Annotated in this window: 77 protein-coding genes and 1 pseudogene; 42 read left to right on the top strand and 36 right to left on the bottom strand. The window is 72.2% G+C overall.

From position 1 onward, the window contains the following. The 5 genes from ACWEBX_RS07205 to ACWEBX_RS07185 all read right to left on the bottom strand — a co-directional run. Positions 1 to 347: XdhC family protein (locus ACWEBX_RS07205; RefSeq protein WP_451883903.1), on the bottom strand; the 347-nt coding region annotated here is incomplete at its 3' end. A gap of 43 nt (positions 348 to 390) precedes the next feature. Then, on the bottom strand, positions 391 to 1,854 hold the full coding sequence (locus tag ACWEBX_RS07200; RefSeq protein ID WP_451883902.1) for an NCS2 family permease: 1,464 nt from the start codon (positions 1,852 to 1,854) through the stop codon (positions 391 to 393). Positions 1,855 to 2,088: 234 nt separating this feature from the next. Continuing rightward, positions 2,089 to 4,476 carry a xanthine dehydrogenase family protein molybdopterin-binding subunit gene (locus tag ACWEBX_RS07195; RefSeq protein WP_451883901.1) on the bottom strand — a complete coding sequence of 796 codons (2,388 nt, stop codon included), beginning with the start codon at positions 4,474 to 4,476 and terminating at the stop codon, positions 2,089 to 2,091. A 2-nt stretch (positions 4,477 to 4,478) separates the two neighbouring features. Beyond that, positions 4,479 to 5,081, bottom strand: a complete 603-nt coding sequence (locus ACWEBX_RS07190) for a (2Fe-2S)-binding protein (protein WP_451883900.1) — start codon at positions 5,079 to 5,081, stop codon at positions 4,479 to 4,481. Continuing rightward, positions 5,081 to 5,971, bottom strand: a complete 891-nt coding sequence (locus tag ACWEBX_RS07185; protein WP_451883899.1) for an FAD binding domain-containing protein — start codon at positions 5,969 to 5,971, stop codon at positions 5,081 to 5,083. Before ACWEBX_RS07185 ends, ACWEBX_RS07190 begins: the two co-directional genes overlap by 1 nt. Positions 5,972 to 6,414: 443 nt before the next feature. Between ACWEBX_RS07185 and ACWEBX_RS07180 the strand changes: the two genes are divergently transcribed. Continuing rightward, positions 6,415 to 8,088 (top strand): PucR family transcriptional regulator, encoded by a 1,674-nt coding sequence (locus ACWEBX_RS07180; protein ID WP_451883898.1) that lies wholly within the window; start codon positions 6,415 to 6,417, stop codon positions 8,086 to 8,088. A gap of 136 nt (positions 8,089 to 8,224) precedes the next feature. Beyond that, entirely contained in the window at positions 8,225 to 9,004 is a 780-nt protein-coding gene (locus ACWEBX_RS07175; protein WP_451883897.1) for a hypothetical protein, read from the top strand. A gap of 165 nt (positions 9,005 to 9,169) precedes the next feature. On the opposite strand, the gene ACWEBX_RS07170 is transcribed toward ACWEBX_RS07175, so the two are convergent. After that, positions 9,170 to 10,066, bottom strand: coding sequence for a GntR family transcriptional regulator (locus ACWEBX_RS07170; RefSeq protein ID WP_451883908.1), 897 nt, complete (start codon positions 10,064 to 10,066; stop codon positions 9,170 to 9,172). Positions 10,067 to 10,458: 392 nt separating this feature from the next. Between ACWEBX_RS07170 and ACWEBX_RS07165 the strand changes: the two genes are divergently transcribed. Together ACWEBX_RS07165 and ACWEBX_RS07160 are read left to right on the top strand one after the other, a co-directional pair. Then, positions 10,459 to 11,370, top strand: coding sequence for a (2Fe-2S)-binding protein (locus ACWEBX_RS07165; protein ID WP_451883896.1), 912 nt, complete (start codon positions 10,459 to 10,461; stop codon positions 11,368 to 11,370). Between the two features lie 335 nt (positions 11,371 to 11,705). After that, on the top strand, positions 11,706 to 12,743 hold the full coding sequence (locus tag ACWEBX_RS07160) for a DUF2637 domain-containing protein (protein ID WP_451883895.1): 1,038 nt from the start codon (positions 11,706 to 11,708) through the stop codon (positions 12,741 to 12,743). A 72-nt stretch (positions 12,744 to 12,815) separates the two neighbouring features. On the opposite strand, the gene ACWEBX_RS07155 is transcribed toward ACWEBX_RS07160, so the two are convergent. After that, positions 12,816 to 13,214 carry an ATP-binding protein gene (locus tag ACWEBX_RS07155; RefSeq protein ID WP_451883907.1) on the bottom strand — a complete coding sequence of 133 codons (399 nt, stop codon included), beginning with the start codon at positions 13,212 to 13,214 and terminating at the stop codon, positions 12,816 to 12,818. Between the two features lie 269 nt (positions 13,215 to 13,483). On the opposite strand from ACWEBX_RS07155, the gene ACWEBX_RS07150 reads away from it, so the two are divergent. Together ACWEBX_RS07150 and ACWEBX_RS07145 are read left to right on the top strand one after the other, a co-directional pair. Beyond that, on the top strand, positions 13,484 to 16,528 hold the full coding sequence (locus ACWEBX_RS07150; protein WP_451883894.1) for an alpha-mannosidase: 3,045 nt from the start codon (positions 13,484 to 13,486) through the stop codon (positions 16,526 to 16,528). Positions 16,529 to 16,627: 99 nt separating this feature from the next. Further along, positions 16,628 to 18,079, top strand: coding sequence for a helix-turn-helix domain-containing protein (locus ACWEBX_RS07145; protein WP_451883893.1), 1,452 nt, complete (start codon positions 16,628 to 16,630; stop codon positions 18,077 to 18,079). Between the two features lie 29 nt (positions 18,080 to 18,108). Here the strand turns inward: ACWEBX_RS07145 and ACWEBX_RS07140 are convergent, their stop codons facing one another. Both ACWEBX_RS07140 and ACWEBX_RS07135 read right to left on the bottom strand, forming a co-directional pair. Then, a complete protein-coding gene (locus ACWEBX_RS07140; RefSeq protein ID WP_451883892.1) occupies positions 18,109 to 19,851 on the bottom strand; it encodes a pyruvate dehydrogenase in 1,743 nt (580 codons plus the stop codon). 98 nt (positions 19,852 to 19,949) lie between these two features. Next, positions 19,950 to 22,058 carry a protein phosphatase 2C domain-containing protein gene (locus ACWEBX_RS07135; protein ID WP_451883891.1) on the bottom strand — a complete coding sequence of 703 codons (2,109 nt, stop codon included), beginning with the start codon at positions 22,056 to 22,058 and terminating at the stop codon, positions 19,950 to 19,952. 383 nt (positions 22,059 to 22,441) lie between these two features. Between ACWEBX_RS07135 and ACWEBX_RS07130 the strand changes: the two genes are divergently transcribed. Both ACWEBX_RS07130 and ACWEBX_RS07125 read left to right on the top strand, forming a co-directional pair. Then, positions 22,442 to 23,422 carry a helix-turn-helix domain-containing protein gene (locus tag ACWEBX_RS07130; RefSeq protein ID WP_451883890.1) on the top strand — a complete coding sequence of 327 codons (981 nt, stop codon included), beginning with the start codon at positions 22,442 to 22,444 and terminating at the stop codon, positions 23,420 to 23,422. A 36-nt stretch (positions 23,423 to 23,458) separates the two neighbouring features. Next, entirely contained in the window at positions 23,459 to 23,941 is a 483-nt protein-coding gene (locus ACWEBX_RS07125; protein WP_451883889.1) for a DUF456 domain-containing protein, read from the top strand. Here the strand turns inward: ACWEBX_RS07125 and ACWEBX_RS07120 are convergent. Continuing rightward, positions 23,928 to 25,187 (bottom strand): SGNH/GDSL hydrolase family protein, encoded by a 1,260-nt coding sequence (locus ACWEBX_RS07120; RefSeq protein WP_451883888.1) that lies wholly within the window; start codon positions 25,185 to 25,187, stop codon positions 23,928 to 23,930. The genes ACWEBX_RS07125 and ACWEBX_RS07120 overlap by 14 nt on opposite strands. A 246-nt stretch (positions 25,188 to 25,433) precedes the next feature. Here ACWEBX_RS07120 and ACWEBX_RS07115 point away from each other — a divergent pair, with 246 nt between their 5' ends. Next, complete coding sequence (locus ACWEBX_RS07115; RefSeq protein WP_451883887.1) at positions 25,434 to 25,802, top strand: PPOX class F420-dependent oxidoreductase; 369 nt, start codon at positions 25,434 to 25,436, stop codon at positions 25,800 to 25,802. Here ACWEBX_RS07115 and ACWEBX_RS07110 read toward each other — a convergent pair. The 4 genes from ACWEBX_RS07110 to ACWEBX_RS07095 all read right to left on the bottom strand — a co-directional run bounded on the left by ACWEBX_RS07110 (position 25,741) and on the right by ACWEBX_RS07095 (position 32,040). After that, positions 25,741 to 27,264 carry an AlkA N-terminal domain-containing protein gene (locus tag ACWEBX_RS07110; protein ID WP_451883886.1) on the bottom strand — a complete coding sequence of 508 codons (1,524 nt, stop codon included), beginning with the start codon at positions 27,262 to 27,264 and terminating at the stop codon, positions 25,741 to 25,743. The two genes, ACWEBX_RS07115 and ACWEBX_RS07110, sit on opposite strands and share 62 nt — an antisense overlap. A 134-nt stretch (positions 27,265 to 27,398) precedes the next feature. Continuing rightward, entirely contained in the window at positions 27,399 to 28,514 is a 1,116-nt protein-coding gene (rsgA, locus tag ACWEBX_RS07105; protein ID WP_451883885.1) for a ribosome small subunit-dependent GTPase A, read from the bottom strand. A gap of 254 nt (positions 28,515 to 28,768) precedes the next feature. Further along, positions 28,769 to 30,280, bottom strand: coding sequence for a cellulose binding domain-containing protein (locus ACWEBX_RS07100; protein ID WP_451883884.1), 1,512 nt, complete (start codon positions 30,278 to 30,280; stop codon positions 28,769 to 28,771). Between the two features lie 437 nt (positions 30,281 to 30,717). Beyond that, complete coding sequence (locus ACWEBX_RS07095; RefSeq protein WP_451883883.1) at positions 30,718 to 32,040, bottom strand: radical SAM protein; 1,323 nt, start codon at positions 32,038 to 32,040, stop codon at positions 30,718 to 30,720. 163 nt (positions 32,041 to 32,203) lie between these two features. On the opposite strand from ACWEBX_RS07095, the gene ACWEBX_RS07090 reads away from it, so the two are divergent. Then, positions 32,204 to 33,052: an alpha/beta fold hydrolase gene (locus ACWEBX_RS07090; RefSeq protein ID WP_451883882.1), complete on the top strand. Its 849-nt coding sequence runs from the start codon at positions 32,204 to 32,206 to the stop codon at positions 33,050 to 33,052. A 124-nt stretch (positions 33,053 to 33,176) separates the two neighbouring features. Here ACWEBX_RS07090 and ACWEBX_RS07085 read toward each other — a convergent pair whose 3' ends face one another. Further along, entirely contained in the window at positions 33,177 to 34,154 is a 978-nt protein-coding gene (locus ACWEBX_RS07085) for a hydroxyacid dehydrogenase (protein WP_451883906.1), read from the bottom strand. 229 nt (positions 34,155 to 34,383) lie between these two features. On the opposite strand from ACWEBX_RS07085, the gene ACWEBX_RS07080 reads away from it, so the two are divergent. The 6 genes from ACWEBX_RS07080 (at position 34,384) to ACWEBX_RS07055 (ending at position 43,375) form a co-directional block, all read left to right on the top strand. After that, a complete protein-coding gene (locus tag ACWEBX_RS07080) occupies positions 34,384 to 35,634 on the top strand; it encodes an FAD-binding protein (protein WP_451883881.1) in 1,251 nt (416 codons plus the stop codon). A 139-nt stretch (positions 35,635 to 35,773) separates the two neighbouring features. Continuing rightward, positions 35,774 to 37,021 (top strand): ROK family transcriptional regulator, encoded by a 1,248-nt coding sequence (locus tag ACWEBX_RS07075; RefSeq protein ID WP_451883880.1) that lies wholly within the window; start codon positions 35,774 to 35,776, stop codon positions 37,019 to 37,021. Positions 37,022 to 37,290: 269 nt separating this feature from the next. Next, positions 37,291 to 38,553, top strand: a complete 1,263-nt coding sequence (locus tag ACWEBX_RS07070; protein WP_451883879.1) for an ABC transporter substrate-binding protein — start codon at positions 37,291 to 37,293, stop codon at positions 38,551 to 38,553. Between the two features lie 20 nt (positions 38,554 to 38,573). Then, on the top strand, positions 38,574 to 39,539 hold the full coding sequence (locus tag ACWEBX_RS07065; protein ID WP_451883878.1) for a carbohydrate ABC transporter permease: 966 nt from the start codon (positions 38,574 to 38,576) through the stop codon (positions 39,537 to 39,539). Further along, positions 39,536 to 40,429 carry a carbohydrate ABC transporter permease gene (locus tag ACWEBX_RS07060; protein ID WP_451883877.1) on the top strand — a complete coding sequence of 298 codons (894 nt, stop codon included), beginning with the start codon at positions 39,536 to 39,538 and terminating at the stop codon, positions 40,427 to 40,429. Before ACWEBX_RS07065 ends, ACWEBX_RS07060 begins: the two co-directional genes overlap by 4 nt. A gap of 12 nt (positions 40,430 to 40,441) precedes the next feature. Next, positions 40,442 to 43,375 (top strand): glycoside hydrolase family 2 TIM barrel-domain containing protein, encoded by a 2,934-nt coding sequence (locus tag ACWEBX_RS07055; protein ID WP_451883876.1) that lies wholly within the window; start codon positions 40,442 to 40,444, stop codon positions 43,373 to 43,375. A gap of 55 nt (positions 43,376 to 43,430) precedes the next feature. Here ACWEBX_RS07055 and ACWEBX_RS07050 read toward each other — a convergent pair whose 3' ends face one another. Both ACWEBX_RS07050 and ACWEBX_RS07045 read right to left on the bottom strand, forming a co-directional pair. After that, complete coding sequence (locus ACWEBX_RS07050) at positions 43,431 to 44,111, bottom strand: hypothetical protein (RefSeq protein ID WP_451883875.1); 681 nt, start codon at positions 44,109 to 44,111, stop codon at positions 43,431 to 43,433. Beyond that, positions 44,108 to 45,817 carry a PHP domain-containing protein gene (locus ACWEBX_RS07045; protein ID WP_451883874.1) on the bottom strand — a complete coding sequence of 570 codons (1,710 nt, stop codon included), beginning with the start codon at positions 45,815 to 45,817 and terminating at the stop codon, positions 44,108 to 44,110. The genes ACWEBX_RS07050 and ACWEBX_RS07045 overlap by 4 nt, the downstream gene beginning before the upstream one ends. 247 nt (positions 45,818 to 46,064) lie before the next feature. Between ACWEBX_RS07045 and ACWEBX_RS07040 the strand changes: the two genes are divergently transcribed. Beyond that, positions 46,065 to 46,664, top strand: coding sequence for a TetR/AcrR family transcriptional regulator (locus tag ACWEBX_RS07040; RefSeq protein WP_451883873.1), 600 nt, complete (start codon positions 46,065 to 46,067; stop codon positions 46,662 to 46,664). 8 nt (positions 46,665 to 46,672) lie between these two features. On the opposite strand, the gene ACWEBX_RS07035 is transcribed toward ACWEBX_RS07040, so the two are convergent. After that, positions 46,673 to 47,407, bottom strand: a complete 735-nt coding sequence (locus ACWEBX_RS07035; protein WP_451883872.1) for a rhomboid family intramembrane serine protease — start codon at positions 47,405 to 47,407, stop codon at positions 46,673 to 46,675. A 48-nt stretch (positions 47,408 to 47,455) separates the two neighbouring features. Further along, positions 47,456 to 49,192, bottom strand: a complete 1,737-nt coding sequence (locus tag ACWEBX_RS07030) for a DUF2264 domain-containing protein (protein WP_451883871.1) — start codon at positions 49,190 to 49,192, stop codon at positions 47,456 to 47,458. Between the two features lie 378 nt (positions 49,193 to 49,570). On the opposite strand from ACWEBX_RS07030, the gene ACWEBX_RS07025 reads away from it, so the two are divergent. Together ACWEBX_RS07025 and ACWEBX_RS07020 are read left to right on the top strand one after the other, a co-directional pair. Then, complete coding sequence (locus tag ACWEBX_RS07025; RefSeq protein WP_451883870.1) at positions 49,571 to 49,969, top strand: hypothetical protein; 399 nt, start codon at positions 49,571 to 49,573, stop codon at positions 49,967 to 49,969. Further along, a complete protein-coding gene (locus tag ACWEBX_RS07020) occupies positions 49,962 to 52,508 on the top strand; it encodes a caspase, EACC1-associated type (protein ID WP_451883869.1) in 2,547 nt (848 codons plus the stop codon). Before ACWEBX_RS07025 ends, ACWEBX_RS07020 begins: the two co-directional genes overlap by 8 nt. 19 nt (positions 52,509 to 52,527) lie before the next feature. Here ACWEBX_RS07020 and ACWEBX_RS07015 read toward each other — a convergent pair whose 3' ends face one another. Both ACWEBX_RS07015 and ACWEBX_RS07010 read right to left on the bottom strand, forming a co-directional pair. Further along, the gene (locus ACWEBX_RS07015) at positions 52,528 to 53,988 is read right to left on the bottom strand and encodes an RICIN domain-containing protein (RefSeq protein WP_451883905.1); all 1,461 of its coding nucleotides are present in this window, start codon (positions 53,986 to 53,988) and stop codon (positions 52,528 to 52,530) included. 222 nt (positions 53,989 to 54,210) lie between these two features. Next, positions 54,211 to 54,813: a nitroreductase family protein gene (locus ACWEBX_RS07010; protein ID WP_451883868.1), complete on the bottom strand. Its 603-nt coding sequence runs from the start codon at positions 54,811 to 54,813 to the stop codon at positions 54,211 to 54,213. 165 nt (positions 54,814 to 54,978) lie between these two features. Here ACWEBX_RS07010 and mmuM point away from each other — a divergent pair, with 165 nt between their 5' ends. Continuing rightward, positions 54,979 to 55,905, top strand: coding sequence for a homocysteine S-methyltransferase (gene mmuM, locus ACWEBX_RS07005; RefSeq protein WP_451883867.1), 927 nt, complete (start codon positions 54,979 to 54,981; stop codon positions 55,903 to 55,905). A 551-nt stretch (positions 55,906 to 56,456) separates the two neighbouring features. On the opposite strand, the pseudogene ACWEBX_RS07000 reads toward mmuM, so the two are convergent. After that, positions 56,457 to 58,028 (bottom strand): annotated as a pseudogene (locus ACWEBX_RS07000) (carboxylesterase/lipase family protein); the annotation flags it as partial. A gap of 189 nt (positions 58,029 to 58,217) precedes the next feature. Beyond that, positions 58,218 to 58,907, bottom strand: coding sequence for a ThuA domain-containing protein (locus ACWEBX_RS06995; protein WP_451883866.1), 690 nt, complete (start codon positions 58,905 to 58,907; stop codon positions 58,218 to 58,220). A gap of 82 nt (positions 58,908 to 58,989) precedes the next feature. Here ACWEBX_RS06995 and ACWEBX_RS06990 point away from each other — a divergent pair, with 82 nt between their 5' ends. Continuing rightward, the gene (locus ACWEBX_RS06990) at positions 58,990 to 59,409 is read left to right on the top strand and encodes a VOC family protein (protein WP_451883865.1); all 420 of its coding nucleotides are present in this window, start codon (positions 58,990 to 58,992) and stop codon (positions 59,407 to 59,409) included. A gap of 9 nt (positions 59,410 to 59,418) precedes the next feature. On the opposite strand, the gene ACWEBX_RS06985 is transcribed toward ACWEBX_RS06990, so the two are convergent. After that, a complete protein-coding gene (locus ACWEBX_RS06985; protein ID WP_451883864.1) occupies positions 59,419 to 60,207 on the bottom strand; it encodes a helix-turn-helix domain-containing protein in 789 nt (262 codons plus the stop codon). Positions 60,208 to 60,217: 10 nt separating this feature from the next. Then, a complete protein-coding gene (locus ACWEBX_RS06980; RefSeq protein WP_451883904.1) occupies positions 60,218 to 61,159 on the bottom strand; it encodes a cupin domain-containing protein in 942 nt (313 codons plus the stop codon). 143 nt (positions 61,160 to 61,302) lie between these two features. On the opposite strand from ACWEBX_RS06980, the gene ACWEBX_RS06975 reads away from it, so the two are divergent. Next, positions 61,303 to 62,139: an NmrA family transcriptional regulator gene (locus tag ACWEBX_RS06975; protein WP_451883863.1), complete on the top strand. Its 837-nt coding sequence runs from the start codon at positions 61,303 to 61,305 to the stop codon at positions 62,137 to 62,139. A gap of 19 nt (positions 62,140 to 62,158) precedes the next feature. Here the strand turns inward: ACWEBX_RS06975 and ACWEBX_RS06970 are convergent, their stop codons facing one another. Next, complete coding sequence (locus tag ACWEBX_RS06970) at positions 62,159 to 63,337, bottom strand: YihY/virulence factor BrkB family protein (RefSeq protein WP_451883862.1); 1,179 nt, start codon at positions 63,335 to 63,337, stop codon at positions 62,159 to 62,161. A 17-nt stretch (positions 63,338 to 63,354) separates the two neighbouring features. Between ACWEBX_RS06970 and ACWEBX_RS06965 the strand changes: the two genes are divergently transcribed. The 15 genes from ACWEBX_RS06965 to ACWEBX_RS06895 all read left to right on the top strand — a co-directional run bounded on the left by ACWEBX_RS06965 (position 63,355) and on the right by ACWEBX_RS06895 (position 78,465). Next, positions 63,355 to 64,989: an acyl-CoA dehydrogenase family protein gene (locus ACWEBX_RS06965; protein WP_451883861.1), complete on the top strand. Its 1,635-nt coding sequence runs from the start codon at positions 63,355 to 63,357 to the stop codon at positions 64,987 to 64,989. Between the two features lie 267 nt (positions 64,990 to 65,256). Continuing rightward, the gene (locus ACWEBX_RS06960; RefSeq protein WP_451883860.1) at positions 65,257 to 66,552 is read left to right on the top strand and encodes a GAF domain-containing protein; all 1,296 of its coding nucleotides are present in this window, start codon (positions 65,257 to 65,259) and stop codon (positions 66,550 to 66,552) included. A 160-nt stretch (positions 66,553 to 66,712) separates the two neighbouring features. After that, on the top strand, positions 66,713 to 68,059 hold the full coding sequence (locus ACWEBX_RS06955; RefSeq protein WP_451883859.1) for a hypothetical protein: 1,347 nt from the start codon (positions 66,713 to 66,715) through the stop codon (positions 68,057 to 68,059). 126 nt (positions 68,060 to 68,185) lie between these two features. Continuing rightward, positions 68,186 to 68,758, top strand: coding sequence for a GNAT family N-acetyltransferase (locus tag ACWEBX_RS06950; protein ID WP_451883858.1), 573 nt, complete (start codon positions 68,186 to 68,188; stop codon positions 68,756 to 68,758). A 163-nt stretch (positions 68,759 to 68,921) separates the two neighbouring features. Then, on the top strand, positions 68,922 to 69,005 hold the full coding sequence (locus tag ACWEBX_RS06945) for a putative leader peptide (RefSeq protein ID WP_309486338.1): 84 nt from the start codon (positions 68,922 to 68,924) through the stop codon (positions 69,003 to 69,005). 135 nt (positions 69,006 to 69,140) lie between these two features. Further along, a complete protein-coding gene (locus tag ACWEBX_RS06940) occupies positions 69,141 to 70,835 on the top strand; it encodes a nitrite/sulfite reductase (protein WP_451883857.1) in 1,695 nt (564 codons plus the stop codon). After that, a complete protein-coding gene (locus ACWEBX_RS06935) occupies positions 70,832 to 71,011 on the top strand; it encodes a hypothetical protein (RefSeq protein ID WP_451883856.1) in 180 nt (59 codons plus the stop codon). The genes ACWEBX_RS06940 and ACWEBX_RS06935 overlap by 4 nt, the downstream gene beginning before the upstream one ends. Further along, positions 71,008 to 71,718 carry a phosphoadenylyl-sulfate reductase gene (locus ACWEBX_RS06930; RefSeq protein WP_451883855.1) on the top strand — a complete coding sequence of 237 codons (711 nt, stop codon included), beginning with the start codon at positions 71,008 to 71,010 and terminating at the stop codon, positions 71,716 to 71,718. The genes ACWEBX_RS06935 and ACWEBX_RS06930 overlap by 4 nt, the downstream gene beginning before the upstream one ends. Further along, the gene (gene cysC, locus ACWEBX_RS06925; RefSeq protein WP_451883854.1) at positions 71,715 to 72,311 is read left to right on the top strand and encodes an adenylyl-sulfate kinase; all 597 of its coding nucleotides are present in this window, start codon (positions 71,715 to 71,717) and stop codon (positions 72,309 to 72,311) included. The genes ACWEBX_RS06930 and cysC overlap by 4 nt, the downstream gene beginning before the upstream one ends. Further along, positions 72,308 to 73,246, top strand: coding sequence for a sulfate adenylyltransferase subunit CysD (gene cysD, locus ACWEBX_RS06920; RefSeq protein ID WP_451883853.1), 939 nt, complete (start codon positions 72,308 to 72,310; stop codon positions 73,244 to 73,246). Before cysC ends, cysD begins: the two co-directional genes overlap by 4 nt. A gap of 2 nt (positions 73,247 to 73,248) precedes the next feature. Further along, positions 73,249 to 74,604: a sulfate adenylyltransferase subunit 1 gene (locus tag ACWEBX_RS06915; protein ID WP_451883852.1), complete on the top strand. Its 1,356-nt coding sequence runs from the start codon at positions 73,249 to 73,251 to the stop codon at positions 74,602 to 74,604. Positions 74,605 to 74,875: 271 nt separating this feature from the next. Then, complete coding sequence (locus ACWEBX_RS06910; RefSeq protein ID WP_451883851.1) at positions 74,876 to 75,997, top strand: aliphatic sulfonate ABC transporter substrate-binding protein; 1,122 nt, start codon at positions 74,876 to 74,878, stop codon at positions 75,995 to 75,997. 36 nt (positions 75,998 to 76,033) lie between these two features. Then, on the top strand, positions 76,034 to 76,822 hold the full coding sequence (locus ACWEBX_RS06905; protein WP_451883850.1) for an ABC transporter ATP-binding protein: 789 nt from the start codon (positions 76,034 to 76,036) through the stop codon (positions 76,820 to 76,822). Beyond that, positions 76,809 to 77,711, top strand: a complete 903-nt coding sequence (locus ACWEBX_RS06900) for an ABC transporter permease (protein ID WP_451883849.1) — start codon at positions 76,809 to 76,811, stop codon at positions 77,709 to 77,711. The genes ACWEBX_RS06905 and ACWEBX_RS06900 overlap by 14 nt, the downstream gene beginning before the upstream one ends. Before the next feature lie 7 nt (positions 77,712 to 77,718). Next, positions 77,719 to 78,465, top strand: coding sequence for a sirohydrochlorin chelatase (locus ACWEBX_RS06895; protein ID WP_451883848.1), 747 nt, complete (start codon positions 77,719 to 77,721; stop codon positions 78,463 to 78,465). A 52-nt stretch (positions 78,466 to 78,517) separates the two neighbouring features. Here the strand turns inward: ACWEBX_RS06895 and ACWEBX_RS06890 are convergent, their stop codons facing one another. From ACWEBX_RS06890 to ACWEBX_RS06880, 3 genes are all read right to left on the bottom strand, one after another. Further along, complete coding sequence (locus ACWEBX_RS06890; RefSeq protein WP_451883847.1) at positions 78,518 to 79,135, bottom strand: mycothiol-dependent nitroreductase Rv2466c family protein; 618 nt, start codon at positions 79,133 to 79,135, stop codon at positions 78,518 to 78,520. A 76-nt stretch (positions 79,136 to 79,211) separates the two neighbouring features. Next, positions 79,212 to 79,607: a nuclear transport factor 2 family protein gene (locus ACWEBX_RS06885; protein WP_451883846.1), complete on the bottom strand. Its 396-nt coding sequence runs from the start codon at positions 79,605 to 79,607 to the stop codon at positions 79,212 to 79,214. Further along, a complete protein-coding gene (locus tag ACWEBX_RS06880) occupies positions 79,600 to 80,148 on the bottom strand; it encodes a DUF1697 domain-containing protein (protein ID WP_451883845.1) in 549 nt (182 codons plus the stop codon). Before ACWEBX_RS06880 ends, ACWEBX_RS06885 begins: the two co-directional genes overlap by 8 nt. Positions 80,149 to 80,447: 299 nt before the next feature. Here ACWEBX_RS06880 and ACWEBX_RS06875 point away from each other — a divergent pair, with 299 nt between their 5' ends. Both ACWEBX_RS06875 and ACWEBX_RS06870 read left to right on the top strand, forming a co-directional pair. Further along, positions 80,448 to 82,718 carry an MMPL family transporter gene (locus ACWEBX_RS06875; RefSeq protein ID WP_451883844.1) on the top strand — a complete coding sequence of 757 codons (2,271 nt, stop codon included), beginning with the start codon at positions 80,448 to 80,450 and terminating at the stop codon, positions 82,716 to 82,718. 189 nt (positions 82,719 to 82,907) lie between these two features. Beyond that, complete coding sequence (locus tag ACWEBX_RS06870; RefSeq protein WP_451883843.1) at positions 82,908 to 83,771, top strand: phosphotransferase enzyme family protein; 864 nt, start codon at positions 82,908 to 82,910, stop codon at positions 83,769 to 83,771. A gap of 64 nt (positions 83,772 to 83,835) precedes the next feature. On the opposite strand, the gene ACWEBX_RS06865 is transcribed toward ACWEBX_RS06870, so the two are convergent. The 4 genes from ACWEBX_RS06865 to ACWEBX_RS06850 all read right to left on the bottom strand — a co-directional run bounded on the left by ACWEBX_RS06865 (position 83,836) and on the right by ACWEBX_RS06850 (position 88,207). Next, on the bottom strand, positions 83,836 to 84,558 hold the full coding sequence (locus ACWEBX_RS06865) for an exonuclease domain-containing protein (protein ID WP_451883842.1): 723 nt from the start codon (positions 84,556 to 84,558) through the stop codon (positions 83,836 to 83,838). A 106-nt stretch (positions 84,559 to 84,664) separates the two neighbouring features. Beyond that, a complete protein-coding gene (locus ACWEBX_RS06860; RefSeq protein WP_451883841.1) occupies positions 84,665 to 85,903 on the bottom strand; it encodes an SAV2148 family HEPN domain-containing protein in 1,239 nt (412 codons plus the stop codon). 118 nt (positions 85,904 to 86,021) lie between these two features. Further along, entirely contained in the window at positions 86,022 to 87,338 is a 1,317-nt protein-coding gene (locus ACWEBX_RS06855) for a copper amine oxidase (protein ID WP_451883840.1), read from the bottom strand. Between the two features lie 56 nt (positions 87,339 to 87,394). Continuing rightward, entirely contained in the window at positions 87,395 to 88,207 is an 813-nt protein-coding gene (locus ACWEBX_RS06850) for a Tat pathway signal sequence domain protein (RefSeq protein ID WP_451883839.1), read from the bottom strand. 178 nt (positions 88,208 to 88,385) lie between these two features. Here ACWEBX_RS06850 and glgX point away from each other — a divergent pair, with 178 nt between their 5' ends. Together glgX and treY are read left to right on the top strand one after the other, a co-directional pair. Next, positions 88,386 to 90,494: a glycogen debranching protein GlgX gene (gene glgX / locus ACWEBX_RS06845; RefSeq protein WP_451883838.1), complete on the top strand. Its 2,109-nt coding sequence runs from the start codon at positions 88,386 to 88,388 to the stop codon at positions 90,492 to 90,494. A 199-nt stretch (positions 90,495 to 90,693) separates the two neighbouring features. Beyond that, positions 90,694 to 93,141 (top strand): malto-oligosyltrehalose synthase, encoded by a 2,448-nt coding sequence (gene treY / locus ACWEBX_RS06840; RefSeq protein ID WP_451883837.1) that lies wholly within the window; start codon positions 90,694 to 90,696, stop codon positions 93,139 to 93,141. Here treY and ACWEBX_RS06835 read toward each other — a convergent pair. After that, the gene (locus tag ACWEBX_RS06835; RefSeq protein WP_451883836.1) at positions 93,101 to 94,387 is read right to left on the bottom strand and encodes a cytochrome P450; all 1,287 of its coding nucleotides are present in this window, start codon (positions 94,385 to 94,387) and stop codon (positions 93,101 to 93,103) included. The two genes, treY and ACWEBX_RS06835, sit on opposite strands and share 41 nt — an antisense overlap. A 374-nt stretch (positions 94,388 to 94,761) precedes the next feature. On the opposite strand from ACWEBX_RS06835, the gene ACWEBX_RS06830 reads away from it, so the two are divergent. Continuing rightward, the gene (locus ACWEBX_RS06830; RefSeq protein ID WP_451883835.1) at positions 94,762 to 96,012 is read left to right on the top strand and encodes a M14 family zinc carboxypeptidase; all 1,251 of its coding nucleotides are present in this window, start codon (positions 94,762 to 94,764) and stop codon (positions 96,010 to 96,012) included. A gap of 1 nt (position 96,013) precedes the next feature. On the opposite strand, the gene ACWEBX_RS06825 is transcribed toward ACWEBX_RS06830, so the two are convergent. Together ACWEBX_RS06825 and ACWEBX_RS06820 are read right to left on the bottom strand one after the other, a co-directional pair. Then, positions 96,014 to 96,433, bottom strand: a complete 420-nt coding sequence (locus tag ACWEBX_RS06825; RefSeq protein ID WP_451883834.1) for an SSI family serine proteinase inhibitor — start codon at positions 96,431 to 96,433, stop codon at positions 96,014 to 96,016. Continuing rightward, the gene (locus ACWEBX_RS06820) at positions 96,430 to 97,755 is read right to left on the bottom strand and encodes a M14 family zinc carboxypeptidase (protein ID WP_451883833.1); all 1,326 of its coding nucleotides are present in this window, start codon (positions 97,753 to 97,755) and stop codon (positions 96,430 to 96,432) included. The genes ACWEBX_RS06825 and ACWEBX_RS06820 overlap by 4 nt, the downstream gene beginning before the upstream one ends. Between the last annotated feature and the right edge of the window lie 248 nt (positions 97,756 to 98,003).

The following is a 98,003-nucleotide window of genomic DNA, read 5'->3' as shown; positions in this document are numbered from 1 at the left end:
GCCGTCGCGAGCACCGCCCGTCGGGCGGTGTCCCGCGAGCGGACCGGGGTGACCAGGATGTCGATGACGCCACCGCAGGTCAGACCGACCGCGAAGGCGTCGTCGTCGCTGTAGCCGAAGCGTTCGAGGACGGTCTCGCCGTCCTCCAGCGCCTGCGCGCACAGGTCGTAGACCGCCCCTTCCACACAGCCGCCCGAGACCGAGCCGATCGCCGTGCCGTCGGCGTCGACGGCGAGCGCGGCGCCGGGCCGGCGGGGCGCGCTGCCGCCGACCGCCACCACGGTGGCGACGGCGAAGTCGCGGCCCTGCTCGACCCACCGGTGCAGTTCTTCGGCGATGTCCAGCATGTCTCGGTCTCCTTGGCAGCGGTTGCGTGGAAGGGGGCGGCGGTCAGTGGACGCCCAGCCAGCCCTCGATCGGGTGGAGCGCGAAGTAGACGAAGAAGACCGCCGTCAGACCCCACATGAAGGTCCCGATCTCCCTGGCCCTGCCCTGGGCGGTCTTGATGGCGACGTAACTGATCACACCGGCCGCCACGCCCGCGGTGATCGAATAGGTGAACGGCATGATCACGACCGTCAGGAAGACCGGGACGGCGGTGGCACGGTCGGCCCAGTCGACGTGGCGCGCGTTCGTCATCATCATGGCGCCGATGACCACCAGGGCCGCCGCCGCGATCTCGCCCGGGACGATCGCCGTGAGCGGGGTGAAGAACAGGCAGGCCGCGAAGAGGAGGCCGGTGACGACGGAGGAGAGGCCGGTACGGGCGCCCTCGCCGACGCCGGTCGCGGACTCGACGAAGACCGTCTGGCCGGAGGCTCCGGTCACTCCGCCGACCGCTCCGCCGGCGCCGTCGATGAACAGCGCCTTCGACAGGCCGGGCATCCGGCCCCGGTCGTCGGCCAGTCCGGCCTCGGTGCCGACCCCGATGATCGTGGCCATCGCGTCGAAGAAGCCGGCCAGCACCAGAGTGAAGACGATCATGCCGACCGTCATGGCGCCGACCTGGCCCCAGCCGCCGAACTCGACCTTGCCGAAGAGCGAGAAGTCCGGCATCGAGACGGCGCTGCCGTGCAGTTCGGGGGCGCCGCCGGCCCACTGTCCGGGGGCGATGACGCCGGTCACGTCGAGGACGACGGACAGGGCCGTGCCGGAGACGATGCCGATGAGGATCGCGCCGGGGACCCCCCGCGCCTGGAGCGCGAAGATCAGCAGCAGGGTCGCGGCGAAGAGCAGCACCGGCCAGCCGGCGAGTTCGCCGGTGGGGCCGAGGGTGAGGGTGAGGGGGGTGGCCTTGCCCTGGTGCACGAAGCCGGCCTTGACCAGGCCGATCAGCGCGATGAACAGGCCGATGCCCATGGTGATGGCGTGCTTGAGCGCCAGCGGGATCGCGTTCATGATCATCTCGCGTAGCCCGGTGACGACCAGGAGCATGATGACCACGCCGTACATCACGCACATGCCCATGGCCTGCGGCCAGGTCATCTGCGGGACGACCTGCGAGGAGAGCACTCCGGACACCGAGAGCCCGGCGGCGAGGGCGAGCGGCACCTTGCCGACGAAGCCCATGAGAAGGGTGGTGAAGGCCGCCGCGAACGCGGTCGCGGTGATCAGGGCCTTCTGCCCGAGCACGTCCCCCGCCACGTCCTTGCCGGACAGGATGAGGGGGTTGAGCAGCAGGATGTACGCCATCGCCATGAAGGTGGTGACGCCGCCGCGCACCTCACGCGCGATCGAGCTCTCCCGCCGGGAGATGTGGAAGTACCGGTCGAGCCAAGACCGTCCGGCCGGGACGCGGCTGCCCGCGCCCGCGTCCTGCGCGGTGGTCTTCGGCTCCAGTGACTGCTGGGTCATGTGGGCCTGCTCCCAAGGTTCAAAGGGACACCCGGACAGCCGTCCTGACGGCTGGTCAACCGCTGGTGCGGTTGCGGGATTTGGGAAGGTGCTTGGGCCGCACGACCCGGGGGACGGCCCGAGACGAACGTGGGAATCGATGGGAACGAGAGGAACTCCGTTGCCGTGCTTGCCTCCGGGCGGCGCGGCGGCCTGTGACGTTCCCGGTGCCGCCCGGAGAGGACTGCCCGGCGCCTACGCGGTCCCCGTGAGGTGTTCGGGGCGTACCGGCGTCCGGTCGAGCTCCAGACCCGTCGCGTTCCGGATCGCCGCGAGGACGGCCGGAGTGGACGACAGGGTCGGGGCCTCGCCGACGCCACGGAGCCCGTACGGGGCGTGGTCGTCGGCGAGTTCGAGCACGTCGACGGGGATGGTCGGCGTGTCGAGGATGGTGGGGATCAGGTAGTCCGTGAAGGAGGGGTTGCGCACCTTCGCGGTCTTCGGGTCGACGATGATCTCCTCCATGACCGCGATGCCCAGGCCCTGGGTGGTGCCACCCTGGATCTGGCCGATGACGGACAGCGGGTTGAGTGCCTTGCCGACGTCCTGGGCGCAGGCCAGTTCGATGACCTTGACCAGTCCGAGTTCGGTGTCCACCTCGACGACGGCGCGGTGCGCGGCGAAGGAGTACTGGACATGGCCGTTGCCCTGCCCGGTGCGCAGGTCGAAGGGTTCGGTGGGACGGTGGCGCCACTCGGCCTCGATCTCGACGGCCTCTCCTTCGAGCACGTCGGCGAGATCGGCGAGCACCTCGCCGCCGTCGGTGACGACCTTGCCGCCCTCCAGGAGGAGTTCGGCGGTGGCCCACGCGGGGTGGTACGTACCGAACTTGCGGCGGCCGATCTCCAGGACCTTCTCGCGGACCAGCTCGCAGGAGTTCTTGACGGCGCCGCCGGTGACGTACGTCTGACGGGAGGCGGACGTCGAACCGGCGCTGCCCACACGGGTGTCGGCCGGCTGGATGGTCACCTGGGCGACACCCAGTTCGGTGCGGGCGATCTGCGCGTGGACGGTGACGCCGCCCTGACCGACCTCCGCCATCGCGGTGTGCACGGTGGCGACCGGCACACCGCCGACGACCTCCATGCGGACCCGCGCCGTCGAGTAGTCGTCGAAGCCCTCGGAGAAGCCGACGTTCTTGATGCCGACGGCGTACCCGATCCCGCGGACGACGCTCTCGCCGTGCGTGGTGTTGGACAGACCGCCGGGCAACTGCCGTACGTCCGCGGCCTCGCCCGCGGACAGCCACTGCCGCTCGGGCGGAAGGGGCATCGCCTTGACGCGGCGCAGGAGTTCGGCGACCGGGGCCGGTGAGTCGACGCGCTGTCCGGTCGGCAGGAGCGAGCCCTGTTCCATCGCGTTGAGCTGACGGAACGCGACCCGGTCCATGCCCACCCGGTCGGCGAGCTTGTCCATCTGCGCCTCGTACGCGAAGCACGCCTGGACCGCGCCGAAGCCGCGCATGGCCCCGCAGGGCGGGTTGTTGGTGTAGAGCGCGATCGCCTCGATGTCGACGTCGTCGACCACGTACGGGCCGACGCCGAGCGAGGAGGCGTTGCCGACGACCGCCGGGGAGGCCGACGCGTAGGCGCCGCCGTCGAGCACGATCCGCGCCTTGACGTGGGTCAGTTTGCCGTCCTTGGTCGCCCCGTGTTCGTAGTACAGCTTCGCGGGGTGGCGGTGGACGTGCCCGAAGAAGGACTCGAAGCGGTTGTAGACGATCTTGACGGGCTTGCCGGTGCGCAGGGCCAGCAGACAGGCGTGGATCTGCATCGACAGGTCCTCGCGGCCGCCGAACGCGCCGCCGACCCCGGAGAGGGTCATCCGGACCTTGTCCTCGGGCAGGCCGAGGACCGGGGCGATCTGGCGCAGGTCGGAGTGCAGCCACTGGGTGGCGATGTAGAGCTCGACGCCGCCGTCCTCGCAGGGCACGGCGAGGCCGGACTCCGGTCCGAGGAAGGCCTGGTCCTGCATGCCGAAGGTGTACTCGCCCCGGACGACGAAGTCGGCCCTCCTCGCGGCCTGTTCGGCGTCGCCGCGCACGATCGGCTGACGGTGCACGATGTTCGGGTGCGGGACATGGCCGATGTGGTGGTCGTCGCGGCCCTCGTGGACGAGAACCGCGTCGGGCGCGGTCGCGGACGCCTCGTCGGTGATGACCGGCAGCTCGCGGTACTCCACCCTGATCTTGGCGGCGGCGCGGCGCGCGGTCTCCGGGTGGTCGGCGGCGACGATGGCGACGGGCTCGCCGTGGTGACGTACCTTGCCGTGCGCGAGGACCGGGGTGTCCTGGATCTCCAGGCCGTAGTTGCGCACCTCGGTGGGCAGGTCGTCGTACGTCATGACGGCGTACACACCGGGCTGCGCGAGGGCCTCGGAGGTGTCGATGGACACGATCTCGGCGTGCGCGACCGTGGAGCGCAGGATCTGCCCCCACAGCATGTCCTCGTGCCACATGTCGGAGGAGTACGCGAACTCGCCGGTGACCTTGAGGGTGCCGTCGGGGCGGAGGGTGGACTCGCCGACGCCTCCCTTGGTGCGGGAGCCCTGGGTGATGTTCGTGGGTGTGCCGGTGGTTCCCATGGTCAGACCGCCTCGGACTGCCGGGCGGCCGCGAGGCGGACCGCGTCCATGATCTTCTCGTAGCCGGTGCAGCGGCACAGGTTGCCCGAGAGCGCCTCGCGGATGTCCGCGTCGCTCGGGTTCGGGGTGCGTTCCAGCATCTCGTCCGCCGCGATCAGCAGACCCGGGGTGCAGAAGCCGCACTGGACGGCTCCGGCGTCGATGAACGCCTGCTGCACGGGCGAGAGTTCGGCGCCCTCGCCGGTCTGCGAGTCCTGCCCCTTGGCCGCCCATTGCTGGGCCTCGTCGAGTGAAACACCCGCGACCTCCCGTGTGTTGCAGGTCCCGGTCGCACAACCGGCGTGCTCGGCACGCTGCTTGGCGAAGTCGGCCAGCCCCTCGACGGTGACGACCTCGCGGCCCTCGGCCTGGCCGGCGGCGACCAGACAGGAACACACGGGCACACCGTCCAGACGGACGGTGCAGGAGCCGCACTCGCCCTGCTCACAGGCGTTCTTGGAGCCGGGCAGGCCGAGCCGCTCGCGCAGCACGTACAGGAGGCTCTCGCCCTCCCAGACGTCGTCGGCCTCCTGCCTGCGGCCGTTGACCGTGAAGTTGACACGCATTACGCGACTCCCTCCGTACGGGCGGCGGTGCCGCGGTAGGACTCCCAGGTCCACATCAGCGTGCGCCGGGCCATGACACCGACCGCGTGGCGGCGGTAGCTCGCCGTGCCGCGGACGTCGTCGATCGGGTTGCAGGCGGCGGAGCACAGCACGGCGAACTGCTTCGCCACCGAGGGGGTGATGATCTTTCCGTTGTCCCAGAAGCCGCCCTCGTCGAGCGCCGCGTTCAGGAACTCCTCGGCGGTCTTCGCGCGGACCGGGGTGGGCGCGGCCGAGCCGATGCCGGTGCGGACCGTACGGGTCTCGGGGTGCAGGGCCAGGCCGAAGGCGCACACCGCGATCACCATGGCGTTGCGCGTGCCGACCTTGGAGTACTGCTGCGGTCCGTCCGCCTTCTTGATGTGGACGGCGCGGATGAGCTCGTCGGGCGCGAGCGCGTTGCGCTTCACGCCGGTGTAGAAGTCGTCGATCGGGATCAGCCGCGAACCGCGCACCGACTCGGCCTCGACCTCGGCACCCGCCGCGAGGAGGGCGGGGTGGGCGTCGCCGGCCGGGGAGGCGGTGCCGAGGTTGCCGCCGACACCGCCGCGGTTGCGGATCTGCGGGGAGGCCACCGTGTGGGAGGCGAGCGCCAGCCCGGGAAGCTCACGGCGCAGGTGCTCCATGATCCCGGTGTACGGGACGGAGGCACCCAGGCGCACGCTCTTCCCGCCGGCCTCCCAGTCGCTCAGCTCCCCGATGCGGTTCAGGTCGAGCAGGTACTCGGGCCTGCGGTGATCGAAGTTGATCTCGACCATCACGTCGGTGCCACCCGCAATCGGCACAGCGGTGGGGTGCTCGGCCTTCGCGGCGAGCGCCTCCTCCCAACTGGCGGGGCGAAGGAAGTCCATGAGTGGCTCTCTTCATTCGTGTCGTGGGCGTTCTGATCAAGCCAGATCGGGTGCGGCGTCCTCGGCTCGTTCAAGAGGTCTCAACAGCGGAGTGAGGTCAGTACACAGCGGGCTCCGGCGCCGGGGTCAGTCACCGAAACCATGAAGGAGTTCGCTGGCCAGCGCGCGCATCTTGTAGATTCGTATGAACCGAGGCCATCGGCAACCTCTTCGTTTTCCTCTGGAAACAATCAGCACAGTCCTCCGGAAACAGACGGCCGGTCCTCTGGAAGCAGGGACACGGCCCCGGTGGAAACGGGGACGCGGCCCGATGGAACCCGAGGCCCCGGGACCGGTACCGCCGGTGACCGGAACCCACGGACCGCTCCGCGGAGCCCGGGACGCCGAAGGGCCTCACCACCGATCCATCGTAGATTTCGAGACAAAGAACGGCGGCGACGAGAATGCGGCTGCGCGCACTGCTGGACACGGACGCGCTGGGCCTGCGGCTGCTCGGCGGCGAGGACGAGCTCGACCGCACCGTGCGCGGCGTGATGACCACCGACCTCAAGGACCCGAGCCGCTACCTCTCGGGCGGCGAGCTGGTCCTCACCGGCCTCGCCTGGCGGCACGACGCGGAGGACTCCGAACCGTTCGTCCGCATCCTCGTGGGCACCGGGGTGGCGGCCCTGGCCGCGGGCGAGGCGGAGCTCGGCGACATCCCCGACGACCTGATCGTGGCCTGCGCCCGGCACCGGCTGCCGCTGTTCGCCGTGAACGAGTCGGTCGCCTTCGCCACGATCACCGAGCACGTCGTGCGCCAGGTCTCCGGCGAGCGCGCCGGGGATCTCGCCGCCGTGGTCGAGCGGCACCGGCGGATGATGACCTCGGGCCCCGCGGGCGGCGGCCCCGACGTCGTCCTCGATCTCCTCGGCACCGACCTCGACCTGCGCGCCTGGGTCCTCTCCCCCGCCGGACGGCCCATCGCGGGCTCGAAGCTCGCGGGCGGCGCGCTGCCCGCGGGCACCCGCGCCGAGCTGGCCGCGGCGCATCTGGCGGCGGTCCGCAGCGGGCGCCGGGGGCCGCACCGGGTGACCGTGGGCCCGGCGATGTACTCGCTCTTCCCGGTCCGCTCCTCCGGCCGGGCCACGGGCGCCTTCCGGGACGTCCGCGAGACGGTCCTCTCCGACTGGCTGCTCGCCGTCGAGGCGGACGCCGGGGACTGGCCCGACGAGCGGCTCGACCTGCTCCAGGGCGTCACCCAGCTCATCGCGGTGGAGCGGGACCGGCGGGACGCGGCGCGCACGGTGCGCCGACGGCTCGCGCAGGAGGTCCTGGAGCTGGTCCAGACGGGGGCCGCGCCCGCCGAGATCGCGGCCCGGCTGCGGGTCGCGGCGCCGGTACTGCTGCCGGGCCTCGGCGCGGCCCCGCACTGGCAGGTCGTGGTGGCGCGCGTCGAGTGGGACGGCGGCGAGATCGCGGGCGGCCCGGTCGCCCAGGCGCTGCTGGAGGAGATCCTCGTCGACCCGCTGTCGCCGGGCCCCGAACTCTCCGACCGGATCGCCGTCGCCCACACGGGGGACGAGGCGGTCGCGCTCGTCCCCCTTCCGGCGGTCGCCTCCGACGAGGACGGCTCCGAGCCCGGTCTGCACGCCGACACCCTGCTGACGGCCGTACGGGAACCGCTCTCGGCCGGTCTGAACGACGACGGGCGACTCACCATCGGCGTCAGCGCGGCCGTCCACTCCGCCGAGGGGCTGCGCGGCGCCCTGGAGGAGGCGCGGCACGCCCGCCGGGTCGCCGCGGCCCGCCCCGGACGGGTCTGCGCCGCCGGACACCAGGAGCTGGCCTCGCACGTCCTGCTGCTGCCGTTCGTCCCGGACGACGTGCGCCGCGCCTTCACCGCCCGTCTGCTGGACCCGCTGCGCGAGTACGACAGCCGGCACCGCGCGGAGCTGATCCCGACCCTGGAGGCGTTCCTGGACTGCGACGGGTCCTGGACGCGCTGTGCGGCCCGTCTGCACCTCCACGTCAACACGCTGCGCTACCGCGTCGGACGTATCGAGCAGTTGACGAGTCGTGATCTGTCGAGGCTGGAAGACAAGTTGGACTTCTTCCTGGCACTGCGGATGAGCTGACTCCGGGAGCCCTCCGCGGCGCGTTACGGGACCGACGACTTTGTGAAATCCTTCACCCACCCCCTTGGCCGGGCCCGGTGATCCGTGCTGAGATGCCACCACTCAACAGCTCAATGGCGTGCTCGGGGAGGGCAACGTGGCGCATACCGCCATGTCTGGTACCGGAACGACTGCAGGGGACGATCCACTCCAGACCGCGGTATGGCGGCTGCGCTCGCGCGCCTGCTGGGCCGACGCGGCCGCGCTGATCCAGCCGCACGCGGCGGGGCCGGCGCTGCAGAGAGCGTCGCTCCTGGTCGAGCGCTGTCTCTACACCGAGCAGGGCTGGGCCGACGCGGAGGATGCGCTGCGCACCGCCGAGGCGCTGGCGCAGAGCGACGACGAGCGCGGTGCCGCCGCCTGCGAGCGGGGCCAACTCGCCTACGCGGCGACCCTGCTGGGCGTGCGCGACCGGGCCGACGAGGCCCGCGCGGCGCTGGGCCGGGCCGCGGCACTGCTCGCGCCGGGCGCGCCGGGCAGGGCGCTGCTGGACTTCCGGCGCGGGCTGCTCGCCGAGAACCTCGCGCACGCGCCGCAGGCGGCCCGCGCCGCGTACCGGCGGGCGCACGCGGGCGCGACCGCCCAGAACGACGCGCTGCTGCTGTCCTTCACCTGGCGGCATCTCGCCGGAATCGCCTTGCACGAAGGGGAGTTGGCGGAGGCCCGGCACGGGTTCGCCGAATCCCTGCGGATCCGCGAGGAACTCGGGTACCTGGTCGGTACGGCACCGGCGCTGGCGTCCCTCGCCGACGCCGAGACCGAGCCGGAGGCGTCGCGGCTACGGGCGGAGGCGGGCCGTCTGTTCCGCCTGCTCGGGGGCGTTCCCCTGTGGCTGGCGGACCAGTTGACCCCGGTACCCCCGGCTGCCACGGCCTGATCGGGTACGGGGCGCACGTCCGCGGCCGGACCAGGCCCGGGGCCGGACGGCTGCCGTCGGCAGGAGCCCCCGCACCCGTGCGGGGGCCGGCGCCCGTACAGGAGCGATGGCCGTACGGGACCGGCGCTCCTGGTGGAGCCCCGCGTTCCTCCTGGAACGGCTCCGTCAGGGCGCGCCGGTGAAGTGTTCGCGCACCAGCGCCTGGACGACCGTCAGGTCCTCGGCGATCAACGCGTCCAGCAGCGCGGTGTGTTCGGCCGCGTCGGCCACCAGGTCGGCGCGGCCCCGGGAGACGGGACCGCCGACGAGCGGCCACTGGGCACGGCGGTGCAGATCGTCGGCGATGCGCACCAACTGCGCGTTGCCCGCGAGGGCGAGGACCGCGCGATGGAAGGAACGGTCGGACTCCGCGTAGGTCGCACGGCAGCCCGAGGTGGCGGCCCGCACGGTGGCCTCGGCGAGCGGGCGCAGCTCGGCCCAGCGGGCGGCGGACACGGTGCGCGCGAGCCGGAGCATCACCGGGACCTCGATCAGGCCCCGGATCTCGGCGAGTTCGGCCAGTTCCCGGGTGCCGCGCTCGATGACGCGGAAGCCCCGGTTGGGGACGACCTCGACGGCGCCTTCGAGGGCGAGTTGCTGCATCGCCTCCCGGACGGGCGTCGCCGACACCCCGAACCGCTCGCCGAGCGCGGGCGCCGAGTACACCGCACCGGGGGCGAGTTCACCCGATACGAGCGCGGTACGCAGGGCGTCGAGGATCTGCCCCCGCACGGAGGCGCGCTGAACGACGGGACGGGCGGTCTCGGCGCGGACGGCCGGGCGGGCCTCCTCCCGGTGCGCCGGGCGGGCGTTCGGCTCGCGTGCCCCCGGGCGGGCCTCCTCGGTGCGCGCGACGCGGGCGCCCTGGGTGTCCGCTCCCGGCCGGGCCTCGTCCGTCCGGGTGGGGCCGGTGTTCTCCGGGCGGCCGGCGGGCGCGGGCCCGGCGGCCCCGGGGTTCGGCGCGGGGTGGGCGTCGTCCGCGCGTACGGCGGGACGGGTGCCCTCGGTGCGCGGGCGCGGGATCGGCGCCTCGCTGTGCGTGTGCTCACCACGGGCCGAGGCCAGGACGACGGGAAGACCGCCACCCGGTCCGGCGCCGGGTCCGTCGCCCACGACTCCCGCGGGCAGCGCCCCGACCCGCCCCGCGTCCACGGGCCCCGGCTGCCGCGGAACCCGGAGGGCGCCCGCCTGGATGTCCGGGGCCCACGGCCCGGTGGAGCCGTGCGCGCTGCGCGGACCGGCCTGTTCCACGGTTCCTCCTCCGGGTCGGTGGTACGTCGGTGGTACTGGGGGTCATGGTGTCGGTTGTTACCAGTCCGTCAAGCACGATAGGCGCACACGGGCCCGGTTCAAACACCCGCGCGACAGGGTAAGGTAAGGCTTACCTGCTAACGATCGTGAAGCGATGGTTCCGCATGTCCACTCCCACGCTGTTGGCCGAAGCCGCCACGACCGTCCCGGCGGCCACGCCCGCCCCGGCCGGTCCGGGCGCGCTCGCCGCCGGCGTGTCGCCCGTCGCCGAGGCCTACGCGCGGCTGACCGAGGTCTTCCCCGACCTGAGCGTCACGGAGCTGGGAGCGGGCGAAACGGCCCCGCGGGGCGCGGGTTGGGCCGCCGCCGCCCGGCTCGCCGAGGGCGGCCCCGACCTCGACGCGTTCCTCGCCTGGGACGAGGCCCAGGTGCTCCGGGACTACGGCACCCGGGCACGGCCGGACGTCGTGGCCGGCTTCGGACTGCACCGCTACGCCTGGCCGGCCTGCCTGCTGATCACCGTGCCGTGGTTCCTTCGGCGCCGGGTGCCCCGCCTGCCTGTGGAGGACGTCACATTCCAGCGTGAGCTCGGCCGGATGGCCGTCCGGATCACCACGTTCGCCTGCCTGCCGGACGACCCGGCCGCCACCCTGCCGGGCGCCCGCGTCGTACCGGACGAGGAGGCGCTGCGCGCGGAGGTGCGGTCCGCGGTGGCCGAGCACCTGGAGCCGATCCTCGGCGGTTTCGGGCCGCGCATGCGGCGGCGCGGCCGGGCACTGTGGGGCATGGCCACGGACGAGATAGTCGAAGGCCTCTGGTACGTCGCCGATCTGCTCGGCGAGGAACGGCGCGCGATGCGCGAGCTCGAACTGCTGCTCCCGGACTCGACCCGGCCGTACGTCGGTTCGCCGTCCTTCCGCGAACTGACCGGTCCCGAAGGGCAGTCCCTGCCGACCCGCGACCGGGTGAGCTGCTGCCTCTTCTACACCGTGCACCCCGACGACACCTGCGCCACCTGCCCGCGCACCTGCGACGCGGACCGGATCACCAAGTCAGCCACCGCCCAGTCGAGTTGACACGACCGGGGCGAGCGCGCGACCGTACGCACCCCCGGGACCGGATCCGGTCGCGGCACTCTCGGGGAACCCGCGCGGCGCCCCAGGAGCATCCACGGATCACAGGTACTTCACACATTCCTCACTTGTCCCAGGAACTTTCCGCGGAACCACCCGTATGGGTAGTCTTATTCGTACTCAACTCCCGTCTCTCGCGCGGCAGTTCGAGCAGAGAGTCGCCCTGCGCACCTTCCTGCACTTCCTTGGCGGCCTCTTGCCCCGAATACCCCTGAGGGCCGATGTGATTGGGCCACTATGGCGGGCGTTACGCCCTCTCCCCATGCAAGGGACCCCCGATGAGACTGACCGACATATCGCTGAACTGGCTGCTTCCAGGCGCCGTTCTGCTCCTGGGCCTGCTGGCGGCGGTGGCGGTGCTGGCACGCGGCAAGCGGTCCGGGGACAGCACGAGCAGCGACGACTCGTGGGAGCGCACCGAGGAGCGCCGCAGGCGTAAGGAAGCCGTCTACGGCACGGCCTCCTATGTCCTGCTGTTCTGCTGTGCCGCCGTCGCGGCGGCACTCTCCTTCCACGGCCTGGTCGGCTTCGGCCAGCAGAACCTCGGCCTCTCCGACGGCTGGGAGTACCTCGTCCCGTTCGGCCTGGACGGGGCGGCGATGTTCTGTTCCGTCCTCGCGGTGCGCGAGGCCAGCCACGGCGACGCGGCGCTCGGCTCCCGCATACTCGTGTGGACCTTCGCCGGTGCCGCGGCCTGGTTCAACTGGGTGCACGCGCCCAGGGGCATCGACCACGCGGGCGCTCCGCAGTTCTTCGCGGGCATGTCCCTGTCGGCCGCCGTCCTGTTCGACCGGGCCCTGAAGCAGACCCGCCGGGCCGCCCTGCGCGAGCAGGGCCTGGTGCCGCGTCCGCTGCCGCAGATCCGTATCGTCCGCTGGCTGCGCGCACCCCGTGAGACGTACAGCGCGTGGTCGCTGATGCTCCTGGAGAACGTCCGGTCCCTGGACGAGGCCGTGGACGAGGTGCGCGAGGACCGGCGCCAGAAGGAGCAGAACCGGCTGCGCCGCCGCAACGAGGAGCGGGTGGAGCGGGCGCACCTCAAGGCGCTCAGCCGCGGCTTCCCCGGACGCGGCGCCGCACGGGAACTGGAGACCACGACCGTGGAGCGGGCGCCCGCCGGAGCCTCCACGGAGCCTGCGATATCCACATCCGCCGCGGAGCAGCTTCCCGTCCGGTCGCGGCCCTCCCTCACTCCCGTCCGCAAGAGCACCGAGCCGATCACCGTCGACCTCACCACGGAGGACGACACGATGGCCCTGCCCCGGCTCGACTCCCTGGAGCGCAAACTCAAGGATCTCGAACGGCAGTTCGGCTGATCCGTAGGCGGCCCGGACAGCCCGTCCGGAGTTCCGGACGGGCCCGGACACGACAGCGGCGGCGCGGTGTTCCTACACCGCGTCGCCGTTCAGTTCGAACCACACCGCCTTGCCCACCCCGTGCGACCGGACGCCCCACGCGTCGGCCAGGGACTGGACGAGGACGAGACCTCTGCCGTGCGTACCGTCGTCGGCGTTCGGTGCGCACAGTCTGGGCCTGCGTCCCACGAAGTCCCGGACCTCCACGCGCAGTGCGCGCGGTCCGATCGTCGCGGTCAGGACGGCGTCGTCATCCGTATGGATCAACGCGTTGGTGACGAGCTCGCTGGTCAGGAGCTCCGCCGTCTCGGCCCTGCCCGGTTTCCCCCACTGCCGTAAGTGTTCCCTCAGCGCCCTGCGTGCTTCGGGCACCGCCCGCAGATCCGCCTTGCCCAGCCGGCGCCTGAGCTGCGCGCCGTCCGGTCCGTCCATCGCCCCCTCGGACGCTTCCTCCACTGTTTCGGTGGAGAAGGCCCCTCTGGTCATGGGACCACCTCCTGGTGCCTGCCGCTTCATGACCCCCGCCTGCGTGCCGATGTCGGGTCCCCTCTGCTCGAACACGTTCACGGGATCCATGCCCTCTTCGGGAACGTGACAGTCATGTCGAATCATCAACCAGCCCTCGTACGGCCACGGGTGCGCGACGCCCGCACGGGGAAGTGAAGCCTTCGACAGAGCCGTCCGAGCGCCGAGGAGCCGCCGTGCACGACGACCGTTCGCAGGTGGAGGCCCGTCTGGAGCGCGCGCTGCGGCAGTTCCTGCGCCCCGCCCAGTACGGGGAGCGGGTCCCGCTCACGCTCTCCGCATGGCATGTGCCGGGCGAGCCGGTGCCCGTCGGGCAGGCGCTCCAAGCCTCCTACGAGCCCTTCACGGCCGGCACGGTCTGGGGAAAGCCCTGGTCGACGACCTGGTTCCGCATCGAGGGCCGGGTGCCCGGGGAATGGTCGGGGCGTCGCGTGGAGGTGGTGATCGACCCCGGGTTCACCGGGGACGGGCCCGGCTTCCAGGCGGAGGGACTGCTGTACGACCCCTCGGGCGTCCCCCTCAAGGGCATCCACCCGCGCAACCGCCACCTGACGGTCGGGGCGCCGGCGAGGGGAGGCGAGGCGGTGCGCCTGCTGTTGGAGGCGGCCGCGAACCCCGCCGTCCTGCACGGCTTCGAGCCCACACGTCTGGGAGACGTGCTGACCGCCGGGGATGGGCCGATCTACCGATTCGCGGCTGCCGATCTCGCCGTACTGGACGAAGACGTGTGGCATCTGGTCCTCGACACCGAGGTCCTGTCGGAACTGATGTACGAGCTGGATCCGCAGCGGCCGCGACGCCACGAGATCCTGCGCGCCCTGGAGAACATGCTCGACGCCCTCGATCTGCACGACGTGTCCGGCACGGCCGCGGCAGCTCGGGCCGAGCTGACGGAGGTGCTGGCGCGGCCCGCGTCGGCCAGCGCGCACCGCGTCTCGGCGACCGGACACGCGCACATCGACTCAGCGTGGCTGTGGCCGCTGCGCGAGACGGTCCGCAAGGCCTCCCGGACCTTCGCCAACGTCACCGCGCTCGCCCTCGACTACCCGGAACTGGTCTTCGCCTGCTCCCAGGCCCAGCAGTACGCCTGGGTCAAGGAGCACCAGCCGCACCTCTGGGAACGCATCAAGAAGACGGTGGAGCAGGGCAATTGGGCTCCGGTGGGTTCCATGTGGGTGGAGTCCGACGCCAACATGCCCGGCGGTGAGGCGCTGGCCCGGCAGATCGTGCACGGCAAGCGGTTCTTCCGGGAGGAGCTGGGCGTCGAGACCGAGGAGATCTGGCTGCCGGACTCCTTCGGCTACACGGCCGCCTTCCCGCAACTGGCCAAGCTCGCCGGCGTCCGCTGGTTCCTCACCCAGAAGCTGAGCTGGAACCAGACCAACAAGATGCCCCACCACACCTTCTGGTGGGAGGGCATCGACGGCACCCGGGTCTTCACCCACTTCCCGCCCGTCGACACCTACAACTCACAGTTCCACGGCAGTGAACTGGCCCACGCGGAACGCAACTTCGCCGAGAAGGGCCTGGCCACCCGCTCGCTGGCCCCGTTCGGCTGGGGCGACGGCGGGGGCGGCCCGACCCGCGAGATGCTGGAGAAGGCCCGCCGTCTGCGGTCCCTGGAGGGCTCGCCCACGGTCCGGATCGAGAAACCCGAGGCGTTCTTCGCCGCCGCCGAGGAGGAGTACGGGGCACACGCGCCGGTGTGGTCGGGCGAGCTGTATCTGGAGCTGCACCGGGCCACCTACACCACGCAGGCCAAGACCAAGCAGGGCAACCGCCGCTCCGAACACGCGCTGCGCGAGGCCGAGTTGTGGTGTGCGACGGCCGCCGTGCGCGATCCGTCGTACAGCTACCCGTACGACGCGCTGGACCGGCTCTGGAAGACCGTGCTGCTCCATCAGTTCCACGACATCCTGCCAGGCTCCTCCATCGCCTGGGTGCACCGGGAGGCACGCGAGACGTACGCGCGGGTGCTCGCGGAGCTCGAGGAGATCACCGCGGAGGCGGTACGGGCCCTGGGGTCCGGCTCGCCCGCGGTGCTGAACGCCTCGCCGTACGAGCGGACCGAGGTGGCCGGGGACTGGGTGGTGACCGTTCCGGGGCTGGGAACGGCCGTCGTACCGGCCGGCCCCGACCCCGGCCCCGGCCCCACCGTGCGGGCCGGGCAGGCCGACGGTGCCATCGTGCTGGAGAACGACCGGCTGCGGGTGCGGATCGACGCCGACGGGCTGCTGACCTCGGTACGGGATCTCGCGCACGACCGGGAGGTCCTGTGCGCCCCCGGCAATCTGCTCCAGCTCCACCCCGACCACCCCAACGCCTGGGACGCCTGGGACATCGACCGGCACTACCGGCGCACCCGCACGGACCTGACGGCCGCCGAGTCGGTGGAGCTGGTGGAGAGCGGGCCGCTGCGGGCCACCGTGCGCGTCACCCGGGCCTTCGGCTCCTCCCGGATCGTCCAGGAGATCCGGCTGACCGCCGCGAGCCGCCGGGTGGACATCGTGACCGACGTCGACTGGCAGGAGTCGGAGAAGGTCCTCAAGGCCGCGTTCCCGCTCGACGTCCAGGCCGAACGGTCCGCCGCCGAGATCCAGTTCGGTCACGTCCACCGGCCCACCCACGCCAACACCGGCTGGGACGCGGCCCGTTTCGAGATCTGCGCCCACCGCTGGCTGCGGGTCGCCGAGGAGTCGTACGGCGTCGCCGTGCTCAACGACTCGACGTACGGCCACGACGTGACCCGCACACCGCATGCCGACGGCCTCGGCACCACCGTACGGCTGACCTTGCTGCGCGCCCCGCACAGCCCGGACCCCGAGACCGATCTCGGCACGCACCGGTTCACGTACGCGCTGCTGCCGGGGGCCGGTGTCGGGGACGCCGTGGCGGAGGGACTCGCGCTCAATCTGCCGCTGCGCCGGGCCTCGGTGCCGGAATGCGGACCGCTGGTGAGCGTCGGCGACCCCGCCGTCACCGTCGAGTCGGTCAAGCTCGCGGAGGACCGCAGCGGCGATGTCGTGGTGCGGCTGTACGAGTCACGGGGCGGGCGGGCCCGCGCGCGGGTGACCGCCGGTTTCCCGGTGGCCCGGGCCGAGGTGACCGACCTGCTGGAACGGCCGCTGCGGGAGGCCCCGTCGGAGATCGAGCTGCGGCCGTTCCAGATCCTCACCCTGCGCCTGCGGCCCGCCCGGCGGGACCACGGCACAGGAGTGTGAAAGGCGGGGCCCGCGAAGGTGGAACCATCCCAGGCCTGCCGACCTCTCCTTCTGGGGAGTGCCTGGGATGCCGTCCTGGGACGAGAAGCGGGGGAATCGATGTCATCCCGGGACGATGCCGAGGAATTCGCGGCGATGCTGCGGCGCCTGAAGGCGGGCTCCGACCGCAGCTACGCCGCGCTCGCCCGTCGCCTGAACATGAACGCCTCGACGCTGCACCGGTATTGCGCGGGGGAGGCTGTGCCGCTCGGGTTCGCGCCCGTCGAGCGGTTCGCCGCGCTGTGCGGAGCGGATCCGGCCGAACGGGTCGAACTCCACCGCCTGTGGATCCTGGCGGTGGCGGCCCGCCAACGCTCCCGGACGACGGGGGCCGAGTCCGCACGGGACACGGGCGATGCCCGTGCGCCGGAGACCGGACCGGACGCGACGGAAGCCCCGGGGTCCGGGACCGGGCCGGACGCCGCCGAAGCTCTCCTGCCGGCCGGCGGGCCCGACGCCGATGAAACACCGCCGGCGGCGGAAGGGCGGCACACCGCCGACGTCCCGCCGCCGGACACGGACCTCGGGCTCGCTCCTTCGGACCGCCGCACGGAAGGCTCCCCCGGCGCGTCCCCCGTACCGGCCGGAGCACCGCGGACACGCCGGTTCAGGCGTCGTGTCGCGGTCACCGCAGCCGTGGTGACCGCGCTCATCGCCACCCTGGGCAGCCTGTCCGCCCTGCCCTCGGGGCACTCCGGGAAGGACGCCGCCGACCGCGTGGCCGGCGCGCCCACCGCGAAGGCGACGGGCGAACGGCGCGGCTCCGCGACACCGTCCGCGTCCCCCTCGGCCACGCACGGCCGGCCGTCCGGCTCTCCGGCCCCGAGCGCGTCCGGCAGCCGCGCCACCTCACCGAGCCCGTCCACGAGCCCCTCCCCCACCGGCGTCTCCGCCGGGCCCCCGCTCACCTGGACCGTGAACTCCCACCGCTGGGCGGTCGGTTGCGGTCACACCTACGTCATCGACAAGTCGCCCGACCAGGTGCCGCCGCCCCCGGCCCCGCAGGACGCCTCCCCGTGGGCGCGGACGCAGAACGCGGTGCACGGCGAAGAGACGATCGTGGACCTCACCGTGCAGGGGCGGTCCGACGCGGCCGTGGTCCTGGAGGCACTGCGGGTGCGCGTCGTCGGACGCTCGGCCCCGCTGAAGGGCACGGCCTACGCCACGGGCGGGGGTTGCGGCGGCAGTATGGGCGTCGGCTCGTTCGCCGTCGATCTGGACATGGACCGGCCCATCGCCCGCCCGGTCCCGAGCGATGACGACGGGACGGGCTCCCGGACGCTGAGCATGCCCTTCCGGGTGTCCGTGAAGGAGCCCCAGGTGCTGATGGTCGACGCCCTGACCGAGTCCTGCGACTGCCGCTGGTATCTGGAACTCGACTGGTCCTCGCGGGGTCGCACCGGTACGGTCCGGATCGACGACCAAGGTGTTCCGTTCCGCACCAGCGGCATCAAGGGCCTGCCGCACTACTGGTACCGGGCGAACGGCTGGACCCGGATCACCGCCGGCTGAACGAGGCCCGCGGCTCACCCGACGAGGCGCTACGGTCGGGGCACGTTGCGCAGGTTGGAGCGGGCCATCTGCACCATCCGGCCGACCCCGCCGTCCAGCACCATCTTCGACGCCGAGAGCGCGAAGCCCGTCACCATGTCCGCGCTGATCTTCGGCGGGATGGAGAGCGCGTTCGGGTCGGTGACGACGTCGACCAGGGCCGGGCCCTTGTGGCGGAAGGCGTCCTTGAGGGCGCCGGCGAGGTGCTTGGGCTTCTCGACCCTGATGCCGAACGCCCCGCAGGCGCGGGCCACCGCCGCGAAGTCGGGGTTCTTGTTGGTGGTGCCGTAGGAGGGCAGTCCGGCGACCAGCATCTCCAACTCGACCATGCTGAGGGCGGAGTTGTTGAAGAGAACCACCTTCACCGGAAGGTCGTACTGCACGAGGGTGAGGAAGTCGCCCATCAGCATGGAGAATCCGCCGTCGCCGGACATCGACACGACCTGACGCCGCGGATCGGTGAACTGGGCGCCGATCGCCATCGGCAGCGCGTTCGCCATCGACCCGTGCGAGAACGAACCGATCACCCGGCGGCTGCCGTTGGGTGAGATGTAGCGGGCCGCCCAGACGTTGCACATTCCGGTGTCGACCGTGAACACCGCGTCCTCGTCGGCGAGTTCGTCGAGCACCGAGGCGACGTACTCGGGGTGGATCGGGACGTGCCGGTCGACCTTGCGGGTGTACGCCTTGACGACCCCTTCGAGGGCGTCCGAATGTTTCTTCAGCATTTTGTCGAGAAAGCGCCTGTTCCCCTTGGGCCGCACCCGTGGGACCAGACAGCGCAGTGTCTCCCGCACGTCACCCCACACCGCCAGATCCAGCTTCGACCGGCGCCCCAGGTTCTCCGGCCGCACGTCGACCTGGACGATCTTGACGTCGTCGGGCAGGAAGGCGTTGTACGGGAAGTCGGTGCCCAGCAGGATCAGGAGGTCGCACTCGTGGGTCGCCTCGTAGGCCGCCCCGTAGCCGAGGAGTCCGCTCATCCCGACGTCGAAGGGATTGTCGTACTGGATCCATTCCTTGCCGCGCAGCGCGTGTCCGACCGGCGATTTGATCTTCTCGGCGAACTCCATGACCTCGGCGTGCGCGCCCGCCGTGCCGCTGCCGCAGAACAGGGTGACCTTCTCCGCCTCGTCGATCATCGCGACGAGTTCCTCGATCTCGGCGTCGCCCGGCCGGACGGTGGGCCGCGACGTCACCAGGGCGGTCTCGACCGGCTTGTCCGGGGCAGGCTCGGAGGCGATGTCACCCGGCAGCGACACCACGCTGACACCGGAACGGCCCACCGCGTGCTGGATGGCGGTCTGCAGGAGCCGCGGCATCTGCTTCGGGCTGGAGATGAGTTCGCTGTAGTGACTGCACTCGCGGAAGAGCTGGTCGGGGTGGGTCTCCTGGAAGTAGCCGAGGCCGATCTCGCTGGAGGGGATCTGCGAGGCGAGGGCCAGCACGGGGGCCATGGAGCGGTGCGCGTCGTACAGGCCGTTGATGAGGTGGAGGTTGCCGGGACCGCAGGAGCCGGCGCAGGCCGCGAGCCTGCCCGTGATCTGGGCCTCGGCGCCCGCGGCGAAGGCGGCGGTCTCCTCGTGGCGGACCTGGATCCAGTCGATGGCCGCGTTGCGCCGGATCGCGTCCACGACCGGGTTGAGGCTGTCGCCCACGACTCCGTACAGCCGCTCGACCCCCGCGCGGACGAGGATGTCGACGAACTGCTCGGCGACGTTCTGCTTGGCCATGCCGCACACCTCTTCGTGATCCTCGAACCCTCGGGTGTCCCGGGTCCCCCTCGTTCCCCGGCTCATCCCTCGGATCCATGAATTCACACGCGGCGCGGTTACGCCTCCCACACGGCGGCGGCCGTCCGGTCGTCGGCGTACCCCTTGACCCGCGCCGACGCGTCCGCGAGGAACGCGGCGAGACCGGGCGGATCACCCGCCGACCACCGTGTCGTCAGGTACTCGGCCAGCTCGGGCTCGCCGCGCAGCGGCTCCGCGAGGCCGCCCGTGCACAGCAGGAGCGTGTCACCCGGGCGGGCTACGGAGGCTCGGAACCGGAACGGGGCGTGCGGGGGCCTGGGGGCTGGTTCGTACGGGCTCGGAGGCGTCGTGATGCCCAGGTCCATCGTGAGCCGGTCGCCCTCGGGAGTCTCGTGGGGCGGTGACCCGAAGCCGACGACGGCCTCCCCGGTCGTGTCGGCGACCCGCGGTTCGATGTCCTGCCACGCGCCGTCCCGCAGCCGGAACAGACCGCCCGCTCCGACGCCGAAGAAGACCCGGGTACGGCACTCGGGATCGGCCGGCAGCAGCAGACAGCGCAGGCCCGCCGTGTACTCCTCCGGTTCGACGCCCTGCTCCGCCGCGCTCGCCCGCAGTTTGCCGAGGCTGCGGTCGGTGAGCCGGTGCAGTCCCGACTTCAGCTCGCCGCGCCGGGCGGCCCTGATGTCGGCGGCCAGCCGTTCGTGGCTGCGCCCGACGGCCTGCCCGATCCACCGGCACGCCTCCGCGGCCGCCCGGTGCGCGCCCGAGGTGGCGCGCGCGCCCGTCGCCATCGCGACCAGGACGAGCGCCTGCTCACCCGTCCCGAACCGGGCGGTGAGCAACGCGTCGCGGCGCGGCTCACCCCGGTAGCGCGCGGAATCGCCGCGCACGGACACGGCCCGCAGGGTGCTCGTCCCGTACCGTGCGCCGTCCAGCACGGTGTCGGCGACCAGGTCACCGAGTTCGTCGGGCTCGACGGCGGGCAGCGCGGTCGGTTCGGGGTCGTAGGTGGGCGGGCCGGAGCCGACGTGTCCGGCGGGCGGCGGCGGCTCGACGACGGACAGGACCGTCGGCCGGGGCTCGTCCGCCGGCAGGTCCTCGGGGGCCGGCTCGGACGGCGGTGTCCGGAAGCCCCCGGTGGTGCTGGGCAGCGCGTCCGCCGCCGGTGCGGGGGCCGTCGCGTCCGGGCGTACGGAGGGAGCCGACCCGGGTTTCGGCGGCACGTCCGACGGTGTCCTCGACGGAGGCACCGGGGCGGCGGGAGGCGCCGAGGGCGGGTCGCTCCGGGTGTCCCGGGAGGCGTGCGGGGCGGCGTCCTGAGGGGTGAAGCCCGGCGGTTTCGGACCGGACGGCAGGGCCGAGGGGGCGGCGGGTGCCGGACCGGCGGGCGGGAGCTCCCAGGACGGGGGTTCCCAGGGGGTCGGCTCCCACGGGGTCGGCTCCCAGGAAGCGGGCTCCGAGGGGGGCGTCTCGCGGCCGGGCGGGCCGCTGTCCGCGTCGGGCCCCCGCACCGGGCCCCGCTCCCAGCGGCCCGGCCGGGACACGGGCCCGTCGGAGGGCGTCTCCTCGGGCGGGTCGCCGCCGGGCGGGGCGGAGGCCGAGGTGCCGGGTCCCGGGCTCGGCGGCGGGGGCGAGGTCGGCCCGGCCGTGCCCTGGAGTCGCGCCGATCCGGCGGGAGGCTGTTTCGGCAGCGGGGGCGGCCGCTTCCCGGCCTCGGGCGACGAGGGCTCCGCAACGGTGGGAGGCCGCTCGGGGCGTGGCGGACCGTCGAGCCCGCGTGAGCCGGGCCGCGGGACGGACCCGCGCCCCGGGAAGGACCCCGCGTCCGCGGCGGACCTCGGATCGGAGGCGGACCGCGCGTCCGGCGATGTCGGCGTCCGTGGCGGCGTGGGCGGCACGTCCGGCGTGGGCGTTCGTCCCGACCCGGACGGCGGCCGCGATGCCGGTGTACGCCCCGGCGCGGACCGAGCGTCGGACAGCAGCTCTCGCCGGGGCCCGGGACCGGCGTCCGGCCCTGCTTCCGGGCCCGTGCCGAGTCCGTCCCCGAGCGTCCCGGACGCCGACGCGAACCGGTCGTCGAGGGAATCGGGCACGGCCGCGGGCCCCGTGTCCTCGGTGGAGTCGTCGTACAACTGCCGCCACCAGTCGTCCTCGTGACCGGTGGGCTTCTCCCCCTGCTGGCTCATGCTCCCGATTGTCCACCGAGACAGCCGGTTGAAAACGGGGCATCCGGAAAAACCGGCCAAGACGCGGACCGCCGAACGACGAGCCCAGCGAACTGTCGAACGGATGAACGGGCGAACGGGGATCCGTACCGGCGGGTGCGAACGCCTGACCGCCGGGCGGCCCCACCCCCCACGGGAGAACCGCCCGGCGGCGCCTGGGTGACCGGGGCCGCAGCGCACGCCGTGGACCGGCCGACCACGCCGGTCGGCACCTCGGTGACGTGAGCTTGTCAGAGGGGCGGGGGGTACGGCGATGATGTGCCGAGGCGGGTTTGCGCCGTGGCCGATTTCCGCCACGACGCTGCCGGCCGGCCGGAACGCAACCACGGGAAGGGCATCGCCGCATGCTGGGAGCGATAGGTCTGGACGAGACCCACGAAACGGCGTACCGCGCGCTGGTGTCCGTGGGCGCCGCCGAGGTGCCCGATCTCGCGCGCCGGCTCACGCTCGGCGAGCACGAGACGGAGCGCGCGCTGCGCCGGCTGGAGCTGCGCGGCCTGGCCGCCCAGTCCTCGGCGCGGCCCGGACGCTGGGTCGCCGCGCCGCCGGGAGTCGCCCTCGGCGCGCTGCTCACCCAGCAGCGCCACGAACTGGAGAAGGCGGAGCTGGCGGCCGCGCTGCTGGCCGAGGAGTACCGGGGCACGGCGGGCGAACCGGCCGTGCACGACCTGGTCGAGGTGGTGATCGGCGCCGCGGCGGTCTCCCAGCGCTTCCTCCAGCTCCAGCTCGGCGCCGTCGAGGAGGTGTGCGCGCTGGTCACCGGCACCCCGATGGTGGTCTCCGGCACGGACAACGACGCCGAGGAGCAGGCAGCGGGCCGCGGTGTCCGCTACCGCGTGGTCGTCGAGCGGGCCGTTCTCGACCAGCCCGGCGGGATCACCGAGCTGTCGGCCGCGCTCGGCCGCGACGAGCAGGTCCGGGTCGTGGACCGGGTGCCGACCAAGCTGGTGATCGCCGACCGGGCGCTCGCCATGGTGCCGCTCACCTCGCACACCGCGGAGCCGGCCGCGCTGGTCGTGCACGCGAGCGGACTCCTGGAGCTGCTGGCGGGGCTGTTCCACTCCGTGTGGCGGGACGCGCTGCCGCTGCGGCTGGGCAGCCGGGGCGTGCTGGAGCAGGAACCGGACGGCCCCGACACCACCGACCTGGAGATCCTGTCGCTGCTCCTCGCGGGGCTGACCGACGCGAGCGTCGCCAAACAGCTCGACCTGGGCCTCAGGACCGTGCAGCGCCGGGTCAAACGCCTGATGGAGCTGACCGGCGTGACGACCCGGCTCCAGCTCGGCTGGCACGCGTACGAACGCGACTGGGTCGCCCGGGGCTGACCTGCGCCCTGCCGTCCGCTCGGGCAGTCTGGGCAGATGGGAGTGTGGGAACTCCTGCTGGTCGGCGTGGTCATCCTGCTCGGCCTGGTCGGAGTACTGGTGCCCGGTCTGCCGGGGTCGTGGCTCGTCTGGGCCGCCGTGCTGTGGTGGGCGCTGAGCTACCCGCAGACCCTGTCCTGGGCCGTCCTGGTCGCCTCGACGGCCGTCCTGCTGCTCTCCCAGGCCATCCGCTGGATGCTGCCGCCACGGCGGCTGCGCGAGAGCGGCGCCACCACCCGAATGGCGGTGTACGCGGGTGGCGGGTCCTTCCTCGGCTTCTTCCTGGTCCCGGTGGTCGGCGCCGTGGCCGGGTTCATCGGCGGGATCTATCTCAGCGAGCGGCTGCGCCTGGGCGGGCACGGCCCGGCGAAGGCCTCGGTGCGGACCGCGATGCGTGCGGGCGGCTGGAGCGTGCTGACGGAACTCCTCGCCTGCCTGCTGATCCTCGGGGCGTGGCTGGGAGCGGTCATCTGGGGCTGAGGCGCTTCGCCGTCAGGGTCCGCAGGTCGATCGTGTCGGCCAGGGCGCGCATGCCGGCGTCGTTGAGGTGCAGGTGGTCCCCGGGGTCGTAGGCCGGGAGGATCCGGCTCGGGCGGGCAGGGTCGCGGACGGCGGCGTCGAGGTCCGCGACCGCGTCGAAGATCCGATGGGTCCGGATGGCGGTGTTGACGGCCTGCCGCACGGCTTCCCGGGCGGGGGTGTACGCGCCGTGACCGCCGTACGGGGTGATCGTGCCGCCGATGACCCCGATGCCGCGGGCGTGGGCGCGGCGCACGACGAGCCGGTAGGCGTCCTCCAGGGCGCGCGGGTCCGTCTGCTCCGGGGTTCCCTTGATGTCGTTGATGCCCTCCAGCACGATCATCGTGCGGACACCCGCGCGGGAGAAGACGTCGGTGTCCAGGCGGGTCAGGGCGCTCGGGCCCCGGCCGTCGAGCAGGAGGCGGTTCCCGGAGATCCCCGCGTTGAGGACACCGGGCCTGCGGTGCGCGGGGAGCCCGCGCAGCCGGGCGGCGAGCCGGTCGGGCCAGCGGTGGTTGGCGTCGAACGAGGAGCCGGTGCCGTCGGTGATCGAGTCGCCGAGCGCGACGACACTGCCCGCGGCCGAAGCGCCGAGCACGTCGACACCGGTCACGTAGTACCAACTGCTGACCCTGGCGGTGTAGGCCGCGCCGCTCTCCTGGGCGGTTCGATCGACCCCGGGCGCGACGAAGCTGGCCTGGAGCGCGGAGCGATGGTAGGTCGCCGGGCCGGAATCGTCCGGAGTGTGCACCGAGACGAGCAGGTTGGCGTCGGCGGGGACGCGCAGCGCGACGGGGTCGCCGACCAGGTCCCGGCCGGCCGGGACGGTGACCGATCGGGCTCCGGAGAAGGTGACCTCGCGCACGGAGCCCGCGACGGCCCGGGGGCTCCCCGGCTCGCCGGGAAGCTGCAACGCCAGGGTCACGGAACCGAGCCGGAGCGGCCGTGTGCCGAGCCGGTTGGACAGCCGGACACGCGCGGCCCCGCCGCCGACGCTGGTGTGGACGACATTGCGGATCGAGGCGCCGGGCAGCGCGGGCGCGGTACCGGAGGGCGCGGCCTCCCAGGTCCCCGTCCAGGTCCGGGCCGGATTCGGGGCGCTCCGGCCGGGCGTGGACCGCGCTTCGGCGATCACACCGGTGGAGGCGAGGACCAGGACGGTCGCCAGAGGAACGAGGAGACGCCGGAACATGATCGCGCGGGACATGCGGCGATCGATTCCCCACCCGCGCGCCCCCGCATCACATCATCACACCGTCGGACGCGCCCGAACGGGACCGACCGGGGCCGCAGGCACCCGAACCGCACCGCCAGGGCCGCAGGCGCCCGAACCGGACCGGCCGGGACCGGACGCACCCGAACCGGACGGGACCGGATGCGGCCGCTTCTCCTCCTCCGGTCCTAGGACCGCAACCCGATGCGCCGGGGGGCGGTGGCGTGTTTGGCTGCTGTCATGACCGAATTCAGTGAGGCCGAGCGCGCGTATCTGAGGTCGCAGCGACTGGGGCGGCTGGCCACCGTCGACCCACTCGGGCAGCCCCAGGCGAACCCCGTCGGCTTCTTCCCCCAGGAGGACGGGACCATCCTGATCGGCGGCTACTCGATGGGCGCCACGAAGAAGTGGCGCAACCTACGGAAGAACCCGAAGGTCGCGCTCGTCGTCGACGACATCGTCAGCGTCCAGCCGTGGAAGGTCCGGGGGGTCGACATCCGCGGAGAGGCGGAACTCCTCACCGGCGCCCACGACTTGGGCCCGCACTTCAGCGAGGAACTGATCCGGATCCATCCCCGGCGGATCCACAGTTGGGGTCTGGAGGACTGAACTCCCCCGCCGCCGCCCTCAGATGGAGGACGGCGTACGAGCGCCAGGGCCGCCAGGTGTCCGGGGCGTCCGTCCCGGGCGGTGCCACGTCCGGGTCGCCGAGGGCCCGGGTGCGGATGACGGCGGCGGTGCCCTCGTCCATGCCGGGCAGCGCGAGCAGCGCCGCCCGCGCCTCTTCGCGGTCCGCGCCCGGGTCGAGCCGCAGGGTGCCGTCGGCGAGCGCCGCGGTCAGCGCGCCGAGCGGTCCACCGGGCTCCGCCTCCGCGAGGACGGCGGCCTCGGGGAAGACATGGGTGAGCGTCTCGCACTCGGCGTCCAGCGTCCTGCCGTACCGCAGCACCAGCCGCTCGGCCTCCGCCGCCCCGACCAGCGCCCGTACCGCCAGTTCGTCCGGATCGGCGGTGCCCGGCGAGCGCAGGCCCGGCCGCGCCGCGACCAGCGGACCCAGCCGCGCGTCCGCTCCCAGCCTCTCGTCGACGGCGTACGGATCGGCGTCGAGGTCGAGGAGCCGGCGCAGTCGCTGCACGGCGGTCGTGAGGTCCCGGAGATCGGTGAGGTGCAGCCGGGCGTCGAGCCAGCCTCCGGGGTGGGCGGCGTCGGCGGGGCCCGGTGCTCCGTCGGTCCGGCCCGTCGCGCCGGACCGGGGGCGGCGGCCCGCCGGGGTGCCCGGCCGTTCCTCGACGGCCACGATTCCCGTGCCGTACGGCAGCCGCAGCGTCCGGCGGTACGTGCGGCGGCCGCGGCTTCCGCCGACGGCCTCGACACCCGGGACGGCCTCGGCGGCCAGCAGGTCGAAGACGGGGGTGGACTGGTAGGGGCCCCGGTGGGCGAGCCGGAGCGGGACTCCCGCGGCGGGGGTGGCCGCGCTGCGGGCGGCGGAGGCGCCGCGCGGCGCCGCGGCCCGCAACTGGCTCGGCGTGGACGCGTAGACCGTGCGGACCGTGTCGTTGAACTGGCGCACGCTGGCGAACCCCGCCGCGAACGCGATCTGGGTGACGGGGAGTTCGGTGGTCTGGAGGAGGATCCGCGCGGTGTGCGCCCGCTGGGCCCTGGCCAGCGCGACCGGACCCGCGCCGACCTCCGCCGTGAGCTGCCGCTGGACCTGGCGGGTGCTGTACCCGAGCCGCGCGGCGAGGCCGCCGACGCCCTCGCGGTCCACCACTCCGTCGCCGATCAGGCGCATGGCGCGGCCGACGACATCGGCCCGTACGTTCCAGGCCGCGGAGCCCGGCACCGCGTCCGGGCGGCATCGGCGGCAGGCCCGGAAACCCGAGCCCTGCGCGGCGGCGGCCGTCGCGTAGAACCGCACGTTGCGCCGCTTCGGCGTCACGGCGGGGCAGCTCGGCCGGCAGTAGATCCCGGTGGTCCGCACGGCGAAGAAGAACTCCCCGTCGAACCGGGCGTCCCGGCTCCGCACGGCCTCGTACCTGGTGTCCTCGTACCTGGTGTCCTCGGCGTTCACCGTTCCAGTGTGACCCCGCCCGAACGACAGGGCTGGCGGAAATCGGACACGGCACCCGGGCCCGGTGGACCGGGGTGGAGGACCGTGGACCGGGCTGGAGGGCCGGGAGCTCCCGGCCCTCCACCCGTGCCCGGCTACCGGCGGCCCCGCTTGGCCTCCATGGCGGCGCGGCCCTCCGCTCCCTTGCGCTTCCAGTCGCGGCGGATCTCGGCGCGCACCCGGGCGTCCGTCTTGGCGACGATCCGCTGGTTCTCGCGGAGCAGCTTGCGGTAGCTCTCCAGCCGCCGCTCCGGCAGGTCGCCGGAGTCGACGGCCGCGAGCACCGCGCACCCGGGCTCGGCGACATGGGCGCAGTCCTGGAAGCGGCAGTCGGCGGCGAACTCCTCGATCTCGGAGAACACCTGCCCGACCCCGCTCCCGGCGTCCCACAGCCCCACTCCGCGCAGCCCCGGAGTGTCGATGAGGACACCGCCACCGGGCAGCACGAGCAGGTTGCGGGTCGTCGTGGTGTGCCGTCCCTTGCCGTCCATGTCGCGGGTCGCCTGTACGTCCATGACGTCCACGCCGACCAGCGCGTTGGCCAGGGTGGACTTGCCCGCGCCCGACTGGCCGAGCAGGACGGCCGTACCGCCCGCGAGCACGGCTTCCAGGACGTCGAGACCGGCTCCCGTCGAGGAGCTGACGGCGAGGACGGTGACCCCGGGCGCGGAGGTCTCCACGTCCTGGACGAGATGCGCGAGGGTCGCCGCCTCCGGAACCAGGTCGGCCTTGGTGAGGACGACCACGGGCTGCGCGCCGGACTCCCAGGCCAGCGCGAGGAAGCGCTCGACGCGGCCCAGGTCGAGCTCGACGGCGAGGGAGACGGCCACGACGGCGTGGTCGACGTTGGCCGCGAGGATCTGCCCCTCGGACCGCTTGGAGGAGGTGGAGCGCACGAAGGCCGTACGGCGGGGCAGATACGCCCGTACGTAGCGCGGGTTGCCGGCCGGTTCGACGGCGACCCAGTCACCGGTGCACACGACGCGCAGCGGATCGTGCGGTGTCACGAAGGCGGTGTCGGCGCGGATGACGCCGTTCGCGGTGGCGACGTCACACTGGCCGCGGTCGACGCGGATCACCCGTCCGGCGACGAGCCCTTCGGAGTCGTAGGGAGCGAACTCGTCCGCCCAGGCGTCGTCCCAGCCGTACGGGACGAGCGGGGAGAGCTCCAGAGAGGCGGACGGAGTCGGGAAGGCGGAGCTGGAAGTCAAGGGAGACCCTTCACAAGGGCGGCCCCGGCGACGCGCACTGCGGCGCGAAGGAAGGAGGAAGGTCAGCCGGCGGCCACGGAGGTGGACTTGATGCACTTCTGAATGCGGGCAGCGCCCATCGCAACGACAGCCATCGGTCACACCTCCTGGTACTCGCTCGAGACCCACGCCTCGATGCCGACACGTGAACTGTATCGGGGGCCCCCGCGGACCCGTCAATCGATTTAAATGCCCCGATCAGATGTCCCGCCGGGTCACCGTGCCGTCGTACAGCGCCCGCCATTGAGCGTGAAGGCGTCCGGAGCGGAGTTCCCGCCGCTCCAGCTTCCGTTGAAGCCGACCGTGAAGGACCCGCCCGCGGCCACGGACTTGTTGTAGTCCTTGGCGGAAGCGGTCACCCGGGAGCCGGTCTGGGCGACGGTGCCGTCCCACATCTGCGTGACCCGCTGGCCGTCGTCGAAGGTCCAGCCGATCTGCCAGGTGTCGAGGGCCTCTTCGGACGTGACGGTGACGGTGGCCTGGAAGCCGTCCGTCCACTGGTCGACGAGGGCGTACGTCGCCTCGCAGGTCGCGGGGCTCCTCGTGGCGGGCGCGGGCTGTGTGGAGTCCTTGGATCCCGGGGCCTTGGCGGTGGCGTGCGCGGGGGACGACGAGGACGTGCCCTGGGGCTCGGGGCCGGACTTCGAGCCCGCGTCGGTAGTGGCGTCCACGGGCTCGGGCGAGACGAGCGAACCCTCGGCACGGGTGGTCGCCGCCGGGGAGGACCCGCCCGGGTCGGCCACCGGACGGCGGTCGGCCGCGTCACCGCGCGCGGAGGCGGCGCCACTGCCGCCGGTGCCGAAGGGCATCAGGGAGACGGTGAGGGCGAGGCCCGAGACGATGACGGCGGCGACCAGCAGTCCGGTGCGGCCGATCCGGGGCGCGGCCTCCTTCACCTCGGCCAAACCGGTGTCCGCGGCCGCGTCCGTACGACCGCCGGCCAGCCCGGCCTCGGCGGCGCGGCGCCTGCGTTCCAGATAGGCGAGGCCGCCCCAGCCGATCACTCCTCCCGCGAGCGCGGCGGGGAGTCCGCCGCCGTGCAGCCGCAGACAGGCCGCGGCCTCCGCGCACTCCACGCACCGGGCGAGGTGCTGCGAGAGGTCCTCGGGCGTCTCGGCGCCCGGCGAGCGGGTGACCGCGTCGAGAAGCCGGGCGTAGCTGCGGCAGTCGGCGTCCATCGGGGTGTCGAGGTGGTTGCGGTGACAGCGGTCCCTGAACAGCGCCCGGACCTGGCCGAGTTCCTCGGCGGCCGCCACCGGGTCGAGAGCGAGCCGCCGGGCCACCGCGGGCAGCGGGAGGGCCTCCACCTCGACCAGCCACAGCAGGGCGGCGTCGGGTTCCTGAAGGTCCCTCAGACCTCGCAGGGCGACCGGGCGGTGCAGCGGCGGCCCCGTGTAGCGGGCGGCCTTCTCGGAGTTGAGCCAGAGCCTGAGGTCCGGGTCCAGCCGGTGTCCCTGGCCGTGCGCCTCCCAAGCGGCGGCAGTGGTCCGAACCGAGTTCAGGAGCAGGGGAATCCGGGGCAGCCCGGGGTTTCTGCGGCCCGTGGTCTTCGTACGGGCCGCGGCCGAGCGCGCCTCGTGGATACCGTGGGTGAACGCCTCGGTGGCGAGCTGGGTGGCCGCGGCGGAGCCGGACGTGCACAGATCGGCGTACGACAGGACGGCGTCCCAGCACTCCGAGAACAGCGCGGCCTCGGCGGCGTCCTGGGGGGTCGGCAGGTCTGGCATGGGGGACTCCTGCATCCACGGCTTCCGCGTGCAACGTCACACAAACGCCCAACTCACCTTTTTTCAGCGGGAGTTGAGGGCGTCTCGACAACGGGCCAGAGCCTTTCACGGTTCCGACACAACTGACAAGCGACGCCGTCACATCATGCGGTCGCGCGATCACAGGACGGCCGGCCGAACGCCGGCGACCTCGGTCCGGTCTCCGGCTGCCCGAGCCGGGACTCGGGTGGCCCGAGTGTCGTACGGAACGCCTGCCCGGCGGGACCGAACGCTTCAACTTTCACAGAACGCCCACTGACCCCCGCTCCCCCACCCGACACCCCACTCCCGACGTGCGACACCCCACTCCCGACGCGCGACGCACACCGCTCGACGCACGACGACCCGGACGTCGGGACGACGTCCGGGTCGTGCGGGGCGCCCCGAGGGCACGGGTCTCACACCTGGGAGACCGGCTCCTGCGCGGGGAGGCTGTCCATGAAGGAGCTGACGGAGAAGACCGCGCGGCCCGGGCCGGGCTCTCCGTAGCCGGGCGGCGACTTGAGCCCGAAGTCGTCCATAGTGGCGCGGTACGCCTCCAGCAGACGGATGTGGTACTCCAGCGGCGCGCCGTGCGGGTTGGCCTTGCCCAGCGGGGTGGTCGGCTCGGGGCACCAGGTGGTGAAGCGGGGCGTGATGCCGTGCGACATGAAGAAGCGCAGCCCCTCGGTCGTCGAGGCGATGGCCTCGTCGACGCTGGTGAAGCCGAAGGGCTCGGCCATCTCCACGCCCGCGACGAAGTTCGGGATCACATTGCGGGCGCCGAAGATCTCGGCGGAGTCCAGGATGCGCTTGTGCCACTCGTCCCGGCCGACGTAACGCTCCTTGCCGGGGCAGTACAGCTCGAACAGCCGGCGGTCCCACACCTCGTAGTTCGGGTGATAGATCTGCACGCCGTAGTCCTTGAACCGCTGCACGTCGTCGCGCGGCAGCGCCTGGGCCACCACCTTGCCGATCCAGCGCCCGGGGAACCTCTCCTCGATGGCCTTGGCGTAGTGGCCGTAGAAGTCGGCCTCGTCGCGTCCGGCCACCGTCTTGGTGATCGCGCCGCCGGTGAGCGTGTACGCCGTCGACGCCTTCGCGGTGTCGTACCGGTCGATGATCTCCAGGGCCTCCAGGACCTCCTCGACGTCCTTCACCCCGGTGTAGGGGCGGCCCGCCGCCTTGTGCTGGCGCCAGTTGTGGTTGATGTCGCAGTACTGGCACTCCTCCTTGGCGCCGAAGTACTGGCAGACCCGGAAGACGGTGAGGTAGATCAGGTAGCCCCACTGGATCGTGGGGGCCACCTCCATCACGGACTTTCCGTTGGAGAGGGTGTGCCGGTAGTACTCGGGCATCGGCGGCACGCCGACGTCGGAGATCCGCTTCCCGTCGAGGTACAGGCCGAGGACGCCCTCGTCGTCGGCGGCGACACGGTAGGGCGAGGCGGGATTGACCCGCACGGACACGACGGTGCGCCGCAGGTCGTACGGGCCTCCGGTGAGGATGATCTCCTCGGGCGGGCGCCGGAGCGCGGCCTCGCCCAGCTCGGGGAGGGTGCCGTGGTCGAAGGAGAAGATGAAGTACGACTTCGGCTTGACCTCGCCGCCCTCGTTGTCGCTGAGGGCGGACGCGTCGAAGGCCACGCCCCCGCGGAGCAGGTCCTCCTTGATGACGGCTTCCCGTGGCACGTGCGGGAACCGCTCCATCAGATCCTCGACCAGCGCGGTGCGGCTGCCCATCCCGTTCTCCTCGCTCCCGACCTGCTTCGTCCGACGTGTTCGACTCCTCACGGTATGCCCCCGCCCGGACATCGGCCGTGCCGGGTCCCCCCGCGCCGCGGGAGGCCACCGCCGCGCCGGATCTCGTTTGCTCCGTCCGGGCGCCGCTGCGAGAGTCGTCGCCATGCCTGCCTTCACCTCGTACGACGGGACCGAGCTGACCTTCGACGCCTACGGGGACGGGCCGCCGGTGGTGTGTCTGCCCGGCGGGCCGATGCAGGACTGCGCGTACCTCGGTGACCTGGGCGGACTGTCCGCGCACCGGCGGCTGATCATGGCGGACCCGCGCGGCACGGGCGGGTCCGCGATCCCGGCCGACCCCGCCTCGTACCGCTGCGACCGGCTCGTCGACGACGTCGAGGCCCTGCGCGAGCACCTCGGTCTCGGCCGGATGGACCTGCTCGCGCACTCCGCCGGGACGAATCTGGCCGTCCTGTACGCGCAGCGGTATCCGGAGCGTGTCGGGCGGCTCGCGCTGATCACCCCGAGCGTCTTCGCCCTGGGGATCGAGATCACTCCGGAGGTCAGACGGGCGACGGCACTGCTCCGCGAGGACGAGCCGTGGTTCCCGGAGGCGTTCGCGGCCCTTGAGTCGATCGTCGCCGGGAAGGGCGACGCCGCCGCGTTCCGAGCGATCGCCCCCTTCTGGTACGGCCGTTGGGACGAGAGCGCGCGAGCGCACCGGGACGCGGAGGACGCGCACAAGAACCACGAGGCCGCGGCCCGCTTCTCCGACGGCGCGTTCGCGCCGGACGCCACCCGGGCGGCCCTCGCCCGCCTGGCCTCCCCGGTGCTCGTGGTCGCCGGAGAGGCCGACCTGAACTCCCCGGCGCCCGCGATGGCCGAGGTCGCCGCCCTGTTCCCGCGCGCCGAGCTCGTCGTACAGGCCGGGGCCGGACACTTCCCGTGGCTCGACGATCCGGAGCGGTTCACGGCGACGGCGGAGGCGTTCCTGGCCCGGCCCGCCCGCTGACGGTCCGGCCCGCCCGCTGACGGCCTGGTCCGACGGCGTACACCCCGCCGGGTGAGGGGGCAGGTCGCTCCGGCGAGGGTGCCGAGCCGTTCGGCGACGCCGGTGGCGGCGTGCGACGCCGCCGTCAGGCGCTCCGGTCCAGCTCCGCCACGTCGATCCTGAACTCCGGCGTCCGCCCGGACAGCAGGCGTTCGGCCTCCGCCAGCACGGTCAGGCCGAGGCGGGCGACCTCGTTGCCCTGCGAGCCGGCCAGGTGAGGGGTGACGAAGGCGTTCGGAAGGTCGTACAGCGGGGAGTCGGCGGGCAGCGGCTCGGGGTCCGTGACGTCGAGGATCGCGCCGACACGTCCGGCGCGCAGCGCCTCGATCAGGGCGTCGTGGTCGACCAGGGAGCCGCGCGCGGTGTTGACGAGCACCGATCCGGCGGGCATCAGGGCGAGTTCGCGGCGGCCGATCAGATGCCGGGTCTCCGGGGTCTGCGGGGCGTGGACGGTGACGATGTCGCTGCCGGCGAGCAGTTCGTCGAGCGGCAGCAGGGGGACACCGAGGGCGGCCGCCCCGGCCTCGTCGACGTAGGGGTCGGCGAGGTTCACCGACAGGTCGAAGGGGCGGAGCAGTTCGATGAGGCGTCTGCCGATGCGGGAGGCGCCCACGATGCCGACGCGGCGGCCGAAGTTGCCGATGCCGGGGAGGATCTCGCCGTAGGGGAAGGCCCGTTCGGCACGCAGGCGTTCCCGGTGGGCGAAGACGTCCTTGCCCGCGAGCAGGATCATGGCGAGCGTGTACTCGGCGACGGGCAGCGCGTTCGCGGCGGCGGCCGAGGAGACGACGATGCCGCGCTCCCACACCTCGGGGGTCGCGAAGCCCTTCACGGAGCCGGCGGCGTGGAGCACGGCCCGAAGCTTCGGAGCGGCGTCGAGCGCGGCCGCGTCGAGGCGGGGGCACCCCCAGCCGGTGATCAGGATCTCGGTGTCCGCGAGCCGGGCCCGTACGCGCGGATCGGCGAAGTCGCCCGCCACGAGCGAGGGATCGACGTCCACCCGCTCGCGCAGCCGGGCGAGGGTGTCCGGAGGGAAGATCAGCGGCACGTTCTCGGGGGTCATGGCGAACATCGCCACGGGACGCCCGAAGGGCGGCTCCACTGGACGTTCAGGCAAGGAGGTGGCCTTCCCATTCGGCGGCTCCGAGGACAGCAAGCGCTCTCTACCGTAGGTCGCGCCACGCGGGCGGGTCAACGGACCGGTCTGCCACCGCGACGGACCGACGGGATAGGTTCCCCCCGGTGGTCATTGCATGGGCCACGCACAGCCACTCGCGGGAGGGACGACAGGGATGACTCGGACCCTGACCAACTGGGCCGGCAACATCACGTACGCGGCCAAGGAGCTGCACCGGCCCTCCTCGCTCGACGCGCTGCGCGCGCTGGTCGCGGACAGCTCCCGTGTCCGGGTGCTGGGCAGCGGGCACTCGTTCAACGAGATCGCCGAGCCGGGCGCCGACGGCGTCCTGCTGTCGCTGGCCGGGCTGGAGCCCGCGGTGGACGTCGACACGACGGCCCGCACGGTACGGGTCTCGGGCGGGGTCCGGTACGCCGAACTCGCCCGCCGGGTGCACGAGCACGGACTCGCGCTGCACAACATGGCCTCCCTTCCGCACATCTCGGTGGCGGGTTCGGTCGCCACCGGCACCCACGGGTCCGGGGTCACGAACGGGTCGCTCGCCGCCGCCGTGCGCGAGGTGGAGCTGATCACAGCGGACGGCTCCTCCCTGGTGATCGGCCGGGGCGAGGAGCGGTTCGGCGGCACCGTGACCTCGCTGGGCGCGCTCGGTGTGGTCACCGCGCTCACCCTCGACCTGGAACCGGACTTCGAGGTGAGCCAGCACGTGTTCACCGAACTCCCGCTGGAGGGGCTGGACTTCGAGACGGTCGCGGCATCCGCCTACAGCGTGAGCCTGTTCACCGACTGGGGGCGCCCCGGCTTCCGGCAGGTCTGGCTCAAACGGAGTACGGACCGGCCGTCGCCGGACTTCCCGTGGGCGGCGCCCGCGACCGAGGCCCTGCACCCGGTGCCGGGCATGCCCGCCCGCAACTGCACCGAACAGCTCGGGGTACCGGGCCCCTGGCACGAGCGACTGCCGCATTTCCGGGCCGAGTTCACGCCGAGCAGCGGGGCCGAGCTGCAGTCGGAGTATCTGCTGGCGCGATCGGACGCCCTGGCGGCGCTGCACGCGCTGGACGCGATCCGCGGGACGATCGCCCCGGTGCTGCAGATCTGCGAGGTGCGGACCGTGGCCGCCGACGAGCAGTGGCTGAGTCCCGCGTACGGCCGGGACTCCGTGGCCCTGCACTTCACCTGGGTCGAGGACACCGAGGCCGTACTGCCGGTGGTCCGGCTGGTCGAGCGGGCGCTGGAGCGGTTCGGGCCGCGGCCGCACTGGGGAAAGGTGTTCACCGTGCCGTCGGCGGTGCTGCGCGAACGGTCCCCGCGACTGGACGGGTTCAGGGCGCTGGCCGGCGAGCTCGACCCGGCGGGGACCTTCACCAACGCCTTCGTGCGGGACTTTCTCGGCCCCCGCCCCTGACCTCCTCCACCCCGGCCGCCGCCCTTCCTCCACCCCATTTCCTAACCCCTTGTCGAATGTCCCCGGCGGGCCATAGCCTGGCGCGGCGCGCAGGGGCCGACGCGCCCGGCAACCGGTGCGCGGGAGCGAGGGGAGCCCCATGAAGCGCGGTACATCACGTGACATCCGCACCGCGAACCGGTACGAGGTGCTGCGCCAGATCATCGCCGAATCCCCCACCTCACGGCAGGAGCTGGCGGCGGCGACCGGGCTCAGCCTGGCCACGGTCGCGACGCTCGTCGGTGAACTGCTCGACCTCAGGATGCTGACCGAGGTCGGCTTCGAGGACTCCGCGGGCGGCCGTCCGCGCGGGCTGGTGGCGGTGAACGCGGCCGGGGGCGCCCTCATCGGCGTCGACATCGCGGAGACCTACGTCCGTGTCGAGCTGTTCGACCTGGCCCTGAACGTGCTCGCCCGCGCCGACGAGGACATGCGCCCCGGGGAGAGCCGGCCGGAGCAGGTGGTCGGCCATGTCGCGGCCGCCGTCGGCTCGGTGGTCGCGCAGGCCGGGGTGGAGGGCGCGCGGGTCCTGGGCGTGGGGGTCAGCGTCCCCGGACAGGTCGACCGCGACACCGGGATCGCGGAGTACGCGCCCAACTGGGACTGGCACGACGTGCCGTTGCTCGATCTGCTCGCGGAGCACATCGCCTACCCCCTGTATCTCGACAACCCGCTGCGCGCCTGCGCGGTCGCCGAGCTGTGGTTCGGCGCGGCCCGCGGACGCGGTGACGCCGTCGTGGTCAATCTGGGGACGGGCGTGGGTGCCGGTCTCGCGCTCGGCGGCGGACTGCACCGCGGTGTCAGCAACAGCGCCGGCGAGTGGGGCCACACCACGCTGGTACTGGACGGCCGGCTGTGCCACTGCGGCAACCACGGCTGCGTGGAGACGTATGTCGGGGCGCCCGGGATCATGCTGAACCTGCGGGAACTGAGCCCCGGGAGCCCACTGTTGCATCCGGAGGACCAGACCGCCACCATCGACGCCCTCGCGGCGGGTGTCGCGGCGCAGGACCCGGTGGCCCTCAAAGTCGTGCGCGACACCGCCCGTTATCTCGGCGCCGGGATCTCCGACCTGGTCAACCTGCTCAACCCCGAAGTGGTCGTGCTGAGCAGTTGGGTCGCGGCCACGCTCGGGGAACCGCTGCTGCGGGAGGTGCGCGAGGCCGTCGCCCGGCACGCGCTGCGACGTCCGCTCGCGGTCACGGAGATCGTCCTGTCGCCCATTCCGACGGACCCGGTCTGTCTGGGCGCCGCCACGTTCGCCCTCGAAGGGGCACTCCAGTCGGTCGGCCAGCGGCAGGCCAGGCGGACCGCCCCCGCCCGGAGTCGTACGACGCCTCCGGCCTGACCGCCGGAAACGGTCCCAACGGCGCGACACACGCCAAGTGCCGCTATATGTATGTGAGTTGACTGGCCGTCGGCCGCCATCACGATGGAACGGGAGCCCCGGCGTCCGGTATCCCGAACCCTCGGCAACGCTTCGCGCCGACTTCGTCCAACCCCTTGCCGAAGCCTTAGCGGAAGGTTAACGTCCCGCACCGCACGCCGCATTCGAGCCAACGGCCGCACCTGACCGGCACAGCGCACTCAAACCGCCTACAAGACAAGGACGTCACCATGTCGGCATTGAGCAGCAACTGGGACCGTCGATCCGTACTGCGGGCCGCCGCCGGCCTCGCCGCCCTGGGGCCGCTGGCCGCCTGCGGCAGCAACAACGGGCGTTCCGGGGGCGGGAGTTCGGGAAAGGAGCTGGTCCAGTACTTCCACGCCTACGGAGAGGCGGGCACCGAGCAGGCCGTCAAACGGTACGCGAAGGCCTACGACACGGCACAGGTGACCACGCAGTGGATCACCGGCAGCGACTTCGAGAGCAAGCTGTTCGCGTCACTGCTCACCAAGAACGCGCCGGACGTCTTCGAGTTCCACCCGCAGATCCAGCTCGTCAAGAGCGGCCAGGTGGCGGACCTGAGCGACATCGTCGATCCGGTCAAGGACGACTTCAACCCGGCCGACATCGCCTCGCACACCGTCGACGGGAAGATCTACGGCGTCCGCATGATCGACGACCCGCAGTTCTTCTTCTACCGGCCCTCCCTGCTGGAGAAGGCCGGCGTCAAGGTGCCGACCACGCTCGACGAACTCGTCGAGGCCGCCGCGAAGTTGACGACCGGCAAGGTCAAGGGCCTGTTCATCGGCAACGACCTGCACGCCGTCATCAACCCGATGATCTGGTCCGCGGGTGCCGACACCCTCGACGACAGGAACCAGATCGCCTACCACACCGAGGGGGTCAAGGAGGGGCTGAAGAAGATGCGGGGCCTGTTCACCAGCGGCCATCTGCTCCTCGACGCCCCGGCCGACTACTGGGACCCGTCGGCGATCAACCAGGGCCTGTGCGCGATCCAGTTCTGCGGGATGTGGGCCATGCCGCAGATGCAGAAGGTGCTGGGCGACGACATCGGGGTCTTCCCCTTCCCGAAGGTCACCGACGCGGGCAAGCCGTCCGTCTACAACGGCGGATGGTCGATGTTCGTCAACGCCAAGGGGAGGAACGTCGACCTGGCCAAGGAGTACGTGAAGTGGCTCTGGATCGACCAGAAGAAGTACCAGGAGGACTGGTCGCTGTCGTACGGCTTCCACATCCCGCCGCGTTCCTCGCTGGCCGCGTCCGCCGCCAAGCTGAAGTCGGGTCTGCCGGCGGAGGGTGTCGAACTCTTCGGCCAGTACGGGCACTTCGACAACATCGGCTGGACCCAGTCCATGATCACCGCGCTTGAGGACGTCTTCGCCAACTGCGTCCGCAAGAACGGCGACCCGGAGGCCGCGCTCGACAAGGCGGACGTGACCGTGAACCGCGAGCTCAAGAAGCTCTTCGGATAGACCGGCGGACGGACCCCGACATGTCGACCACCACGTCGCACGGTGTCTCGCGTTCCGCCCCGGCCAGGGCCACGGCGGCCCGGCCGCGGCGGTTCCGGCGAGGCGGAAGCACCCTCGCCTTCTGGCTCTTCACCGGCCCCTTCCTCATCGGCCTGACCGTCTTCGTGTACGTGCCGATCGGCTGGAGCCTGTGGCTGAGCTTCTTCGAGGCACGCTTCACCGTCACCCCCGACACGTTCGTCGGCCTCGACAACTACCGGCAGATGCTGGAGAACGGCAACTTCACCGGCTCGCTGGTGACGTTCACCGTCTTCGCCGCCTTCATCGTGCCGCTGACCTGGGCACTCTCCCTCGGCCTCGCGCTGCTGGTGAACCGGCTGCGGTTCATGCGGGCGTTCTTCCGGTCGGTGTTCTTCCTGCCGACCGCGTGCAGCTACGTCGCCGCCTCGCTGATCTGGAAGATGTCCATCTTCAGCGGGGTCCGCTTCGGTCTGATGAACACCGTCCTCGGCTGGTTCGGGATCGAGAACACCGCCTGGCTGGCCAACCCCGATCCGCCCTGGTACTGGCTGGTCATCGTGACCGCGCGGCTCTGGCTCCAGGCGGGCTTCTACATGATCCTCTTCCTGGCCGCCCTGCAGAACATCCCTCCGGAGCTCTACGAGGCCGCCGCGATCGACGGCGCCGGTCCCGGCTGGCAGTCCTTCCGCCACATCACCCTGCCGCAACTGCGGGCCACCTCGACGGCTGTGATCCTGCTGCTCCTCGTGGCCGCCTACCAGGCCTTCGACGAGTTCTTCAACCTGCTCTCGAAGACCACCTGGGGCCGCCCGCCGCTCGTCGAGCTGTACTACACGGCGCTGGGCCAGGCCCAGGACTACGGCGCGGGCAGCGCGGGCGCGGTCATCCTCACGCTGCTCATCTGCATGGTGACCCTGCTCCAGGGCAGGTTCATGGGATTCGGACGCGGGGAGGACGCCGGATGACCGCCGTCACGCGGGCTCGCAAGGCCCACGCCGCCGTACCGGGGAGGCGCCGGCGAAGCGGCCGGAGCGCTGTCCTCGGCAGCACCGGGCTGTACATCGCCACCGGGGTCGCCGGTCTGCTGTTCCTCGTCCCGTTCTATCTGCTCGTGCGCAACGCCCTGTCGACCGACGCCGCCATCACCGGCGAGAACTGGCAGTTCTTCCCCACGGACCTGAAGTGGGGCAACATCCGTGAGCTGTTCGACGACCCCACCGTCCCCTTCGCCCGCTCCCTGTGGAACTCCGCCGTCGTCGGGGTGCTGCACACCCTCGGCACCCTGCTGGTGTGCTCGCTCGCCGGCTACGGTCTCGCGCGCATCCCGTACCGCCACGCCGACAAGGTCTTCTACGCGGTGCTGGTCACCCTGATGGTGCCCTCCGCCGTGACCTTCGTGCCGAGCTTCGTGCTGGTGTCGTCGCTCGGCTGGGTGGACAGTCTTCGCGGCCTCATCATTCCGGGGCTTTTCAGCGGTTTCACGTGCTTCCTCTTCCGGCAGTACTTCTTGGGGTTCCCGAAGGAGCTGGAGGAGGCGGCGCGCATGGACGGGCTCGGCCACTGGGGCGCGTACTGGCGCATCGTGGTGCCCAACTCCCTCAACTTCTTCGCCGCGATCGCGACCATCACGTTCATCAGCGGCTGGAACGCCTTCCTGTGGCCTCTGGTCATCGGCCAGAACCCCGACGCCTGGACCGTCCAGGTCGCGCTGTCCTCGTACATGACGAACCAGACCGTCAACTTCCATCTGATCTTCATGGCCACGGCCATTTCCATCCTGCCCCTGGTGTTCGTGTTCCTCTTCCTCCAGCGCTGGCTGGTCCAGGGAATCGCGCAGACCGGCATCAAGGGCTGAACGAGGAGACGCATGTCTTTCCGCACCTCTCCCGGACCACCGGCCTCTCCCCCGTCCACCACCGACTACGTCGAGGACGTCTCCCCCGGCAGCGGCGCTCTCCCGCCCCGCGCCTGGTACGCCTCCTCGGACGCCCGGTCCCTGTCCCTGAACGGCCGCTGGGACTTCCGGCTCTCGCCCACCGCCGACGCCGAGGACGACTCCTTCGCGGCCGAGGGGTACGAGCCCGACGGCTGGACCGGGGTGGAGGTCCCCGGTCACTGGGTGCTGCAGGGTCATGGATCGCCCATCTACACCAACCACCTCTACCCGTTCCCCGTCGACCCGCCGCGCGTGCCGACCGAGAACCCGACCGGCGACCATCTGCGCCGCTTCGACCTGCCGCCGGACTGGCCCGCGGACGGCGGTACGGTCCTGCGCTTCGACGGGGTCGAGTCCTGTGCCCGGGTCTGGCTGAACGGCACGGACCTCGGCACGTTCCAGGGCTCGCGGCTGCCGCACGAGTTCGCCGTCGGCCATCTGCTCGAGCCCGGCGGCAACGTGCTCGCGGTCCGGGTCCACCAGTGGTCGGCGGGCTCCTATCTGGAGGACCAGGACCAGTGGTGGCTGCCGGGCATCTTCCGCGACGTCACCCTGCTGCACCGGCCGCCGGGCAGCGCGCTCGACTTCTTCGTGCACGCCTCCTACGACCACCACGAGGGCCTGGGGACCCTGCGCGTCGACTCCGACGTCGACGGCCGGGTCCTCGTCCCCGGCCTGGACATCGATGTCGGGGCCGGGACCCCGGCCACCGTCCCGGTGCTGCCCTGGACCGCCGAGACACCCCGGCTCTACGACGGCGAACTGGTCACCGAGGGCGAGCGCGTCCCCCTGCGCATCGGCTTCCGCACGGTCGAACTCGCGGACGGGCAGATCAAGGTGAACGGCACGGCCGTCCTCTTCAAGGGCGTCAACCGGCACGAATGGCATCCGGAGCACGGCCGCGCGCTCGATCCCGAGACCATGCTCGCGGACGTGCTGCTGATGAAGCGGCACAACATCAACGCCGTCCGCACCTCGCACTACCCGCCGCACCCCGCCTTCCTCGACCTGTGCGACACCTACGGCCTGTGGGTCGTCGACGAGTGCGACCTGGAGACCCACGGTTTCACCGAACAGGGCTGGCGCGACAACCCCGTCGACGACCCGCGCTGGACACCCGCCCTGCTCGACCGCGTGGCCCGCATGGTCGAACGCGACAAGAACCATCCGTCGGTCGTCCTGTGGTCCCTCGGCAACGAGGCCGGCACCGGGCGCGGTCTCACCGCGATGGCCGAGTGGATCCGCGGCCGCGACGGCTCCCGGCTCCTCCACTACGAGGGCGACCACGGCTGCCGTGACACGGACGTCTATTCACGCATGTATGCCGACCACACCGAGGTCGAACGGATCGGCCGGCACCAGGACGACGGCGGGCTGAAGCGGCGTCACCTTCCCTTCATCCTGTGCGAGTACGGGCACGCGATGGGCAACGGACCCGGCGGCATCGCCGACTACCAGCGCCTGTTCACCACGTACGACCGTCTCCAGGGCGGCTTCATCTGGGAGTGGATCGACCACGGCGTCCAGGACGAGCGCCACGGGTTCGCGTACGGAGGGGACTTCGGCGAGGAACTGCACGACGGGAACTTCGTGTGCGACGGGCTGCTCTTCCCGGACCGGACACCGTCCCCCGGGCTCGCCGAGTTCAAGAAGGTCATCGAGCCCGTCCGCATCGACGGCGGGGGCTCCTTCCCGCCTTCCGCCGAGGGCCCGGCGGCCGACGCGGGCCGGGACGGCACCGTACGCGTCACCAACGGGTACGACTTCGCGGACCTTTCCCGGCTGGCCTTCGCGTGGTCGTACCAAGTGGACGGCGAGACCGTCGGCTCGGGCCCGCTCGTGGTGCCCGCGCTGGCGCCGGGAGAGTCGGCCGACGTCGCACTGCCGGCACCGCCCGTGGACCCGCGGGGCGTCGCGGCACAGTGGACGGTCCGGGCGGTGCTGGCCGAGGAGACGGCCTGGGGACCGCGCGGCCATGTCGTCGCCTGGGCACAACTTCCCTTGACGGAACGCACGTTGCCCGCCTTCGCGCCTTCCGCGGTTCCGGTCCGCGGCGACGGGGTGATCACCCTCGGGCCGGGCACGTTCGACCCCCGCACCGGGGCACTGCTGGCCCTCGGCGGGGTCGAGGTCACCGGCCCCCGCATCGACGTGTGGCGCGCCCCGACCGACAACGACAACGGGGCGCACTGGCAGCCGGACGCCCGTCACGGCCCGCTCTGGCGCGCCCTGGGCCTGCACCGGATGCGGCACCGCCTGGACGCGGTGGAGGCGGGCGACGACTCGCTGACCGTACGCACCCGGGTCGCGCCCGCGGCCCGTGACGTGGGCCTGCGCACGGTGTACCGCTGGACATCCGACGGCACCCGGCTGCGGCTGACCGTGTCCGTGGCACCCGAGGGCCGGTGGGGACCGCCCCTGCCGCGCCTCGGTGTCCGGCTCGGGCTTCCGGGCTCCGCGGACCGGGTGACCTGGTTCGGGGGCGGTCCCGGAGAGGGCTACCCGGACACCAAGGCCGCCTGTATGAACGGACGTTGGGAGTCGACGGTCGACGCGATGCAGACACCGTACGTGCGCCCGCAGGAGAACGGCGCGCGGCCCGGCGTCCACTGGGCCGAGATCGGCGGAGTACGCGTCGAGGGCGACCCGGCGTTCTGGTTGACCGCGCGCCGCTGGACGACCGAGCAGCTCGACGCGGCGGACCATCTGACGGATCTCGCCCCCGGCGGCACGGTCTGGGTCAACCTCGATCACGGTCAGCAGGGCATCGGTTCGCAGTCGTGCGGTCCCGGCGCCCTTCCGCGGTACCAACTGCGGGCCACTCCGGCGGAGTTCTCGTTCGTGTTCTCCGAGATCCGGGACTGAGCCCCACGTCCCGAGCGCGGCCGGACGGCTCTCCCCAGCCGTCCGGCCGCGCCTGTCAGTGGTCGGCGCAGCAGGGGGTCGGGTCCGGCACCTCGAAGGGCACCAGGGTGCCACCGGCGGCCGGCATCGTCGCGAGGACGAGCCGGCCGTCACGCCACTCCGGGCGCACGTGGTCGCGGGTGACCAGCTCCGCCTCCGGGGCGGCCCCCTCGGGGGAACCGAGCACGGTGACCCGGTCCACCGCGGAGACCTCCAGCAGCCGTGCGACGGTCAGCACTCCGCTGACGGCGCCGGCCCCCGGGTACAGGACGGCACGGCCGCCCGTGCGCGCCCCGTGTTCGGCGGCCGCGTGGGCGGCCCCGGCCGCGAGCTCGTCGGGCCCGTGCCGCTCCTCGCCGAAAGCGACACCCGGTCGAGTGCCGCGCCCGGCGTCGGGACCGGCACCCGCCCCGCCGCCCTCACCGGCCCCGGCACCGGCACCCGGGACGGTGTCGGTGCCGGACCGGTCGGCGGGGTCCTGCGTGAGCCGCTGCCAGACTGCACGGGCCGCCCGCTCCGACGGCACGGCGAAGGACAGCGCCGTGTGCGGCCGCCGCCCGTCCCGTACGTGGTGCGTGCAGCCCAGCACGTCCGCGGGGAGGCCGAGTTCCGCGGCGAGCGAGCGCAGCAGATGGTCGGCCTCCCGCAGGGCGCCCGTATGACCGGTGTCGACTCCGACGACGTACGGCCCGCTCACGACGGGAGGACCCACACCGGGTTGGAGTAGAACCACAGGTCCTTCCACGGGTCGGCGTCGCCGAGGACGTCCACGGCCGGACCCGCCGGGTCGACCGAGGCGCCCCGCAGGCCGACGGCGGAGCGGTTGCCGTCGGTGCCGCGCAGCCGGACGTACACCGGGCGGTCGACGGTGCCGAGGTCGTAGGTGAGGCGGACCGTGCCGGACGACTTGTTCACCTCGTAGGACTTGGCGACCCGTGCGGTGGGGGCGGCGAGCGTGTCCCGGTCGGAGGCCGCGCCTGTCACATCGCCCTGGATGACGTCGACGCGCGCCAGCTTCGGCACGAAGCCGGCCCAGTTGGGGCCGCCGGCCAGTCCGAGGTCCACGGTCAGGGTGACCCGGGTGCCCTTGCGTACGTGCAGCGCTCCGCCGAGGGTGGCCCAGCGGCCGCCGCCGGAGACCCGCGCGTCGAGACCGCTGACGAGCTGCCCGTGGTCGACCCAGACCCGGCCGGCGCGGATGCCGTCCATCACGGCCGCGTAGGAGAATCCGTCGGAGCCGACGTGCGTACGGCTGTACTGGCCGGGCCAGTAGTCGCCCTGGGTGGTGTCGATCCTGCCGCCGTAGACCGGGTCGGTGTGCCGGCCGTTGAGGGTGAAGTCGCTGTCCGGTCCGCCGCGTACGGCGGTGTCCGTGTAGACCTGGTGGGAGTCGGAGTTGGCGGTGATCCACCAGGGCTTGCCCTCGGCGAGGAGGCTGTCCCACAGGCCTCCGACGGTGGCGGTCATCCAGTCGAAGCCGCCCCAGGTGCGGTAGCTCTCCAGCGGGTAGCCGGCGAAGGAGTTGGCGCTCGGGCTGTTGTCGTACAGACCGCGTGCGACGCCCATGCCGTACGTCTTCTCGATGCCGCCGGCCTGGTGGCCGGGGGCGCCCTCGAAACCGACGGCGATCTGGTGGGACGCCGGGGTCGCGTCGCGCCAGGCGCGGATCTCGTGCGGGGAGTCGAGGCCCTTGCGGGCGGGGTGGTTGGCCAGCATCAGGATGTCCTTGACGCGGCGGCGCTGGACCTGTTCGGCGAGGAAGTTGAGGCCCGCGATGGCGAGCGCCTCGTTGGCGGGCGTCGAGTCGGTGGCACCCCTGAGGCTGCCGTCGTAGTCCGTCTCGAACTGCTTGAGGACCGCGACCTCGTTGCGGCCGGGGTGGACGAAGACGGTGCCGTGCTCGGCGGCCGGGATGTTCCATTCGAGGCCCTGGAAGACGAGGGTGTCCTCGTGGATCTCCCGGGCCTCGCGGATGTCCGGGTTGACCTTGTCCACACCGATCTTGGCGTGGGTCTCGCTGCCGTGGTCGGTGATGACCATCCAGTCCAGGCCGTGCGCGGCGCCCTGGCGGACCTGGTCGCGGACGCGGTACTTGCCGTCGCTGCTGTACTGGGTGTGGATGTGGTGGTCTCCGGCGAGCCACAGGAAGCCGTTCTTTCCGCGGCCGCCCGTCGAGGCGTACGCGGGGGCGGCGGCCCCCTCCGCGAGGACACCGCCGGCGGCGAGGCCGGCGCCCAGCAGTCCCGCGCGGCGCAGGAGTGAGCGTCGCGACTGCTGCTCGGGGCTGAGGGCCTCGTCGGGAACGGCGGTGTCGAAGGCGGCGGGCAGCGTGGCACCCGTGCCCTCGTGATCGTGCGGGTGGTGATGGTGATGCCCGTGCTCGTGTCCGTGCGTGTGCCCCATGACCGTCTCCTGAGTCCCGCCCCGCCCCTGCGGGCGCGTCATGAGGAGATTCGGGGCGGAGCATGAACAGCGGGCGGCCCCCTCGTGTTCGCCGGACGACCTGAATCGGTCAACTGGCTTTATCCATAGGTGTGTTACTTCTCGACGTGTCCGTTGCGTCACGAATTCCACGGAGTCGGCGATCGGGCGGGACTAGGCTTCTGCCTGGGTTCCCGAGGAAATGCTCTGTGGCGAAAAGGTGGTTCTCATGCCTCGTGCCGGACTCACGACCGAGCGGGTCGTGCTGGCGGCGGCCGATCTCGCGGACGAGATCGGCTTCGAGAACGTCACCGTGGCCGCGCTGGCCCGGCAGTTCGGGGTGAAGGACGCGAGCATGTACGCGCATGTACGCAACGTCCGGGAGCTGCGCGAGCGCATCGCGCTGCTCGCGTCCGGCGAGATGATCGACAGGATCGCCACCGCCGTGGCCGGACGGGCCGGCAAGGACGCGCTCGTCGCGTTCGCCGACGCCTATCGCGCCTACGCGCTGGAGCGGCCCGGGCGCTACCGGGCCACGCACACGCAGCTCGACCCGGACCTGGTCGCGGAGCGGGCGGAGTACCGCCGCACGGCCGGGGTCACCGCCGAGGTCACGAGTGGAATGCTCCGCGCCTACGGGCTGTCCGAGCCTGATCTGACCGACGCCGTACGCCTGTTGCGCAGTACCTTCCACGGCTACTGCACGCTTGAGGCCATCGGCGGATTCGGCGCCCCGCGCTCGGTGGAGACGTCCTGGCGACACGCGCTGGACGCCCTGCACGTGGCGCTGGAGAACTGGCCGCGCGCCGAGGCAGGGCGGCCCGGCTGACCGACCTCCTACAGCAGCCCCAGATCTCCCAGTTCCTTGTGCAGGTCCGCGCGGGGGTTGCCGGGGTTCTGGGTCGGGGTGGGGGTTCCCGTGCCGGTGCCGGTGCCGCTGCCGGAACCGGTGGCCGGGAGGGTGCGTGGGCGGCGGTCGCGGAAGATCCACGCGCCGGCCAGGCCGCCGATCAGGCCGCCGAGGTGGCCGAGCCAGCTCACCCCCGGCGTTCCGGGCACCGCCACGGTGAGCATGTAGGCGAAGGAGGCCGCCATGACGACACCGATCAGCGTGTCGATCAGGTGGCGGTCGAAGATCCCGCGGACCACGACATAGCCGAAGTACCCGAAGATCAGGCCGCTCGCGCCGACCGTGTCCACATCCCCTCGTTCGAAGAACCAGACCACGAACCCGCTGCTCAGCGCGACCAGCAGACTCAGGCCGAGGAAGCGGACCACACCCCGGTAGGCGGCGAGGAACCCGAAGACGAACAGCGGCCCGGAGTTGCTCTCGATGTGCGCCCAACTCCAGTGCAGGAAGGGCGCGCTGAGGATGTCGGGCAGCGAGGCGACATCGCCGGACACCACACCGTAGTCCCGCGACAACGCGTAGTCGTCGGCGTAGTTGGCCAGTTGCACCAGCCAGACGACCGCCAGGAACCCGAACATCACGAAGAACGCCTTCCGCGCCTCCGCGATGATCTGCTCCGCGCCCACCGGGCCCCCACCCCGGCCCACGTCAGAACCACCCATGACACACCCCCCTGCTCCGGCGGATCCGTCTCCGCCTCACTCCGAACTCTAGGCAACGCCGGCGAAGCCGCCACCGTCCAGGGGGACCACTCCGCCGGCGCCGTCGAAGCGGAAGGCCGCCGTTCCTCCCTCGGCCCAGGTCACCGTCACGTCGTACGCGCCGGGTCCCGTGCCCTCGGGCGTCGTCACCCGCACGGACACCAGGTCCGTGAGCGGGAGCGGGTCCCGGTCGGCGGTGAGGCGGACGAGGGCGACGAAGAGGGAGGGGCCGTCCCCGGTGACGCCCTCCCCCGTGGCCGACAGACCGTGCACGGGCAGGAGTTCGGGACGCGCGGCGTCGTACGCCGCCCAGCCCGTGACCCGTACCGGTGTGCCGGCATCCGCGCCCGACACCAGGTGCGCCCGCACCTCCACGGCACCCCGCGCGACCACGAGACAGACCGCCCCGACGCCCTCCGAGACCGTGTGCCGGGACGCCGCCCAGTCCGCTCCGGCCCCCAGCGGCACGATCCCCGTACGGCCCGCCTCGCCACCGACGATCACGCTGTTGTCGTACGAGGGTGAGGGCTTCGTCGCCGTCGAGTAGGCGAGCCGCGTGTAGTAGGGGTCGTAGCGGACGTCCTCGCTGCCGTGGTTGTGGAGGCGGACCAGACCGTCCGAACGCGTCGACTGGAGCAGCCAGTTGGGCGGCCCGATCCTGGTGACGGCGTCGGCGCGCTCCGCGGGGCCCGCCTCCTCCGTGGCCGTCCAGACCTCGTGTTCCGGGGGCAGCAGCAGGGCGACGAAGGCCTTGCTCGCCCAGTACGGCGAGGCGGGCCCGGAGTAGTGCTGGACGAACGCCTCGTCGGGGCCGTGCCAGCCGAGGGTGAGCAGGCCGTTGCCGTCCACCGCACCCCGGTCGAGGAAGTAGCGCAGGGCGCCGGAGGCGAGGCGCCGGGTCTCGCCCGGGGACAGCGGGGTCCGGCCGGTGAGCGCGCCGAGCCACAGCGGGGCGGTGGCGGCGAAGCGGTAGGTGAGCGAGCGGCCCTGGAGCATCGGCGCGCCGTCACCGCCGAACAGCCGGGCATAGTCGGCGAGATGGGCCTCCAGACGGCCGGCGTACAGGTCGAGGAGCCGGGCGTCGTCCGCCAGCCAGGCGTGCAGCACCGGATAGAGGTGCATCGCCCAGCCGTTGTAGTAGTCGAACTTGCGCCCGTGGCCGTCGGTGTACCAGCCGTCACCGAGATACCACTGCTCGATGCGCTCCAGCCCGCGGTCGATCGCGGCACGCGACGCCTCGGGCTCGTAGCCGACCTCCTGGAGGAAGCCGCCGACCGTCACCGGGAACAACTCCCAGTTGCAGGCCCAGGGTTCGGCCGTCAGCGCGTCGCCGAGCCATGCGGCGGCCCGCTGCCGCACGCCGTCGTCCAGGCGGTCCCACAGCAGCGGACGGGTCAGCCGCAGCGCGAGCGCGATCGACGCGGCCTCGACGAGGGGCTGGCCGCGGTCCTCGACTCGGGGCCAGACGCCCGCCGTTCCGGCGGTCAGCCCCCGCGCGTACCGCTCCAGGACCTTCTCGTCACGACGGAAACCCGCCAGCAGGAGCGTGCGGGCGTAGCCCTCCAGGCCGTCGGAGAGTCCCCCGGCGCTGCTCGTGTGCGCTCCGGGGAAGTGGTAGAGGGCCTGGTCGTCGGTGGCGTACGGGGCGACCGCGGCGAGCAGGGAATCGGCGACCGCCTCCCAATGGGCGCGCGTGCGGCCGGTGTACGGGCTCAGGGACCTGTCCTCGGCGGGCTCGGCGTGCATCACTGGCCTTCCTGTTCCGGGCCGGGCCCGGCCTCCCGGACGCCGGCTTTTTTCGGGTGGGCCGAGCCGGATACCTGGGGCGCCCCGGTTCCGGTCGGAACGCCCCAGGGGCTCGTCCCACCCTCACCAGAGCCCTCGGCACCGGACGCGGGCTCCTCCAACGGGACGGCGGAGCGTCAAGGCGACGGGACCTGGCCGAAGGACGATACCGCTGATCGGCAAGCGCTTTCCAGAGGGCGGTCCCGGGGCCGGCCGGGCACCCTACACATCGGGCCGGATCAGGACTCACCTTTCCCCCGGACCCGCCGAAGGGCGACTCCGAGGTGCCACACTGGCCTCTCCCGGGTGGGGGCCCGGGTGACCCACGGGGAGGGAACCTTGAGCGATCCGCGATGCGAAGCGGCGTTGGTGTTCACCGACGAGGCGGACCCCGAGGGCGCGGCGGAGGCCGTGTCCCTTCTGGCCGAGGAGCTGTCCCTGCTGGATCCGGCCTCCGTACGGCACGCGACCGGCGGTCCGGCTCCCGACGGCACACGGGCCGGGGACACGGTGGTCTGGACGACGCTCCTCGTCGGCGCGACGAGCGCGGCGACGCTGAGGGCGCTCATCGCGCTGGCGCAGGACTGGCTCGCGCGCCGCAACTCGGGCTCGATCGACATCACGATCGACGGTGACGAACTGCATCTGACGTCCGTCTCCCGCGCGGACCAGCGGCACGCCGTCGAACTGTTCGCGGCCAAGCACGCTCCCCGAGAGGCCGACGCGGCCGATGCGTAAATCCGCGCTCCTCGTCGTCAACCAGCATTACGCGGACGGACGATTCAGCGAGTTACCGGGTGCCGCGGCGGACGCCGAGCACCTCGCCGGCGTGCTCGGCGACCCGGCCATCGGCGCGTTCGAGGTCACCGTCGTCGAGAACGGCACGGCGCTGGAGATCCGCAGGGCGGTCCAGTCGTTCTTCGCCCACGCGCAGAGCCAGGACCTGCTCCTGCTCCATCTCTCCTGCCACGGCCGCAAGGACGCGCGGGGCCGGCTGCACTTCATCGCCTCGGACACGGAAGGGGACTTCCTGGACGCGACCGCGGTCTCCTCCGAATTCGTCGCGGACCAACTGGAGCAGAGTCCCTGCCGCCGGGCCGTCGTCCTGCTGGACTGCTGCTACAGCGGGGCGTTCGCCAAAGGCATGCGGACCCGCGGAGCCATGCCGGCGGTCGATGTGAGGGAGCCCTTCTCCGGGCGGGGCCGGGTCGTGATCACGTCCTCGACCGCCCTGCAGTACAGCCACGAGAGCGAGATGAGCAGCAGGGAGCGGGCCGAGCCGTCCCTCTTCACCGCGGCCGTGGTGGAGGGACTGCGGGACGGCACCGCCGATCTGGACGGGGACGGCTATGTGTCGGTCGAGGAGCTGTACGCCTTCGTCCATGACCGCGTACGCAGCCGGCTGCCCAGCCAGACGCCGACCCGGAGCGTCAACAACTCCGAGGGCACGCTCTATCTGACGCGCAATCCCGGCGTCCTGTACGTGAGCGTGCCCGAGGGCCCGGCGCTTCCCGACACCCTCCGCGCCGCGATCCTCACCGGGGCCGCCTGGCAGCGGCTGGGCGCCCTGCACGAGGTGGAACGGCTGCTCGGAAGCCGCCACGGCCCGGTCCGCGAGGCCGCCCTGGAAGCCCTGACCATGCTGGTGCACGACCGTGACCCGCAGGTCGGCGCCCGGGCCGAGAGGCTCTGGCACAGCCGTGGCCTCGGCGCCCCGCCCTCGGGGACGCCGGACGCCGCCTCCCGGGTCGCCCGGCCGATCGCGGACGGGTCGAAGATCCTCGGCATCGATTTCGGGACGACCAATTCCGCGGTGGCCGTGTTCCTGGACGGTGAGGTGCGGGTCGTTCCGAACCGCCACGGAGAGGTCACGACGCCGAGCGTCGTGGCGTTCGCCGAGGACGGGGCACTGCTGGTGGGGAAGGCCGCCAAGGAGCAGGCCTCCCGCGTTCCGGGCGGCGGCATCCACCGGGTCAAACTGGAACTGGGCACAGGGTGGACCTACCGGCACGGGGCCCGGCGCTTCTCCGCCGAGGAGGTCGCCTCGTGGATCCTCGCCGACCTGCGGCACAGCGCGGAAGCGTATCTGGGCGAGACGGTGACCCGGGCGGTCCTCACCGTGCCCGCCTACTTCAACCACGTCCAGCGCGCGGCCCTGGCGGACGCGGCGGCTCTCGCGGGCATCGAAGCGGTCAGGATGCTGAACGAGCCGACCGCCGCGGCGCTTTCGTACGGTTTCGGCCGGGACGACGAGACGATCATGGTGTTCGACCTGGGCGGCGGCACCCTGGACGTGTCCCTGCTGAACGTCGGTGACGGGGTCGTCGCGACCGAGGGGACCAGCGGCGACAGCCGCCTGGGAGGAAGCGACTGGGACCGTCGCATCGTCGATCATCTCGTACGCGACCTCGCCCTCCGCCAGGGCGTCCGGCTCACCGACCGGGCCGCCCTCCAGCGGGTGGCCGAGGCCGCGGAAGCGGCGAAGATCGAGCTGTCGCAGGCCACGGCCGCGACCGTCGCCCTGCCGTTCATCGCGATGTCCCCGTCCGGGCCGGTGCACATGGATGTCACGCTGACGCGCGCGCAGGTGGAGAAGCTGACGAAGGATCTGCTGGAGCGCTGCGCCCAGCCGATGCACCAGGCCTTGAAGAACGCGTGGGGGACCCACCGGATCGAGGACATCGACCACTTCATCCTGGTGGGCGGAGCCACCCGGATGCCGGCGATCGCGACGCTCGTCAAGGAGCTGGCGGGCGGCCGGGAACCGATCCGGGCCATCATCCCCGAAGGAGTGGTCATCGGTGCCACGCTGCTGAGTGCCGTACTGACCGGCCAGCTGCGCGACGAACTGCTCCTGGACGTGACCTCCCTGCCTCTCGGCATCGAGACGAAGGGCGGCGTCATGACCAACCTCGTCGAAGGGGACACGACGATCCCGACGAAACGCGGCGAGATCTTCACCACCGTCGTGGACGGGCAGTCCCACGCCCGGATCGGCGTCTACCAGGGATACCGTGAGATCGCCGAGTTCAACACGAAGATCGGTGTGCTCGAACTGCCGCTGCCCCCGGCCCCGCGCGGCGTCCCGCGGATCGAGGTGACCTTCGACATCGACGCCAACCACGTGGTGCACGTCGTCGCCAAGGACCTCGGCAACGGCAACGAGACGTCCGTGCTGCTGGACCGGCGCAGCACGGCCCACGCCCTGGCTCAGGAATCCGACCCCCGGAAGGCGCTGGCCCAGGTGCCCCTGGAACAGCCGAAGGCCGGTTCCTGACCGCGACACGTCCCCGGGGTCATGTCCCCCTTGTCCACTGCTGGTTGGTGCCTCCGTTGCAGGTGTATGTGATGAGCGGGGCGGAGTTGGCGGTGGAGGCGCCGGACACGTCCAGGCACTCGCCGGACGCCCTCGCCTTGAGGAGCACATAGCTGCCCGAGGCCGTCACCGACCACTGCTGGGTGGTGGCGCCGGTGCAGTCCTCCTGGCTGACGCCGGTGCCGTTCTCGGTCAGGCACAGGGAACTCCCCCTGCCCATCAGCTCGTAGGAGCCGCCGCCGAGGGACTTGAACCAGAACTTCTGGTTGGCTCCGCCGTTGCAGGTGTACTGGGTGAGCGCGATCCCCTGCCACAGCGACTGGTCGGGGACGTCCGCGCACTTGCCGGAGTGACGGGCCGTCAGGGTCTCGTAGGGGGCACTCGTCGCGGTGACGGTCCCGGCGGCCGTGTCGACACCGATCTCCGGGGACCAGGACAGGGACATCGTGGTGGCCGTCGGGAAGGCGACCGGCAGCCAGACGTACCGCGAGTCGTTCACCGTCCCGCCGAAGGCGTTGCCCCAGCGGTCGCCCATATAGAGGTAGGAGGTGCCCGAAGTGCCTTGCACGGGAAGGACGTACGCGGTCTGCGAGCCGTACGCGGTGGAGTCACCGACGTTCGTCATCGCGGTCCAGGGGCCGGCGAGCGAGGTGGCGGTGGCGTACTGCTGCTGGTTGGGACTCCAGCCGGTGGCGGCCGAGGTCAGCATGAAGTAGACGCCGCCGCGCTTGAACAGGGCGGGCGCCTCGCGGTGTCCGCCGTGCCAGGGGTCGGCGACCAGGGCCGCCACGCCGGTGTAGTCGGCGGTGAGCCGGTAGATCTGGAGGTCGTAGTTCTCGCGGGCGGCGGAGACCATGTAGCCGGTTCCGTCGGTGTCGACGAAGGTCGTGATGTCACGGGACATGTACTGGCCGAGCGGCTGGAAGCTGCCCCGATAGGTGTAGGCGCCGTCCACGGTGTCCGAGACGGCGACGGCGGCTCGCGCCTCGCTGTAGTCGACACCGTTCTCCTTGTGCATCCACATGACGAACGTGCCGGTGGACGCGTTGTACATGACCTTGGGCCGCTCGATGTAGGCCGTGCCCAGCTCGGCGGCGCTCGACCGGGTCAGCACGTGGTTGCGGAACTCCCAGTTCTTCAGGTCGGTGGAGCGGTAGGCGTCGACGTACCTGAAGGTGTTGTCGGCGTTGCGGTTCTCGCCGAACCAGTAGTAGTAGCCGCCCACTTTGAGGACCCCGCCGCCGTGCGCGTGCACCGCCGCGCCCGAAGTGTCGCTGAACAGGGTGCCGTTGGTGATGGTCTGGGCCGCCGCGCGGGCGGGCGCGGCGGCGAGAAACCCTCCGGCGAGGGCGAGACAGAGGGCGACGAGCAGGGCGTACACGCGTCTCGGCGGGTGCCGTTCGGCGGGGAAGGCTCGCAGGGCGGGGATGGTGCGGCTCATGTGACTCATACAGTGACCGTCCGTCCGGTATGTCGAACATCATCTGCGATGACGAACATTGCCGCCGAAAAAGTAAGCGCGTACTACGCCGAGGTCAACGGGTCGGACAGAGCCGGTCCGCCAAGCCCGCCGCTCCCGCCGCCGCGCCTGTCACGCCGCGTACACCGTGCACACCGCCGCGGCGCCGCGGCGGTGTGCACACCGGACGACGCGACCGGCCGCTCAGTTGTGAAGCCCCCAGTGCCCCCGGTGGACGACCTCGTCCAGCCCGCGTCGGCGTTCCGCGATACGGGCACCCTGCGGGGGAACGTCGTCCGACCGGTGGCCGACCGTGATGCCGCCGATCGGCGCGTACTCCCCGGGCACCCCGAATTCGGCTCGGAAGGGCTCCAGTTGCTCGGGCATGATGCCGAAGAAGCAGGCGTCGAGCCCTTCGTCGACCGCGCTGAGCAGCATCATGAGGGCGGCCATCCCCGTGTCGATGTACCAGTACGGGGCGGGCCAGCGGGCCTCGGCGCGGTCCTCCCAGCCCTTGTCCGGTTCGGCGTAGCGCGCCAGATAGGCCGCCTTGTGGGCGAGCGGTACGACGATCAGCGGGGCGTCCTGCATGGTCGGCGTCTGCTCCACGCGGGTGGGGACGAACGGCCAGAACCGGGCGCGGTCGGCGGGGTCGGTGAGCGCCAGGAACGCCCAGCCCTGGGAGAAGCCGGCCGACGGGGCCCGGAGCGCGGAGGCGAGGATCCTCTCCACCGCCTCGGGGGCCAGCGGCTTGCCGGAGTAGTGGCGGATCATGCGACGGCGGCGGACCACTTCGGAGAACTCCATGTCACCCGATCCTGCCAGGGGCCGGGCCGGCGATGACCGGGGGCCGTCGGGATCAAGCCTTGAGCCGGTCTGAGCACCGAGGCCCCGCTGTCTCGTTTCGCGAGACGGTCGCCCGAGGGGCGGACGGCGCCGGGGTGCGGCGACCCGATCGACTAGCGTCGTGGCATGGCCAGCGACAACGCCCTCACCCTCGCCGCGGCACTGTCCTCCGGCACGGTCGTGCTCGACGGAGGCATGTCCAACCAGCTGGAAGCGGCCGGACACGACCTGAGTGACGCGCTGTGGTCGGCGCGGCTGCTCGCGGACCGGCCCGATGCGGTCGTCGAGGCGCATCTCGCCTACTACGAGGCCGGCGCGGACGTGGCGATCACCTCCAGCTACCAGGCGACGTTCGAGGGGTTCGCCCGACGCGGCATCCCGCACGGACGGGTCGCCGAACTGCTCGGCCTGAGTGTCGAACTGGCGCGCGAGGCCGCCCGGCGCGCGCACGCGAAGGGCGTCGCGCGGCCCCTGTGGGTCGCCGCGTCGGTGGGTCCGTACGGGGCGATGCTCGCGGACGGTTCGGAGTACCGGGGGCGGTACGGGCTGAGCGTCGCGGAACTGGAGCGGTTCCACCGGCCGCGCCTTGAGGTGCTCGCCGCCGCCGGACCCGACGTGCTGGCCCTGGAGACGGTCCCGGACACGGACGAGGCGCGGGCGCTGCTCGGCGGGGTGCGCGGACTCGGCGTGCCGGCGTGGCTGTCGTACAGCGTGGCCGGTGACCGTACGCGGGCCGGACAGCCGCTGGAGGAGGCCCTCGCCCTGGCCGCCGAGGTGGACGAGGTCATCGCGGTCGGGGTCAACTGCTGCGCTCCCGAGGACGTCGACGCGGCCGTCGCCACGGCCTCGCGGGTGACCGGAAAACCGGTCGTGGTCTACCCGAACAGCGGCGAGGCCTGGGACGCGGCCGCCCGTGCCTGGAAGGGCCGCTCCACGTTCACGGCCGACCAGGTCGGCGGGTGGGAGCGGGCCGGGGCCCGCCTGATCGGCGGGTGCTGCCGTGTCGGCCCCGGGGCGATCGCGGGGATCACGGCAGCACTGCGCGGGGCGTGATCCCGAACGCCCCGGCCTCACGACACCGCGTCCCGGTCCCGGCACCCGCCCGGCTTCCGGGACGAGCCCCTCCGGTGCGGCCCCGCGGCTTCGCGCCCGGTCTCCGGTACGGCACCCGGTCGCCCGGCCCGCGATCGCGGCCGCCGAGGCTCACCGCCCCCTGGCCGGGGCCGGCCTCACGGACGGTCCGCGCCGCCCGAGCGGCGGAAGCGGCGTACCGCCGAGAGCGGGGTCGCGACGCGCGCGAACAGGTCGACCGGAGGGACCGGCGTGGGCGGGTTCTCCGCCGGTCCCGGCGGGTTCTCCGCGGGCGGGCCCGCGGGCTGGTCGGGGGACCGGCTCGCGGGCCGGTCCGCGAGCTGTGTCGGAGGCCGGTCGGCGGACGCGTCTGCCGACCGGTCCGCGGGCCGGTCCGGGTGTTCACCCGCCCGGTCGTCGGCGGGGTCGGCGGCAGGTCCGTCGGCGGGTTCGGCGGGGGGCCCGGCCGTGGGCCCGCCGGCGGCGATGACCGTGGAGCGGCCGACCGTCCAGACCGTGGCCCTCTCGGGGCGCCTGCCCGTGGGGCCGGCGTCGGGCTTGGCCGCGGCCCTGGCCGACTCGGCCTCCCACAGGGCGAGTTCGCGGTCACGCGGGCCGTGCGCGGTGTGCGGGTCACCAACGCCGAAGACCCGGACCGGGTGCGAGGCGTCCCAGGCGGCCCACCCCGGGTCGCCGTCGACCGCGAACCGCACCCACGCCCCGTGCATGGCCTCCGCCAGTTCCTGCGGAGCGCCCTCGCCCGCGAGCTTCGCCGACTCCGGGGTGCCGACCGTGTCGAAGACGAAGCCCAACTCCAGGGCGTGACAGGCACCGAGGCCGGGCACGTTGGACGGCCAGGCGAACTCGTAGACGTGGGCCGGGGCCCTGCCCTCCGCGGGGATGTCCGCGTCGAGGGAGGCGGTGGGCGTGCCGCTCCGCGCGTCCGCGAGGCGGTGCAGCGGGACCCGCAGGAGATGGTCGGTGATCATCTGGCCGACGAGATCGGCGGTGCCCGCCTCCGGGTGCAGGGCGCGGTAGCCGCGCGGCACCTCGTGGCCGCAGTGGCAGCGGGCCATCGCACCGGCCAGGGCGACCGGGCCGAGCCGGTCGACCCGCTCCAGGAGCCCGCCCGGCACGAGCCACAGCCGGTACTCGTCCCGGGTCCAGCCGAGCAGCAGTCCGACATCCGCCGCGGCGCCCTCGACGAGGGCCTCCATCGGGTCGCGCGGCACGAGGTCGCCGTCCACGACGATGCCGAAGGCGGGACCGCCGAGCACCGGGCTGCTGAGCCTGCCCACGTCGGCCTGGGTGCGCAGGAGCAGATCGCGGTCGACGGCGGCGAACGCCTCCGCCGTCGCGGGGATCTTCAGCCGGGTGGCCATCCTGCGCACCATGCGGCGCACCTTGTCGCGGTCGCTCGCCTCGGGCGGCCCGCTCTGCAGGACCGCGCGGTGGAACAGGCCCCGGGCGCGCGGGCTCGCGAGCAGCGCGCCGATGCTGATCGCGCCGGCGGATTCGCCGAAGACGGTCACGCGGCCGGGATCTCCGCCGAACCGGGCGACGGACTCCCGCACCCACTCCAGCGCGGCGAGCTGGTCGCGCAGCCCGGGGTTGGCGGGCGCGTCCGGGAAGAGGCCGTAACCTTCCACGCCCAGGCGGTAGTTGACGGACACGAGGACCACGCCGTCGCGGGCGAAGGCGTGCCCGTCGTACACGGGCACGGCCGAGGAGCCGCGGGTCAGTGCTCCGCCGTGGATCCACACCATGACGGGGAGGCGGGCGGCGGGGTCCGGCGCCGGGGTCCACACGTTGAGATTGAGGCAGTCGTCGCCGGGCACGACGGGGTCGGCGAGGAGGCGGGCGAAGGCCTCGGAGTACGGAGGCTTCGGCGGCGTCGGTCCGAACGCGCCGGCGTCCCGGACGCCGTCCCAGGGCTCGGGCGGCTCGGGCGGGCGGAAGCGGCGGGCGCCGAAGGGCGGGGCGGCGTAGGGGATGCCCCGGAAGACCGCGATCCCGCTCTCGTACCGGCCGCGCACGGCTCCGTAAGGGGTGGAGACCACGGGGTCCCTCGTCTCCGCCACCGGATCCACCGAGTCCACCGCCATGCTGGACCAGCTCCTCACCGTCGCGCGCCGTAGAGAGTCGGAGCACCACCGCGCTGTAGTGATCAGAGCACCACATCGCGTCCCGGTATTCCTGCGGAGGCCCCTGTCCGGCCGACCTCGCGGTACGGAGCGGGCCGGCCGGCCCGCTCCGAGCGGGGCTGCCGGGCCCCAGCCGGGTCCGGCGCCGGGTCAGGCCCCCTGGTCCGCGGCCGCCGCGGCGGGCTGCCGTGCCGCCCAGAGGATGCCGCCGAGCAGGTGCCCGAGGAAGTCCGGATCCTCGTACGCCTCCACGGCATGGCCGAGCGCGGTGTAGAACACCCGGCCGGCGCCCTGTTCCCGGCACCACACCAGCGGGTGATCGGCACCCATTCCCCCGCCCTCGTAGGAGGCTTCGTCGGCGGAGGCCAGCACCCGCACACGCTCCGCCTCGCGCGGGTTGGTCCGGAAGTCGTACCATTCGTCCGTGAACTCCCAGACCGGCGGCAGCAGCCGGGTCGCGGGATGCCCGCGGTCCTCGACGAGGACCCTGCCCGGCTGGAGGGCCGGGTGCCGGTCGAAGCGGGCGCCGAGCAGCTCGCCGTAGTGGGGCCAGTCGTACTCGGTGCAGGCGGCGGCGTGCACCCCGACGAAGCCGGCACCGCCCCGGACGTGGGCCGCCAGCCGGTCGCGGCCCTTAGGCGTCAGCACCTCGCCGCTCGTCGACAGGAAGACGACGGCCGCGTACGGGTCGAGGGGGGCCTCGAAGACGGCGGGGTCCTCGGTGGCGTCGGCCTCGAAACCGTGCGCGCGGCCGAGTACGCGCACCGCTTCGACGGCGGCCGGGATCGAGTCGTGCCGGTAGCCGGTCGTACGGGTGTAGACGAGAACGCGGAAGACCATGCCGGGAGCCTAAGCGCGTGCTCGCGGCGCGGTGTCCGTTTCGTTCAAGACCGGCCGCCGGGGGCCCGCCTACGGTGGCCGTATGACTCCACGATTCGATGTTATCGGGCTGGCCGTCTCCGACATGGCCGCCTCCATCGCCTTCTACGGCAGGCTCGGGCTCGTCTTCCCCGACGGTGCGGAGAACGAGCCGCATGTCGAGGCCGGGCTGCCCGGCGGACTGCGCCTCGCGCTGGACACCGAGGACACCATCCGGTCGTTCCACGCCGGCTGGCGGCCCCCGAGCGGCGGCGGCAGGGTGTCGCTCGCCTTCCGCTGCGACAGCCCCGCCGAGGTCGACTCCGTGTACGAGGGGCTCGTCGGCGCGGGCCACCACGGCGAGCTCAAGCCGTGGGACGCCTTCTGGGGCATGCGGTACGCCGTCGTGCACGACCCGGACGGCAACGGCGTCGACCTGTTCGCCCCGCTGCCGGAAGGCCCGGCAGCGGCGCCCGCGCAGTAGGCGGGCCCGTCACCGGTGACCGACCAGCTCGCCGAGGGTCACTCCCGCCAACTCCCTTACGTCTCGCGCCAGATGGGCCTGGTCGGCGAACCCGGCGCGCAGCGCGGTCTCCGTGAAGGGCACACCGTCGCGGGCGAGGGCGAGCGCCCGCTGCAGGCGCAGGACCCGGGCCAGGGTCTTGGGTCCGTACCCGAAGGCGGCGAGCGAGCGGCGGTGCAACTGCCGTGCTCCGAGGCCCAGTCGGTCGGCCGTCTCGGCGACCGGGCGCCCCGCCTCCAGGGCGGCCACCACGTGGCGGAGGAGCGGGTCGGGGGGCCCGGCCTCGGCCGCCCGGAGCAGCGCGACCTCTTCGAGCGCCTCCACGGGGTCGGCGGCCGTGTCGATCCGCGCGGTGAAGCGGCGCACCTCGGCCGCGGGCCACAGGTCGGTCAACTCCACGCGCCGGTCCCGGAGTTCGCTGGCGGGTACGCCCAGGTAGGCGGGTGCCGTGCCGGGGTAGAAGCGGACGCCCGCCCAGCCGCCGGGCGCTGCCTCCGGGGTGTGGGGCCGCGTGTCGGGACCGGCGACGAGCAGCCGCCCCTCGCTCCACAGGAGATCCATGCATCCATCGGGAAGCACGGCGTCCCGGGCGGTCCCGGAACGGTCCCGGGCGGGCTCGGGATCGCGCCGGGCGGCGGGCGCCCGCGTGCCCGGCGTCAGGCGCGCGGGCGCCTCGGCCCCGCCGTCGGTCACGGGGCCGGACAGGACGCGGCTCCAGAGCACCGCTCCCGGCAGCCGGGACGCCCGTTCCGCGTACATGACGGCCACGCTACGCCGGGCGGGCCCGGTGCTCCTGCGGGCTGACGCCGTAGACCCGCTTGAAGGCGCTGGAGAGCGCGAAGGCGCTGCCGTAGCCGACGTGGCGGGCGATCGTCTCCAGGGTGTCGTCGCTCTCGCGGAGCCGGTCGGCGGCGGAGGCGAGGCGCCAGCCGGTCAGGTACGTCATCGGGGGTTCCCCGACGAGTTCGCCGAAGCGTCTGGCCAGTGCGGCGCGCGAGACACCGGTCTCGGCGGCGAGCGCGGCGACCGTCCAGGGCCGGGCGGGGTCGTCCTGGAGGAGCCGGAGCGCGCGGCCCACGACCGGGTCCGCGAGGGCCTGGTACCAGGCGGGCGCGGCGGCCTCGGGCCGGGAGAACCAGGCCCGCAGGGCGGTGATCATCAGCAGGTCGAGGAGCCGGTCGAGGACGACCTCCTGGCCGGGCTCGTCGCGCACCATCTCCGCGGCGAGGATCGGGGTCAGCGGGCATTCCCACACGTCGGAGGGGAGCGCGAGCAGCGGCGGCAGGGCGTCGAGCAGCCGGCGGTTGACCTCGCCCCGCATCATGTACGTCCCGATCAGCAGCACCGTGGAGCCGTCGAGCCGGTCGCCCCAGCTCCGGACGCCGAGGTCCCAGTGGCCCTTCAGCGAGCGGCCGTCCGGGTAGGAGCACTCGCCGCCCGGCAGGATCACGGCCTGCGGCGGGGTGGCGGGCTCGTCGGCGCAGCGGTACGGGTCGGGGCCGCGCGCGATGGCGAGGTCACCGGCCCGCAGCCGCAGTCCCTCGCCCTCGTCCGGTACGACCCAGGCGTCGCCGCGGACGACCAGCATGATCGACAGGGGGGCGCGGTCCTCGACGCGTACGCACCACGGCGGGTCGAAGCACGCGCGGATCATGAAGGCGCCCCGCGCGCGCGGACCCTCCAGCAGGCCGGCGAGCGGGTCCCCCCGCATGAGCAGATCCGAACGTGGCGGAGCGTCCATGCGGCCAGCGTAGACGGCGGCTCCGGCAGCCGTGGACGACCGTGGACGACCGCTTATGGGAATGAGCCGTTCGCCGATGGTTCCGCGCCGGGGGCGGCAGTTGACTGGGTCGCATGACAGAGAACACGCGGGACATGACAGTGCTGGTGACCGGGGCCACGGGGCGGACCGGGAGCCGGGTCGCGCGAGCCGCGCGGGCGGCGGGCCTGACGGTCCGGGCCGCCTCGCGCGGCACGGGCTTCGACTGGGAGGACGCCTCGACATGGGCCGGGGCGCTGCGCGGCGCCGACGCGGCCTATCTGGCGCACCCCACGGACGTCGGCTCGCCGGCCGCGACGAAGGCGGTCGGCGCCCTGGCCCGGGAGGCGGTGGAGCTCGGCGCGCGGCGGCTGGTGCTCCTGTCGTCGCGGGGCGAGGACCGGGCCGGGCCGACCGAGGAGGCGCTCAGGACGTCCGGCGCGGACTGGACGATCGTACGAGCGTCGTGGTTCTCGCAGAACTTCAGCGAGGGCCCGCTGGTCGAGGGGCTGCGTCAGGGGGAGCTGGTCTTCCCGGCGGGTGAGGTGCGGGAGCCGTTCATCGACGTCCGGGACATCGCGGACGTGGTGGTGGCCGCGCTGACCGGCGGCGGGAAGTACACCGGGCGGGAGCTCGCGATCACCGGGCCCCGGCTGCTGACCTTCCGGGAGGCGGTCGCGGAGATCGCGCGGGCCACGGGCGAGGAGCTGGCGTACACACCGGTGACGGCGCGGCGGTACGGCGACACGCTGGCCGGATTCGGGATGCCGGCCGAGGAGGCCAGATTCCTCGTCGACCTCTTCGAGAGCCTCCTCGACGGCCGTAACGCCCACCTCTCGGACGGCGTCCGGAACATCCTCGGCCGTGCGCCGCGGGACTTCACGGACTTCGCGCGGGAGGCCGCGGGGGCGGGGGTGTGGAAGGCCGCCTGACGAGACGGACCGCCCGGGCTCACTCCCCCGACGAGTGCTCCTCGCCGTTCTTCGGGGCGTGGTGGGTGTGGTGCGTGTGGTGGGTGTTCTTGGCGTGGGTGCGCAGGCGGGACGTCACGTCCTCCGGGGGCAGGAAGCGCGACCAGCGTTCCGGGAACTCGGAGGGCATGTCGGGGTCGTCGGGATCGGCGTCGTACGAGCGGTGCGCGGCGACGCGGGCGACGTACTCGGCGGCCTGGACCTCGCGCAGCCGTTCGTTGGCGGCACGGGCCGCGGCGGTGGCGGCGGCCGGCCAGACCCGGTCGATGGCGGCGTTGACGGCCGCGCCGACGAGGACGGCGAAGGCGGCGACGCCGATCCACAGCAGGACGGCCACCGGGGCGGCGAGCGAGCCGTAGATGGTGGGGCCCTCGATGGTGTTGGTCAGGTAGATGCGCAGCAGGAAGCTGCCGAGGACCCACATGGCGAGGGCGACCAGGGCGCCCGGCACGTCCTCGACCCAGGGCGAGCGGACGGGGACGGACACGTGGTAGAGGGTCGTCAGGAAGGCGACCGACAGGACGATGACGACCGGCCAGTACAGGATCTGGACGACGGTCGTCGACCACGGCACGACGTTCACCACGGCGTCCGGGCCCGCCACCATCAGCGGGAGCGCCACGGAGCCGATCAGCAGGGCCACGATGAACAGCAGGAAGGACATCATCCGGGTCTTCACGATGCCCCGGGTGCCGTCGAGTCCGTACATCACGGTGATGGTGTCGACGAAGACGTTCACCGCGCGCGAGCCCGACCACAGGGCGAACAGAAAGCCGAGGGAGATGATGTCGGGCCGGCCGCCCTTCATCACGTCGTGCAGGATCGGCTCGGCGATCTGGTGGACGCCCTTCTGGGTCAGCACCGTGCGGGAGGCGTCCAGGATGTTGGACTCCAGGCTGGCGATGGTGTCGGCGCCGGTCCACGCGTCCACGTATCCGAGCAGCCCGATCATGCTGAGCAGCAGCGGGGGCACGGACAGCAGCGTGAAGAAGGCGGCCTCGGCCGCCAGTCCGAGGATCCGGTACTCCATGCACGAGTTGACGGTGTCCTTGAGCAGCAGCCAGGCGGTCCTGCGCTTGGAGACGTTCCGGTAGAGCGCGCGAGCGCGGTGGAAGCGGCCCGAGCGAGGCCGTTCGCTTGTTTCTTTTGCCTGGTGCACGTCCTTACGGTAGCGGTATGGCAGCCAGCACCCACACCGTGACCAACCAGGCTCCGCCCCTGGTCGGATATGACGTATTCGCCGCCGACCGGGCCCTCGGCGAGGCGGTCGGCCGGCATCTCGATCCGGAGCTCCTCGAGGAGGCGCGCGAGGAGTTGTCGGCGCTCGGCCGGACGACAGGTTCCGCCCAGGTCCAGGAGTGGGGTGCGCTGGCCAACGAGAACCCGCCGAAGCTGCGCAGCCACGACCGCTACGGCAACCGGATCGACGAGGTCGACTTCCACCCGTCCTGGCACCGCCTCCTCGGCAAGGGGGTGTCGGCGGGGCTGACGTCGGCGTGGACCCGGCCCGGCGGACACGTCAGGCGCGCGGCGGGCTTCGTGGTCTGGACGCAGGCCGAGGCGGGCAACGGCTGCCCGCTGTCGATGACCCACGCGGCGGTGCCGGCGCTGCGCGCGGATCCGGCGCTCGCCGCGGAGTGGGTGCCGCGGCTGACGTCCACGGTGTACGACCGGGAGCTGCGTCCCGCGTCCCGGAAGGCCGGCGTGCTCTTCGGTATGGGCATGACGGAGAAGCAGGGCGGCAGCGACGTCCGCGCCAACACCACGGAGGCGCTGCCGCTCGCCGAGGACGGGACGTACGCGCTGACCGGGCACAAGTGGTTCTGCTCGGCGCCGATGTCGGACGGCTTCCTCGTGCTGGCACAGGCTCCGGGCGGGCTGACCTGTTTCCTGGTGCCGCGTGTCCTGGAGGACGGCACCCGCAACGTCTTCCGCATCCAGCGGCTCAAGGACAAGCTCGGCAACCGGTCCAACGCGTCGGGCGAGGTCGAGTTCGACGGGACGTGGGCGCGCCGGGTGGGCGACGAGGGGCGCGGGGTGCGCACCATCATCGGGATGGTCGCGGCGACCCGGCTGGACTGTGTGCTCGGTTCGGCCGCGCTGATGCGGCAGGCGGTCGCGCAGGCGATCCATCACTGCACCTACCGCGAGGCGTTCGGCGGCCGGCTCGTCGACAAGCCGCTGATGCGCAACGTCCTCGCCGACATGGCGCTGGAGTCGGAGGCGGCGACGACGCTGGCGATGCGGCTCGCGGCGGCGTACGACGACGGGAGCGAGCAGGAGCGGGCGTTCCTGCGGCTCGCGGTGCCCGCCGCCAAGTACTGGGTGACCAAGCGGTGTACGCCGGTCGCGGTGGAGGCGCTGGAGTGCCTGGGCGGCAACGGCTACGTCGAGGAGTCGGGCATGCCGCGACTGTTGCGGGAGTCTCCTCTCAACTCCATCTGGGAGGGCGCCGGCAATGTGCAGGCGCTGGACGTCCTGCGCGCTCTGCGGCGGGAGCCGGGCGCCCTGGACGCGTATCTGCGGGAGGTGGGCCGGGCCCGCGGCGCCGACCACCGGCTCGACGGGGCCATCAAGGACCTGCTGACCGAACTCGCCGACCTGGACGGCATCGAGGCCCGTGCCCGCCGGCTGGTCGAGCGCATCGCACTGGTGCTCCAGGGTTCGCTGCTCGTCCGGTACGCGCCCCCGGAGGTCGCCGACCTGTTCTGCGCCTCGCGCCTGGGCGGCGACTGGGGCACGGGGTTCGGGACGCTGCCGCACAGTCTGGATCTGGCCACGGTGGTGGAGCGGGCCCGGCCGGTGGCCTGAGGGAGGCGGGGAGGCGCTGACGCGGGGGTGGTGCTGCGCCGACACGGCACCACCCCCGCCGCTCGCCCCGTTCAGGAGCTCGGACACCGCACGGGCGGCATCGCTGTCAGTTTCGAGGAACCTTGTGACCGTTGGCGAGAGTTGCAGACCGTTGCATTCCTTTGTGCACCTTGTGCGAAGGCCCCGCAAACCCGGCCGAGAGCAGGCACGATGTGGGATGACGGCGGTGTCGCGGCCCGTACGAGGTCCTGGTTTCGGGAGTGCTCTGTGAAGACCACATCGTTCAACCCAACCCGTTTCGCACCGTCCGACGCGTCCGAAACGGCGGGGCACCTCCAGCAGACCTGGGCGGCGTCGGTCAAGGGCGAGCGGGGCACGTTCGCCCCGCGTCCGGTGATCGGCCGGTCCTGGCAAAGAGCGAAACGTTTCGGCGTCAATCCCGAACAGGGAACGGACAGCATCCTGCTGCATCCCGAAGAACTCGAACACCGGCGGACATCCACCGCGCTCGCCGCTGTGATGCCGACCCTGCACGGCGGCCTCGGGACGGTCGCCGACGCCTCCCTGCAGATCATGGTGGTCACCGACCCCGAGGGCCGGGTGCTGTGGCGCGAGGGGAACACGAGCGTGCTGCGCCGGGCCGACACCATCTGCCTGGAGGAAGGCGCCGCCTGGAGCGAGGACACCACCGGCACCAACGCCATCGGAACCGCCCTGTCGGCGGACGCCCCCGTCCAGGTGCACTCGGCCGAGCACTTCGTGCGCACCCTGCACGACTGGACGTGCGCCGCCGCGCCCGTCCACGACCCGCGCGACGGACGGCTCCTCGGGATCATCGACGTGAGCGGCCCGGACAGCACCTTTCATCCCGCCACCCTGGCCCTGGTCGACACCGTGTCCAGACTGGCCGAAAGCGAACTGCGCACCGCGCATCTGACCGCCATCGAGCGGCTGCGCGCGGTGGCCGCGCCCCTGCTGTGCCGGCTCGACGGTCCCGCGCTCGTGGTCGACACCCACGGCTGGCTCGCCGCCGTCACCGGCATGCCGCCCGTGGACCGGGTCCCGCTGCCCGACTCCTTCGGCGCGGGCCACGTCTGGCTGCCCTCCCTCGGAACGTGTGTCGCCGAGCCCATGCCCGGCGGCTGGCTGTTGCGCGTCACCGGTGCCGGCGACCTCGGGAGCGCCGGGCGGGTGGTCCTCGACCTCGGCGAACCCCGCCGCCCGCACATCACCGTCGCGGGCACGGCGGGCAGTTGGGCCCAGGATCTGAGCCCGCGCCACGCGGAACTCCTCTACGTCCTCGCCGTGCACCGGCAGGGACGCAGCGCCGCCCAGCTCGCGGTCGACCTCTTCGGTGATCCCACCCGCACGGTCACGGTCCGCGCCGAACTGTCCCGCGTACGCCGCCGGCTCATCGGGCTCCTCGACCACCGCCCGTACCGCTTCCGGGAGGAGGTGGAGGTCGAGGTCCTGCTGCCGGACGACCCCCGGGACCTGCTGCCGCACTCGACCGCGCCCGCGGTGCTCGGAGCGCGCGCGACGGCCGAACCGGCGCCGTCATGAGGACGAACAGGGGTGAACCGAGCGTATTTCGGGGGCGTCTTCCGCGGTCTTTGTCCTGGCCCGGGGGTCACTGCCGTAGCATCCACTCCACAGGCCACCCCACGCGTCTCTCCGTCAACGCCCTCGGCGGGGGAGGCAGTTGGCCTATCCGGGAGGACGCATGAAGCAGCGCGGCAGGCACCGTCGTCGAAGAAGGGGACAGGCGCTGCGCGCCACCCTTGCCGGAACCGCGCTCGCGCTCACCGCGGCCGCCACCCTGATCAGCACCTCGCAGGCCACCGGCGCCAACAGTCCGGGCGGCCTCACCGCACTGCGCACCGGCTCCGCCACGCAGCTCCGCCTCCACGAGAACCTCACCTCCCGGGAATCACTCGACACGCTCAGCGGCACCATGGGCGGCAACGTGGGTGTCGACGGAGTCCTGCGCGACGCCGACCACTCGATGCGCAACACCGGCGACTGCACGGCCGACGAGCGGGCCGCGCTCCCCGTGGAGCCGACGGCCACCCGCGCGTACTGCTGGGACGACGCCGACGCGCGGAACCCGGGCTGGCGGCCGCGTTCCGTGACCACGTCCGGTGACGCCGACGACGACGGCGCGTGGGGCACCCATCAGGTGATCCTGGCCGGCTGGACCCACCGCGACGGCCGCGCGGCCGCACCGGACCGGGACGAGGGACTCGCCCGGATCGCCGTCGTCGACGCGACGGACCCGGACGCCCTCCGCTACCGCTGGGTCCTGCTGGTCGCCCCGCGGGCCGGCGGCAAGGACTTCACGGCGGTCCGCACCGGCCTGGGCGGCATGGTCTGGTATCAGGACAAACTGATCGTCACCGCGGACCACGGCGACGGTCTGCTCGTCTTCGACCTGCACCGGCTGCTGCGCGCCGACGCGGACAGCGGCGCCGTGGGCCGGACGGGCCACGGCTACTCGGCCGCCGGCTACCGCTACGTCCTCCCCGCGATCGGCTCGTACGACCTGGAGGGCGGCTCGTGCACGCGCGGCCGCGACCACGCGGTCCCCTGTATCGGCTCGCTCTCCCTGGACCGTACGACCACTCCCGACAGCCTGGTCGCGACGGAGGCCGCGAGCGACCGCCCGGAGCGCACCCGCGTCTGGCGGTACGCGTTCAGCACCGCCGCCTACCGCACCGGACTGCTCGCCGACGCCCAGGGGCATGTCAACGCGGCCGAGGCCTGGACGACCAAGGGCTCCGGGATCTCCGGCGCCCTCGCGCACCGGTCCCGGGGCGCCCACGAGGCCCAGTGGTACATCGGGCGGCCGTCCGACAGCAGCACCGGACACACGTCCCTGTGGCGCCAGAGCGGAGACGGCGCCGACGCGGCCACGTGCACCGCGGACCAGTCGCACGCCTGCTGGGGCCTCGGTACCGGGTCGCTCTCCTACTGGCAGCGGACCGGCGAGCTGTGGAGCCTGTCCGACGCGGCGGACCAAAGGGTGCTGTACGCGGTGCCGCTGTCGTCGGTGGACGGCTCGCTCGACTAGCGGGGCCGCCCGGGAGGGGCCGCCCGGACGCGGGCCGGTCCCGGCCGTCTCGGCGCGCCCCCGCCCCGCGAGCCGGTTCGTGGACCCCTTTGGAAGGGCGGCCGCCTCCGTGATTCCCTGGCGGACATGAGCGACATCAGCGTGACCACCTGGTCCCTGGAGCAGACGGCCCCGGCCGACCTGCTCCCCTCGAGCGCGCCGGACGGGGATCTGCGGATCGTCCGCGCCGAGGTCCCCTCGCCCGAGTTCAGCCGCTTCCTGTACGCCTCGGTGGGCGGGGACATCCTCTGGACGGACCGGCTCGCGTGGACGTACGCGCGGTGGCAGGAGGTCCTCGACAGGCCGGGCACGGAGACCTGGGTCGCCTACGACCGGGGGACCCCGGCGGGCTACGTCGAGCTGGAGGCCCAGGACGACGGGGTCGTGGAGATCGTCTACTTCGGGCTCGTCCCCGCGTTCCGCGGCCGCCGGATCGGGGGCCACCTCCTCTCGTACGGGGCCGCGCGCGCCTGGGACCTGGCCGACCGCTGGCCCGGGCTGGCCGGGACGAAGCGCGTCTGGCTGCACACGTGCAGCAAGGACGGCGAGCACGCGATGGACAACTACCTGCGCCGCGGCTTCCGGCTCTTCGACACCAAGGTCGAACAGGAGGCGGGGGCCGTCACACCGGGTCCGTGGCCCGGCGCGTACCCCGTCTGACCCGCTTTGTGCCGTGGTGACCACGGCTCTGGCCCCTCCTCGCGCCGCCGACGGAGGGCCGGTCATGTGATCGCCAACACCCTTGTCTCGGAATTCGGGACAAGGGTGTCCACATTTTGGATGACGGTGGACTGCCCGGAGATCCCCGTGACACGCTTCCGTCATGTCTGGAACTGGAATTGCCTTGGTGAGTCGGCGGCACGTCGACCTCGGCCGCATGTCCAGCGCCATCTGTCCGGCGAGCTGATCAGCCCAGCAACGCCGACCCCCCTCTTTTTGCGACCCTTGCGCAGTGCTGCGCCCATTCTTCCGTATGCACCCGTATGCGCAGGTCAGAGCCGCAGATCAAACCTGCCCCGCAGTCTCGAAGGACGAAACAACCATGGCCGCCACCCCGCAGGAACCAACCGTCGCGCCCCGCCGCAAGGTGAGCCGTCACCGCGGTGAGGGCCAGTGGGCCGTAGGTCACTTCACCCCGCTCAACGGCAACGAGCAGTTCAAGAAGGACGACGACGGTCTCAATGTGCGGACACGCATTGAGACGATCTACTCGAAGCGGGGATTCGACTCGATCGACCCCAACGACCTGCGCGGCCGGATGCGCTGGTGGGGTCTCTACACCCAGCGCAAGCCCGGGATCGACGGCGGCAAGACCGCGATCCTGGAGCCGGAGGAGCTGGACGACGAGTTCTTCATGCTGCGCGTGCGGATCGACGGCGGCCGGCTGACCACCGAACAGCTCCGTGTCATCGGCGAGATCTCGCAGGAGTTCGCGCGCGGCACGGCCGATCTCACCGACCGCCAGAACGTGCAGTACCACTGGATCCGCATCGAGGACGTTCCGGAGATCTGGAACCGCCTGGAGGCCGTTGGCCTGTCCACGACCGAGGCCTGCGGTGACACGCCCCGCGTCATCCTCGGCTCGCCCGTCGCCGGTATCGCCGAGGACGAGATCATCGACGGCACCCCGGCCGTCGAGGAGATCCAGCGCCGGATCATCGGCAACAAGGACTTCTCCAACCTGCCGCGCAAGTTCAAGTCCGCGATCTCCGGCTCGCCGCTGCTCGACGTGGCGCACGAGATCAACGACATCGCCTTCGTCGGCGTGAACCACCCGGAGCACGGCCCCGGCTTCGACCTGTGGGTCGGCGGCGGTCTCTCCACCAACCCGAAGATCGGCCAGCGCCTCGACGCCTGGGTCCCGCTCGACGAGGTCGCGGACGTCTACGAAGGCGTCATCTCGATCTTCCGGGACTACGGCTACCGGCGGCTGCGCAACCGTGCCCGCCTGAAGTTCCTGGTCGCCGACTGGGGCGTCGAGAAGTTCCGCCAGGTCCTGGAGGACGAGTACCTGCAGCGCAAGCTGGTCGACGGCCCCGCCCCCGACCAGCCGGTCGCCCGCTGGCGCGACCACGTCGGAGTGCACCGGCAGCAGGACGGCCTCTACTACGTCGGCTTCGCCCCGCGCGTCGGCCGCATCGACGGCGCCACCCTGACGAAGATCGCCGAGCTCGCCGAGGCACACGGCTCCGGCCGGCTGCGCACCACCGTCGAGCAGAAGATGATCGTGCTCGACGTGGACGAGACGCGTATCGACTCGCTCGTCGAGGGCCTGGAGGCGCTCGACCTGACCGTGAAGCCCTCGCCGTTCCGGCGCGGCACGATGGCCTGCACCGGCATCGAGTTCTGCAAGCTCGCCATCGTCGAGACCAAGGCGCGCGGTGCTTCCCTGATCGACGAACTCGAGCGCCGCATCCCCGAGTTCGAAGAACCCATCACCATCAACATCAACGGCTGCCCCAACGCCTGCGCCCGCATCCAGGTCGCGGACATCGGTCTCAAGGGCCAGTTGGTCCTGGACGAGAACGGTGCGCAGGTCGAGGGATTCCAGGTGCACCTGGGCGGCGCGCTCGGCCTCGAGGCCGGGTTCGGCCGCAAGGTCCGCGGCCTGAAGGTCACCTCGGACGAACTGCCCGACTACATCGAGCGTGTCCTCAAGCGTTTCCAGGCGGAGCGCGAGGACGACGAGCGCTTCGCCACCTGGGCCGCGCGTGCCTCCGAGGAGGCGCTGTCGTGAGCGAGCGCGCGGCACCTTTCTACTGCCCCTACTGCGGAGACGAGGACCTGCGACCCAGCGAACAGGGCCACGGCGCGTGGGAATGCGCGGCGTGCAACCGAGCCTTCCAGCTCAAGTTCCTGGGACTGCTGTCCCGGGGCGTTCAGCGGGAAGAGCGTGGAGGGGTGGAGTCATGACGGTCACTCAGCAAGAGCGCACGGACGACGACTTGAGGACCCTGGCCGAGCAGGCCGGACGCGACCTGGAGGACGCGTCCGCCCTGGAGATCCTGCGCTGGGCCGCGGACACCTTCGGCGGGACGTTCTGTGTGACCTCCTCGATGGAGGACGCGGTGGTCGCTCATCTCGCCTCGCGTGCCCGGCCGGGTGTGGACGTGGTGTTCCTCGACACGGGCTATCACTTCCCGGAGACGATCGGCACGCGGGACGCGGTCGAGGCGGTGATGGACGTCCGTGTCATCACGCTGACCCCGCGTCGAAGTGTCGCCGAGCAGGACGCCGAGTACGGGCCGAGGCTGCACGACCGCGACCCGGACCTGTGCTGCGCGCTCCGCAAGGTCCAGCCGCTGGAGGAGGGCCTGACCGACTACCGGGCCTGGGCGACCGGGCTGCGCCGTGACGAGTCCCCGACCCGGGCGAACACCCCGGTCGTCGGCTGGGACGAGAAGCGCCGCAAGGTGAAGGTCTCGCCGATCGCCCGCTGGACGCAGGACGACGTGGACGCGTACGTCGCCGAACACGGCGTCCTGACCAACCCGTTGCTGATGGACGGTTACGCCTCCGTCGGCTGCGCCCCGTGCACCCGCCGGGTGCTGGAGGGCGAGGACGCGCGCGCCGGCCGCTGGGCGGGCCGCGCGAAGACCGAGTGCGGACTGCACGGATGACGACCACGACGAACACCGCGCCCGGCGCGGGTCCCACGATTTCTCAGGAGCGGGAAGTGACGAGCGGAGCCACCGTCTGGCTCACGGGTCTGCCGAGTGCCGGCAAGACCACCATCGCCTACGAGCTGGCCGGCCGGCTGCGCGAGGAGGGCCACCGCGTCGAGGTGCTCGACGGCGACGAGATCCGTGAGTTCATCTCGGCGGGCCTCGGCTTCAGCCGCGAGGACCGGCACACCAACGTGCAGCGCATCGGCTTCCTCGCCGAACTGCTCGCCCGCAACGGCGTGACAGCGCTCGTCCCGGTCATCGCGCCCTACGCCGACAGCCGCGAGGCGGTGCGCGGGCGTCACAAGGAGAACGGGACGGCGTACCTGGAGGTGCACGTGGCGACCCCGGTCGAGGTGTGCTCCGTACGCGATGTGAAGGGCCTCTACGCCAAGCAGGCCGCGGGGGAACTGACGGGGCTCACCGGGGTCGACGACCCCTACGAGGCGCCCGAGTCGCCCGATCTGCGCATCGAGTCGCACACCCAGACCGTGCAGGAGTCCGCCGCCGCGCTGCACGCGCTGCTCACCGAGAAGGGTCTCGCATGACGACCGTCGCCAGCGTCTCCGAGGAGACCGAGAGCAGCCCGTACGCGCTGTCGCACCTGGACGCCCTGGAGTCGGAGGCCGTCCACATCTTCCGTGAGGTGGCGGGTGAGTTCGAGCGGCCGGTGATCCTCTTCTCCGGCGGCAAGGACTCCATCGTCATGCTGCATCTGGCGCTGAAGGCGTTCGCCCCGGCGGCGGTCCCCTTCACGCTGCTGCACGTGGACACCGGGCACAACTTCCCCGAGGTCCTGGACTACCGCGACCGGGCCGTGGCACGCCATGGCCTGCGGCTGCACGTGGCCTCGGTGCAGGACTACATCGACCGCGGTGTGCTGCGCGAGCGCCCGGACGGCACCCGCAACCCGCTGCAGACCCTGCCGCTGACGGAGAAGATCCAGTCGGAGCGCTTCGACGCCGTGTTCGGCGGCGGACGGCGTGACGAGGAGAAGGCCCGCGCCAAGGAGCGGGTGTTCTCGCTGCGCGACGAGTTCTCGCAGTGGGACCCGCGCCGCCAGCGCCCGGAGCTGTGGAACCTCTACAACGGCCGCCACGCGCCCGGCGAGCACGTCCGCGTGTTCCCGCTCTCCAACTGGACCGAGCTCGACGTGTGGCAGTACATCGCCCGCGAGGGCATCGAACTGCCCGAGATCTACTTCGCCCACGAACGCGAGGTCTTCCAGCGGTCGAACATGTGGCTGACCGCCGGCGAGTGGGGCGGCCCCAAGGACGGCGAGACGGTCGAGAAGCGGCTCGTCCGCTACCGCACGGTGGGTGACATGTCCTGCACCGGCGCCGTCGACTCCGACGCGACGACGCTGGACGCCGTCATCAACGAGATCGCCGCGTCCCGGCTCACCGAGCGCGGCGCGACCCGCGCCGACGACAAGATGTCCGAGGCCGCGATGGAAGACCGCAAGCGCGAGGGGTACTTCTAGACATGACCAGCACCACCGAACCCACCGAGCCCCTGTCGGTCGAACAGCTCTCGGCGACCACCCTGCTGCGCTTCGCGACCGCGGGCTCCGTCGACGACGGCAAGTCCACCCTCGTCGGACGGCTGCTGCACGACTCGAAGTCGATCCTCACCGACCAGCTGGAGGCCGTCGAGCACGCCTCCCGCAACCGCGGACAGGACACCCCCGACCTCGCGCTGCTCACCGACGGCCTGCGGGCCGAGCGCGAGCAGGGCATCACCATCGACGTCGCCTACCGCTACTTCGCCACCGCGCGCCGCCGTTTCATCCTCGCCGACACCCCCGGCCATGTGCAGTACACCCGGAACATGGTCACCGGCGCCTCCACCGCCGACCTCGCCGTCGTGCTCGTCGACGCCCGCAACGGCGTCATCGAGCAGACCCGCCGGCACGCCGCCGTCGCCGCGTTGCTGCGCGTTCCGCACGTGGTGCTCGCCGTCAACAAGATGGACCTCGTCGGCTACGAGGAGTCCGTGTTCGCCGCGATCGCCGAGGAGTTCACGGCGTACGCCTCCGAACTGGGCGTCCCCGAGATCACCGCGATCCCGATCTCCGCGCTCGCCGGCGACAACGTGGTGGAACCGTCCGCGAACATGGACTGGTACGGCGGCCCGACCGTCCTCGAACACCTGGAGACGGTGCCGGTCAGTCACGACCTGGCGCACTGCCACGCGCGGCTGCCCGTGCAGTACGTGATCCGTCCGCAGACCGCCGAGCACCCCGACTACCGCGGCTACGCGGGCCAGATCGCCGCCGGAACCTTCCGCGTCGGCGAGCAGGTGACCGTCCTGCCCTCGGGACGGACGACGACGATCTCCGGCATCGACCTGCTCGGCAAGCCGGTCGACGCGGCGTGGACGACCCAGTCGGTGACCGTCCTGCTGGCCGACGACGTCGACGTCTCGCGCGGCGATCTGCTCGTGCCGAGCAAGGACGCGCCCGCGACCACCCAGGACGTCGAGGCGACCGTCTGCCACGTCGCCGACGAACCGCTGGCCGTCGGCCACCGCGTGCTCCTCAAGCACGGCACCCGCACGGTCAAGGCGATCGTCAAGGACATCCCCTCCCGCCTGACCCTGGACGACCTCTCGCTGCACCCGCACCCGGGCCGGCTGGTCGCCAACGACATCGGCCGCGTCAAGATCCGCACCGCGGAGCCGCTCCCGCTCGATGCGTACGCCGACTCCCGGCGCACCGGCGCGTTCATCCTGATCGACCCGGCCGACGGCACGACGCTGACCGCGGGCATGGTCGGCGAGTCCTTCGCCGCGCCGCAGCCGGTCAAGGACGAGTCCGACGACGACGGCTGGGACTTCTGACATGAATCCCATCGACATCTACTCCACGTTCGCGAAGGAGGGCGGCCGCGTCGGCAGCGGCGCCCTCGGCAGCGGGCAGGGCGGAGTGGCGCGATGTGCGCGATGACGTACGCGCACTGCCTGCGCGCCCCGTCCCCCCACCGTCCCCCAAGTTCTCGACTTCGCTCGAACAGGGTGGTGCCCCCATCCCGGTTACGACGAAGACCTGCCGACCTCCCGGCCACGACCTGAGAAAGGCGTGACCGCCGGGCCACCGAGAGGAACACCTCCCGTGTCTGCCATCCGCTCCACGCGCACCAAGCTGCTCGGCCGCGGTATAGCCCTCGTCACCGCTCTGCCCCTCCTCGCCATCGCCGCCTGCAGCTACGGCTCCGACGCGAAGGACGACAACGCCGCGGCCAAGGTCGCCGCCGGTTCGAAGAAGATCGACGGACTCGACTCCGTGAAGATCGGCTACTTCGGCAACCTGACGCACGCCACCGCGCTGGTCGGCAACCAGAAGGGCATCTTCCAGAAGGAGCTCGGCGCCACCCAGGCGAAGTACCAGATCTTCAACGCCGGGCCCTCCGAGATCGAGGCGCTCAACTCGGGCTCCATCGACATCGGCTGGATCGGCCCGTCGCCGTCCATCAACGGCTTCACCAAGTCCGAGGGCAAGAGCCTCAGGATCATCGGCGGTTCGGCCTCGGGCGGCGTCAAGCTCGTGGTGAACCCCAAGAAGATCAAGTCCCTGAAGGACGTCAAGGGCAAGAAGATCGCGACGCCGCAGCTCGGCAACACGCAGGACGTCGCGTTCCTCAACTGGGCCGCGGAGCAGGGCTGGAAGGTCGACGCCCAGAGCGGCAAGGGTGATGTGTCGGTCGTCCGCACCGACAACAAGATCACCCCGGACGCCTACAAGTCCGGTTCCATCGACGGCGCCTGGGTGCCGGAGCCGACCGCGTCCAAGCTGGTCGCCGAGGGCGGCAAGGTGCTGCTCGACGAGTCGGACCTGTGGCCCGACAAGAAGTTCGTGATCACGAACATCATCGTGTCGCAGAAGTTCCTCAAGGAGCACCCGAAGGTCGTCGAGGCGGTCCTGAAGGGCTCCGTCGAGACCAACAAGTGGATCAACGCCAACCCGGACGAGGCGAAGGCCTCGGCGAACAAGCAGCTCGAGGCCGACTCGGGCAAGGCGCTGCCGGCGAACGTCCTCGACCCGGCCTGGAAGTCCATCCAGATCACCAACGACCCGCTGGCCTCCACGCTCAACGCCGAGGCGGACCACGCCGTCAAGGCCGGGCTCCTGGACAAGCCGAACCTGACCGGCATCTATGACCTGACGCTCCTGAACAAGGTCCTCGCCGCCGCGGGCGAGAGCAAGGTCGACGACGCCGGTCTCGGCGTCAAGTAAGTCCGGATCCCGATGAGTTCCCAGGAGGTGACGACCATGGCAACGACGCTCGCCAAGGCCGCCCACGGCGCCGACACGACGGAGTACGCCGCCCGCATCGAGCACGTCTCGAAGTCCTTCGCCGGACCCGCGGGTCCCCAGCTCGTCCTCGACGACATCACCCTCGATGTCGCGCCGGGTGAGTTCGTCACCCTCCTGGGGGCCTCGGGGTGCGGCAAGTCCACACTGCTGAACCTGGTCGCGGGGCTGGACAAGCCCTCGGCCGGCACCATCACGACCAACGGGCGTCCGGCTCTGATGTTCCAGGAGCACGCCCTCTTCCCGTGGCTGACCGCGGGCAAGAACATCGAACTCGCCCTGAAACTGCGGGGAGTTCCGAAGGCCGAGCGGCGCGAGCGGACCGAGGAACTGCTCGGACTCGTCCGGCTGAAGGGCGCGTACGGCAAGCGGGTGCACGAGCTGTCCGGCGGTATGCGCCAGCGCGTGGCGCTCGCCCGGGCGCTCGCCCAGGACAGCCAGATCCTGCTGATGGACGAGCCGTTCGCGGCGCTGGACGCCATCACCCGCGACGTGCTGCACGACGAACTCACGCGGATCTGGCGGGAGACGGGACTGTCCGTCCTCTTCGTGACGCACAACGTCCGCGAGGCCGTGCGGCTCGCCCAGCGCGTGGTCCTGCTGTCCTCCCGTCCCGGGCGCGTCGCCCGCGAATGGACGGTGGACATCCCGCAGCCGCGCCGCATCGAGGACGCGCCCGTGGCGGAACTGTCCATCGAGATCACCGAAGAACTGCGTGGGGAGATCCGCCGTCATGGCCAGCACTGAGACGAAGTCCGACGCGGCCGTCAAGGACGGCGACGGCCTGGGCGGGCTGGAGGCGGGCCTCGACGCGCTGGAGTCCTCCGTCGCCGGCGGCCGCTCCTTCGGCACGACGTTCCGGGAGAAGGTGCTGCCGCCGCTGGTCGCGTTCGTGATCGTTCTGGCGGCCTGGCAGGCACTGATCACCTTCAAGATCGTCGACGACCCGACCAAGCTCCCCTCGCCGTCCGACGTCTGGAGCGAGGTCCAGAACGCCTGGCTCCAGGGCACGCTGCTCGACTACATCTGGACCAGCGTCTCGCGCGGTCTGCTCGGCTTCCTGTTCGCCCTGGTGATCGGGACGCCGCTGGGCCTGATCGTGGCCCGCGTGAAGTTCGTGCGCGCGGCGATCGGGCCGATCCTGTCGGGCCTGCAGTCCCTGCCGTCGGTGGCCTGGGTGCCGCCGGCCGTGATCTGGCTGGGGCTCAACAACTCGATGATGTACGCGGTGATCCTGCTCGGCGCGGTCCCCTCGATCGCCAACGGCCTGGTGTCGGGCGTGGACCAGGTGCCGCCGCTGTTCCTGCGGGCGGGCCGCACGATGGGCGCGACGGGTCTGCGCGGGACCTGGCACATCGTGATGCCGGCCGCGCTGCCGGGCTATCTGGCCGGTCTGAAGCAGGGCTGGGCGTTCTCCTGGCGCTCCCTGATGGCCGCGGAGATCATCGCCTCCTCCCCCGACCTCGGCGTGGGCCTCGGCCAACTGCTGGAGAACGGCCGCAACGCCAGCTCCATGCCGATGGTCTTCCTCGCCATCTTCCTCATCCTGTTCGTCGGCATCGCCATCGACCTGATCGTCTTCAGCCCGGTGGAGCGGTGGGTGCTGCGCAGCCGCGGACTCCTGGTGAAGGGCTGACCCCGTCATGAGCAGGCCCGAGCGTCCCGTCCTCGTCGTCATCGCCCACGGCAGCCGCGATCCGCGGCACGCCGCGACGGTGCACGCCCTGGTGCGAAGGGTGCGCGCCCAGCGCCCGGGCCTGCGCGTGGAGACCGCGTTCCTCGACTTCAACATCCCCTCCGTACAAGGCGTGCTGAACTCCCTGGCGGCCGAGGGGATCCGCGATGTGGTGGCGCTGCCCCTGCTGCTGACCCGCGCCTTCCACGCCAAGTCGGACATCCCGGCGGTGCTGCGCCAGGCACCGTCGCGGCTGCGGATCCGGCAGGCGGAGGTGCTGGGCCCGTCCCCGCTGCTGACGGCCGCGCTCGAACGCCGGCTGTACGAGGCCGGGCTGACGCCGGCCGACAAGTCCCGGACCGGGGTCGTCCTGGCCTCGGCGGGATCCACCGACCCGGAGGCGATCGCGGTGATCGCAGAAATCGCGCGGGAGTGGCGGCACACCGGTTGGTGCGCCGTGCGGCCCGCGTTCGCCTCCGCATCCCTGCCCCGCACCGAGGACGCCGTCCGTGAGCTGCGCGCCCTCGGCTGCGAGCGCGTGGCCGTCGCGCCGTACGTCCTGGCGCCCGGCTTCCTGCCGGACCGCATCGCCCGGGGCGCCGCCGGGGCGGACGTGCTCGCCGACGTGCTCGGTCCCGCGCCGGAGGTCGCGCGGGTCCTGCTGGAGCGCTACGACGAGGCGCGGATGCCGTCGCTGGCCGCGGTCGGCGCCTGACCCCTCCTTCTCCGGCCCGGGTTCCGGGTTCCGGTCCGGAGGGGGAGCCGGGTCAGTCGAAGGAGAGTCCTCCGGTGCGGGTCCGCTTGAGCTCGAAGAAGTCGGGGTGGGCGGCGAGGACACGGAAGCTGTCGAAGAGCTCGGCGGCCTTCTCACCGCGCGGGACGGCCCGGAGCACGGGACCGAACCACACCGTTCCGTCGACGTGGAGAGTGGGGGTTCCCACATAGGTACCGGTGTCCGCCTCGGTACCGGCGTCGTGGCTGCGGCGCACCGCCTCGTCGTACGAGGGGTCGTGGGCGGCGTCGGCGAGCGTGGCCGGAAGTCCGAGCTCGGCGAGCGCCTCTGCGGTCACCGCGTCGAAGTCCTTCATGCCGCTCTGGTGGATGCGGGTGCCGAGAGCGGTGTAGAGATCGCGGAGCACCTTCTCACCGTGCCGCTCGGCCGTGGCCACCGCCACGCGTACCGGACCGATGGACCTGTCCACCAGGTCCCGGTACCAGTCGGGCAGTTCGTTGCCGATGTTGTGCAGATACAGGCTCATGGCGTGGAAGCGGAGATCGAGCGGGCGGCTCCGTTCGACCTCCAGGATCCAGCGCGAGGTGATCCAGGCGAAGGGGCAGGCGGGGTCGAACCAGAAGTCGACCCGGGTGGGCGATGTGGTCGTCATACCGTCGAGGCTAGTCACCCGGTGGCATGGAATCCCGGCCCAATCCCGTACGGAAATCCTGGGCCAATTCCCGGGATCAGCTCGTCCCCGGAACGAACGCGCCGGCCTCGCCGGGGCCGAACGGGGTGCCCTGGTGGAAGTAGAGGAGCCAGTCGTTCCCGAACAGCCGCCACAGCGAACTCCGGTGTGCGCGACGGCCGTTGTTGTCGGTGTCGAAGGTCAGGTGGACCAGGTCGTAGGCGAGCTGAACCCCCTTCACCCGTGAGGTCGTGGTGCGGCTGCCGTCCTCCGTCCCGGCGGCCAGCAGCGCGACGATCGAGGCGCGGTCCCAGATGCGACCGGACGCGCCGAACTCGTAGAAGTCGGGGTGCAGCAGCGCGGCGACGAGGTCGGCCGAGCGGCGGACCGCCGGGTCGAGCAGGCGCAGTTCGCCCTCGATGGCGGCCTCGACGGCGGGATTGCGCTCAAGCACCGGTCAGCTCCTCCAGTTTGACGACGGTGTTCCAGTTCCGCGTGGTGGCGAGGACGCCCTTGAGCAGTCTGGGCTTGGCCAGGGCCTCCGCCAGCTTGGAACGGCCGAGGCCGTCGGGCGCGTAGAGGTAGAGGACACGGTCGCCGAGGCGGAACTCCTCGGGGAGGAAGGCCTCGGGTTCGACGGAGGCGAAGCGCTCGGCGTCGACGGGGTGCGAGAAGTAGGTGACGTGGAGCTGCTTGGCCTCCAGCTCGGCGGCCGGGAACGGGCAGGCCTCCCTGACCGCCCGCAGATAGGCGTGCTCGCGGACGAGTACGCCGACGCCGAAGCCGAAGTGCTTCTCGATGGCCCCCGAGAGCTCCTCGGCGAGGGACTCCTCGTCCCCGCCGTCGCTGCTGAACGCGGCGTTCCCGCTCTGGAGATAGGTGCGGACGTCGCCGTACCCGAGCCCTTCCATCAGGGTGCGCAGCTCGGCCATCGGCACCTTCTTCGCGCCGCCCACGTTGATGCCGCGCAAGAGCGCCGCGTACGTCGTCGTCATCCGCACACCATAGGCCGGGCGCCGCGCCCCATGGGGTGGGCGCGACGGCCGTACCCCTCGGGGCCGTCCGCCGGCCGCCGGGGAGCGGGGCCGGTCCCTGAGCGGCATCCCCGAGAAGTGCCGTTACGTGTAAGGGGCTTCCGTCCTCCCCAGTGCGGAGACCTCGGGGTCCGCGGGGAGGAGCGGGAGGTCCGACGGTTCACCGGACAGTACGAGGAGACAGGCTTATCGGGCCCATACCTTCGATACGAAAGGTGGCGGCAGGGGGCTGTCACCGTACGCAAGGGGGCAGGCCCGTCATGGGGAACGCAGACACACGGGTGCGCGGCGTCGCCGCGCGAGCAGGCGGCTGGAGCGCCCGCCACCGATGGGCGGCCGTCGGAATCTGGGTGCTGTTCGTCGTCCTGGCGATGGGCCTCGGCTCCGCGGCGGGCCGCGTCGACGTCAAGGAGAGCGACCAGCTCAAGGGCGAGACCCACACCGCGGCCAAGATCATCGAGGATGCGGGCATCGAGGAGCCGGCCAGTGAGACGGTTCTGATCCAGGCGAAGGACGCGGGCACCAAGGCCACCGACGCCGAGTTCAGGAGCGCCGTTTCCGCGGTCGTCGACGCGGTCGGCGCCACCGGCAAGGTCAGCGACGTGACCTCGCCGTACGACACGAAGTCGATCTCGAAGGACGGGCGCAGCGCGCTCGTCCAGTTCGACATGCGCGGCGACTCGGAGACGGCGGGCGATCGCGTCGAGCCCGTGCTGGACGCCGTCAAGGGCGTGCAGAAGGACCACTCCGGGCTGCGGATCGAGGAGATCGGCGCCGCGAGCATGATGAAGCAGTACGACGAGGCGTTCGGCGACGACTTCCAGAAGGCCGAACTCTCCGCCGTCCCGGTGGCGCTGGGCATCCTGCTGATCGCGTTCGGCGCGCTGGTGGCGGCACTGCTTCCGGTGGCGCTCGCGGTCACCGCCATCATGGCGACGATGGGTCTGATGGGCATCGTCAGCCATCTGATGCCGATGAGCGACACGGCCAACTCCGTGATGCTGCTGGTGGGTCTGGCCGTCGGCGTCGACTACTGCCTGTTCTATCTGCGGCGTGAGCGCGAGGAGCGCGAGGCGGGCCGTGACGCCGGTACGGCCCTGCGGATCGCCGCCGCCACCAGTGGTCGCGCCATCATCGTCTCCGGCGTCACCGTGTGCGTGGCGATGGCGGGCATGCTGTTCACCGGGCTCGCCGAGTTCGAGGCGATGGGCCTGGCCTCCCTGATGGTCGTCGCGGTCGCCATGGTCGGCTCGGTGACCGTGCTGCCCGCGCTGCTCTCCCTGCTCGGCGACCGCGTCGAGAAGGGCCGCCTTCCGTTCCTGCGCCGGGCCAAGCGGCGCTCCGCCGCCCGGAACGACCACCGTCCGGCCGAAGAGGGCAGCCGGTTCTGGGGTGCCGTCCTGCGCGTGGTGCTCGCCAAGCCCGCCGTCTCCCTGGTCGTGGCGACGGGCGCGCTGCTCGCCGTCGCCGCTCCCGCGCTCGGCATGAAGACCCAACAGCTCACCCTGGACAAGGAGTTCGGCAACTCGCTGGCGATCGTCGGCACCTACAACCGGGTCAACGAGGCCTTCCCCGGCGGCTCCGAGCCGGCCGAGGTGGTCGTCAAGGCGCGGGACATCAACGCCGCCGATGTGAAGGCCGCGCTCGCCGACTTCCGTGCGGCGGCCGTGAGTTCGGGTGCCTCGCGCGGCCCGGTCGACGTCAAGGTGCGCGCCGAGGACAACGTCGCCTTCGTCTTCGTTCCGCTTGTCGGCGGCTCCGACCAGGACAAGGCGGAGAAGAGCCTGGAGCTGCTGCGTGACGAGGTGCGCCCGCGGACGCTCGGCAAGGTCGACGGTCTCCAGGCGCCCATCACCGGTCAGGTCGCCGGATCGCACGACTTCAACGACCAGCTCGTCGGCTCGGTGACCCCGGTGTTCGCCTTCGTGGTCGTGTTCGCCTTCGTCCTGATGCTGCTCTCCTTCCGCTCGCTGACGATCGCGGTCACCTCGATCGTGCTCAACCTCCTCTCGGTGGCGGCCGCCTACGGCATCCTCGTCGCGGTCTTCCAGCACGGCTGGGGCGCCTCACTGGTGGGCGCGGCGGGTGTGGGCGCCATCGTCGCCTGGCTGCCGCTGTTCCTCTTCGTGATCCTCTTCGGGCTCTCGATGGACTACCACGTGTTCGTGGTCTCCCGGATCCGTGAGGCACGGCTGCGGGGTCGCAGCACCAAGGACGCGATCCGGCACGGGGTGGTCACCACGGCGGGGGTCGTCACCAGCGCCGCCGTCATCATGGTCGCCGTCTTCGCGATCTTCGGGACGCTGTCCATGCAGTCCATGAAGCAGATGGGTGTGGGCCTGGCGGCCGCTGTGCTCATCGACGCGACGATCATCCGGGGTGTCCTGCTCCCCGCGGTGATGGCGCTGCTCGGCGAGCGCAACTGGTACCTGCCGAAGTGGCTGAACCGGATGCCCGACCTCACCCACGACGAGGCCCCCGAGGCCGTCGCGCAGCCGGTACTGCCCCAGGGCGAACGGGCCGGGGTCTAGTGCCGCGACAGGCAACGTTCGCCGCGACGCCCGGTCGCCGGAACGCGCTCACCCGCCCAGGGCCTGTCGGTCTCCTCCTTCCGGAGGGGCCGACAGGCCCTTCGCCGTTCCGGCCTGCGGGAATGGGAGACTGACCGGCGGACGGCACGCACCCCGGAGCCGTTGTACGCGAGGACACGGAGGCGAGCGATGGACGAGGCACGGGCGCGGGACGTGCTGGCCGCGGCGAAGGTGCTGCCGGGTCCGGCGCGGGACGCGTCGCTCCTCGCCCTCGGCGAGAACGCGGTGTTCGGCGCCGGTGATCTGGTCGTCAAGGTGGGGCGCGACGCCGAACTCCACGACCGGGCGCGCCGGGAGCTGGCGGTCGCCGCGTGGCTCGCCGAGTCGGGCGTCCCCGCGGTGCGGGCCGCCGAGCCGGAGGCACTGCTGGTCGACGGACACCCCGTGACGGTGTGGCACCGGCTGCCCGACGCCGTCCGCCCCGCCGAGCCCCGCGATCTGGCGGAGCTGCTGCGCGTGGTGCACGCGCTGCCCTCCCCTTCCTTCTCCCTGCCGCTCCGGGAACTCCTCGGCGGCGTGGAGCGCTGGCTGCGGCTGGCGGGCGAGGCGATCGCCCCCGCGGACGCGGCGTATCTGCGGGAGCGGCGCGACGGCTTCGCCGCGGCGGCCGCCGCGCTCGCCCCGCGCCTCCCGCCGGGCCCGATCCACGGCGACGCGCTGCCCCGCAACGTCCACGTCGGCCCGGACGGCCCGGTCCTGGTCGACCTGGAGACCTTCTCCGCGGATCTGCGTGAGCACGATCTGGTGGTCATGGCCCTGTCCCGCGACCGTTACGGGCTTCCCGCCGAGGCCTACGACTCCTTCACCGCGGCGTACGGCTGGGACGTGCGGGCGTGGGAGGGCTGCTCGGTGCTCCGGGGTGCCCGCGAGACCGCGAGCTGCGCCTGGGTCGCCCAGCACGCGCCGACGAACCCCAAGGCGCTGGCCGAGTTCGAACGCCGGGTTGCATCACTGCGGGACGGCGACGAGACGGTGCGCTGGTACCCGTTCTGACCTGCCGCCGGGGTGTCCGTCCGGGGCCGCGCGAGGTACTCGCGCCCAGGGCCCCCGGTTCGGGTCAGACGTGTTCGTCCGCCAGGTCCCGCAGGGGCCAGGTCCCGTCGACGACCGCGTCCGTCTCGCCCTTGCGGCGCAGGAAGGACTGGAAGTCGGCCGCCCAGTCCGCGTACCACTCGATCTGGCGGCCGTGCAGCTCGACCGGTCCGAGGGCCGCGACCTTGGGGTGGCGGCCGGCTATCGCGCAGGCGAGCCGGGCGGCGGCGAGGGCGTCGGCCGAGGCGTCGTGGGCGGAGTCCAGGACCACCCCGTACTCGGTGCAGACCGCCTCCAAGTTGCGCTTGCCCCGGCGGTAGCGGTCCACGGAGCGGTCGATCGTGTACGGGTCGATGACGGGAGCCGGGTCGATGCCGCCGAGCCGCTCGCGCAGCGAGGGCAGTCCGTACCGCCGCAGCTCGGCGGAGAGCAGGGTGAGGTCGAAGGCCGCGTTGTACGCGACGACCGGGACGCCGGTGCGCCAGTAGGTGACGAGGACACCCGCGATGGCGTCGGCGACCTCGTCGGACGGACGGCCCTCGGCGGTCGCGCGCTCGTTCGTGATCCCGTGCACCGCCACGGCGTCGGCCGGGATCTCCACGCCCGGATCGGCCAGCCATTCGCGGCGGCCCAGCGGCTCTCCGTCCTTGACCTCTATCACGGCACCCGTGACGATGCGCGACGCACGCGGATCGGTCCCGGTCGTCTCCAGGTCGAAGCCGATCAGCAGCTCCCGGTGCCAGCCCATGGGCGGCCCCCCTTCTTCGTGGTGCTTTCCCCCAGTGGTCCCCACGATCCCATGAGCCACTGACAATCCGGGGACAGCGTTCTACCGGCCACGAGGAACGGCCTTTTCAGGACACAGGCCGTGAATCCGCCCAAGCCATCTCGAACTCTTCGCGATAGGTGGGGAAAAGCCCCTCTTCGCCGATTTGATCGGGTTTGAGCAGGCGGCTCCCGCCGCGCAGCACCAGGACCGGCGCCTCCATGCCCCGCGTCCGGCGCAGATAGGACTGCACGACCGCGATGCCGTCCGAGCCGTCCCCGTCCACGAGGTACGCGGTGAAGCGGGGCGTCTCGTCGTAGACCTGGATCTCGAAGGCGTCCGGGTCGCGCAGCCTCGACCGCACCCGCCGCATGTGCAGGATGTTCATCTCGACCGACCGGCTCAACTCGCCGCGCTTGAGGCCCAGTTCGCGCTCGCGCCGCTTGACCGCGCTGGACGCGGGGTTCAGGAACAGCAGCCGCGTCCGGCAGCCGGCCTCGGCGAGCCGGACCAGCCGGCGCCCGGAGAAGTTCTGCACCAGCAGGTTCAGTCCGATACCGACCGCGTCGAGCCGACGGGCGCCGCCGAAGAGGTCCTCGGCGGGGAACTGGCGCAGCAGCCGCACCCGGTCGGAGTGCACCCCGACGACGTCCGCGTAGCGGTCGCCCACGAGATCCTCGACGGCGTCCACGGGCAGCCTGCGCGCGGAGGGCACGTCGCTCCCGGCGCCGAGGATCTCCAGGAGTTTCGCTGCGGCCCGCTCGGCCTGGTTCAGGACGGCCTCGGACAGAGCGCGGTTGCGTGACACGACGTTCCGGGTCACTTCCAGCTCGTCCAGGGCGAGTTCGACGTCCCGGCGTTCGTCGAAGTAGGGCTCGAAACACGGCCAGTGCTGCACCATCAGCTCCCGCAACTGGGGCAGCGTGAGGAAACTCAGCACGTTGTCGTCGGCCGGGTCGAGCAAGTACCCCTTGCGGCGGCTGACTTCGCGCACGGCGACGGCGCGCTGCACCCACTCCTGGCCGGCCGGTCCCGCGGCGGCGACCACCCAGTCGTCCCCGTGGACGGGTTCATAGATGGGCCGGAGAACAGCGGCCACGACCGCGCGCAGCCGCTGTTCGACCAGGTTCAGCCAGATATAGGCGCGCCCGGCCCGCTGGGCCCGCGTACGCACCTCGCGCCAGGCATCGGCGCCCCAGTCCAGTTCCGGTCCAATGGATCCCATTTCCATCGGCCGCGCCAGAGACACCGCGCCGGGTGGGACATCTGTGGAGTTCCCCTCGTGACCCTCGTCACCAGCAGGCAGCTCCAGCCCTCCCGAGCCCACCCACGCACCGCCTTCCGCTCCCCCGAGCACTCCCCAGGGGCAAGCCCCAATCAACGATCAAGGAAGGGTACTCCGGGAGCGGCGAGCGGTGCAGCCCGATGCACAGGTCGTTTCCCAACTACCTAGGTTCGACATGCCCGTTCTGGTCCGCGAGCTCCGGCGGAGTGAGCGGATTCATAGCGGTGACGTCACGCGGGGCGATGGAGAATCCCTGCCAGTGGACCGGCATCGGCTGCTGGTCCTCGTCGCGGGCGATGTGGTGGAAGCCCACGTTGACCCAGACCACGGGGTGGGTGAGCGTCTGTCCGTCGACCCACTTGTCGACGGATTTACCGTGCCCGGCACCGCAGTTGCGCAGGTTGTCGCTGGCGAACTGCTCGCACTTGTTGTACTCGGTGAAGTAGACGTCGTGCTTGGTGAAGGCGCGGCCGAGGTACTTGGTGGTCGCGCCCGGGACGAGCTCGTACGAGCGTGCGTGATTGTCCTTGTTCTTGCCGGAGTTGCTGACAAGACGCCACCAGCGCATGTTCTTGGCGTCGCCGGCGAGTTCCTTGCCGACCTTGGTGACCGTGGTCTTGTTGCTGGGGGCCTCCTGGCCCGAAGCGGGCGGGCTGACCACCGAGTCGTACTGCTCGACCTTCGACTTGGACGAGCCGTCCAGGTCGAAGTTGAGCCGCCAGAAGATGTTGTGGCTGTGGCTCGTGGCGTAGTCCTTGGCGCCCTTGCCGAGCGGCCAGCCGCGGCCGTCGCCCGCGTCGTAGTCACCGGGCGAGAGGCTGCCGGTGGCGCCGACGTTCATGTTGAGGGTGCCGTCGTCCTGGAAGCGCCACTCGGTGATGTACTCGTACCAGCCGACCTTGTTGACGGTGTAGATCAGCAGGTCCTTGCCCTGCTTCTGGAAGACCTTGTTCCCGGTGTCGGCCTCCATCCGGTAGGCGTGACCGCGGGAACGGGTCGTGGTGCACAGGCCCTTGACGCTCGCGTGCTGCGGGTCCCAGGCCTCGGGGACCTTGACCGTCTTGATGGAGCCGCCGGGGCACTCGGCGGGGACCATGTCGACCAGGCCCTGCCCGAAGCCGGCGCCGGTCAAGTCGCTGTACTCGACCGAACCGTCGTCGTAGGGGACGTCGATCTGGGCGAGCTTGGCGGTGCTCAGGACCTTGATCGGGGCCGCCTCGCCGGGGGGCTGGTACGAGATGTGCTCCAGGACGAGTCCGGCCTCGCTCTCGTAGTGCCAGCACATCCGCCAGGTGGTGCCGGTGGCGAGCTTCTGTTCGATCCGGTACGCGGCGCTGCAGTCGGCGGCCGGGGCGGGCGCGGACCGGGGCTGGGCGACGGCCGGTCCCGCGGCCGTCGTCGCGCCGGCGGCGAGGGCGAGCGCCGAGAGGCCCACGGCCGCCCGGCTGCGGGCACGGCTGTTTCTGTTGACGCGCATGAAGACATGACTCCTTGCGGAAAGCTGTGAAGGTGGGAAGGACGGAAGGGCGGCGCTCAGCCGAGCCTGCCGACCTTGCGGGCGCTCAGGTCGATCACCAGGTCGCGGCTGTCGATCCAGGGCCCGTTCTTGACCTTCGGGAAGAGCCGGACGCACCGGTGCTCCCCGCAGACGCCGAGGGCGGCCGGCCGGACACCGGGAGTCGCGCGGTAGACCATGCTGTTGAGCATGAGCTGGTCGGGCGAGGTGAGTTCCTTGTCGGTGGCGTCCTTGAAGTCGGCCTTCAGGCCGGCGCCGAGCGGATCGGCGATCAGCAGCTTGGCGGCCTCGGTCATCTCGTCACGGCTGATCGGCGGCTGCACACCGTGCTGGACGCCCGTCTCCACGACCTTCTCGGTGTCGAGGTCGACCGTCTTGGTGACGAGCGTGTCGTCCTTGTAGTCGTAGAACCTGATGTCGGCCCGGCGCGGCGCGTTCGGGTTGTCCAGATCGGCCGTCTCCGGCTCGGCGAGGTCGACTCCGATGCGCTGCGGTCCGCGCGCGCCCTCGACGTTCTCGCTGGAGTTGAAGAGCTGCCGGTTCACCGCGATCCGCTCGGCCCGCCGCATCTCGTCGTCGGTCAGCGGGTCACGGCCCTTGCCCTTGTCCCCCTCGGCCGGCGCCCGCTCGACGACGCCGGGCCGCACGACGCCGCCCTGCCCGTCCTGCGCCGCCTGCTGCGCGGACCCGCCGCTCCCGCTCGTTCCGCCCGATTCGTCGGCCCCCGCCGACCCCGGAAGGGTGATTCCGATCATCACGGCCGTGCCGGCCACCGCGATGGCCGCACCCGCCACCACCTTGCCCAGATGGCGGTGCACTATCTTGCGCACATTTCCCCCTACTCCCCCTACATCTCCAGGAGTCGTTTGAGTCCCACTGGTTCGGCATACGAGATATGCCTGGTCGCGGGGTAAGAGGGATGTAAGGCATGTGAGGTTCCATCACTTTCGGGGAGACTCGGCTCGGACTCGCCCCCAGGGGCACGGAACTACTGGAAGAGTCATATCCATGCAGGTCTGGCCTGGCGAGGCGTATCCACTCGGTGCCACGTACGACGGCGCCGGTACCAATTTCGCGGTCTTCTCGGAGGCCGCCGACCGTATTGAGCTGTGTCTTCTGCACGACGACGGCTCGGAGACGGCCGTGGAACTGCGGGAGACCGACGCGTTCGTGCGCCACGCGTACCTGCCCGGCGTCATGCCCGGACAGCGGTACGGCTTCCGGGTGCACGGGCGGTACGCGCCCGAGCGCGGGCAGCGCGCCAACTCCGCGAAGCTGCTGCTCGACCCGTACGCGCGTGCGATCGCCGGCTCCGTGAACTGGGGCGAGGAGGTGTACGGATATCCCTTCGGGTCACCCGACAGGCGCAACGACCTCGACTCGGCTCCGCACACGATGTCCTCGGTCGTGGTCAACCCGTACTTCGACTGGGGCGACGACCGGCGCCCCCGGACGGAGTACCACCACACGGTGATCTACGAGGCCCATGTGAAGGGCCTGACGATGCTGCATCCGGCCCTCCCGGAGGAGCTGCGCGGCACGTACGCGGCCCTCGCGCATCCGGCGATCATCGGACACCTGACGGAACTGGGCGTCACGGCACTGGAACTGATGCCCGTACACCAGTTCGTGAACGACCACCGGCTGGCCGACATGGGCCTCGGCAACTACTGGGGCTACAACACGATCGGCTTCTTCGCCCCGCACAACGCGTACGCCTCCTGGGGCGACCGGGGCCAGCAGGTGCTGGAGTTCAAGTCGGCCGTCCGGGCGCTGCACGAGGCCGGCATCGAGGTCATCCTCGACGTGGTCTACAACCACACGGCCGAGGGCAACCACCTGGGCCCGACGCTCTCCTTCAGGGGCCTCGACAACGCCTCGTACTACCGGCTGGCGGACGACCCCCGCTACTACATGGACACCACGGGCACCGGCAACTCGCTCCTGATGCGCTCGCCGCACGTCCTGCAACTGATCATGGACTCGCTGCGCTACTGGGTCACCGACATGCACGTGGACGGCTTCCGCTTCGACCTCGCGGCCACGCTGGCGCGCCAGTTCCACGAGGTGGACCGGCTGTCGTCGTTCTTCGACCTCGTCCAGCAGGACCCGGTGGTCTCCCAGGTGAAGCTGATCGCCGAGCCCTGGGACGTCGGCGAGGGCGGCTACCAGGTGGGCAACTTCCCGCCCCTGTGGACGGAGTGGAACGGCAAGTACCGCGACACCGTGCGGGACCTGTGGCGCGGGGAGCCGCGCACGCTGGCCGAGTTCGCGTCACGGCTGACCGGCTCGTCCGACCTCTACCAGGACGACGGACGCCGTCCGCTCGCCTCCATCAACTTCGTGACCTGCCACGACGGCTTCACCCTGAACGACCTCGTGTCGTACAACAACAAACGCAACCAGGCCAACGGCGAGGACAACCGGGACGGCGAGAGCCACAACCGCTCCTGGAACTGCGGCGCCGAGGGCGAGACGGACGACCCGGACGTACTGGCGCTGCGGGGCAGGCAGCGGCGCAACTTCATCGCCACCCTGATGCTCTCCCAGGGCGTGCCGATGCTCAGCCACGGCGACGAGTTCGCGCGCTCCCAGGGCGGCAACAACAACGCCTACTGCCAGGACAGCGAACTCGCCTGGGTGCCGTGGCCGGAGGAGGACAGCGAGCTTCTCGCCTTCACGCGCGCGATGGTGTGGCTGCGCCGGGACCACCCCGTCTTCCGGCGGCGGCGCTTCTTCCACGGGCGGCCCGTCCAGGGCACCCACGACGAGCTCTCCGACATCGCCTGGTTCACTCCTGAGGGCCAGGAGATGACCCAGCGCGACTGGGGTTCCGCGCAGGCCCGGGCGCTGTCCGTCTTCCTCAACGGCAACGCGATCTCCGAGCCGGACACGCGCGGGGAGCGCATCGCCGACGACTCCTTCCTGCTGATGTTCAACGCCTCACCCAAGGCCCTGGAATTCGTCGTACCGGCCGACCACGGCCGCCAGTGGCAGGTCGTCGTCGACACCTCCCTCCCGGAGGGCGTGGCCCCGGGTACGGGCGCCAAGGTCACGGCGGGTGACCGGCTGACCCTGGTCGACCGGAGCATGACGGTGCTTCAGCGGCCCGCCTAGGACGACCGGCCCCTGGTGTCGGGAGCACGCGCGCGTGGACCGCGATTTCCGGGAACACGCGCGCGTCGGCTCCTTCTCAGGAGCAGACGTGCGTGGATCCCCTCCAGGAGCAGGCGCGTGGGCCTCGGACGGGGGTCCGTGCGCGCCCTTCTGGGGGCGTCCGTGACAGAAATCCGGCCGGGCGGGTACGTAGACCCGCATGACACCTGAGCGCCCCGAACCGGCGATCGCGCACTCGGTCGTCCCCAACCCGGTCGTCCCCTTCGTGCCGACCGCCACCTACCGGCTCCAGCTCCAGCCGGATTTCCCGTTCCGCCGCGCCGAGGCCGCCGTGCCGTACCTGGCCTCGCTCGGCGTCTCCCACCTGCACCTGTCCCCCGTCCTGGAGGCCGTCCCCGGTTCGACACACGGCTATGACGTGGTGGACCACGCGCGCGTGCGGGCCGAACTCGGCGGCGAGGAGGGGCTGCGTTCCCTGGCACGCACCGCGCGGAAGCACGGCCTCGGGCTCGTCGTGGACATCGTGCCGAACCACATGGCGATGGCACCGCGCCACAACCACGCCCTGTGGGAGGTGCTGCGCGAGGGCCCCGGGTCGCCGTACGCCCGCTGGTTCGACATCGACTGGGACGCCCAGGACGGCCGGCTGCTGCTGCCGGTGCTCGGGGACCGCCTCGGTTCCGAGATCGGCGAGCTCAAGGTCGACGGCGACATACTGCGCTACTACGACCACGTGTTCCCGCTGCGCGAGGGCACCGCGAAACTGCCGATGCCCCGGCTCCTGGACGCCCAGTGGTACCGCCCCGCGTGGTGGCGGCTGGCCCGCACCGAGCTCAACTACCGGCGCTTCTTCAGCATCTCGGAGCTCATCGGGGTGCGCGTCGAGGACCCCGAGGTGTTCGCGGCGACCCACGCCAAGATCCTGGAGCTCGTCGCGGACGGTGTGATCGACGGTCTGCGCGTCGACCACCCGGACGGGCTGGCGGACCCGGACGCCTATCTGCGCCGGCTGCACGAGGCGACCGGCGGCCGCTGGACGGTGGTCGAGAAGATCCTCGCGGACGGCGAGCCGCTCCCGCCCGCGTGGCCCGTTGCGGGCACCACCGGCTACGACGCGCTGCGGCACGTCGACGGCCTCTTCACGGACGAGGCGGGCGCGAGCCGGCTTCTCGGCCGCTACCGGCGCTTCGCCGGCCCGCAGGCCGACCGGGGCGGCCACTGGGAGAGCACCGCGCGCCGGGCGGCGTACAAGGTGATCACGCACGAACTGGCCGCGGAGGTCGAACGCCTCACCCGTGAGGTGAGCGCGCTGTGCGCCGCGTCCCCCGACCCCGCCGCCCGCGACCACGCCCCCTGGGCCCTGGGCGCCGCGCTGCGGGAGCTCCTTGTCCGGCTGGAGGTGTACCGGCCCTACCCGTCCACGGACGCGTCCCTGGTGATCACGGAGCGGGCCGCCGCCGAGGCCGGGTCGGCGTTCCGGGTGCCCGAGGAGGCGCACGCCGTGGACGTCGTACGGGATCTGCTGATCGGCGACGGCGACGGGCCCGGGGAGGCCGCGTTCCGGGCCCGGTTCGCGCAGACCTCGTCGGCGCTGCGGGCCAAGTCGGTGGAGGACACGGCGTTCTACCGCTACGTGCCGCTGCTGTCGGCGAACGAGGTGGGCGGCGACCCGGGCCGCCCCGCGGTGTCCCCGGACGACTTCCACGCCTACTGCGCGCGCGTGCAGCGCGACTGGCCCGCCACCGGGACCGTCCTGTCGACCCACGACACGAAGCGCAGCGCGGACGTGCGCGCGGCCGTCGCCGTCCTCACCCAGTGCCCGGAGGCCTGGTCCGAGGTCCTGGCCGAGGTGACCGGTGACGGGCTCGGGAGCCCCGACCCGCAGGTGGCGTGGGCCGCGTGGCAGACGGTGTTCGGGCTCGGCCCGGCCACCGGCGAGGGCGGGGCCGGGGTCCACACGGAGCGGGTCCGGGACGCCCTGCTGAAGCACATCAGGGAGGCCGGGACGCGCACCGCCTGGACCGAGCGTGATCCCGCGTACGAGGACGCGGTGACGGCGTTCGTCGCGGACGGGCCGTGCGGGCCCCCTGGACGGCACGTGGCCGCCCTGCGGGCCTCGCTGGGCCCGCATGTGCGGGCGAACGTCCTGGGGGCCGCCCTGGTCCATCTGACGATGCCCGGGGTGCCGGACGTGTACCAGGGCACCGAGGACGAGTATCTGGCGCTGGTGGACCCGGACAACCGGGAGGCGTTCGCGCCGCGCGACCCGTCCGCGGAGAAGCCGGCGCTCACGGCCGCCGCGCTGCGGCTGCGCGCCCGGCGGCCCGACGTCTTCGGCGACGCGGCGACGTACGCGCCACTGCGCGCCGAGGGGCCGGCGGCGGAGCACTGTGTGGCGTTCGTGCGGTCGGGAGAGGTGATCACGGCCGTCACCCGGCTGTCGCTGGGGCTCGCCGAGGCCGGCGGCTGGCGGGACACCGTTCTCGCGCTCCCCGGCGGGCGGTGGGCCGACGTGCTCCCCTCCGGCTCCGCGGAGCGGGAGTTCACGGGGCACGCGCGCGTGGCGGACCTCTTCGAGCGGTCACCCGTCGTCCTCCTGGAGCGCGTCAGCGCGGACACACCGGAAGGGTACGGGGAGAGCGGCTGACCAGGCCCTCGGCGCGCGGCCGGGGCCCCGGCGCCCTGCGCAGGCCCGGCAGCACGGTCAGCAGGGCGCGCAGCCCGGCCTCGGCCGTCAGCCGGGCCAGCGGCTCGCCGAGGCAGTGGTGCGGTCCCGCGCCGTACGCGAGGCCGCCCGGGTCGGCGCGGAAGAGGTCGTAGCGGTCCGGGTCGGCGAACCGGGCCGGGTCGCGGCCCGCGGCGCCGAGCAGACACGCCACGGTGGCGCCCTCGGGTATCGGGCCGATCGGTTCGAGCGCCCGGCGGGGCACGATCTGCACCGGGGGGTCGCGGCGCAGCGACTCGGCCCAGGCGGGGCCCGCCAGTTCGGGGCGGGCGCGGATCAGGTCGAGCCGGCCCGGGTGGTCGAGCAGGTTGGCGAGGAACGACGCGAGGGCGCGCGCGGTCGTCCCGCCGGCCGCGCCCAGCACGGTCCCGGCGAGCCCGGTCACGGTCTCGTCCGGCAGCGGCCGTCCGCCGGGGCGGGCGGCGCACAGCGCGGACAGCAGGTCGTCGCCGGGGCGGGCCCGGCGGCGGACCAGATGGGGGCGCAGATAGGCGTCGAGTCCGGGACCGTGGCCCCCGAGGTGGTCGAGTCCCGTCCGGCACCAGGCGTGGACGCGCGCGGTGTCCTCGTACGGCAGTCCGAGCGCGGTGACGGCGGCGGCGACGGGCAGCCACTGGCAGAACTCGGTGACGAGGTCGGCCTCCTGGCGGCCGGCCAGGCGGCTGGCGAGGACGTGGGCGGTGCGCTCGACGCCCGCCCGGAGGCCGGCCGGCATCCGGTCCCCCAGCGCCGCGGACACGGCGGCCCCGTGCGCGCCGTGTGTGCGGTCCGCCCCGTGGCCCGGCCCGGGTCCGGGTGCCGGCGCGGCGAGCCGCGGGTCCGCGAGCGCGGCGCGCACGTCGGCGTACCGGCTGATCAGCCAGGCGCCGAACGGTTCGTCGTGGACCAGGGGGAAGTCTCCGCGCAGGGTGCGGTAGAGCGGGTGGGGATCGCGCTCGGTCCCCGGGTCGAGCAGGCTCGCGGGGGCGCCCCCGCGAGCGGGGGGCCCGCACGGCGGCGTGTACGGCCCGCACGGCCCGTCCGGCCCGTCCGGCGAGGGGCGGGACGGGGCGGAGGGGCGGGACGGGGCGGGAGTGAACGGGATGACCGACGCGCCCGCAGGGGCCGGTGGGCCGGTGTGGGTCGCCGTCGGGGCGCCTTCGCCGGGAAGGCCGTGTGGACACAGCACCGCGGGCCACCACCTCGGGTCTGCGCGCCGGACCCGCGCGCGGTTGTTCCGAGTGGACCACCGCCCGCCCGGGACCGCAGGTCCCGTACACCCGGACGAGTGAATCGTGTACGTCGAACCGGCTCGTCCGCCGGTGGCGCGCGCGTACGCCGGCCGTCTGCTCCCGGGCGCCCGTTTCCACGGCGCGCGCCCCGGTTCCCCGCAGGCCTGCGGGACGCGGTCCGCTCCGGCCGGGGAAGCCCGCGCACCTACCGCTGCCCGTTGCCAGCGGAAAATGCCACCAGGGCTCCCTCCGGGCCGCGCCGACGCGTCCTTGACAGTTCTCCGAGACCGTGGAGTACTGCCAAAAGCGACGCAGGGCGGACAAGTCGGGGGTGAGTCATCTGCCGGAGTTGCGCTACCCCAGTGTGACCGAAATCGTGTCGTCCGCCTGCGCGCTGGCGGCCCACCGGCCCGATCTCTGCGTCCTCAGGCAAGTGGGCGCCTCCCGCGCGGGCAGGCCCCTCCACCTGCTGTCCGTCGGCCATGCCCGGCACGCGGTGCTCGTCGTGGCGGGGGCCCACGCCAACGAACCGACGGGCGGTTCGACGCTGCTGTCGCTGGCCGAACGTGTGCTGTACCGGCGGGAGTTGCGCCGGGACACCTCCTGGCACTTCCTGCTCTGCGCGGACCCGGACGGGGCGAGCCTCCATGTGACCCCGGCGCCGCGGACCCTCCTCGACTACCACCTGGGGTTCTTCCGTCCGGCCGGACCCGAGCAGCCGGAGTGGTCGCCCTCCGTCCTGCCGCCCGACCGGCTGCCGCCGGAGACGCGGGCACTGACCCGGGTCATCGACGAGGTGCGGCCCTACCTCCAGGTGACACTGCACGGCACCGATCTGGGCGGTAGCTGGGTGCAGTTGACCAAGGACATCCCGGGTCTCGCGGAGCCGTTCGCCAAGTCGGCCGCGGAGCTGCGCATCCCGGTGGAGACGGCCGCCTCGGACGCCGCGGGCTGGCCCGCCTCCGGGCCGGGGGTGCATGTGATGCCGGCGCCGGGCTCGGACACGGCGTACCCGAGCATGCCGGACGACGCCCGGCACAGCACCTGGTACCACGCCCACCGGTACGGCGGTCTGACGGCCGTCGTGGAGGTGCCGATGTGGGCCAGCGACCTGGTGGACGACCCTGCGCCGCACCCCGCGCCCGCGGCGGCGATGCGGCGCCTGGCCCACCGGCTGGTGACGGACGCGGGGCAGGTGGAGGCGGTGCTCGGGCGGGCCCTGCCCCGGCTCCGGGGGCCCGACGGGCCCCTGCTGCGGGCCTCGAAGTGGGCGCTGGACCTGGTGCCGGGGCTCGCCGCGGACTGGTCGCAGCCGCTCCCCGCGGACACGACGATGGCGTACGTGGGCAGTGTGGACGCGTTCGGCCGGCGGATCCCGCTGCGCGCCGCGTCGATGCTGCTGCGCGTCCTCCAGGAGGCCGGCGACCGCGAGGCACCCCACCTCGAAGAGCTGGTCGCCGGCTGGAGCGACGCCTTCGCCGAGCGCTTCCGCGCGCGCTGGGTGCCGCTGGAGAACCAGGTCGAGCACCAGGCCCGTACGGTGATGGCGGCCGCGCGCCACGCACGCGAGGGCGCCGCCTGACTCAGACCGACAGGTCGAACACGGCGCCCGTCTCCGCCCCCATCACACAGGAGTTGGAGAACGCGTGCCGGTAGTCGACCCGGCGGCCCTCCCACACGCCGTACGCCGACGCCGTCACCGGCGCGTAGAGCATCGGGCACATGGCGCCGGTCCGGCGCGGGATGCGGCCGATGTCGCCTGCGGCCGCGGCGAGTTGCCGGCAGGCCCTGGCGGCGTGGGCGTGGCCCCGGGGCGGGTCGCAGAGCAGCAGGACGCCGCGGGTGTCGCCGGAGCGGGCGTCGCCGCGCGTGACGGCGAGGCGGAGCCAGGTGCCGGACAGGCCGTGTCCCGGGGTCGCGTGGGCCGCGGGGGCCACGCCCGCCAGGAGGAGCGCGAGCGGGACCAGCAGGCCGGCGCGGATCGCCCGAAGGGTTGTCGTCATTCCCGGTGCATCGGCACGGTGGCCTGCGCCGTCCACCCGGAATCACCCGAACGGGAACGCGTGCCGCCGGGACGCCCCGCGAGGTCGAACGCGGCGAGCACGACACGCGCCTGGTACTCGACCTGGCGCGCGACCGGGATCCAGCGCGCTCCGCAGCCGTCGCGGTAGTCGGCGCACCACGCGTCGATCAGCCGGTCGAGCTCGGGCAGCGCCTCGCCCGGGTCCCGCCCGGAGGCGGTGACCAACTGGTGCAGCAGCCCGGCCGTACGCAGCGCGACCCGCCGCCCGGCGAGGCGCAGGGCGGTCAGCCGGGCGGTGTCGAGCGAGGGCAGGGCGCGTCCCCCGGCGTCGCGCACGTCGGGGTCCCAGGAGTCGGCGAGTCCGGGGCCGACCAGTAAATAGTCGTCGACGGGCGCGAGCAGCCGGGGCGCTTCGGGCGAGCCGCCGAGGCCGGGCCGCACCCGGGTCAGGATGTCCTCCAGGACCTCGGTGTCGTGCCGCAGTGTGCGGCTGACGGAGCGCAGCACGGCGTCGGGATCGGCGGGGCGCGTCCGGTCCTCGACGGCGCCGACGCCCCACATGGGCGCCTCGACGATCGCGGTGACCGTGCCGTGCGGCTGGGGGTGGAACCAGGTGGAGTCGACCGCGGCCTCCGTGATGGCGGCGGCCAGGTCTCCCCCGCGCGGCGGCGGGACGCGGTAGACGGCGGGGCCGAGCGCCGGCCAGTACAGGGTGTCGTAGGGGCCGAGTTCACGCGGAATGCCGAGGCGGGCCGCGCTGTGCGCGACGCGCTGCGAGAGACCCGGCAGGTCGCGGGTCAGCTCGACGAAGGCACCGCCGACGTCGACGCCGTGCAGGGAGCACTGGAGGAACGGCCTCAGCTCGTCCTGGAGGGCGAGCAGGACCCGGGTCTCCGGCAGGGCGGCGCCGTCCGCGCCGTCGGGCAGCCATTCGGGCTGTTCGAGGAAGCCGGGCCGGAAGAAGTTCCGGAAGTAGTGGCCGAGCGCGTAAGGGCCCTGGAGCCAGGCCTCGTTGCGGCGCAAGCCGTCGGGGTCGAGACAGAGCAGCAGGTTCCAGGTGGCGTCCGCGCCCTCGGTGAGACGGGGGTCGGCGAGGGCCCGTTCGGCCAGCCTGAGGGCGGTCGCGCCGCCGACGGGTTCGTTGGCGTGCGGTCCGGCGACGACGAGGACCTGACGGCTGCCGTGTCCGACGGACAGGAGCAGCAGCGGGGTGCCCGCCCGGGAGGTGCCCACCTGACGCAGCCGGGCCTCGTCGGGGCGCCGGGCGACGAGCGCGGCGGCGCGGACGCCGAGTTCGTCCACGGTCGGGTAGCGGCGGAGTGGCGGCAGGGCACACCTCCACTCGTACGGTGTCGTCGTTTCACCAGATGTACATGAAGTACGCACAGTCAGTCACGAGTCGGGGGGTACGTCAACACCGCTGCGGCGGAAGGATGTTGCGGCCCAGGAAGCCCACCTCGCACGGCTGACGCATCCGCCATGAACAAGGCAAACTGGCCTCGTTGTACTGACAGTTCGGCAGGGGGACAGCGATGGACGGTGTGCCGCGC

The organism is Streptomyces sp. NPDC005070 (assembly GCF_053600395.1).
Note: the sequence above shows the minus strand (reverse complement) of the source record. Positions and strands in the feature narration are given on the sequence as shown.

Excerpts from the sequence above, each read along its gene's own strand:
- ACWEBX_RS07060 (WP_451883877.1), top strand. The coding sequence starts at position 39,536 with ATGACCGCCGTCACGCGGGCTCGCAAGGCCCACGCCGCCGTACCGGGG.
- ACWEBX_RS06865 (WP_451883842.1), bottom strand. The coding sequence starts at position 84,558 with ATGGGCTGGCACCGGGAGCTGCTGATCGGCTTCGACCTGGAGACGACC.
- ACWEBX_RS07020 (WP_451883869.1), top strand. The coding sequence starts at position 49,962 with ATGCGTAAATCCGCGCTCCTCGTCGTCAACCAGCATTACGCGGACGGA.
- ACWEBX_RS07045 (WP_451883874.1), bottom strand. The coding sequence starts at position 45,817 with ATGGGGCACACGCACGGACACGAGCACGGGCATCACCATCACCACCCG.
- ACWEBX_RS06890 (WP_451883847.1), bottom strand. The coding sequence starts at position 79,135 with ATGACGACCACATCGCCCACCCGGGTCGACTTCTGGTTCGACCCCGCC.
- ACWEBX_RS07010 (WP_451883868.1), bottom strand. The coding sequence starts at position 54,813 with ATGGAGTTCTCCGAAGTGGTCCGCCGCCGTCGCATGATCCGCCACTAC.
- ACWEBX_RS07030 (WP_451883871.1), bottom strand. The coding sequence starts at position 49,192 with ATGCACGCCGAGCCCGCCGAGGACAGGTCCCTGAGCCCGTACACCGGC.
- treY (WP_451883837.1), top strand. The coding sequence starts at position 90,694 with ATGACACCTGAGCGCCCCGAACCGGCGATCGCGCACTCGGTCGTCCCC.
- ACWEBX_RS07135 (WP_451883891.1), bottom strand. The coding sequence starts at position 22,058 with ATGAGCCAGCAGGGGGAGAAGCCCACCGGTCACGAGGACGACTGGTGG.
- ACWEBX_RS07080 (WP_451883881.1), top strand. The coding sequence starts at position 34,384 with ATGACTCGGACCCTGACCAACTGGGCCGGCAACATCACGTACGCGGCC.
- ACWEBX_RS07130 (WP_451883890.1), top strand. The coding sequence starts at position 22,442 with ATGCTGGGAGCGATAGGTCTGGACGAGACCCACGAAACGGCGTACCGC.
- ACWEBX_RS06900 (WP_451883849.1), top strand. The coding sequence starts at position 76,809 with ATGGCCAGCACTGAGACGAAGTCCGACGCGGCCGTCAAGGACGGCGAC.
- ACWEBX_RS06825 (WP_451883834.1), bottom strand. The coding sequence starts at position 96,433 with ATGACGACAACCCTTCGGGCGATCCGCGCCGGCCTGCTGGTCCCGCTC.
- glgX (WP_451883838.1), top strand. The coding sequence starts at position 88,386 with ATGCAGGTCTGGCCTGGCGAGGCGTATCCACTCGGTGCCACGTACGAC.
- ACWEBX_RS07195 (WP_451883901.1), bottom strand. The coding sequence starts at position 4,476 with ATGGGAACCACCGGCACACCCACGAACATCACCCAGGGCTCCCGCACC.
- ACWEBX_RS06940 (WP_451883857.1), top strand. The coding sequence starts at position 69,141 with ATGGCCGCCACCCCGCAGGAACCAACCGTCGCGCCCCGCCGCAAGGTG.
- ACWEBX_RS07095 (WP_451883883.1), bottom strand. The coding sequence starts at position 32,040 with ATGGGCAGCCGCACCGCGCTGGTCGAGGATCTGATGGAGCGGTTCCCG.
- ACWEBX_RS07180 (WP_451883898.1), top strand. The coding sequence starts at position 6,415 with ATGCGGCTGCGCGCACTGCTGGACACGGACGCGCTGGGCCTGCGGCTG.
- ACWEBX_RS07115 (WP_451883887.1), top strand. The coding sequence starts at position 25,434 with ATGACCGAATTCAGTGAGGCCGAGCGCGCGTATCTGAGGTCGCAGCGA.
- ACWEBX_RS06875 (WP_451883844.1), top strand. The coding sequence starts at position 80,448 with ATGGGGAACGCAGACACACGGGTGCGCGGCGTCGCCGCGCGAGCAGGC.
- ACWEBX_RS06870 (WP_451883843.1), top strand. The coding sequence starts at position 82,908 with ATGGACGAGGCACGGGCGCGGGACGTGCTGGCCGCGGCGAAGGTGCTG.
- cysC (WP_451883854.1), top strand. The coding sequence starts at position 71,715 with ATGACGACCACGACGAACACCGCGCCCGGCGCGGGTCCCACGATTTCT.
- ACWEBX_RS06945 (WP_309486338.1), top strand. The coding sequence starts at position 68,922 with ATGTCTGGAACTGGAATTGCCTTGGTGAGTCGGCGGCACGTCGACCTC.
- ACWEBX_RS07160 (WP_451883895.1), top strand. The coding sequence starts at position 11,706 with ATGAGACTGACCGACATATCGCTGAACTGGCTGCTTCCAGGCGCCGTT.
- ACWEBX_RS07040 (WP_451883873.1), top strand. The coding sequence starts at position 46,065 with ATGCCTCGTGCCGGACTCACGACCGAGCGGGTCGTGCTGGCGGCGGCC.
- ACWEBX_RS06915 (WP_451883852.1), top strand. The coding sequence starts at position 73,249 with ATGACCAGCACCACCGAACCCACCGAGCCCCTGTCGGTCGAACAGCTC.
- ACWEBX_RS06855 (WP_451883840.1), bottom strand. The coding sequence starts at position 87,338 with ATGCGCGTCAACAGAAACAGCCGTGCCCGCAGCCGGGCGGCCGTGGGC.
- ACWEBX_RS07165 (WP_451883896.1), top strand. The coding sequence starts at position 10,459 with ATGTCCACTCCCACGCTGTTGGCCGAAGCCGCCACGACCGTCCCGGCG.
- mmuM (WP_451883867.1), top strand. The coding sequence starts at position 54,979 with ATGGCCAGCGACAACGCCCTCACCCTCGCCGCGGCACTGTCCTCCGGC.
- ACWEBX_RS06880 (WP_451883845.1), bottom strand. The coding sequence starts at position 80,148 with ATGACGACGACGTACGCGGCGCTCTTGCGCGGCATCAACGTGGGCGGC.
- ACWEBX_RS07100 (WP_451883884.1), bottom strand. The coding sequence starts at position 30,280 with ATGCCAGACCTGCCGACCCCCCAGGACGCCGCCGAGGCCGCGCTGTTC.
- ACWEBX_RS06965 (WP_451883861.1), top strand. The coding sequence starts at position 63,355 with ATGGCAGCCAGCACCCACACCGTGACCAACCAGGCTCCGCCCCTGGTC.
- ACWEBX_RS07155 (WP_451883907.1), bottom strand. The coding sequence starts at position 13,214 with ATGGACGGACCGGACGGCGCGCAGCTCAGGCGCCGGCTGGGCAAGGCG.
- ACWEBX_RS07090 (WP_451883882.1), top strand. The coding sequence starts at position 32,204 with ATGCCTGCCTTCACCTCGTACGACGGGACCGAGCTGACCTTCGACGCC.
- ACWEBX_RS07035 (WP_451883872.1), bottom strand. The coding sequence starts at position 47,407 with ATGGGTGGTTCTGACGTGGGCCGGGGTGGGGGCCCGGTGGGCGCGGAG.
- ACWEBX_RS07140 (WP_451883892.1), bottom strand. The coding sequence starts at position 19,851 with ATGGCCAAGCAGAACGTCGCCGAGCAGTTCGTCGACATCCTCGTCCGC.
- ACWEBX_RS06930 (WP_451883855.1), top strand. The coding sequence starts at position 71,008 with ATGACGGTCACTCAGCAAGAGCGCACGGACGACGACTTGAGGACCCTG.
- ACWEBX_RS06895 (WP_451883848.1), top strand. The coding sequence starts at position 77,719 with ATGAGCAGGCCCGAGCGTCCCGTCCTCGTCGTCATCGCCCACGGCAGC.
- ACWEBX_RS06905 (WP_451883850.1), top strand. The coding sequence starts at position 76,034 with ATGGCAACGACGCTCGCCAAGGCCGCCCACGGCGCCGACACGACGGAG.
- ACWEBX_RS07070 (WP_451883879.1), top strand. The coding sequence starts at position 37,291 with ATGTCGGCATTGAGCAGCAACTGGGACCGTCGATCCGTACTGCGGGCC.
- ACWEBX_RS06995 (WP_451883866.1), bottom strand. The coding sequence starts at position 58,907 with ATGGTCTTCCGCGTTCTCGTCTACACCCGTACGACCGGCTACCGGCAC.
- ACWEBX_RS07145 (WP_451883893.1), top strand. The coding sequence starts at position 16,628 with ATGTCATCCCGGGACGATGCCGAGGAATTCGCGGCGATGCTGCGGCGC.
- ACWEBX_RS07185 (WP_451883899.1), bottom strand. The coding sequence starts at position 5,971 with ATGGACTTCCTTCGCCCCGCCAGTTGGGAGGAGGCGCTCGCCGCGAAG.
- ACWEBX_RS07085 (WP_451883906.1), bottom strand. The coding sequence starts at position 34,154 with ATGACCCCCGAGAACGTGCCGCTGATCTTCCCTCCGGACACCCTCGCC.
- ACWEBX_RS07075 (WP_451883880.1), top strand. The coding sequence starts at position 35,774 with ATGAAGCGCGGTACATCACGTGACATCCGCACCGCGAACCGGTACGAG.
- ACWEBX_RS07120 (WP_451883888.1), bottom strand. The coding sequence starts at position 25,187 with ATGTCCCGCGCGATCATGTTCCGGCGTCTCCTCGTTCCTCTGGCGACC.
- ACWEBX_RS06980 (WP_451883904.1), bottom strand. The coding sequence starts at position 61,159 with ATGCGGGGGGACCCGCTCGCCGGCCTGCTGGAGGGTCCGCGCGCGCGG.
- ACWEBX_RS07055 (WP_451883876.1), top strand. The coding sequence starts at position 40,442 with ATGTCTTTCCGCACCTCTCCCGGACCACCGGCCTCTCCCCCGTCCACC.
- ACWEBX_RS06975 (WP_451883863.1), top strand. The coding sequence starts at position 61,303 with ATGACAGAGAACACGCGGGACATGACAGTGCTGGTGACCGGGGCCACG.
- ACWEBX_RS07190 (WP_451883900.1), bottom strand. The coding sequence starts at position 5,081 with ATGCGTGTCAACTTCACGGTCAACGGCCGCAGGCAGGAGGCCGACGAC.
- ACWEBX_RS06955 (WP_451883859.1), top strand. The coding sequence starts at position 66,713 with ATGAAGCAGCGCGGCAGGCACCGTCGTCGAAGAAGGGGACAGGCGCTG.
- ACWEBX_RS06950 (WP_451883858.1), top strand. The coding sequence starts at position 68,186 with ATGAGCGACATCAGCGTGACCACCTGGTCCCTGGAGCAGACGGCCCCG.
- ACWEBX_RS07065 (WP_451883878.1), top strand. The coding sequence starts at position 38,574 with ATGTCGACCACCACGTCGCACGGTGTCTCGCGTTCCGCCCCGGCCAGG.
- ACWEBX_RS06985 (WP_451883864.1), bottom strand. The coding sequence starts at position 60,207 with ATGTACGCGGAACGGGCGTCCCGGCTGCCGGGAGCGGTGCTCTGGAGC.
- ACWEBX_RS06990 (WP_451883865.1), top strand. The coding sequence starts at position 58,990 with ATGACTCCACGATTCGATGTTATCGGGCTGGCCGTCTCCGACATGGCC.
- ACWEBX_RS07015 (WP_451883905.1), bottom strand. The coding sequence starts at position 53,988 with ATGAGCCGCACCATCCCCGCCCTGCGAGCCTTCCCCGCCGAACGGCAC.
- cysD (WP_451883853.1), top strand. The coding sequence starts at position 72,308 with ATGACGACCGTCGCCAGCGTCTCCGAGGAGACCGAGAGCAGCCCGTAC.
- ACWEBX_RS07200 (WP_451883902.1), bottom strand. The coding sequence starts at position 1,854 with ATGACCCAGCAGTCACTGGAGCCGAAGACCACCGCGCAGGACGCGGGC.
- ACWEBX_RS07125 (WP_451883889.1), top strand. The coding sequence starts at position 23,459 with ATGGGAGTGTGGGAACTCCTGCTGGTCGGCGTGGTCATCCTGCTCGGC.